The organism is Pseudomonas sp. rhizo25, assembly GCF_031931935.1.
Taxonomy (GTDB): domain Bacteria; phylum Pseudomonadota; class Gammaproteobacteria; order Pseudomonadales; family Pseudomonadaceae; genus Aquipseudomonas; species Aquipseudomonas synxantha.
The window spans coordinates 1-89,580 of record NZ_JAUJXA010000015.1 but is presented as its reverse complement, the minus strand read 5'-3'; the positions used below and the strand labels follow the sequence as shown (position 1 = coordinate 89,580).

Genomic DNA, 89,580 nt, shown 5'->3' with positions numbered 1-89,580 from the left:
CACTGTCCAGAGAACAATCGAGATTCAATGTGGGAGGGGGCTTGCCCCCGATAGCGGTGGATCAGCCAATGCATCTGTTACTGACAGGTCGCCGCCGGGAGCAAGCCCCCTCCCACACTTACCGAGCATGAGCTTAAGTAAGTTGTTGCTCCTGCAACCGCCCACCCTCAATCCGCACATGCCGCCCATGGAAGCGCTTGAGGCTGCTGCGATGACCAATGCTGACAATGCTCAAGCCCGGCAACTCATCGATCAGCGCCTGGTACAGCGTCGCCTCATCCTCTTCATCCATCGCCGAGGTCGCTTCATCCATGTACAGCCACTGCGGCGCAAACAACAGTGCACGGGCAAAGGCCAGGCGCTGCTGCTCACCCGGTGAGAGCATGCGTTGCCAGTGGTTGGCTTCATCCAGCCGTGCGACCAGATGGGGCAGACGACAGGTTTCCAGGACCTGTGCATAACGTTCTGGCGAATAGACTCCGTCGTCCTGTGGATAACTCAACACGGCCTTGAGCGTACCGATCGGCAGGTAAGGCTTCTGCGGCAGGAACAGGTAGCGTGTCGCCGGCAGGCGAATGCTGCCATGACCGGCCGGCCACAGATGCCCCATCGCTCGCAGCAAGGTGCTCTTGCCGCTGCCGGAACGCCCACTGAGCATAACGCGCTGGCCAGGCTCCACCATCATGTCGGCGTCGCTGAGCAAATGACGCCCGTCAGCCAAGTCCATTCCAAGATCCTTTATCACCAGGCGCTCGCCTTCAGGGCGTACATCGATGGCCGGGACGCGTTGCTCGTTGTCGTTCATGGCCTGCCGGAAGCTCAGCAGACGGTCACTGGTGGCACGCCATGTGGCCAGTTCCGAATAAGCGTTGATAAACCAGCTGAAATTCTCTTGCACGTTGCCGAACGCCGAGTTGATTTGCATCAGCTCGCCCAACTCGATCTTGCCAGCGAAGTAGCGTGGTGCCGCCACGATAAACGGAAAGATGATTGCGATCTGGCTATAGCCGGCAGTGAAAAAGGTCAGGCGCTTGGACACCTTCATGATGTCCCAGAAGTTGTGCCAGACCTTGCCGAAACGTGTGCTCAGGCGTTGTCTTTCATTCGGTTCGCCGTTGTACAGGGCAATGCTCTCGGCATTCTCACGTACCCGCACCATGGAGAAACGCAAGTCCGCTTCGAAGCGCTGCTGCTGGTTGCTCAGGCCGATCAAGCGACGGCCGATCAGGTGCGTCAACCAACTGCCCACCGCGGCGTATAGCAGCGCACACCAGAACATGTACCCCGGGATGGTGATGCCGAACACTTCGATGCTGCCCGACACGCCCCACAGGATGATCGAGAACGACACCAGGCTGACCACATTACGCAGCAATCCGAGGCCAAGGCTCAAGGTGCCGGAGGTGAAGTTATTCAGGTCTTCGGAAATCCGCTGGTCCGGGTTATCGGTATAGCCGCCCTGTTCCAGTTGGTAGTAGTTCTTGTGCGCAAGCCAACGGGTGAAGTGCTTTTCGGTGAGCCAGGCGCGCCAACGGATGGTCAGCATCTGGGTCAGGTAGAGACGGTAGACCGCGCCGAGAATCGCCACCGCCGCAATACCGCCGAAATAACCGATCAGTTGCCAGAAGGCAGCGGTGTCCTTCTTCTCCAGAGCGTTGTAGAAGTCCTTGTACCAGTGGTTGATCCATACGGAGATCGCCACGCTGAACAGCGACAGGCCAATCACCGCAGCCAGCAACAGCCAGGCCCTGCCCTTCTCTTCGCTACGCCAATACGGTGTGATCATGGCCCAGGTTCGGCGGAAGAATTGCCCCCGCACCGCGTCGTTGACCGCGGAGTACTCAGCGTTCTGGTTCATTGTTCAGGCTCGGCAGGAAAAACATCACAGGCGTTTGAACCGATCATAGGTGATCGGTTCGCGCATCCGTGCAGCCTGAAGCAGGTTGTTCAGTGTTCGTTCAGCGTCGTACCGGGCGCTTCTGTAGCTTGCGCTGCAAGGTACGACGGTGCATGCCCAGGGCCCGGGCTGTGGCGGAAATATTGCCTTCGTGCTCGGTGAGCACGCGCTGGATGTGCTCCCACTGCAGGCGGTCCACCGACATCGGGTTTTCCGGTACCAGGGTGTCGAGGTCGGCGTGCTCGGAAAGCAGTGCAGCCAGCACGTCGTCGGCGTCCGCCGGCTTGCACAGGTAGTTGCAGGCGCCGCGCTTGATCGCCTCGACGGCGGTGGCGATGCTGGAGTAACCGGTGAGAATCACCACGCGCATTTCCGGGTCGAGTTCCAGCAGCCTCGGCAGCAGCACCAGGCCGGAGTCGCCGTCCATTTTCAGGTCGAGGGCGGCATAGTCCGGCAGGTCGGCCTGGGCGATGGTCAAGCCCTCTTCGGCGGAGCCTGCTGTGCTGACGCGAAAACCGCGCCGGCTCATGGCGCGTGCCATCACGCGGGTAAAGGTCGCATCGTCATCTACCAGCAACAGGTGCGGCAGTTCTTCGCCTTCGACTTGGATCTCGTCACTCATCGATATCTCCTCGTGCGACACGGGGCAGGCGCAGCTCGGTGAGCGTGCCGCCTTCCTCATGACTATAGAGCTTCACTGAGCCGCCCGCGCGGGTCACGCTGGCCTTGCTCAAAAACAGGCCCAGGCCGAAGCCTTTGCCCTTGGTGGTAAAGAATGGTTTGCCGATCTGCTCGGCAATGGCCAGCGGCACGCCCGCGCCGTGATCACGAATGCTGATGGTGATGTTTTCTGCGTCCCAGTCCAACTGCACGCCCAATCCTTCGGGGCAAGCGTCGGCGGCGTTATTCAAAAGATTAAGCAACGCCTGGGTCAGGTCCGGCGGTGGCGCCATGCGCGGCACGCTGCCTTGGCCCAGCAGATTGAAACGGTAACTGGCCTCGGGGCGCATCAGGTGCCAACGGTTCAAGGCTTCGTCGAGCCAGTGGGTCACGTCCTGCATTTCTACTGCCAGGCGGCGATTGGCCTCGGCGGCGCGCACCAGTTGCTGCAGCGTCAGCTTGCACTGCTTGACCTGTTCCTGCAGCACACTGAGGTCATCCTGCAGGGCCGGGTCGTGATGGTCCTGGGTCATCTCTTTGAGCAATACGCTCATGGTTGCCAGCGGCGTGCCCAGCTCATGGGCGGCGCCGGCCGCCTGGGTGGCGACGGCCAGCAACTGCTGATCACGCAAGCCCTCCTCACGGCGAATGGCGCGCAGTTCTTCCTGGCGGCGCAGCTCTTCGGCCATGCGTGCGGCGAAGAAGGTGATGACCGCGGCCGATAGGGCGAAACTTAACCACATCCCGTAGATCTGCAGGTTTTCCCGGGCAATCGGAAAGGTTTGCAACGGATAGAACTGCGCCAGCAGCAAGGTATAGAGCGTCAGGGCAATGCCCGAAAGCACCACCGAGTAGCGCCATGGCAAGGTCACTGCGGCAATGGTCAACGGCACAAGGTAATAAGAAACAAACGGATTGGTGGAGCCGCCGGAGAAATACAGCAACACACTGTGGATAAACAGGTCGCAGGCCAGTTGCAGTGCGTACTCCAGCTCGGTGACCGGCCAGGTGGTGCGCAGCCGGATAGCAGTGAAAGCACAGAGCACGGAGGAAAAGCCGAGGGTCACAGCCAATTGCAGCCACGGCAGCGGTAGCAGGTCGAACCAATAGGCAAGCCCGACGGAACCGGCCTGTGCGGCCAATACCAGGGTGCGAATGAACGTCAGGCGCCAGAGGTTCTGGCGAGTGGCGGAAGTCAGTTTTACGGCGGCGAGCATGAGCTCTCCCGATGAGCGCTGCAGGCGGATCGGCACGAGTATAAACGAAGCAGGCCGGCTGGCACGGCGTGTGTGGCTCTTTGACGCAGGGCGAAAAAAAATGACCGTTCGTCGGGCCTGCCATAACTTGTAGCTATTGTGTAAACCCGAAGAACCCGATGCCAGCGTCTACAGTCATACCGACACGACTATCTCAAGGAGCTTCCATGTCTCGTTTCACTCGCAGTGCCGCTGTCCTCACCCTGAGCGCCAGTGCCCTGGCCAGCTTCCAGGCCATGGCCGCCGATGAACTGCATTACAACCAGATTTCCCTGCGCGCCGAAGTCAGCCAGGAAGTGGCCCGCGACAAGATGATCGTCACCCTCTATACCGAGTCGCAAAATGCCGACCCGGCCAAGCTCGCTGCCGAAATCACCACCACCATGAACCAGGCCCTGGGCCAGGCCCGCGAGGTCAAAGGCGTGACCCTGCGCCAGGGCAGCCGCAACAGCTACCCGATCTACGACAACAAGAACCAGAAGATCACCGGCTGGCGTGAACGCGCCGAACTGCGCCTGGAAAGCGCGGACTTCCCGGCGTTGTCCAAGCTCACCGGCGAACTGCTGAACACGCTGAAAATGGAAAACATGGACTTCGCCATCGCCGACGCTACGCGCAAGGCCAGCGAAGATGCGCTGCTCAAGGATGCAGTTGCCGCGTTCAAGGCTCGTGCCCAGCTGGCGACTGACGCATTGGGTGGCAAGGGTTACAAGATCGTCAATCTGAACTTCAACACCAACGGCTATCCAATGCCTTATGCCCGTGGCGGGATGATGATGAAAGCGGCCATGGCCGATTCGGCGCCAACACCTGAAGTGGAAGCCGGTACCAGCCAGGTCAACATGAGTGCCGATGGCGTGATTGAAGTACAGCAATAAACATTAAAAAAAGACAATGGCGCAGCCTTAACAGCCTGCGCCATTTTTTTTGCACACTGTTTCAGCGTCACCGCAACTTAAGTCGTCTGGCAACGCCTTAACAGGCGTCGTACACCTGAAGCTTATATAAACAAAGTACCAGACTCACACTGTCTGATTAGGATGTGGAACTTTCCTGTGTAAGCAGCCACACACTTCACACTAAATCACTTCATCATTCCAACCAGGTAATCAAAAGTGGAAAACTTAAATCAGTTTACTATTATCCGTTATCCGGCACCTGGGTCTACTGAACGCACCCAGGCGCAGGAACAGAAACCGGATGTGTCGCTTAATAATAACGAAGCCTATACAGCCGACAACACTGTCTCTACGGCCCAGCGCCACTCCGATGACTACAAGGCAATCATTTATGGCTCAGACCCTGTCCAAGCGCCCGGAAACAGATATACGTTAAAGCAGCGCGAAGATCGCATTGATGCCTACGCCACGCGTGTAAATACGCAGATAAAAAATATCGAAAGTGGCAGTGACGGCGAGAGAAACATTAAGTTCCAGAACGTTCGCCTGTTCATGGAACCTTCCGGTTACTTCAGTGGGGGTCTATTAGCTGCAGGGTTCGATCCGCATGAAAAAATCACTGTGACGTTCGACACTTACGTCGGTATGGGGACCGGAGAAAATCTGTCCGATACCGAAACCCGTACCTACTCTGCATGGGAAATCGCAGCGGGTGTGCTTGATCACGACAAACCCGCACGGGGCGGGATTGTCAATTTCCATGGAATGGTCATTGATCCAAAAGACCGGAGCAAGATTAATGATCTGCAATCGTTAGGCAAACAACTTCAAAACCACTGGGAGCAGGATATAGCCACGCCAATGCGTGGCAGCGCCAGGGTCAACACCCTTATTGAGATTACGGATGACTTTCCTCTCATACCCCACCTCCCATTCCTACCTAGACCCAAAATATCAACAGTAATACCTGAACGCTCGGGCAAAGCAGACGCCTATGTCGCGCGGGGCGCTTTGCAGAGTCTTCATAGCGATAAGGAGGCCTTTGAAAAGTTAAGCTCTTCCGGTCAAGAAGCGATTAGCCGCACGCTGGATAAGAATGGGCAAGTGATTATTCCCAATATCTACGGTTACCCCCTGAGTGGGTACGCGTTCATTCCCTATACGCCCTATAATGGCAATTACAACAACCGGCCCAATCAGGGTGTCATGCTTGATTTGAGAAGTGGTGCTGTCAGCGAGATAAAGGGCGATGACGAGTTTGCGGCGTGGGCCAAAGACAATCGTAACCAACTGATAAGCCGTTTCAATGCCAGTGACCTACAAGGAGGAAGGGACGCGCATTGGCCACCGGCCGCGACCGTACTCGACAGTCTGATCCTGGATAATACATCCCACTACCCAGGGCGGGACACGTTGGTAAGCGACAAGTCCGTACCCGTTCGGGAATTGTTTAATTATACCCAATCGCGAGGCGGTGACTATGAACTGAAATTTGGCAATCTGAATAAGGGTATTGCCTCGCATTATCACGAGATGAACGCCAAGAACGCGCTATGGGACGATCAAACCAAGGTTTTTGGCGCCATGGAGCAAGGCTGGAAGGCCGCAAAAGAAGTATGGGGCGATACCTTTGGCTACGTACCCGTCCTTGGCAACGCGGGCAATATTGTTTTCGGCAAGCATGACGCCGCCCATGGCATGACGGCCAGCGATCGCGTTGGAGGCAGGGCCGGGGTAGTGATATCAGGCCTGCTGCTGGCGCATGAAATTATACCGGCTGGGGTAGAGGCAGGACTGGGTGAACCGGCCTTGAGTTTCAACACCGCCGACAGCCAACATTACGGCTGGAGATACAATGAGCAGGCCAACCGTTTTGATTTCGTGAAAAAAGTAAACGCCTCCAATGAAAGCGATATAACCCCCGTCTCCAACACCGCGTCAAACGAACCGAGTACGCCACACGCCAGTGAAACGGAAGGTGCCCATCCGACAATCGAACCACCAAATAGTAAACGTGATTTTCTAAATTCCATAGAGAACTTACCCACCGGCGAAGATCTTTTTTCCACGCTTGAAAAAAACGTAATCCTGAGTGGAGAACTCAATGAGCTAAACACCCTTAACGAAAAACTCTACACATTTACCGATTTCAACAAAAAAGGCACTCAAGAACGACTCAACATACTGGTACACGGCAGTGTCGACCCTGATACTGGCATCTCGAAAGTTTCATATAATGGAAAACTCAATACGCCACAAGAGTTACTTCAGACACTTCACAACGAAGGTATTCACCCCGAGACGTTTGCCAATGTAAGACTGCTCTCATGTGACTCTGCAAGTGGTGGAGATGCCTCCTTCGCAGCTGAATTTCAGAAGCTCATAGGGCGCCCGGTCAAAGGCTATAGTGGCACCCTCAGCGCTAACCTCACACCAGAAGATGTAAATGCAGCGGTTGTAAAAGTAGAAAGTGCTTATTTGGAAGCCCTGGAAAAAAATCAGGCCACCCCCCTGACTGCCGCCGATAGGGCATTGGCTAGATCCGAAGCTGAAAAATACGCCGCCAAAGAACTGGCGAAAAAAACAAACTTCAAACCGGCAAAGAAAAATCCCTATTGGAATCCGTTGAAGTGGTGGGCGTTTACTTATAAACCCGAGACCTTCCCAAAACCGTAACACCAAGAATATGCTCGCCATCGAAAGAGTAGTCGTCAAATCGCCCTCAGCGCCAGTGCAATTGCCAGCCTCCCGGCCATGGCCGCCGATGCACTGATATTACAATCAGGTATCGCTGCGCGCTGACGGCAGCCAGGAAGTGGCTCGCGACAAGACGATCATGACCCTCTACACCGAGTTGCAAAATGCCGACCCGACCAAGCTCGCTGCCGCCCCCCACCACCATGAACCAGGCCCTGAGCCAGGCCCGCCAGGTCAATATGAGTGCAGATGGCATGATCGAAGTTTTACAGTAACTTTTTTAGACAAGACAAAGGCGCAAACCCAAGGGCTTGCGCTTTTTTTTGCGTTCGCTGCCGCCACGTCATATCCAGCAGCATATCTCGCTGGAATTACGTTCAAGGTCTTCACGACTCAATACTGCCATAGCTACCAGGGAGGGCTGTGCTGGCATTTATTCATACAGTGAGAGCCAAACTTATGTCCCTATCAGTCAATGCAACATCGCCCGTATCGCTGGCGTCGGTACTCGGCGCCCCAAAGTCGATAACTGAAGCACAAACCTCACAAGCGCCTCAAACGTCCATTGGAAACCCGGCCCAGCCCGCCGAAACGGAACTGCTCAAGGCTTACCTTGAGGCTGTGCAACGCAAGGTATTGCACAACAATGCCGGGCTTATCACGGTCCCGCCCCAGAGCAACCTGGGTCAATGGCTTGGACTGTATCGCGCACATTTGGAACACCCTGTTGTGCAGGGTTGGCTGCGCGAACAGCAGATCGAACCGAACACTCTCCTCTCAATCAACCCGTCTACAGGTACGTTGTCCGCCGAGGTGAGGGGCGAAACGAAAACCTTCCGCCTCACGGACACATCGGGCTGGGGACAAATTTCGGGGCCTCTGTTGGCGGCCGCCAGGATCATCGCCCCAGGCAATAATGGTGATTTGCGCGTGAGGCTGGGTGAAAACTCCATACAAGTCAGCGCAAAAGTAGTAGCAAATTTTGAAGGGGTGGCACTTCCCCCAACGTTGTCCCAGGCCCGAGCACAAATAAGGCACCTGGAGCATAAAGACACCTTCGATCCTATTTCCGCCGATGATCACTTGCGTCCTGCCAGCAGCCGCTCGGCAAATGCGCTGCAAGTGCAAAGACAAAATGCGGCCACGTACTACAGCACCGCGCCGCAGGCATTGGCCTACAAGCGCTTGGCGGTCGACGTTGCCACCAACCTGCCCGACACACGGGCAGAAGCCAAGAAATGGGCGGACGAGTTGCTGCTCAAGCTCACGGGCAAACCGATCGATTCAGATACCGTTTATTTGAACCGCTTCAAGGGCGGCGAAAGCGCAGATACTGTGACCGGCTGGGAGCACAAGTTCCAAGAACCCTGGTCTTCGCTGCGCCTGCCCGATGCCTTGCTGAAGAATTTCTCCGAGCACGACTGGGTACCCGGAAACCTGGATCTCGACGCGGGTCTGTATACCCAACCCAGTGGGCAAAGCGAAAAAGGCGGCTACGGCAAGCATAATCAAATCGACCTTAAGCCGTCGCAAGTGATGCACGAAAGCTGGAAGACCGACTTCCAGGCCCAGATGACCCAGAAAATCGACACCTTCTGGAACACCCATACCGATAGCTACCAGACTGCAATTAAAGGCGAGTTCGTCTTCCAGGCCCGCGAACAATTGAAGACGGCCGAAGCCCGATCACCCGCCGAGCGAGCCTTACAAGCACCCGAGCATCGATTCAATCGAGGTGACTACCGCTTGGTGATGGAGGCTGCCGGCAACCTCCCGCTCGACGAGAACGCTGCGTTGAGCATGGAGCAGCTCAAGGCACAAGCGCCGGTAAACGGCGACACTCAAGTGCATGCCCTTAGCATCCACGGTTTTAAGTCCAGCGACATTGTGCGGTTCAGCGATGACGATGGAGGTCGCCAGGTACTTTATATACCGGGAGCAAAGCCGGCATTCCTGCGCTTCGACTCCCTGGAAAAACTCAATCAGTGGGTGGTTGAGCAAAGTCAGGATCCGAAAAAAAGCCAGGCGCTGCTGGCACATTTTTCATTGATTGATCGCCAGGACCATAAGCCCGGCATCCTGCCGCAACTGGGAATCGGCCTTATCCCTGGCTTGAACTTTACGGGAATAGGCGACAAGCAAGATGGCCTGGACGGCCTGTTCAAAAAAATGGCTGCCGGTGATCTGAATACCCCGGTGCTCAATGACAGCCGCGCAAAAATCGAGGGAGACGTATTTTCCACATTGGCGACCGCCGCGAAACAACGCATGACCAACGATACCGACGTGGTCATCAAATCCAACAGCGAAGTGACTCGCGACACCTGGCTGAACGACATAACCGTGGCTGCGGGTCTGCTGGCCAAGCTTGCGCCCATCGCAGCTCCGGTTGCGGGCGCTGCGGCACTTGCAGGGTTGACCGAGCTGGGGTTGGGCGCAGAAAAAGCAGCGTCCGGTGACACCGAGGCAGAGCGCAGCGATGGGGTGTCCAAGGCATTCGATGGTTTGCTGAATACGCTGTTCTCAGCCGGGGCAAGCGCAGTCCCGGAGGATCCTTTTGCGCTACCGCCTGAGAAAGAACTGCCGAATGTAGAGCCCCGTGTTCAACCCGAAATCAATGCCACCGAGGAACCCACACCCGGGCCATCCAGTGGCATACGCGTTGTCAACGAGCCTGGGGCTGCCCTGCCAAAATCACAACCACTGCTCCCAATGGCACCCCATGCAGTACCTGACGGTGATGAATTGATAATGAATGCTCCCCGCGATGCACTGGGCGTCTATCGAATAACCGACAGTGAGGGAATACAGCGCCAATTTGTGCGGTTTACCGATGAGACCGGTACGAGCAAGGTATTCGAGATATCCGGTCGCTACAGGACCGGCGACAGGTTCGCCACCATCATTAATCCCGATAAACAATCAGCAGTGATGGTCATCACGCCAGGGCGTGACGGAGAGTGGGCTCGCGCACCTGGCGATGGCGGGGTGAAGTGGCCGTGGCAACGTCCGATTTCGCCGGCCCCGAGTAACGACTTAAAGTCACCCTCCCGCTTTTCGGACAACTTTATTGAGTTAGACGGATCAAAAATGGAGGGCGCCGACACACTCGACAAATACCTCAACTTTGAGGAGCAGACGCAGTATAGATTTGGCGTCAGCGTTTATGAGGAAAACGGTACGGTTAAAAGTCGCCCTGTGCTTTCATGGGAAGTAGACGATAGAAACTTCACGGTCTCCGCTTCGGAAGCGGCATCCCCTTCAAAGTTCGGCACCAGCAACTACGCTGGCCAATTCACCACAGATATCAACAGAAACCCTTACACAATAAGGCGACCGGGCTTGCAGGACGTTGAAATCAACATACCCCAGCAGATAGAAGAACTTCATATTCCGGGCAATAATGCAGAGCAGTCAGTCGTCGATGGTTTTATCCATGACGGAATCGAAACCTTTGAAAATGCGGTCCCCGACCCCGACATGCGGGCGGCGATTTCAGAGGTAGCGCATCAAGGATCGGCCGCTACGGCGTGGCGTGAATTGCAGCCCCCCCGAGTAAAAGACGACTACGTGAGCAGCGCTGGCGACCGACACTTTTTCATCGACTATTCGCCTTTGGAAAATGAGACCAAAGTCACGGTGACCTCGCAATGGAAACTCGTTTATGCAGGCGGAGATGAGCCCATTCCCGCTTCAGACTTGAGCATCACAGCCAGCCGGACGTTCACCCTTCGTGAGAGTAATGCAGTGGATGGACCGCCCGTTATAATCGACAAATCTGCGCCTACCCGCATAGAAGTCTCCCCTACCTAACTCGCTTGAACGGCGGTAACCTCGATGACCGCCGTTTTCGTTTGGGCAGCTTTTATATGCCTGCCATTTCAGGGGTCTCCATGGAAAGAATCGCCGTCAAGCCACTGTTCCTCGCCGCCAGCCTCCTGGCCTTTATACCAATGGCCCAGGCCGCCACAACCCTGGTCTACTGCTCCGAAGCCAGCCCCGCCGGCTTCGATCCCAGCCAGTACACCAGCGGCACTGACTTCGATGCATCCGCCGAAACCGTGTTCAACCGTCTGACCCAGTTCAAGCGTGGAGGCACCGAAGTCGAACCCGGCCTGGCAACCAGTTGGGACATATCCAAAGACGGCCTGACCTACACCTTCCACCTGCGCGAGGGCGTCAAGTTCCACACCACCGATTTCTTCACCCCGACCCGCGACTTCAACGCCGATGATGTGTTGTTCACCTTCAACCGCCTGCTCGATGCCGATAGTCCGTTTCGCAAGGCCTACCCGTCCGAGTCGCCGTACTTCACTGACATGGGATTGAACACCACAATCAAAAACCTCGAAAAACTCGACGAACACACCGTGCGTTTCAACCTCAACAATGTGGATGCCTCGTTCGTGCAGAACCTGGCCATGAGTTTTGCCTCGGTGCAATCGGCCGAATATGCCGCGCAGCTCCTGAAAGAAGGCAAGCCCGAGCAGATCAATCAGAAACCGGTCGGCACCGGGCCATTTGTGTTCAAGCGTTACCAGAAAGACTCGCAGATTCGCTATGGGGCCAATAAACAGTATTGGAAACCCGAGGACGTGAAGCTCGACAATCTGGTGTTCGCCATCACCCCGGACGCCGCCGCGCGCCTGCAGAAGCTCAAGGCCGGCGAATGCCAGGTCAGCGGTTACCCGCGCCCCGCCGATATCGAGGTGATGAAGCAAGACCCCAACCTGCGCGTGCTGCAGCAAGCCGGATTCAACCTGGGCTTCCTGGCCTACAACGTGACCCATCCGCCGTTGGACCAGCTCAAGGTGCGCCAGGCCCTGGACATGGCCATCGACAAGCCTGCGATCATCAAGGCCGTGTACCAGAGCGCCGGACAATTGGCGCAGAACGCATTGCCACCGGCGCAGTGGTCTTATGACCCGAAAATCCAAGACGCGCCCTACGATCCGTCCAAGGCGCGGTTGCTACTAAAAGAAGCAGGGGTTGCACCAGGTACCACCATCAATCTTTGGGCGATGACCGTGCAGCGCGCCTCCAACCCGAATGCGCGAATGTCCGCGCAAATGATCCAACAGGATTGGGCCAAGGTCGGCATCAAGGCCAACATCGTCAGCTATGAGTGGGGCGAGTACATAAAACGCGCCAAGAATGGTGAACACGATGCGATGATTTATGGCTGGACTGGCGACAATGGCGACCCCGATAACTGGCTTGGCGTGCTCTACAGTTGTGCCGCGGTCAAGGGCAGCAACTACGCCAAATGGTGTAACCCGGCCTACGACACGCTGGTGCAGCAGGCCAAGGTCAGCAACGACCGCGAGCAGCGCATCAAGTGGTATCAACAGGCACAAAAAATCCTTAAGGAACAAGTACCTATAACGCCTATTGCGAACTCGACGGTTTTCCAGCCTTTGCGCAAGGAAGTACGCGACTTCAAGATCAGCCCCTTCGGGCTCACGCCGTTCTATGGTGTGGGTCTAGATAAGTAACAACAGCGCCCCAACCGAGTGCGCTAGACGCCTCGGCTGGGCTTTTTTGGTGCACCTGTTGCACCGAAAAAACCCTCCAAACAGGCATATTTGTGTCGAAACTTTCATAATTGCGACATTCCTGTACGTTCGTACCACTGTTTGCCGCTCCTGGCCGCTCTGCATCTTGCATTGGGTATGGCGCCTGCATAAGTATCCGCAGGCCGACTCACGAGGTCGCCCTCACCACCAAAAATGACAACAAATCATGAGGCCAACATGCTTAAACACGCAGTCCTTCCGTTATTAGTGAGCGCGGGCCTTATGGCCGCCGCCCCTGCAGCCCTTGCGGCAACTAACCTGGTGTTCTGCTCCGAAGGGAGCCCGGCCGGTTTCGACCCAGGCCAGTACACCACCGGAACAGACTTCGATGCCTCGGCCGAAACCATGTTCAACCGCCTGAGCCAGTTCGAACGTGGCGGCACCGCCGTAGTTCCTGGCCTGGCCACCAGTTGGGACGTGTCCCCGGATGGCCTGACGTATACCTTCCACCTTCGCGAAGGCGTCAAGTTCCATACCACCCCGTACTTCAAGCCGACTCGTGAATTCTCGGCAGACGACGTACTGTTCACTTTTAATCGGATGATCAACAAAGACGATCCATTCCGTAAGGCCTACCCCACCGAGTTCCCGTACTTCACGGACATGGGGATGGACACCAACATCAAGAACATCGAGAAAGTCGATGACCACACCGTCAAGTTCACCCTTGGCACCGTGGACGCGGCTTTCATCCAGAACCTGGCCATGAGCTTCGCGTCGATCCAATCCGCCGAATATGCCGCGCAGCTGCTCAAGGAAGGCAAGCCCGCCGACATCAACCAGAAGCCGGTCGGCACTGGCCCGTTCGTGTTCAAGAGCTACCAGAAAGATTCGAACATTCGCTACACCGGCAACAAGGACTACTGGAAACCTGAAGATGTGAAGATCGACAACCTGATCTTCGCGATCACCACTGACCCGTCGGTGCGTATCCAGAAGCTCAAGAAAAACGAATGCCAGATCACCCTGTTCCCACGTCCGGCCGACCTCAAGGCCCTGGGCGAAGACAAGGACCTGAAACTGCCGCACCAGGCCGGTTTCAACCTGGGCTACGTTGCCTACAACGTCATGGACAAGGTCAAGGGCAGCGACCAGCCAAACCCGCTGGCTGACCTGCGCGTACGCCAGGCGCTGGACATGGCGGTGAACAAGCAGCAGATCATTGACTCCGTGTACCAGGGCGCCGGTCAACTGGCCGTCAACGCCATGCCGCCGACCCAATGGTCCTACGACACCAGCATCAAAGACGCCAAGTACGACCCTGAAAAAGCCAAGGCGCTGCTCAAGGAAGCTGGCGTCAAGGAAGGCACTGAAATCGTACTGTGGGCCATGCCGGTCCAGCGTCCGTACAACCCGAACGCCAAGCTGATGGCCGAGATGCTGCAGAACGACTGGTCCAAGATCGGCCTGAAGGTCAAGATCACCAGCTACGAGTGGGGCGAGTACATCAAGCGCTCCAAAGGCGGCGAGAACCAGGCCATGATCATTGGCTGGAGCGGCGACAATGGTGACCCGGACAACTGGCTGAACGTACTGTTCGGCTGCGACTCGCTGTCTGGTAACAACTTCTCCAAGTGGTGCGACAAAAAATTCGACGGCATCGTGAAAGAGGCCAAAGCCACGTCGGATGTCGCCAAACGCACCGAGCTGTACAAGCAGGCGCAACATATCCTCAAAGATGCAGTCCCGATGACACCTATCGCGCACTCGACGGTGTATCAACCCATGCGTAATACCGTACAGGACTTCAAGATCAGCCCGTTTGGCTTGAACTCCTTCTACGGCGTTAGCGTCAGCGGCAAGTAAGGATCAATAGCGGCGACGTTTCATAACGTCGCCGTTATTCCATCTGCCCGGGCTATAGGAAACAGACCACGATTGAAAGCGTTGCCGTCCTACAGCAACGAACTGCGACCCGTGTCTCCGTTACCTACAAGGCCAGTCAGAATTGACGCATTTACTGCAGTGTCCTCGTCCCATAACGTCGTAGGACAGCAGAGGCATCATTCTGGGAAAGGGCACTTGCTGTGTGTGGGATCAGTGATGTCTCCCTGGCCGTACGCCAGAGAGGTGGTTCGCTGTTGATAACTACAAACAAGGATCGGGATTGTCATGCGCCATACCACCGTTCTATCCGCGATGTTTGCCTCCAGCCTGCTGGCCGTGGCTACCATGGGCCAAGCCGCCGAAAAGAAGAGCCTGGTGTTTTGCTCCGAAGGCAGCCCGGCAGGCTTTGATACTGCTCAATACACCACCGCCACCGACAACGATGCCGCAGAGCCGTTGTACAACCGCCTGGTCGAGTTCGAAAAAGGCGCCACCGACGTGGTGCCAGGGCTGGCAACCAAGTGGGATATCTCCGAAGACGGGCTGACCTATACGTTTCACCTGCGTGAAGGGGTGAAGTTTCACAGCAACAAGGAATTCAAGCCGACGCGGGACTTCAACGCCGACGACGTGCTGTTTACCTTCAACCGCATGCTTGATCCCGACCACCCGTTCCGTAAGGCCTACCCCACGGAGTTTCCGTACTTCAACGGGATGAGCCTGAACAAGAATATTGCCAAGGTCGAAAAAACCGGCCCCTACACCGTGGTGATGACCTTGAACACGGTCGACGCCGCGTTCGTGCAGAACATTGCCATGAGCTTTGCCGCCATCCTCTCGGCCGAATACGCCGAACAGCTACTCAAACAAGGACGGCCCAGCGACATCAACCAGAAGCCGATCGGCACTGGCCCTTTCGTGTTCCAGCGCTACCAGAAAGACTCGCAGATCCGTTATGTAGGCAACAAACAGTACTGGGACCCGAGCCGGGTCAAGCTGGACCAATTGATCTTTGCCATCAATACCGATGCCTCGGTGCGGGTACAGAAGCTCAAGGCCGGCGAATGCCAGGTCACCCTGCATCCACGCCCCGCCGATGTCGAAGCGCTCAAGACTGACCCGAACCTGCAACTGCTGACCAAACCCGGCTTCAACCTCGGCTATATCTCCTACAACGTGCGCCACAAGCCCTTCGATCAGCTTGAAGTGCGCCAGGCGCTGGACATGGCGGTGAACAAGCAGAGCATCCTTAACGCCGTGTACCAGGGTGCCGGGCAACTGGCAGTCAATGGCATGCCGCCGACGCAGTGGTCTTATGACGACAGCATCAAGGACGCCGCCTACAACCCGGAAAAAGCCAAGGAATTGCTCAAGGCTGCCGGCGTCAAGGAAGGCACCGAGATCACCCTGTGGGCCATGCCGGTGCAGCGTCCCTACAACCCCAATGCCAAGCTGATGGCCGAGATGCTGCAGAACGACTGGGCCAAGATCGGCCTGAAGGTCAAGATCGTCAGCTACGAATGGGGCGAATACATCAAGCGCACCAAGAACGGTGAGCACGATGTCAGCCTGATCGGCTGGACCGGCGACAACGGTGACCCGGACAACTGGCTCGGCACCCTCTACAGCTGCGACGCCATCGGCGGGAACAACTACTCCATGTGGTGTGACCCGGCGTACGACAAGCTGATCAAGCAAGCCAAGGTCGTGACCGACCGCGAACAAAGGACTGTTCTGTACAAACAGGCGCAGCAACTGCTCAAGCAGCAGGTGCCGATCACGCCTATCGCCCACTCGACGGTCAACCAGCCGTTAAGCGCCAAAGTCGAAGGTTTCAAGGTGAGCCCCTTCGGCCGCAACGTGTTCTCGGGCGTCAGCATTACCCCATAAGAAAATAACCGGATTGCGGGGAGCCAAGTCGGCTCCTCGGCAAACGTGCAGGCTTTTGTCAGGAAAATTCCTACGCCAAACGTTTGCAAAGGCTTGAACGAGTTCCACACCCAATAGCCGGTTCACCTAAAAAGACCGGCATAAAAAAGAGAACCAAAGGAGCTTCACCCATGAAACTGAGCAGCAAAGCGCTTCTGGCCCTGGCCATCAGCAGCATCACGGCGACCGCCTATGCTGAACCCGCCAGCCAGGACTTCGTTCCTACCACATTGGCCGGCACCAGCGCCCAAGGCGAGGCCAAGGGCTTCATTGAAGATTTCAGCCTGGGCGGCACCACGCGTAACTGGTACTCCCATGAAAGCAAATACCGTGGGGGCACCTTCGCCTACCAGAAACACGGCCAGACGCTGACTGATCGCAACCGTACCAACTGGGTGCAGGGCACCATCCTCAACGCCAGCTCGGGTTTCACCCAGGGCACCGTTGGGGTCAAGACCGAAGTAGCGGTCTACAACGCCCTGGTACTGGACCGCAGCAAGCGTGACATCAAGGGTGGCTCCAACCGTACCCTGGCGGACTCCAACGGCGACGCCGTCGACCAGTGGAGCAAACTGGGCCTGGCCAACGTGCAGTTCCGCGTGTCCAACACCACCTTGACCGCCGGTCGCCAGAACTTCAGCAGCGGCATCGTCGACACCATCGGCAACCGTGCCCTGCCTTCAAGCTTCCAGGGTGTGAGCTTCAACAGCGAAGAGTTCAGCAACCTGTCGTTCCAGGGCGGCGTGTTTGACCGCGTTTCGCCACGTAGCGAGCAGAGCCTGTCGAAATTCCGTACCGAATACGGCAATGGCGCAGAAACCGACAAAGTGTCCACCCTGGGCGTGAACTACCAGCCGCTGAAAAGCCTGAAGACCAGCTTCTTCGCCGCCAACGTGAAGGACTTCTGGAACCAGTACTACTTCGGCGCTACCCACGAATTGGGCGACGCTCAGCAACTGGGCCTGACCACCGGCTTCAACTACTACAAGACTGTCGACGAAGGCAAAAAAGAGATGGGGGAAATCGACAACGATACCTTCTCCCTGTCCCTGGGCCTGACTCACCAGGCACACAGCCTGACCTTCGGTTACCAGCAAGTGAACGGTAACGAGTACTTCGACTACCTGCACGAAACCAACGGCATCTACCTGGCCAACTCCCTGACCTCGGACTTCAACGGCCCGAACGAGAAATCCTTCCAGATCGCCTATGCCATCAACATGGCTGAATACGGCGTACCAGGCCTGAAGTTCAATGCCTACTCGGCCCGCGGCTGGGGCATCGACGGTACCCACTACACCGGCAACAATGGCCGCGCCAAGTTCGCCTACGACGGCATCCAGTCCCAGGACGGCGAGAAGCACCAGGAATACGGTGTAGGCGCTTCCTACGCGGTGCAGAGTGGCCCGCTCAAGGCCACCGCGATTCGCGCCACCTACGTTGAACACCGTGGCAGCGAGTTCCAGTCCGATGGCAGCATCAAGGAATTCCGTCTGGTTACCACCATCCCATTCAACATCCTTTAATTAGCGCCAGGTAGACGGCGGGCTCAGGACGAGCCTCGCCGTCTACGCTTTTCTGGTTCCATCGATTGCAGAGGGCTCTGAATGAAAATGCTCCCACTACAAGCCGCCATGGCTGCCGCGCTGTTGAGCGTGGCAATCGGCGTTTCGGCCAAACCGCTGGTGGTCTGCACCGAAGCCAGCCCGGAAGGTTTCGACCCGGTGCTGTACACCACCGCCGTAACCGCTGATGCCGCTGCTGAAACCATGTTCAACCGTCTAGTGGATTTCAAGCCGGGTACGACCGAGGTGGTTCCCGCGCTGGCCAAGTCCTGGGAAATCAGTGATGACGGCCTGACCTACACGTTCCACCTGCGCGAAGACGTCAAGTTCCACACGACCGATTACTTCAAGCCCACGCGCAACTTGAATGCCGACGATGTGCTGTGGAGCTTCCAGCGCCAGTTGGACCCGAAACACCCGTGGCATAACAAGTCCACCACCGGTTTCCCTTATTTTGAAAGCATGGGTTTCAAGGAACTGCTCAAGAGTGTCGAGAAGGTTGACGACCACACCGTCGTCTTCACCCTGACGCGCCCTGAAGCACCGTTCCTGGCCGATGTCGCAATGCCGTTCACCGCTATCCACTCCGCCGAGTACGCCGACAAGCTGCTCGCCGCCGGCAAGACCGACGAACTCAACAGCAAGCCGATCGGCACCGGCCCGTTCATTTTCATCCGCTATCAGAAAGACGCTCAGGTGCGCTTCAAGGCCAACCCGGAATACTTCCGTGGCAAGCCGCCCGCCGACCCGTTGATCCTGGCCATTGCGGTCGATAACAACGTGCGCTTGCAAAAGCTCAAGGCCAATGAATGTCAAATCGCGCTTTATCCCAAGCCGGATGATCTGCCGAGCATCAAGAAAGATCCGAACCTGAAAGTCGATGAGCTGGCGGCCATGACTACCAGCTACACCGCCCTGAACACTACCCGCAAGTACATGAGCGACCCACGGGTACGTCACGCGATCAACATTGCGTTCGACAAGGCAGGCTACACCGATGCCTTGTACGGCAAAGGCAATGCAGTGGTCGGCACCGGTCCGTATCCACCGACCCTACTGGGCTTCAACGACAAGCTCAAGAACCCACCTCGCGACCTCGACAAAGCCCGCGCCCTGCTCAAGGAAGCCGGCGTGCCGGAAGGCACCGAGTTCAGTCTGTTCACCCGTAACGGCGGCGGCCCGACCAACCCTAACCCGATGCTTGGCGCCCAGCGCATGCAGGCGGATTTGGCTCAGATTGGCCTGAAGGTCAACATCAAAGTTATGGAATGGGGCGAGATGCTCAAGCGTGCTAAAAACGGTGAGCACGATATGGTTTCCGCCGGCTGGGCCGGGGATAACGGCGACCCGGACAACTTCCTGACCCCCAACCTGAGTTGCGATGCGGCGAAAAACGGCGAAAACTACGCCCGCTGGTGTAACAAAGAGTTTCAGGACTTGATCGACAAGGCGCGCGCCATCGCTGAACCCCAGCAACGGGCCGCACTCTATGAACAAGCCCTGGATGTTTTCGAGAAGGACCAGCCGTGGATACCCATGGCTTATCCAAAAATGTTTACCGCCATGCGCAAGAACGTCGAGGGTTATACCCAAAGCCCGCTGACGAACAATAACTTCGCCACCACCCAGGTGAAGTAAATAAGAAAAACGCTCGGCGCCGTCGATATTGACGGTGCCGAACCTGCCTAACCGGCTGATTGAGGTACACACCAAGATGTTTAGTTTTATTGCCCGCCGACTGGGGTTATTGATCCCCACGTTCTTCGGCATCACGTTGCTGACCTTTGCGTTGATTCGCATGATTCCAGGCGACCCCGTAGAAGTCATGATGGGCGAGCGGCGGGTTGACCCCGAAATGCACGCTCAGGCAATGGAGCGCCTTGGCCTTAACAAGCCGCTGTATGCGCAATACCTGGATTACGTCGGCAAGCTCGCCCAGGGCGACCTTGGCGAATCGCTGCGCACCCGCACCAGCGTGTGGACCGAGTTCACCGCCCTTTTCCCTGCGACCCTGGAACTGTCCATGGCCGCCCTGTTGTTCGCCGGCATCCTAGGGCTGTTAGCCGGGGTGATCGCGGCCTTGAAACGAGGATCCCTGTTCGACCACGGGGTGATGGGCATCTCCCTGGCGGGCTATTCGATGCCGATCTTCTGGTGGGGCCTGATCCTGATCATGTTCTTCTCGGTAAGCCTGGGCTGGACCCCGGTTTCCGGGCGTATCGACCTGCTCTACGACATCGAGCCGCGCACCGGCTTCATGCTGATCGACACCCTGCTGGCCGACGAGCCGGACGCGTTCTGGGACGCCCTGCACCACCTGATCCTGCCGGCCATCGTGCTGGGCACCATCCCGCTGGCGGTGATCGCGCGGATGACCCGTTCGTCGATGCTCGAAGTTCTGCGTGAGGACTACATCCGTACCGCCAAGGCCAAGGGCCTCTCGCCGGCACGCGTGGTATTCGTGCACGGCCTGCGCAACGCGCTGATTCCGGTACTTACCGTGGTCGGCCTGCAAGTCGGCACGCTGCTGGCCGGTGCGGTACTGACCGAAACCATCTTCTCGTGGCCCGGCATCGGCAAATGGCTGATCGAAGCCATTGGCGCACGGGACTACCCGGTGGTGCAAAACGGCATTCTGCTGATCGCCTGCCTGGTGATCCTGGTGAACTTCGTGGTGGATATCCTCTACGGCTTCGCCAACCCACGCATCCGTCACCAGCGCTGAGATCATGACCATGACCACACCTACTCAAGTGTCAGCAGTCGATCAGAGCCTGCTGTACCCGTCCCCGTACAAAGAATTCTGGCAAGCCTTCTCCAAGAACAAAGGCGCGGTTGCCGGCCTACTGTTCATGCTGCTGATCGTGTTCTGCGCGATTTTTGCCCCGTGGGTTGCACCGCATAACCCCAGCGAGCAATACCGCGACTTCCTTCTGACCCCGCCAGCCTGGCTGGAAGGTGGGCAGATGCAGTTCCTGCTCGGCACCGACGAACTGGGCCGTGACCTGCTCTCGCGCCTGATCCAGGGTTCGCGCCTGTCGTTGCTGATCGGCTTGTCGTCAGTGGTGATGTCGCTGATCCCGGGCATCCTGCTGGGCCTGTTCGCCGGGTTCTTCCCGCGCTTGCTTGGCCCGACCATCATGCGCCTGATGGACATCATGCTGGCCCTGCCATCGCTGCTGTTGGCCGTGGCGATTGTCGCCATCCTCGGCCCTGGCCTGATCAACACCGTAATCGCCATTGCTATCGTGTCGTTGCCGTCCTACGTACGTCTGACCCGCGCGGCGGTAATGGGCGAACTGAACCGCGACTACGTGACAGCCGCCCGCCTTGCCGGCGCCGGCCTGCCACGCCTGATGTTCATCACCGTGCTGCCTAACTGCATGGCGCCGCTGATCGTCCAGGCCACCCTGAGCTTCTCGTCGGCGATCCTCGATGCCGCCGCCCTGGGCTTCCTCGGCCTTGGCGTACAACCGCCAACCCCGGAGTGGGGCACCATGCTGGCCTCGGCTCGGGACTACATCGAACGCGCCTGGTGGGTCGTGAGCCTGCCTGGTTTGACCATTTTGCTCAGCGTGCTGGCAATCAACTTGATGGGTGACGGCCTGCGCGACGCGCTGGACCCGAAACTCAAGAACGCCGCCTGAGGAGATTCCCATGTCACTGTTAGAAATCAAGAATCTCAACGTACGCTTCGGCGATAAGACCGCCGTGCCGGTGGTCGATGGCCTCGACATCTCCGTCGACAAAGGCGAAGTACTGGCGATTGTTGGCGAGTCGGGTTCGGGTAAATCCGTGACCATGATGGCGCTGATGGGCCTGATCGAGCACCCCGGTATCGTCACCGCCGACGCCCTGAACTTCGACGGCAAGGACATGCTCAAGCTGAGCAACCGCCAGCGCCGCCAGATCGTCGGCAAAGACCTGGCGATGGTGTTCCAAGACCCGATGACCGCGCTGAACCCCAGCTACACCGTGGGTTTCCAGATCGAAGAAGTGCTGCGCCTGCATTTGAAAATGTCCGGCAAGCAAGCGCGCAAGCGTGCCATCGAGCTGCTGGAAAAAGTCGAAATCCCGGGCGCCGCCAGCCGCATGGATGCCTACCCGCACCAGTTGTCCGGCGGTATGAGCCAGCGCGTGGCAATCGCCATGGCAATTGCCGGCGAGCCGAAACTGCTAATTGCCGATGAACCGACCACCGCATTGGACGTAACCATCCAGGCGCAGATCATGGAACTGCTGCTGGCCCTGCAGAAAGAGCAGAACATGGGCCTGGTGCTGATCACCCACGACCTTGCTGTCGTGGCCGAAACCGCCCAGCGCGTGTGCGTGATGTATGCCGGCCAGGCCGTGGAAGTTGGCCAGGTGCCGCAGTTGTTCGACATTCCAGCACACCCGTACAGCGAAGCGTTGCTGAAGGCGATCCCGGAACACAGCCTCGGCGCCACGCGCCTGGCCACGCTGCCGGGCATCGTGCCAGGTCGCTATGACCGTCCTCAGGGCTGCTTGCTGTCACCGCGCTGCCCGTATGTGCAGGACTCCTGCCGCGCCCAGCGTCCAAGCCTTGACCCGAAAAGCAACAGCCTCGCCCGCTGCTTCTACCCGCTGAACCAGGAGGTGGCGTAATGGCCGTCGTACTTACCGCCCGCGACCTCACCCGTCACTATGAAGTGTCCCGTGGCCTGTTCAAGGGCCACGCCACCGTGCGTGCCCTCAATGGTGTGTCCTTCGAGCTGGAAGCCGGCAAGACCCTCGCGGTTGTGGGCGAGTCGGGTTGCGGCAAATCCACCCTGGCCCGTGCCCTTACGCTGATTGAAGAGCCATCGTCTGGCTCGTTGAAAATCGCCGGGCAAGAGGTGGCTGGCGCCGACAAGGCCCAGCGCAAGCAATTGCGCAAAGACGTGCAAATGGTGTTCCAAAGCCCCTATGCATCGTTGAACCCACGCCAGAAAGTCGGTGATCAACTGGCGGAGCCGTTGCTGATCAACACCAACCTGTCCGCCGCCGAGCGCCGCGAAAAAGTGCAGGCGATGATGAAGCAAGTGGGCCTGCGCCCCGAGCATTATCAGCGCTACCCGCACATGTTCTCCGGCGGCCAGCGCCAGCGTATCGCCCTGGCCCGGGCAATGATGCTGCAACCCAAAGTGCTGGTGGCGGATGAGCCGACCTCGGCGCTGGACGTGTCGATCCAGGCCCAGGTGCTCAACCTGTTCATGGACCTGCAGCAGGAGTTCAACACTGCCTACGTGTTCATCTCCCACAACCTGGCGGTGGTGCAACACGTCGCCGACGACGTGATGGTGATGTACCTCGGCCGCCCGGTGGAAGTAGGCCCCAAGGAAGACATCTACGCCCGCCCGCTGCACCCTTACACCCAGGCGCTGCTGTCGGCCACACCGACCATTCACCCGGACCCGAACAAGCCGAAGATCAAAATCGTCGGCGAACTGCCCAACCCGCTGAACCCGCCACCTGGCTGCGCGTTCCACAAGCGCTGCCCGTATGCCACGGCGCGTTGCAGCAGTGAGGAGCCGTTATTGAGGCCTTTGGATAATCGTCAGGTGGCTTGCCACTACGCGGAGCAATTCGTGGCCTGAAGCAACACAGCCTCCCACTGTAGGAGCGAGCTTGCTCGCGAAAGACGTCAACGATAACGCGGGCATTCTGATTTAACGCGGTGTGCATGCGGTCTTCGCGAGCAAGCTCGCTCCTACAGGGGCTGCAGCTTCAATGAGTTCCATCGCCCTTCCCGCCAGATTGCGCATCAGTCTGGCCGGAGGGGCTTTTTTTTTGCGCGTTTGTAGCAAAGAAAATACAGATGGCCCTGCGCCTTTCAATGCCTCCGGCCTTGAAAACATTGCGTCAGAGCCCTCTGGAAAGTGTATAGATTGTAAATGCAATTTACTTTTATTTGAGAATCAATACCATCAAGACACAAAGAGGGCGCTGGATACTGGCTGCCAAGCCACGGTTGGCTACGCGAAAAATTCAGACGCCTCTCGTTCAATCGCCCCTCGTAAAGGACTTTGTGGACATGTCGTCTCAATTCAGGCTCAGCCATCTATCGCTGGCGTTTATCGCTACCCTTTCGTCCCCCGCGCTGTTGGCGGAGAGTGTGGAAAAACAGCGCGATAAAGTGCCGATCGAAGCGACAGACCTGCCTGTAGATGGCCAACCTCAAGCCTTGGTGCTGGAAGAAACGCGAGTACTAGGCACCGCTGCCGAAGAACTCAAGCAAGCCCCTGGCGTATCGATCATCACCGCCGAGGACATCAAGAAGCGCCCGCCCACCAACGACCTGTCGGAGATCATCCGCCGCGAGCCAGGCGTCAACCTGACTGGCAACAGCTCCAGCGGCAGCCGCGGTAATAACCGTCAGATCGACCTGCGCGGCATGGGCCCGGAAAACACCCTGATCCTGATCGATGGCAAACCCTCCACCTCACGCAACGCCGTGCGTTATGGCTGGAGCGGTGACCGTGATACCCGTGGCGAAACCAACTGGGTGCCGGCCGAAGAAGTCGAGCGCATTGAAATCCTGCGCGGCCCGGCCGCCGCTCGTTATGGCTCCGGGGCCATGGGCGGGGTGATCAACATCATCACCAAACGCCCGACCGACCAATTGCACGGTTCGCTGACCGCCTACACCGCCTTCCCCGAAAATGACGCCGAAGGCGCGAGCAAACGTACCAACTTCAATCTCAGCGGCCCGCTGACCGACAGTCTCGCATTCCGCGTCTATGGCGGCCTGAACAAGACCGACGCCGATGACGCCGACATCAACCGCGCAGCCCAAGCGACGCCTGATTCTTTGGTCGCTGGCCGCGAAGGCGTACGCAATAAAGACGTCAATGGCTTGCTGAGCTGGCAATTCACACCAGAGCAAACCCTCGACCTGGAAGCCAGCTATAGCCGCCAGGGTAATATTTTTGCCGGCGACACCATGCTCAACGGCGGTGGCGCATTCGTTGAAAGCCTGGTGGGCAAGGAAACCAGTGTGATTCAACGCAGCAGCTTCTCTGCAACCCACCGTGGTGAATTTGACTGGGGCTCGACCCTGGCCTCGCTGACCCACGACCTGACCCGCAACGAGCGTCTCAACGAAGGCCTGGCCGGTGCCGGCGAGGGTGCGCCTTCGGCCAGCGCCGGTCGTTTCGAATCACGCTTGCGCAATACCCGGGCCACCGCCGAGGTCAACCTGCCACTGAGCCTGGGCACCGAACAGGTGCTGACCCTGGGCAGCGAATACCTCTACGAATCGATGAACGATCCCGGCTCGTTGCGCCCGCAAAGTTATGACCCGGGCACCGGCGGCGTCCCCGCCATTCCTGGGGTCAGCCGCAACAGCACCAAGACCACCGCATCGAGCTACGCATTGTTTGCCGAGGACAACATCGAACTGGGCAGCAAGACCATCATCACCCCGGGCCTGCGCTACGACGATCATGAAGAATACGGCGGCAACTGGAGCCCCAGCTTCAACGCCTCGCACCAGTTGACCGATGAACTGAGCCTCAAGGGCGGTATTGCCAGGGCGTATAAGACCCCGAACCTGTATCAGTCCAACCCTAACTATTTGCTGTACAGCCGAGGCAACGGTTGCAACGCCAGCGAAGCCAACATGGGCGGTTGCTACCTGGTGGGTAATCGGGACTTGAAACCGGAAATCAGCGTCAATAAAGAAATCGGCCTGGCCTACGACAAGGGCACCTGGCGCACCAGCGCGACGTACTTCCGTAATGACTACAAGAACAAGATCAATGCCAGTAACGAGGCGGCGTTCCGCCTGGGCAATGGTCGCCGCGTGCTGGAGTGGGAAAACAGCGGGCCCGCGTTGGTCCAGGGGGTTGAAGGCAACCTGTTCGTAAGCCTGCGCAGCGATCTGGACTGGAACACCAACCTGACCTACATGATCGACTCCAAGGACAAAGACACCGGCGAGCCGTTGAGCATCATCCCCAAGTACACCGTCAACACCACGCTGGACTGGCAAGCCACCGACAAGCTGTCCTTCCAGGTCAGCGGCACCTACTACGGCAAGCAGGAAGCGCCGACACTCAACTCACGCAGCGCCAACAGCTATGACCGCAGCGCCCAGCAGGATGTCGACCCGTATGGGCTGATGGGACTGAGCAGTGGTTATGAGTTCAGCAAAAACTTGAGCGTGCGTGTCGGTATCAACAACCTGCTGGACAAGCGCCTGTCGCGCAAAGGCAATGCCGAGGATGCCGGTGCACAGACCTATAACGAGCCGGGCCGGGCTTACTTCGCGTCGGTGACCACCTCGTTCTAAGTCACCGCCTGAGGTCTGAAAAGCGCCTTCCGCCAGCTATAGCCTGACGGGAGGCGCGCTCTTTTCAGCAAGACTACGTCTGGCTGTCGCCTTCGTCTGCGTCGTCGCTGTCAGGCTCGTCGGTAGTCGAGCCATCATCACCCTCGCTGCCGCCCTGGCCTTGATCGCCTGGTTCGGCTTCGGACTTGGCCAACTGCAAGTCCGATGCCTGGCCACTCGTCACCACCCCTACGCTCTGCACCGGGTTATGCGCCCAGGCCGTCGACATCCCCAACGACAACAGCACCAGCACCTTCATCAACAGCACTACGCGTTGAAAAATACTCATGGTTGATTCCGTCCAGTCAGTAGATGAATCCCGCACGGCAGTGCTTCACCGTCGCCAGCGTTGACGCTAGTCCCGATGCCGGGTTTTCGCCAGGCTTCACTTATTGCCGTCGTCGTAGGTTTCGCTGTCTTCGCCTTCGTTGTAGGGGTTTTCCTAATCTTCCTTGGGTGCAGGCTGGGCCTGGGGCTGCCAGCTACCGGAGCTGGCCTCGCTTTGCTTTTTCTTGGTGACGGGGCCGGTTTCTTTCCAGGTGGGTGCCAACGCAGTTGCTACTTGCAACTCGTGCGCCCAGGCAACCGTTCCCCCGAGAAGTGCCAACATTATTAGAGGGATAGCACGTTGCGTTATAAACATAGGGTTCTCCAAATTCGCCGATGGGCGAGCGGCACACCCAAAACGCTAAATTGGATGTGCGCTTACCGCAAATACTTATGACAAATTAGACTTAAGACCCGCCCATATATTACCAAAAAGCAAACAGCTAAAATCCACTACTTATTGCAACCCACCTCTGCTAAAGCATTAAGCAAACGCATTGCAATAAAGACGCCCGGTAATTTCAACAGTTTCGGAACTTTGGTTACGACGAGCCATAAAAGTAAAGGCAACAATAGCCAGTTTTCTCTCGGCACTCACTACCGCCTCTACGGTACCGGAAATCCCCAGCCATTTTCGACCGTTATCCCACTGCGGAATATATTCTGCAATTAATGTTCCGCTCAACGGGCTGTTACGCAGCCAGAACTCTTTTCCACCATTGAAAAATAATTGGATACTTCCCCCTTCTGAACCGGTATTCCCTGTCACGATGACAATAGAATCGCCACCGTCATACATATCAGACACTCCATATATGACTGTGCCTGTACCGACCGTGTAACTAACCTGCCCACTGGCAGCTTTACTTGCATTTTCCATTGCACACCTCCGCATCAGGCTGAGAACATTCAGACTTACTGAGTTACCGCCTATAAATTAGGTGCCACCCTATTTTGTGTCTACTGTCAACATTGACAGTAGACACAAAAAAAGCAGTGAAATAAAAAATGCCCCGCACTATCAACGTGCGGGGCCTTCTGTTCATAGATAGGGATTATTTGTTTTTAATGATGCTCGCGGGTCGCGCGGAATTTCACATCCGGCCAGCGCTCTTCCATCAACGCCAGATTCACCCGGGTCGGGGCCAGGTAGGTCAGGTGACCACCGCCGTCGATCGCCAGGTTTTCCACGGCCTTGTTGGAGAACTCTTCCAACTTCTTCTTATCGCTGCAATCAATCCAGCGCGCCGAATACACGGTGATCGGCTCGTAGGAGCACTCCACTTTGTATTCCTCTTTCAAGCGGCTGGCGACCACATCGAACTGCAGCACACCGACGGCGCCGAGGATGATGTCGTTGCTGCGCTCGGGGAAGAACACCTGGGTAGCACCTTCTTCGGCCAACTGCTGCAAGCCTTGGCGCAGTTGCTTGGACTTGAGCGGGTCGCGCAGGCGCACGCGGCGGAACAGTTCCGGGGCGAAGTGCGGGATACCGGTAAAGCCCAGGGTTTCGCCTTCGGTGAAGGTGTCGCCGATCTGGATGGTGCCGTGGTTGTGCAGGCCGATGATGTCGCCGGCGTAGGCTTCTTCGAGCTGTTCACGCTCGGAGGAGAAGAACGTCAGGGCGTCGCCGATGCGCACGTCCTTGCCGGTGCGCACGTGGCGCATCTTCATGCCTTTTTCGTAGCGGCCGGAGCAGATACGCATGAAGGCGATACGGTCGCGGTGCTTGGGGTCCATGTTCGCCTGGATCTTGAACACGAAGCCGGTAAATTTCTCTTCGACCGGTTCCACGGTGCGCTCGTTTGCGACACGCGCCAGCGGGCGCGGGGCCCAGTCCACTACCGCGTCGAGCACGTGGTCGACGCCGAAGTTGCCCAAGGCGGTACCGAAGAACACTGGGGTCAACTGGCCGTCGAGGAATTCCTGCTGGTTGAATTCGTGGCAGGCGCCCTGCACCAGTTCCAGCTGGTCGACGAAACGGTCGTACTCGTCACCCAGATGGGCGCGGGCTTCGTCCGAGTCGAGCTTTTCAATGATCTTGGTTTCGGTACGTTCGTGACCATGGCCAGCGGTGTAGACAATGATGTAGTCGTCGGCCAGGTGGTAAACGCCCTTGAAGTCGCGGTAGCAACCAATCGGCCAGGTGATCGGCGCGGCCTTGATCTTCAGGACGGCTTCGATTTCATCCAGCAACTCGATCGGGTCGCGGATATCACGGTCGAGTTTGTTGATGAAGCTGACGATCGGCGTGTCACGCAGGCGGCAAACGTCCATCAGCGCAATGGTACGTGGCTCGACACCCTTACCGCCGTCGAGGACCATCAGCGCCGAGTCCACCGCGGTCAGAGTGCGGTAGGTATCTTCGGAGAAGTCTTCGTGGCCGGGGGTGTCGAGCAGGTTGACCATGTGGTCGCGATACGGGAATTGCATGACCGACGTGGTAATGGAAATACCCCGTTGTTTTTCCATCTCCATCCAGTCGGATGTGGCATGGCGGTCGGATTTGCGCGATTTCACCGTGCCGGCTACCGCGATCGCCTTGCCCATCAGCAACAGCTTTTCGGTGATGGTGGTTTTACCGGCATCGGGGTGGGAAATAATGGCGAAAGTGCGGCGTTTCGCGACTTCGGCGGCCTGGTGGGTCATGGGAAATCGCCTGGCAGGTGAGTCAAAAAAGGGCGACGAGTATAGCGCAAACGAGGGGGTACGGACCACCGTTGAGCCCATTGGGGGTGGCTAAATGCGCCCAAGTGTGGAACCTTTTAAAAGGTCGAGACGTCCACTCCCCTGCTACCGCACTCGGAACAGGGGCTGAAATATCAGCAAGTTAGCCTGACGAGGCTGCGCTCATGGCTTGATCGCATACTGCATTGCCAGTATCGGCGAGCTGCTTTTCGCGAACCTATTCGCCGACAGCCAGGAATGGCATTGCCGCCGGAGAATGTGTTCGCCGACAAAAGAAAAAAAGGAGTCCGCCTGTGGCTATTCGCTATGGCAAAGGGCTGATAGGAGGCGCGGTTGTCGTCGCGCTCCTGGCCCTGCTGGTCCACTGGATCGGCATCAACACGATCGAACTGTACCGCGACGATTTGTTGTTTTACCTGCAAGCTCACCTGATTCTTGTCCTAGTCTCCATGCTGGCAGCCCTGATTGTGGGCATCCCCGCTGGTATCCTGCTCAGCCGACCCAACATGGTCGGGCGTGCAGAACGTTTCATGCAGATCTTCAACATCGGCAACACCGTCCCTCCCCTGGCCGTACTGGCCATCGCCCTCGGCGTCCTCGGCATCGGCAGCGGCCCGGCCATCTTCGCGCTGTTTCTCGCCTCCCTCCTGCCCATCGTGCGTAACACCTACGAAGGCTTGAAAAACGTCCAGGGTTCCCTCAAGGAAGCCGCCACCGGCATCGGCATGACGCCGCGTCAGGTGCTGTTTCGCGTGGAACTGCCCAACGCAGTGCCGATCATCATCGGCGGTGTACGTGTGGCCCTGGCGATCAACGTCGGCACCGCCCCACTGGCGTTCCTGATTGGCGCCAACAGCCTCGGCAGCCTGATCTTCCCCGGCATCGCCCTGAACAACCAGCCGCAACTGTTGCTCGGCGCCGCGTGCACCGCGCTGCTGGCATTGCTGCTTGACGGCCTGGTGACCATGGCCAGCCGCCTCTGGCTGGAACGCGGGTTGCGCCCGTCTTAACGCCAGGAAAGGAATCGACATGAAAAAACTAAGCTTGATATTAGGCTGCGTCCTGCTGTTTGCAGGTATTGCGCAAGCCGCTGAAAAACCGGTGATTCGCATTGGCGCCCGGGTGTTTACCGAGCAGACCCTGCTTGCCGAAATCACCTCCCAGTACCTGCGCACCAAAGGTTACGACGCCCGTGTGACGGGTGGCCTGGGCAGCAACCTGGCGCGCAGTGCCCAGGAAAGCGGACAACTGGACCTGATCTGGGAATACACCGGCGTGTCCCTGGTGGCCTACAACCACGTGGACGAGAAACTCGACAGCGAACAGTCCTACGCCCGGGTGAAAGAACTCGACGCGAAAAAAGGCTTGGTCTGGCTCTCGCCGTCGAAATTCAGCAACACCTACGCGCTGGCACTGCCGGAAAACGTGGCCAAGGAATTTCCGCAGATCAACAGCATCAGCGACCTGACCAAGGCCCTGGCCGAGGACACCAAGGAAAACCGACTGGTGGCCCTGGACACCGAGTTCGCCAACCGTTCCGACGGCATGGGCGGCATGGTCAAGTTGTATGACATGAACCTCACGCGCAAAAACACTCGGCAGATGGACGCTGGCCTGGTCTACACCGCCCTGCGTAATGGCCAGGTGTTTGCCGGTTTGGTCTACACCACCGATGGCCGCCTGAACGCGTTCAAATTGAAGCTGCTGGCCGACGACAAGCATTACTTCCCGGACTACACCGCAGCTCCGGTGATCCGTCAGGAATATCTCGACCAGCATCCTCAATTGGCCGCAGAGCTCAAGCCCTTGGCCGAGCTGTTCGACGACGCAACCATGCGCGAGCTGAATGCGCGGGTCGACGTCGACCACGAAAGCCCGTCCGCTGTCGCCGCCGATTTCCTGCGCCAACATCCGATCAACTAAGAAGGAGAAGACATGGAATTTTTGAACGCCTTTTCCCATCTTGATTGGGCCCAAGTCCTGCAACTCACCTGGCAGCACATCACCCTGGTCGGCATCGCAGTGATCCTGGCTATCGTCGTCGGCGTGCCCCTGGGTGTACTGATGACTCGTTTCCCGACCCTGGCCGGTCCGTTGCAGGCTAGCGCTACGGTGCTGCTGACCGTGCCGTCCATCGCCCTGTTCGGGCTGCTGTTGCCGTTCTACTCCAAGTTCGGCCAGGGCCTGGGGCCGATGCCGGCGATCACCGCCGTGTTCCTGTACTCCCTGCTGCCAATCATGCGTAACACCTACCTGGCCCTCACCGGCGTTGAGCCAGGCATTCGCGAGGCCGCCAAAGGCATCGGCATGACCTTCGGCCAGCGCCTGCGCATGGTCGAGCTGCCCATCGCCGTGCCGGTGATCCTCGCCGGGGTGCGCACCGCCGTGGTGATGAACATCGGCGTGATGACCATCGCCGCCACCATCGGTGCCGGTGGCCTGGGTGTACTTATTCTGGCTTCCATCAGCCGCAGCGATATGTCGATGCTGATTGTCGGCGCCGTGCTGGTCAGTCTCCTGGCCATCTTCGCCGACCTGCTTCTGCAATGGCTGCAACACTCGCTGACTCCAAAAGGATTGCTCAAATGATCGAACTTCAAAACCTGTCCAAGACTTTTCAAAGCAACGGCAAGACCATTACCGCCGTCAACGATGTAAGCCTGACCGTCAACGAAGGCGAGATTTGTGTATTCCTCGGCCCGTCGGGCTGCGGCAAGAGCACCACGCTGAAGATGATCAACCGCCTGATCAAGCCCTCCTCGGGCAAGATCCTGATCAACGGTGAAGACACCACTGACCTGGACGAAGTGACCCTGCGCCGCAACATCGGCTACGTGATCCAGCAGATCGGCCTGTTTCCCAACATGACCATCGAGGAAAACATCGTGGTCGTGCCCAAGCTGCTCGGTTGGGACAAGCAAAAATGCCACGACCGCGCCCGCGAACTGATGAGCATGATCAAGCTGGAGCCCAAGCAGTACCTGCATCGCTACCCGCGTGAGCTGTCCGGCGGCCAGCAACAGCGTATCGGCGTGATCCGTGCGCTGGCGGCCGATGCGCCGCTGTTGCTGATGGATGAACCGTTCGGCGCGGTCGATCCGATCAACCGCGAAATGATCCAGAACGAGTTCTTCGAGATGCAGCGCGCGCTGAACAAGACCGTGATCATGGTCAGCCACGACATCGACGAAGCGATCAAGCTGGGTGACAAGATCGCCATCTTCCGCGCCGGCAAGTTGTTGCAGATCGACCACCCGGACACGCTGCTGGCGCACCCGGCCGACGAGTTTGTCAGCAACTTCGTGGGCCAGGACAGCACCCTCAAGCGCCTGCTGTTGGTGAAGGCCGAAGACGCGGCGGACAACGCCCCGTCGGTCAGCCCGGAAACCCCGGTGGCCGATGCCCTGGAGCTGATGGACGAGCACGACCGCCGCTACGTGGTGGTCACCTGTGCCGAGAACAAGGCGCTGGGTTATGTACGCCGTCGCGACTTGCACCGTCAAGCCGGTACCTGCGGCCAGTACCTGCGTGAGTTCAACGCCACCGCCGCGTACGACGAGCATTTGCGCATCCTGCTGTCGCGCATGTATGAGTTCAACCGCTCGTGGTTGCCGGTGATGGATGCGGAGCGGGTGTTCCTGGGTGAAGTGACCCAGGAGTCGATTGCCGAGTACCTGAGTTCCGGCAAGTCCCGTGGCGGCAAGACCAGTATTGTCTCGCCGGCCGAGACCGCCCTGGCCTGACCTGACACAACAGGGATAAAAAATGTGGGAGGGGGCTTGCTCCGATAGCGGTGAATCAGTGACTGAGAAGTGACTGACACACCGCTATCGGGAGCAAGCCCCCTCCCACATTTGCCCCTCGGTGAGTCAGGGAAATGTCCTCAATTCCCACTCAGCGGGGAACATCAATCCGTCACACCGGTCGGTTACATAAGTAGCTGCACGCGGCCGTACGACGAACGCGTGCAAAAACGCGACATTTTTAGTTGATCCCACGCCCGTCAAGCCCTAAAGTTCGCGCCGAACGTCCATGCTGGAAACGATCCATCCGGCTCAAGTACTGACGACGAGACAGCAAGGCCAAGGGAAGCTTACCCCGTGGCCTTTTTGCTTTCGGCGACATGCCTTGGGAAGTAGGCGAACCAAAGTGGGGATACGGAGGACGTTCAGTTGTACCCATTGATTAATACAGTTTGCCCCTAGGAGTCCCCAGCATGTCGATCAACGTCGAAGACTATTTCGCGCGCGCCACCTTTGACAAAATGAAGGCGTTCGCCGACAAGCAAGAAACCCCGTTCGTGGTGATCGACACCGCGATGATCAGCCAGGCCTACGATGACCTGCGTGCCGGTTTCGAATTCGCCAAGGTGTATTACGCGGTCAAGGCCAACCCGGCCGTGGAGATCATCGACCTGTTGAAAGACAAGGGTTCGAGCTTCGACATCGCCTCGATCTACGAGCTGGACAAGGTCATGGACCGCGGCGTCAGCGCCGACCGTATCAGCTACGGCAACACCATCAAGAAATCCAAGGACATCCGCTACTTCTATGAGAAGGGCGTGCGCCTGTTCTCCACCGACTCCGAAGCCGACCTGCGCAACATCGCCAAGGCCGCGCCGGGTTCGAAAGTGTATGTGCGCATCCTCACCGAAGGCTCGACCACGGCCGACTGGCCTTTGTCGCGCAAATTCGGCTGCCAGACCGACATGGCCATGGACCTGCTGATCCTCGCCCGCGACCTGGGCCTGGTGCCGTACGGCATCTCGTTCCACGTCGGCTCGCAACAGCGCGACATCAGCGTGTGGGACGCGGCGATCGCCAAGGTCAAGGTGATCTTCGAACGTTTGAAAGAAGAAGATGGCATTGAGCTGAAGCTGATCAACATGGGCGGCGGCTTCCCGGCCAACTACATCACCCGCACCAACAGCCTGGAGACCTACGCCGAAGAAATCATCCGTTTCCTCAAGGAAGATTTCGGCGACGACCTGCCGGAAATCATCCTGGAGCCAGGCCGCTCGTTGATCGCCAACGCCGGCATCCTGGTCAGTGAAGTGGTGCTGGTTGCACGTAAATCGCGCACCGCCGTCGAGCGTTGGGTGTATACCGATGTGGGCAAGTTCTCCGGCCTGATCGAAACCATGGACGAAGCCATCAAGTTCCCGATCTGGACCGAGAAGAAAGGCGAGATGGAAGAAGTGGTCATCGCCGGCCCCACCTGCGACAGCGCCGATATCATGTACGAGAACTACAAGTACGGTTTGCCGTTGAACCTGGCGATTGGTGATCGTTTGTACTGGTTGTCGACCGGTGCCTACACCACCAGCTACAGCGCAGTTGAGTTCAACGGGTTTCCGCCGTTGAAATCGTTCTACGTGTAAGACCGCCGCCTATAAAAAACCCATGACAAGTCATGGGTTTTTTTTGCCTCAGGAAAAGGACGCGGCACGTTGTTGATAGGCACCGGCCATGGCGCGAATTTGCGGGTCATTGGCCAGCGCCAGCGCCTCGTACGCCGTTCGCAGGAACTTGAGATTCCCAGCCGCCAACGCCTTGCGTAGCCATTCCAGCGCAGCGTCGATCTGGCCTCTGTCCGCCAGCACCGCTGCATGGCTGAATTGCCCCCGAAAATCCCCGGCTTCGGCGGAGCGCCGGTACCATTCAAAGGCTGCCTCAAGATCCCTGAGGCAATACTGGCCGTCTTCCAGATAACGCCCCACCAGGTTCATCGACTTGGCGTGGCCCTGCCCTGCGGCCTGGCGATAAAACGTCAGCGCTTGGGCCTGGTCTTGCATAACGCCGCGGCCGGTGGCCAACAGGTTGGCGTAGTTGTACTGGCCCCAATCCAACCCGGCTTCGGCTGCCAGCCGATATTCCCGCGCTGCCGCCGCTTCATCGACGGCACAGCCCCAACCATGCTCCAGGCAGCGCCCGGTCATATTGCGCGCCATCGAATGCCCGCCCTGGGCGGCGATGCGGAACCAGCGCAATGCCAGCGTTTCATCGCGCGCAATACCACGTCCTTCCAGCAGGATCTGCCCGAGCAACGCCTGGGCGTCGACCACGCCTTCCCTGGCCGCGATCAGGATCGCCTGGGCAGCGCGCACCGGGGAATCGTCGAGCATGGACTGCAATTGCTCGACGTTGAGCACTTCCTGGCGACGCAATAAAAATCCCATCTCAGACCTCGACCCAGCGGCGCAGCAGGTTGTGGTAGGTACCGGTGAGTTGGATCAGTGCCGGGTGGTCAGGAACGTCGCGGGTCAGTTGCTGGATCGCGCCGTCCATTTCGAACAGCAAGGTGCGCTGGCTGTCTTCGCGCACCAGGCTTTGTGTCCAGAAGAACGAAGCATAGCGGGCGCCACGGGTCACGGCGTTGACCTTGTGCAGGCTGGAGCCGGGGTACAGCACCATGTCGCCGGCGGGCAGCTTGACCCGCTGCAGGCCGAAGGTGTCCTGGATTTCCAGTTCGCCGCCGTCGTATTCGTCCGGGTCGCTGAAGAACAGCGTGGACGACAGATCGGTACGCACACGTTCGGGGCTGCCTTTGGGTTGGCGTACGGCGTTGTCGATATGAAAGTCGAAACTGCCGCCAGCGGTGTAGCAGTTGAGCAACGGCGGGAAGACTTTGTGCGGCAGCGCCGCCGACATGAACAATGGGTTGTTCCACAACCGTTCCAACATGGCCGCGCCGATTTCCTTGGCGAGGGGGTGGCCTTCGGGTAATTGCAGGTTGTGCTTGGCCTTGGCGGACTGATGCCCGGCAGTGATTTTGCCGTCGGCCCACTCGGTCTCTTCCAGGGCCTGGCGAATGCGCAGCACCTCCTCGCGAGAAAACAGGCCGGGAATGTGCAGCAACATGAGGCAATACCTGCAATCAGAGAGGCGCCAATAGTATTGATTCTTATCTACCCTGTAAAACTCGGGGACGAACGAGATTGCAAAAACCGTAAGAAAAAAGTGTAAAGAATGTAAATTCGATGCGAATAGCAATATCTCGCAATTGATACAAAGTCTTGTTGGCCCTATATTCCGCGGCCTCACATCCTTGGGGAAGGGACACGTCATGTCGCGCATTCTTATAAAAACACCAGCCAGTTCACCACGCATGCTGGCCTCGGCCATCGGTGTAGCCTTGAGTGCCAGCTCTGCCGCCCACCTGGCGCAGGCAGCGGAAAACACCGAGCAGAAAGGCGAGCGCAACCCTATCTCACTTGGCGCCACCAACATTACCGGCCAGGACCAGGACAACACCTCCTATCAGGTGGAAAAAGCCTCTTCTCAGAAATACACCGCGCCGCTGGTGGACACACCGCGTTCGGTCACCGTGGTGCCGCAACAAGTACTCAAGGACACCGCCGCTACCTCGTTGCAGGATGCCCTGCGCACCGTACCGGGCATTACCTTTGGTGCCGGTGAAGGTGGCAACCCACAGGGCGACCGCCCGTTCATTCGTGGTTTTGATGCCCAGGGCGACACTTACCTGGACGGCGTGCGCGATACCGGCGGCCAGAGCCGTGAGATCTTCGACATCGAGTCGATCGAGGTCAGCAAAGGCCCGAACTCCTCGTTCGGCGGCCGTGGGTCGGCCGGTGGCAGCCTCAACCTGGTAAGTAAGACCCCACAAGCGCGGGACTTCACCAACGGCGGCTTCACCTACGGTTCCGACCAGACCCGCCGCTACGTGCTCGACGTCAACCGCCAATTCCTCGACGACAGTGCCGCCTTCCGCCTGAACCTGATGAGCCACGAACAAAACGTTGCCGGCCGCGATGCGGTGAACTACGACCGTTGGGGCGTGGCCCCGTCGCTGACGTTTGGCCTGGGCACGCCGACCCGCGTCAACCTCAGCTACTACCATATGGAAAGCGATGACTTGCCGGATTCGGGCATTCCCTATGGCTATGGTTCGTCGACTGCCACTGCCCACGTGCACGACAAACCCACCGATGGCGGCGACAGCAACAATTTCTACGGTTTGAAAAGCCGCGACTTCCGTAAAACTCGCGCTGATATCAGTACGTTCTCCATCGAGCACGACCTGAACGACAACATGACCTTGAAAAACACCCTGCGTCACGGCAGCACCGGTCAGGACTATGTGCTGACCCAACCGGATGACAGCAAACTCAACGTCAACAAGTTCGGCACCGTATGGCGTCGCGCTAACAGCCGCGTGTCCACAACCACCACGACCACTAACCAGACCGACCTGTTCGGCAGCTTCCAGGCCCTGGGCTTCAAGCACAGCTACTCCACCGGCCTGGAATTTACCGGTGAAGAAACCCGCGTCAGCGGCTATACCGTCAGCCCCAATGCCAACCCGGTGTGCAGCCCGGCCAAGGGCAGCGTGGGCGGCCAGTGCACCTCACTCGGCAACCCGAACCCAGACGACGCCTGGAACGGCAGTGTCGCGCGCAACTACAACGGCACCAACACCAAGGCCACCAGCCGCGCCGCCTATGTGTTCGACACCATCGAGCTGGATCCGAAATGGCTGCTGAACGTCGGCCTGCGTTACGACACCTTCGATACCGAAGCCAACACCAACGCCACTACCGGACGCACCAAGATCAAGGATGACAGCCAGTTCTTCAACTGGCAGGCCGGCCTTGTCTGGAAACCACTGGAAAACGGCAGCATCTACGCCTCCTACGCCACCTCGGCCTCACCAGCCGGTGGCCTGGTAGGTGAAGGTGCCGACGGCAACCCGCTGTCTGCCGGTGCGGCAACCAGCGACTTGCAGCCTGAAGAAACCGTCAACTATGAACTGGGTACCAAGTGGGACCTGTTCCATGATCGTCTGTCCCTGACCGCTGCCGTGTTCCGTACCGAGAAGAAAAACACCCGCATCCTGGTGGATGCCCTCACCTACGAGAACGGCGGCGAGTCTCAGGTCGACGGCGTGGAATTGTCGGCCAGCGGCAAGCTCACCGATCACTGGCAAGTGTTCGCCGGCTACACCTATCTGGACAGCGAGTTGGTCAAGTCCGGCCTCAACGGGCGTAACGGTGTGGTGAGTGCCGGGTCCAACAAAGGCAACCAGATGCCCAACACGCCGAAGAACTCCTTCAGCCTGTGGACCACCTACGACATCACGCCGAAGCTGACCGTCGGCGGCGGCGCGTTCTACGTCGATGAGGTTTACGGCGATGCCGGCAACACCGTGTACGTGCCGTCCTACACCCGCTATGACGCCATGGCCAGCTACAAGCTGACCAAGAACGTCGACCTGCAACTGAACGTGCAGAACCTCACCGACAAGACCTACTACGACAAGGCCTACTCGGCGCACTTCGCCAACCAGGCGGCCGGGCGCACCGCGCTGTTGACCACCAGCTTCCACTTCTAAAAGCGGTCAATGCTCCGACCCAAGGCCCCACGCATCGGATGCGTGGGGCTTTTGTGTGTAAAACAGAATTTTTCTCGTTAACCCACGGCATAATGCGCGCCGTGAAATAGATATCCAGATGAGCGAGGCGGCCCGACGTGTTGAAGAAAACCCTGTTCCAGTTGCACTGGTTTTTCGGCATCACTGCCGGGCTGGTGCTGGCCTTGATGGGGGTCACCGGGGCCGCGTACTCGTTCCAGGATGAAATCCTGCGAGCACTCAACCCTACGGTACTCAGCGTACAGAAGCGCGAAGCCGGCGTGCTGCCGCCTGCCGAACTGGTGCGCAAGCTGGAGGCCGCCGAAGGCAAGAGCGTTGCGATGCTGTGGGTGGAAAGCGACAGCGGCAACGCCGCCCGGGTGTCCTTCACCCCGCCGCCGGGGGAGCGTCGTGGCCAGATGCGCTACTTCGACCCCTATACCGGCGACTACCTGGGCGACGCCGTCGGCCAGGATGTGTTTGGTTTTATTTTGCAACTGCACCGCTTCCTCGCCGTCGGCGAAACCGGGCGCAACATCACCGGCGCCTGCACTCTGATCCTGGTGTTTTTCTGCCTCTCCGGTTTATATCTGCGCTGGCCGCGCCAGGTAAAAAACTGGCGGGTATGGTTGACCCTGGACTGGCGCAAGAAGGGCCGCAGTTTCAACTGGGACCTGCATTCGGTATTCGGCACCTGGTGTCTGCTGTTTTATCTGTTGGCGGCACTGACCGGACTGTATTGGTCCTACGACTGGTACAACCAGGGCATGACCAAACTACTCTCCGACGCGCCGCAAAACGAGCGCATGCGCAAACGCGGCCCGCCACCTGCCGGCCCTGCTCCGGTAGCCAACTATGACGCGATCTGGAGCAGCATCTACAGCAGTGCCGGCCCCGACCTGAGTGCCTACAACATCCGCATGCCAGCCGTCGCCGGGCAACCGGCCACCGTGTATTACCTGCTCAAAGACTCGCCCCATGACCGTGCGCTGAACCAGATCAACCTGGACCCGGCCACCGGCGAGGTCAAATCCCACGAGCGCTACGCCAGCAAGAGCCTCAAATCGCAATTACTGACCAGTGTCTATGCGCTGCACACCGGCAGCTATTTCGGCCTGATCGGACGCATCATCCTCACCGTCAGCTCGTTGCTAATGCCATTGTTCTTTATCACCGGCTGGCTGCTGTACCTCGACCGCCGCCGCAAGAAGCGCCAGGTGCGCGATGCCCGCCAGGGCCTGACGACCAATCACAGCGATGCGCCGGCCTGGCTGATCGGCTTTGCCAGCCAGAGCGGTTTTGCCGAACAACTTGCATGGCAAACGGCAGGCCAGTTGCAAGCCGCGGGCCTGCCGGTGAAGGTGCAGCCCCTGGGCAGCCTCAGCCAAGACGACCTGAGCCAGTCGGAACATGCGTTATTCGTGGTCAGCACTTTCGGCGACGGTGAAGCCCCCGACAACGCGCGGGGTTTTGAGCGCAGAGTGCTCGGTCAGGATTTACCGCTCAAAGGCTTGAACTACTCGGTATTGGCCCTGGGTGATCGTCAGTATGAACACTTCTGCGGCTTTGCCCGGCGCCTGCATTTCTGGCTGACCAACCAGGGTGGCAATGCACTGTTCGCCCCGGTGGAAGTCGACAGCGGCGACACTGAGGCCTTGCTGACCTGGCAACAGCAACTCGGCCAACTCACCGGTCACGCGCCAGCGGCGGCTTGGCAACCCGCCCAATATGAAACCTGGACACTGAGCCAACGCACCCTGCTCAACCCTGGCAGCGTCGGCGCCGACGTCTATCTGCTGGGCCTCACACCGCCCACGGCGCAAAGCTGGCAGGCCGGTGACCTAGTGGAAATCCTGCCGCGAAACTGCCCCTGGGCCATTGATCACTTCCTCCACGGCCTGGGCCTGGCCGGCAGCGACGGCGTGTTGATCGACGGCTTGGCGCACACCCTCGACCAAGCCCTGGCCACCCGCCAATTGCCGGACAACCGCGCGCACCTGGTCGGCCTGCATGCCCAAGCCTTGGTGGACGCACTGGTCCCCCTGGGCATGCGCGAATACTCCATCGCCTCGATCGCCAGCGACGGTGTGCTCGAGCTGATCGTGCGCCAGGAACGCCATCCCGACGGCAGCCTGGGCCTTGGCTCTGGCTGGCTGACGGAACATGCGGCCATCGGTTCGGGCATCAGTCTGCGCCTGCGCCGCAACAGCGGCTTCCACCTGCCGGATGCGCCGGTGCCGCTGATCCTGCTGGGCAACGGCACCGGCCTGGCGGGCCTGCGCAGCTTGCTCAAGGCACGCATCGCCGATGGCCAGCAGCGCAACTGGCTGCTGTTTGGCGAACGCCAGATCGCCCGTGACTACCTGTGCCAGGACGAACTGCAAGGCTGGCTCGCCAGTGGCGACCTGGCCTTACTCGACCTGGCGTTCTCCCGGGATCAGGAAGAGAAGATCTACGTACAGGATCGCCTGCGCGAATCGGCCGATGTGCTGCGCAAATGGCTGGCGGATGGCGCGGCGATTTATGTATGCGGCAGTCTGCAGGGGATGGCGACGGGGGTGGATCAGGCGTTGGTGGATATCCTGGGTAATGAGGCGGTGGAGCGCTTGATTGAACAGGGCCGCTATCGCCGGGATGTGTACTGAGATTTTGTTGGCCCTGATCGTTCCCACGCGGAGCGTGGGAACGATCGCCTAGACGGGTTGCAGCTTTTGTTCGAACACTGACAGCCCGTCCAGGTCGCGCAAAATCACGGTCAATTCTGCCGTCTGCCCATCAATCTGCACTTCACCAAAAAACTGAAAGCCAGCAAACGGCGAAGTGTTTTGCGCAGGCGGAGCTTTCTCGAACACTACCTGCGGGCCAAAGGTTTTATCCAGCGGATTAGGCCCGAAACTCCCGGCATTCAACGGCCCGGCCACAAACTCCCAGAACGGCTCGAAATCCTGGAACGCCGCCCGGTCCGGGTGATAGTGGTGCGCTGCGCAATAGTGCACATCGGCCGTCAGCCACACATGGTTGCGCACCTGTTGCGCTCTTAAAAAGCCCAGCAGCTCGGCGATTTCCAACTCACGCCCTTGCGCCTGGCCAGGGTCGCCATTGGCAATAGCCTCCCAACGTGGCACGCCAGGGCTTACCTCACCGTCAGGCACGCCCAGGCCGATGGGCATATCGGCGGCAACGACCTTCCACTGCGCTTGCGACCCCTTGAGTTCTCGCTTGAGCCAATCCAACTGTTCGCGACCCAGGAACGGTTTCTCGCCGCCCAGGTTGTCGTCATTCGGCCCACGGTAGCTGCGCATATCCAGCACAAATACATCCAGCAGCGGCCCATAGCTGAGCTTGCGATAAATACGCCCGCCACCGTCTGCGCTCTGCCGCCGCATGGGTGAATATTCCAGCCAGGCCTGGCGCGCGCGACCGACAAGGGTATTGATGTCGCGGGTCTGGTAACGCTCGTCCAACTGCTTGCTGGAAGACCAGTTATTGATCACCTCGTGATCGTCCCACTGCCAGATCTGCGGCACTTGGGCATTGAAGCGGCGCACGTTCTCATCCATCAGGTTGTAACGGTAATTGCCGCGATACTCATCCAGGGTCTCGGCGACTTTGCTCTTGGCTTGGGTGGTGATGTTGCGCCAGATGCGCCCGCCTTCGGTGACCAGTTGCGCGGGCACCGGGCCGTCGGCGTAGATGGTGTCGCCGCTGTGGATAAAGAAGTCTGGCAGGCGCAGGCGCATGGCTTCGTAGATGCGCATGCCGCCGATGTCCGGGTTGATACCAAAGCCTTGGCCGACGGTGTCGCCGCTCCACACAAAGCGGATGTCGCGGCGCTGTTGCGGCACGCTGCGCAAGTGGCCGAACCAGGGTTCGCTGGCGACACCGGTCTGGGCATCTTCGAAATGCACACGATAGAAAATCGCCTGGTCCACCGGCAAACCGGTGAGTTCCACGCGGGCGGTGAAGTCGGTGCGGCTGTCGGCCAGGGGCGAGATGAACTTGCGTGGGTTACTGAACACACTGCGGGTGTCCCACTCCACCACCATCTTCGCCGGGCGGTCGCTGCGGCTCCAGATCATCGCACGGTCGCCGAGCAGGTCGCCGGACTGCACCCCGTCAGTGAGTTGCGGCCGGTCCTTCACCGAAGCGATCACCGCCGGGGCCAGGCCCGGCAACAACAGACCAGCGCCGACGGCTTGCATCACACGGCGGCGGCCGAGATCGAAGTCGCTCATGCAGGTGCCCTCTTGAGTATCAAAAGGGTCACTAAAGCATGCGGGGATGAAGCAGATATGACACCACCCTTACAGCCAAGGAAAATCCAAATGTGGGAGGGGGCAAGCCCCTCCCATATTTTGAATCCCATCAGCCCTTGGCAGCAGTGACCGTCAGTTCCACAGCTTCCGGTCGCTTAAGCAGCGCATACACCAACCCCGTCAACACGCTGCCCGCCACAATCGCCAGCAAATACATCAATGCATGGTTCATCGCATTCGGGATCACCAGAACAAACAAGCCGCCGTGGGGCGCGGCGAGTTTGCAGCCAAAGTACATCGACAGCGCACCGGTCAAGGCGCCACCGGCAATGCTGGCCGGGATCACCCGCAGCGGGTCTTTGGCCGCGAACGGGATCGCGCCCTCGGAGATAAAGCACAGGCCCAGGACCATCGCCGCCTTACCGGCTTCGCGCTCGGTCTGGGCGAATTTGCGTCGGGCGAGCAAGGTCGCGATGCCCATGCCAATCGGCGGCACCATGCCGGCAGCCATGGTCGCGGCCATCGGCGCACCACTCGACGCCGCCAACAGGCCCACGGAAAACGCATACGCCGCCTTGTTGATCGGCCCACCCAAGTCCACGCACATCATGCCGCCGAGCAAAATACCCAGCAGCACCGCGTTGGTGGTGCCCATGGTGCTGAGAAAATCGGTCAGGCCGGACAGCAACCGGGCGACAGGCGGGCCGACCAGGTAGATCATCACCAGACCGGTGAACAAGCTCGCCAGCAACGGGATGATCAGGATCGGCTTGAGCGCCTCCAGGCTCTGGGGCAGTCGCACCGCACGGCTTATCAACTTGACGCAGTATCCCGCGACGAAACCCGCCAGGATGCCGCCGATAAAGCCCGCGCCCAGCGTACCCGCCAGCAAGCCGCCGATCATGCCCGGCGCCAGGCCAGGGCGGTCGGCAATCGAATAGGCAATGTAGCCTGCCAGCAGCGGCACCATCAGCAGGAATGCCTGGTCACCGACGCTTTTCAGCGCTGCCGCCAAGGTGCCGGGCTGTTCGAAGGCATGGATGCCGAACACGAATGACAAGGCGATCAGCAAGCCCCCCGCCACCACCATCGGCAACATGTACGACACGCCGGTGAGCAAGTGTTTGTAGACGCCGGTTTTCTCCGATTTGGCCGGCGCGCCGCTGGCTGCGCTTTCCACTGTGCCTTCGGCCAGGGCCTTGTTGAGGATGGCTTCGGATTGCTTGAGGGCAATACCGGTGCCACAGCGGTAGATTTTCTTGCCGGCAAAACGCTCGGTGGCGACTTCGATATCGGCCGCCAGCAACACCACGTCGGCATTGGCGATGGCCTCCGGGCTCAACGGCGTGCGGGCGCCCACCGAGCCCTGGGTCTCGACCTGCAAGTCATAACCCAGGCGTTTGGCGGCCTGCTGCAAGGCTTCGGCGGCCATGAAGGTGTGGGCCACGCCCGTCGGGCAGGCGGTAATCGCGACGATACGCGGCGCATCTTTCGCCGCCACCGGGGCGCCGCTGGTGACATATACCTGGGCTTCTTCGGCGCCGCGACGCAATACGGCCTCTACATCCGCCAGGGCCTGGGCCGGGGTGGTCTGGAACACGCGCTTGCCGACAAACCGCTGCATGTCCACCGGTGTGCTGCTGACCAACAACACCCATTCCGCGTCATTGAGGGTGGCCTGGGACAACTGGCGCTCCGGGCGCTGCACGTCGACGACTTCGACACTGGTGTGCAAGCCCATGCGCTGGGCGGCGGCGTCCAACAAGCGGGCGCACAGCACACTGGTGACCATGCCGTTGGGGCAGGCGGTAACAATGGCTAACTTCATCACAAACCCTCTTATTGTTCTGTCAGCGTGCGTACATCGACGCCGCTTTCTAGGTGCGCCAACTGCGCGTCATCGCTGATGCCAAAGCCGATCTGCGTTACGGCCATCGCGGCAATCGCCGTGGCGCGGCGCAATGTCTGTTCGGCTGCTTCGTCGCTGAGCAAGCCATGAAGCATGCCGGCCAGCAGCGAGTCGCCGGCGCCCACGGTGCTGGCCACCGTCACCTTGGGCGGCGTGGCGTGCAGCGCTGCACCCGGGCGGTACCAGGTCACACCCGCAGCACCGTCGGAGACCACCACATGTTCGACGCCCTGCTGATGCAGTTGGCCGATGGCATCGGTGGCATTATCCAAGGCTTCGGCCAGCTCTTCGGTATTGGGCTTGACCAGCCACGGGCCGGCCTGCAAACCGGTGCGCAACGCTTCTCCACTGGTGTCCAGGGCGACTTTCAAACCGAGGCCTTTCAACTGCTGCAGCAGCCCCTGAAACCACTGCGGGCTGACGCCACGCGGCAAGCTCCCGGCCACCACCACTGCGTCAAATTGCGCGCCGATCATTGCGACCTTATCGAGCAGTGCGTGTTGCGCCTCTTCACTCACCAGCGGCCCCGGCGCATTGATGTCGGTGACACGCCCGTCCTGTTCGGCAATCTTGATATTGCTGCGGGTTTCGCCGGGCACGCGAACGAACGCATCGCCAAACCCACGGCGGCTGATCAGCGCATCGAAAGCCTGGGGGTTCGCCTCACCGAGAAACCCGCCGACGCTGACGTCATGGCCCAGGTCCGCCAGCACTTGCGCCACGTTCACGCCCTTGCCCGCCGCATGGGTGAGCATCGCTTCACTGCGATTGACTGCACCCGGTTCCAGGCGCGCCAGGCGCACCGTGAGGTCCAACGCCGGGTTCAGCGTCAGGGTCAGAATCTTCGCCATTTACACGGCCTCCACAAGGGCACGCACTTCGGCAGGCGAACCAACCAACAGTGCTTGTTGCGCCAGGCCCCGGGCCTCGCTCAGACTGAATTCACGTACACGCGCCTTCACTTCAGGAATGCTGCGGGCCGACACGCTCAACTCATCCACCCCCAGGCCGACCAGCACCGGCACGGCCAATGGATCCGCCGCCAACTCGCCGCAGACTCCGACCCATTTGCCGTGGGCATGGGCGGCACGCACAGTGATGTCAATCAGTTGCAACACCGCCGGGTGCAGGCCGTCGGCCTGGGCCGACAGGGTCGGGTGACCACGGTCGATGGCCAGGGTGTACTGGGTCAGGTCATTGGTGCCGACGCTGAAGAAGTCCACTTCCTTGGCCAGTACCGGCGCCAGCAAGGCGGCTGACGGCACTTCGATCATGATGCCCAACTGCAAATCAGCCACCGGGATTTCCAGGCGCAGGCGCTCGGTCATGTCCCGGGCTGCGCGCCATTCATCCACGCTGCCGACCATGGGGAACATGATGCGCAACGGTCGGTTATCCGCCGAACGCAGCAGCGCACGCAGTTGCGCTTCCATGATCTTGGGGCGCTGCAAGGTCAGGCGAATGCCGCGTACGCCAAGAAAGGGGTTTTCTTCTTCGGCGATAGGCCAATACGGTAAAGGTTTATCGCCGCCCACATCGAGGGTGCGTACCACCAGCGGGCGCCCGTCGAGGCCGTCGAGCACGCGACGGTATTCGGCCTCCTGGGTGGCTTCGTCCGGTGCCTGGGGGTGGGCCATGAAAATCAGTTCGGTGCGCAGCAGGCCAATGCCTTCGGCGCCCTGCTCCACTGCACTGGCCACCCCGGCGCTTTCGCCGATATTGGCGAACACTTCCACGGCGTGACCGTCACGGGTCAGCGCCGGTTCATGGCGCTGGGCCGACGCCGCCTGCAAGCGTTGTTCGCGGGTATCGCGCTCGACCACGGCCCGCTGCAGAGTGGCAGCGTCCGGGTCGACATGCAGGCGACCGCGCTGACCGTCGAGCAACAGCGGTGTGCCGGCGTTCAGCAGCAACACTGCAGCGCCTGCGCCGACCAAGGCAGGAATGCCCAAGGCGCGAGCGACGATGGCGCTGTGGGCGGTGGCACCGCCGCGAGCGGTAAGGATACCGGCGACGCGGGCCGGGTCCAGGCGTGCCACGTCTGAAGGGCCGACTTCATCCATCACCAGGATGTAGGGCTCGCTGGGCGCCTGAATGGTTTCGACACCGCACAGTTGCGCCAGCACTCGACGGCCGATATCGCGCAGGTCGGCGGCGCGCTCGGCCAGCAACGCGTCCTGCAACGCTTCCTGCTGCTTGGCGGCGGCCTCGATCACGCTCATCCAGGCGGCTTCGGCGCTTTCGCCCTGCTTGAGGCGGGTGTCGACTTCGTCGGTCAGTTCCGGGTCGTCGAGCATTTCCTGGTGGGTGATGAAAATCTCGCGGATGGCCTTGGCCAGGCTGCGTTCGATCAGGCCCTGGATATCCTGGCGCACCTCGTTCAAGGCCGTGTGCAGGCGCTGGCGCTCAATCGCGGCAGACTCACCGCGCATGGGGTAATCAAACAGCTGTGGAATCTGGATATGGGCCGGGCCGATGGCGATGCCCGGCGCGGCGGCGATGGCCTGGAGCTGGCTACCACTCAGTGGCGCACTGAGTACCGGCTCGACATCGACCTGGGCAGGTTGGGCGCTCACGCTCGGCAATGGCTCGACTTCTTCGCCAAGCCCCTCTTCGATCGCGGCCAACAGCGCGGGCAATGCGTCGCCGGCAATCGTCGGCTCGGCAACGAATTCCAGCACCTGGCCGCGACGCGCACCAAGGCTGAGCAACTTGCTCAGGCTTTTGACCGACACGGCGCCCACCGGGCCATCGATAATACGCACACGGATATCGCCGTCGAAACTCTTCGCCAATTGCGCGAGGATCTTGGCCGGGCGCGCATGCAGGCCATGGGCGTTGGCCAGGGTGATGCGGGCGCTGGGCCAATCCGCAGGCAGTTCGCCGCCCAGCACTTCCAGCACCGCACGGCTGCTGGTGGCACGCCCCAGTTCCTGGCCGCGCCCTTCAATCAACAAGGCACACAGGCGTTCAAGCAGGGCTTGGTGGGCTTCACCGAGGCTCGCCAGGCAGAACAGGCCGTGCAGGGGCTGGCCGAGGTAGCGCATGGGCTTGTCCGGCGTGACAAACGCCAGGCCCGGGCGCTTGACCGTCTGCTCGCTGTGCAACCACCACAAGCCATCGCCCAGGGGCAGCGCGTCAACTTGTTGCAGCACTGCAGCAAAACCATTGCTCACGCAGTCGGCCTGACGCAGCAGGCGTGCGCCGCGCCATACCAGCTCTTCAAAATCATCGGCAGATACGCCCAGGCTGATCATCTGCGCATCCAGCGCCAGCTCCTGGGGGGCGCCTTGCAACAGCTTCAACAAGGCTTCGGCGCTGCCGGCCCGACGCAGTGCCTGGCCCAAGTCGGTTTCACCGAGGGCGCGGGTCAGCAGTTGCAGCAGGCGCAGGTGCTCATCGGATTTAGCCGCGATACCAATCGCGAGGTAGACCACCTGGCCGTCGCCCCAGTCCACCCCTTCGGGGAACTGCAGCAAACGCACACCGGTGGAAAATACCTGGTCGCGGGTTTCTGGCGTGCCGTGGGGAATGGCGATGCCCTGGCCGAGAAAAGTCGAACCCTGGGCCTCACGGGCTTGCAAGCCACTGAGATAACCCTCGGCAACCAGGCCATCGGCCACCAATTTATCAGCGAGCAGGTGCAAGGCAGCAGACTTATCCACAGCCACCTGGCCCATGGATATCTGCTCTACGGTGAGCTCAAGCATGCCGTTCTCCTAGTTAGTGCGATGTGCGCACTAGGTATTGTTTTGAATTGATCAGCGCGAGACGTTCAAAAATAACTGACTGAGTGGTCAATTGGCAGTGGTCACTCAGTGGCGAACATCGTAAAAATACGCCTGCTGAAACGTTTAATCTAGAATTTATGGCAGATTACGCGTTAATTGCGCAAGCTAGAAGGGCCACTCGGCGCTTGCTCTGGGACATTGGTCGTGGGCTGGAATCGGTTACGATTGGACAAAATGTCGGGGCACGCTCTAAAAAACAAGGAAATCCCGGTTTGAAACTCAGTGATATCGCACGTCTGGCCGGTGTGTCCGTGACCACCGCCAGCTATGTCATCAATGGCAAGGCCGAACAGCAACGCATCAGCAATGCAACCGTTGAGCGTGTGCGCGCCGTGGTCCAGGCCCATGGCTTTACGCCCAATCCCCAAGCCGCCGGGCTGCGCAGCCGGCATACGCGCACCTTGGGGTTCATCTTGCCCGACCTGGAAAACCCCAGTTACGCACGCATCGCCAAGCTGCTGGAACAAGGTGCACGGGCGCGGGGCTACCAGTTGTTGATTGCCAGTTCCGATGACGAAGCCGCCAGTGAACGCCAACTGCTGCAACTGTTCCGTGCGCGGCGTTGCGATGCGTTGTTCGTCGCCAGTTGCCTGCCAGCCACGGATGACAGCTATCGCGAGCTGCAAGCCAAGGGGTTGCCGGTGATCGCCATCGACCGGGTCATGGAGCCTGGCCAATTCTGCTCGGTGGTCAGCGATGACCGCCAGGCCTGCCAGCAACTCACCAGCAGCCTGCTGCAACCGCTGCCCAAGCAGATCGCGCTGATCGGCGCACACCCCGAACTGAGCATCAGCCAGGAGCGTACCGCCGGTTTCCGTCAAGCGCTGCAAGGCTTCAACGGCGAAGTGATCATCGAACAGGGCGAAGCTTTCAGCCGTGACTGCGGCCGACAGTTGATGGAACAACTGCTGCAACGCCTGGGGCATTTGCCCGACGCGCTGGTGACCACCTCCTACGTACTGCTGCAAGGCGTGTTCGACGCACTGCATGACTTCCCCCTCAGGTCGCGCCCCCTGCGCCTGGGCACCTTCGGCGATACCCAACTGCTGGATTTCCTGCCACTGCCGGTCAACGCCATGGCCCAGCAACACCAGTTGATCGCCGAGACCGCCCTGCGCCTGGCCCTGGCCGCCATTGAGGAAGAACAGTACCAACCGGGCGTGCACGCCATTGGGCGGACCTTCAAGCAGCGTATTCACGAGGCCTGAGCGTGGAGCTGATCGACACCCACACCCACCTGGACTTCGCGGATTTCGACCACGATCGCCCGCAAGTCCTCGCCTATAGCCGTCAACTCGGCGTACAGCGCATGGTGGTGTTGGGCGTATACAAGAGAAATTGGCAGCGGCTGTGGGATTTGGTGCAGGAGGACGACGGCTTGTTCGCGGCCCTCGGCTTGCACCCGGTGTATCTCGATGAACATCGCCCTGCCGACCTGCTGGAGCTGGGGGACTGGTTGACCCGCCTGCAAGGCCACCGGCAACTATGCGCCGTGGGCGAAATTGGCCTGGATTACTTTCTTGAGCACCTCGACCGCGAGCACCAGCAAAGCCTGTTTGAAGCCCAGTTGAAACTTGCGGCGGATTTCCAACTGCCGGCCTTGCTGCACGTACGCCGCAGCCACGCCGCCGTGATTGCCACCCTCAAGCGCATCCGCCTGCCGCGGGGCGGGATCATCCATGCGTTCGCCGGCAGCGTCGAGGAGGCCCGCGAGTACATCAAGCTCGGTTTCAAGCTTGGTCTGGGCGGCGCCGCCACCTGGCCCCAAGCCCTGCGCATGCACAAGGTACTTGCCCAGTTGCCCCTTGACGCTGTTGTGCTGGAAACCGATTCGCCGGATATGGCCCCGGCCATGTATCCCAACCAGCGCAACAGCCCGCAGCACCTGCCGGACATCTGCGTAGCGCTGGCGCAGCGCATGGCAATCAGCCCTTCATTGCTGGCTGAGACGAGCACACGCAATGCGTGCGAGTTGTTCAACTGGTAGCGGGCTGATGACCTGCAACTTCAAGGTCATCCGCTGTCGATGACGGGCGTAGCGCACCACCAGGAAATGAATCAACACCGTAACCAGTGAAAGGTTGAACTGCGCAATCATGCTGAGCAGCCCCAACCACTCTGCAACCAGGGCCACCACCAAGGTCGCGCACGTCAGCATGATCATGCTCGGGCGCACCAACGCCCACTGGTCGAGAGCGCGAAACCGACGCAACTGTTTGAGGCAACACAGCTGCAAGCCGCAGTGGCAATACGTACAGTCAAAAGGTATATCAACAGCAATGGCATTCAATTGCCAAGGCTTGAGTTCAAACGTCATGTCGCACTGGGCGCAATGCCCCTTGATACCGATTGCAGCGGCCATCGTCGTGTCTCCTCGTGACCGTGACGGATGAAATAAATTCTCACCTAACCACGCCGCGATAAAACACAGTCCGACAAATCAGGATATGCGCCACGCAATCCGAAGCTCAATCCCACAGAAAATTCCTACACTCGAAACGCCCCGATCAATTGCTTCAACTCAATGACCTGCGCCGACAATTGCCGGCTGGCCGCTTCGGTCTGTTGGGCACCTTGCGCCGCATGCTCGCCAGCGCGATTGATTTCGACAATATTCTGGTCGATGTCTTGGGCGACCGCCGTTTGCTGCTCGACGGCAGCGGCAATCTGCTGGTTCTGGTCAACGATCATCCCTACGGCGCCGAGGATATTCTCCAGGGCTTGCTGGACTTTTTCCGACTGCCCCACCGTGCCACTCGCCATTTCATGGCTGCTGCCCATGGCCTTCACCGCCGCGCCGACGCCACTGTGCAAGCGACTGATCATTTGTTCGATTTCTTCGGTGGAGTGCTGGGTGCGTCGGGCCAGGGTGCGCACCTCGTCGGCCACCACGGCAAAACCTCGGCCCTGTTCACCGGCGCGGGCGGCTTCGATGGCCGCGTTGAGCGCCAACAGGTTGGTCTGCTCAGCGATGCTCTTGATCACTTCCAAGACCCTGCTGATGTCCTGGCTGTCGGCGGCCAACTGGTTGATCACCCGCACCGACTCATCAAGCTCCGAAGCCAGGCGTGCGATGCCGCCTTGCTGTGATTGCACCAGCGCCCGCCCACTGACGGTTTCATCATTGACGCTCTGGGCGCTGTTGACTGCCGCCGCCGCGCTACGCGCCACCTCCTGGGCAGTGGCCGACATTTGGTTCATCGCCGTCGCCACTTGTTCGATCTGGCTGCGCTGACCGGATACCGCCTGGTTGCTCTGTGCCGAAACCGCCTGGACCTGGCCGGCCTGCAGCTCGACCTGGCTGACCGTATGCCCGACGCGCTCGATCAAGTCGTGGATCTTGGCCACGGTGCCATTGAACACCTGGCCCAAGTCCCCCAGCTCATCGCGGCTTTGGGCCACGAAGGTGACCGTCATGTCACCTGCCGCCACTCTGTCCATCATTGCCCCCAGGCGACGCAAGGTGGTACGAGTGGAAACGAAGAAGCCTGCATATAAGTAGAAAATCAGCGCAAATACCGCCGCCAGGGCCGCGACCAGCAGCACCATGTGCAGTCGGTTTTGTGCCAGGCGTTGCTCCAGTTGCTGCCCGATGAACGCCAAGGTGGCGTCATCCAGTTGATATGTCTTGGCCATCAGTTGGCTGACGCTGTCGTAAAACCCCTGCCACGCTGTGTCGAGGGTCTCGGCCATCACCACCTGTTCTTCGAACAATTCGCTGCCTTGCTTGAGGCTGGCCTGGCTGGCTTGCGCCAGGGTGTCGAGGGTAGCGTGTGCGGCACGGCTGGCGCCCAGCGCGTCCTGCAGTTTCAAGCCATATTCGCCCTGGAGTTTTTCCAACTGCTGCAGCAGTTCGTCAAAGCGTGTGCTGGAAGCAGAATTGATAAAGCCCTGGCCCAGGGAATACGCACCCATCGCACGCCCCTCCCCAAGGGCCTGGGTGACTTGCGGGGTGACAGTAGTGACCAGATCGGAGAGCTGGCGAAGATCACTTTGCGCGTCACGGCTCAAGCCGGCTTGGCTGGCAATAATCTGGCTGAGCATCTGGGCTTGGTTAAGTAATTTGCCGATCAGCGCCGTTTTGTTGAGCAACGAACTTTCCTGTTGCTGCGCCTTGAACGCGGCGATCAACTCGTCGCGCTTGCTTTCAAAAACGGTGACGTGCTCGGGTTCGCTCGCCACGGCGCTCAAGCCTTGCAGGCGGCCCAGCACACTTTGCTCCAGATCGCTGATCCTGGCCTCAAGGTCAGCGGCTTTGCCAGATTGGCCAAGCGTGGCGTTAATCTGCACCTGGTTGTTGAGGGTTTCCAGGTCGCGACGCAACACCAGGCTGCTGCCAAGCAGGTCAAGGCTCTGGAGTTCGATGCGAGTGCCCTGGAATTCGCGCCAGGAATCACGCACCAGATAGTAGTTGGTCGCCAGCATCGGCAGCAGGAATAGCACACTGATCAGGCTGAACTTCATGCCGAAGCTCAGGCGGTTCATCAGCGCTACGGCGGGATAGAGCAAGCTCTTCACAGGTGACCTCCCCTTCTTTTATTTTTATTGAGGCGCAGGGCGGCGGCAGATAGCCACTATTTGGCGCTCTGTCTGTATAGCTCAATTTGAAAGGGAGTTTTGTAACGTAAGGTTAACGGCGCGAGCGGAGACCCAATGTGGGCTTGCCCCTGATAGCCACGGATATCTACACAACCCTGACATAGCGACCGCCAGTAACCACGATGCGAAGCGAGCCGCTCTTGATCTTGATCTGCCTTTGATCTTAGGCGCCCCGTTAAACCACGCTGGCCGGAATTCGACAGGGATTTGGGGGGTAAACCGGCAGGGATGCCGGTTTAGCCGCCCCGCGCCATGGATGGCGCGTGGCGGCGGCCCCCCAAATCCATGGCGGATTACGGGCACACCGAGCCTGGGCGAGGTGCCGAGTGGTGGGGCAAGAGCGTTTTGGTTACTTTTGCGCTTTTCAAAAGTGACCCGCTGTAAAAGCGGAACCAATAGCCGCCGTTACCGCAGCAATGGATATGTACACGGTCTGATCCAACATCCTGGTCGGCTGTCAGGCCGCCATCGGGGGCAAGTCGAATCGTCGCACCGCCCCTCCCACATTTTGATCGCGGTGCATCAGTTAGATCGGGAGCAAGCCCCCCTCCCACAATGCTTAGGGCAACACGGTCCAGATGGCAAAACCGGCATACCACAGCACCGCCGCACGCAGCAACAGCTCCCACAGGCGATCCAGGCTGTTGATGCCATCGGCACCCACCACCGGCGGCGGGATTTCGGCGGCGGCCAGCCCGACTTTTTCCATCAGCTGTGCAGCGCTGATGTCCCAGCTCAGCAGTTCGTGGAGCATCACACGGCTGACCCCGACGAAATTGCCCACCAAGGCAAAACTCGCCGCCAGCAGGCGTACCGGCAACCAGTCAAACGCGTGGCGCAGCTGCGTGGCGCGCTCGGCCACCAAGGGGTTCTGGCTATGTTCGCTGGCTAGGGCTAACAGGCGATAGGCCAAGGCGGCTACCGGACCTAGCAGGAAATACCAGAAGATCACCGCGAAAAAGCTTTGATACGCCTGCCACAGCAAGTAGCCCTGGACGCGCTCCAGCAATTGCTCGCCACTGTCCGCGCCAAGATTCAGATCGCGCTCGGCCACGTGTTCGGCAGCTTGCAGGTCACCGCGTCGCCAGGCGTCACGAAACGGTCCCAGCCCTGCCAACAGATCACCACGGCCCAGGCTATAGATCACCACCAGCAAGTGCACCGGCAATGCCAGCAGGCCATAGGCCACCGGCTCCAGCACCAGCAGCAACAGCGCCAGCAACGCCACGGGCAGCAGCACCATGATCAGCAGGATCAGCCAGGGGCGCTTGCCCATGCGCGGGCTCGCCTCCAGCCTGGCCAGCTCACGCAGCCATCCGCCGTCGCGCTGCAGCCGCAGGCGCAAGGCCGAGAACTTCTCAATCCAGACCGCCAGCACCAACACCAGGAAACTCATTCTTCGTGTCCTCCATCCTGCAGGGCGCTACGAAAGCGCGTCCAATCAAAAGCGGGGCCCGGGTCGGTCTTGCGCCCCGGGGCGATGTCGCTGTGACCACAAATACGTTGTTGGGTAATTTTCGGGTAGGCCGCCAGCAGCTGGCGTGTCAGGTCGATCAGCGACCTGTACTGGGCCTCGGTATACGGCAGTTCGTCCGTACCTTCCAGCTCGATCCCAAGGGCAAAATCGTTGCACACTTCGCGGCCCTCGAAGCTGGAAACACCTGCATGCCAGGCTCGGTCCCGACAGGAAACAAATTGCGTCACAATGCCGTCACGCTCAATCAGAAAATGCGCAGACACACGTAGGTGCGCGATACCCTCAAAGTAGGGATGTTCCGAGACGTCCAGATGATTCTGGAAAAACTCCTGCACCTTGCCAGTCGCGAACTGCGCTGGGGGCAAGCTGATGTTGTGCACCACCAACAGCGAGATTTCGCCTTCAGGGCGCTCGTTGAAGTTGGGCGAAGGGCAGTGACGGATGCCCTGGCACCAGCCGCTGGCGGGGTCCAACTGCATACAGGCTCCTTGAATGAGACTAAGTGTTACCAGTATGCCGCGTTCCGCCCCGCGGTTGCGATCACTTGCCGCGATTGAGTTGACGCAGGTTACCCACCACCGCAGCCAGCGCACGTTCGAACAGCAAGCCATTATCCAACGTGCGCAGCGCGCCACGCTTGAAGGCCAGGGCTAATTGCCCGGCGGTTTGCTCCAGAACCTTGAGCCCTGTGCGACTAACAAATACATAGGTATTGGCAGGCGGCATGATCGCCGTCAACTTGCAGCGCAGGATGGGGGCGTCGTTTTGCTGCAGCTCAATCCAGGTGTCTATACGCAACTGCTGGACCTTGAGCAAATCGGAATCATCATCGGGCAGAGGCTCTTGGGGTGGCGGCAAACTCGAGCTGAAGACGAAAGGTTCGCGGACTTCGACCAGCACATCGACGCCCTCGCCCTCTGACGACTGTACATGCATGGCCTGCAACTGCTGGAAAAACTCACGGGTGCTGAACGAATCGAACGCCGCACTGGCCAGGCCGTCACGCAGCGCCTTGAGCAACCCAGGTAATTGCTCGAGCAAACGCCGACCTGCTTCGGTGTCTCCCTGCAGGCCAACGCTCCAGATCAGCTCATCCATGGTGCGCAGCGCCGTTTGCCATGGCAGGGATTGTTCGCCGTGCTTGAGCGTGGTCAACAACAGCACCTGGCTCCAGGCCTGCTGCAGGAACCGCAGCAAAAACTGCGGCAAGGTTTTACCCATAATCCGTCGATTGATCGCTTGCGCCACACGCCGGCGAGCAGCCTCGGTACGCAGGCGCTCTTGCTCGGCTTCATGGGTGTGCCGCTCCAGCAACTCACTACGCCTGCGCTCATCGGCGGTAAACGCGCTGAACTGCGCCAGCAGCTGGGAAAAAATTGCCGTGTCTTCGACAAATTCATTCAGTAACCGCTGTACGACCTGCTCGATACGCAGGTAGAGGTAATCGTGCGGGTTGTTCCCCGGCGGGCTCCATCCTATGACGGCGCTCGCGATTTCATTGAGCAAGCGGCGCACCGGATGGTTCGCACAGCTGAACAGGCTTTTGTCCAGCACCGCGACTTTCAGCATCGGAATCTGCAAGCGGGCAATCAAACCCTTGAAAGCATCCGGCACGCTGCGGTCATCGAGAATGAACTCAAACAGCAAGGCGACCAGGTTGATTACATCTTCGTCAGCCTCTTCCAGCACCCGCGACCTGCCACTCTTGACGCTGACCCGAGTCAGTAGCTGCTCAAGCTGATTGCGCAGGTCAAAATCGTCCTCGGCGTCGGGCTCCGGGACGTACTGTTGCAAATGCGACAGCAGGCGCAGCAGGTCGCGGGTGGCGATCGGTTGCGGCTCGGTACTGGCCTCGAGGGTCGGCGCTACGCTGCCACGCACGGCCACCAGCCACTTTTGCAAGGCACTGAAGGCCTCTTGTCCGCTTGGCTCGAACGGCGGCTCGGCGATCGACTGGCTGGGGTGGTGCTGTTCACGGGTCGCAGGCCCACCGGGACGACGGGACGGAACGGCCTTGAGTTCGGGCAGTACCCCAGTGGCGACCAGTAGCTGATTGGCTTCGGCGTACAGCAGGTCAGCGTCGCTGAGCACGTATTTTTCAAACAGCTTGAGTATGATCAGCTTAACCCGGATCTCCACCCCCAGGCTGCGTCCGGCCTGCAGGAAGAACTCGCAAAGCAAGGCCGGCCCCAGTGGGTTCTCATGGTCATCCAGGCGCCTGCCAAGCAATTCACTGAATCGCGCACTCAACTGCCCCAGTGCCACCCCATCGCGATGCCGTACTCGACTGAGCATCGCTTCAAGGGCCACGGCTTTTTCCGCCTCATCAGCGCTTGTACCGGGCACGCCTTCGTAAGACACCACCGGCACCAGGTGCATGTCGCCGCGCCCGGCCAAGCCCAGGTCGCCAAAGGCGGCAAACAGCTGCTCCATGAATACGCGCTCGAAGTTCTTGCGCTTGAGGCGCAGGTCACGCATGGCCTCGAAGAAAATATGATGGTCGACGGTGCTGCGGGCCTTGTCAGCCATTTCGAACAGGGTGTCGTCGGCGTTATCGAACAACTCCTGCAAACCCTGTTGCAACTGTTGCGCCGCCTTGTCACGCACCTGCAACACCACCACCGGCAGGCGCGCGAGCGGCGATGTCGTGGCCTGCGCCCTGTTGAAAGGCACCACCTTTCCGTCATTGTGCATCCTGGCCTCCTGAAACGGCGGTGTTGAGAGGTGGGAAGAACGGGGGCAGGCCCGGGAGGCACTGCAAACACCCGGCTACCACCAGGACGTCAAAGCTATGACGCCAATCGCAAGGCGCGAGATTATCTTGCAAATGAGGGTAGTTGCGCCAGCAAACTATGCCTTTGCGCTGTAATTGAGTGGCGAGCCTGGGTTCAAACGCATGCAGCCCCTATAATCGAGGCACTTTGTTTGTGGAGCCTGTTATGCCGAATCTCCGTCTCGCCGACCTCACCGCCGAAATTGAAGCCAACGTGCGCCGCGCACTCCTGGAAGACATCGGCAGTGGTGACATCACCGCGCAGTTGATCCCGGTCGAACGGCTGGCCAAGGCGACGATCATTACCCGCGAGGCGGCCGTTATCGCTGGTACGGCGTGGGTGGATGCAGTGTTCCGCCAACTGGACCCACGGGTAGCCGTGCATTGGCAGGTGGCCGACGGTGAACGGGTCAACCTCAACCAGGTGCTGTTCCACCTTGAAGGCCCGGCACGCTCGCTGCTCAGCGGTGAACGCTGTGCGCTGAACTTCCTGCAGATGCTGTCAGGCGTCGCCACCCGTGCGCAGTTCCTGGCGGACTTTGTTGCCAGTACCCAAGTCAAGCTGCTGGACACCCGCAAGACATTGCCGGGCCTGCGCCTGGCGCAGAAGTACGCAGTCACCTGCGGCGGTTGCCATAATCACCGCATCGGGCTGTATGACGCGTTCCTGATCAAGGAAAACCACATTGCCGCCTGTGGAGGTATTGCCCAGGCCATCGCGGCTGCCCACAAGATCGCCCCGGGTAAGCCGGTAGAAATCGAAGTGGAAAGCCTGGAAGAATTGCGCGAAGCCCTGGCGGCGGGTGCCGACATCATCATGCTGGATGAACTGAGCCTGGACGACATGCGCGAAGCCGTGCGCCTGAACGCCGGCAAGGCCAAGCTGGAAGCCAGCGGCGGGATCAACGAAACCACGCTGCTGCCTGTCGCTGAAACCGGAGTGGACTACATTTCCATCGGCGCGATGACCAAGGATCTGAAGGCGGTGGATCTGTCGATGCGTCTGAGTATCTAAAGTGCCTTGACTGTAGGAGCGAGCTTGCTCGCGAAAACCTCAAGGGCACCGCGTGCAATCAAAGTTCACGCGTTATCGTTAACGTTTTTCGCGATCAAGCTCGCGCCTACAGGCTGCTTTAAACTACAAGGTTATTCATCTCGCAGTACTCGTCCCACTCGACACCCAGCACTTCGGCCGCCTCTTTGTGCAAGGCCAGCCGTGCAGTTTCAAACTCTTCAGGCGTCGAGGTGTACTTGAGGGTCAGTTCCCAAGGCTGGTAGCCCTGGCTCTCGGCCTCGTCCTCAAATGCCCACTGGATCTGGTCACGCTGGTCGTCAGCGCTCAGTTCCTTGATCTCTTCTTTAAGCTGCGGCGACTCCTCGAGATATTTTTCGAGAGCTGCTTGGTGCCGAACTTCCTGGGTCATCTCAGTCGTGGTCATGTCGTTCTCTTAGATCGAGGAATGGGGATGCATCTGGGTCATCAAGGTTGCGCAGATACAAAAGAGCGGGCACGAATGCCAGCTCGTCTGGCCTTCAGAACCATTCTGGGATCATCTGAAAACATTGCCTTTGAAGCGGTGGTGCCTTGGTGCCCGAGACAGGAATCGAACCTGCGACCTTCGCGTTACGAGTGCGCTGCTCTACCGGCTGAGCTACACGGGCAGTGGGCTAAAGCTAGCACTGCATCGGGCATGCAGCAACTGACTCGCTCACCGCCCGGCGGCGTCACGCGCCGTTGGTGCCACAGCCTTTGGCAGCGTACTGCGCCTCAACCGTGGTGGCGCAGGTCCAGCCGGTGGTGGCGCTGCGGGTCAGGGTAATGGTCTTGCCCAGCACGGGCGCCGGCGCATCGAGAATTTCACAACGGATGGAACCTGCACCCGAGGCCACATCGCCTGTCACCTCGATCTTGCAGTTGGCCGTCGGGCTGGTGCCACCGATCAACTCCAGAGTGGGCACAGTGCCCTGGTTGATCGTATCTTCGTAGCCAGCCTTCAACGCGCTGATTTCCGCCAGCCCCGCCGTAAACTTGGCCTTGGCCTGGTGCTTGGTGTACATGGGCAAACCGATGGTGGCCAAAATGCCGATGATTGCCACGACGATCAACAACTCGATCAAAGTAAAGCCTTTTTGACGCATCTCTTTCACTCTCCAGAATAGAACCATGACAAGGCGCGTCCTGCGCCCCGTAGTGTGCAACGGCGCCAGTGTACTCATGCCCAAGCGGCCAATCGCGTACAGGACGCACATTCTGACATTTTATTCCTGAACGCCAGCCTGCCCGGACACGCTCCCTGACTAAGCTGTAAATTCTTCACTACCTGCGTGCACGAACCCGACATGAATGACACATCAACGATCTACGCCTGGGAAGGCATCAACCGCAAGGGACGCAGGGTGTCCGGGCAAATTGCTGGCAATGACCTTGCGCTGATCAAGGCACAATTGCGCCAGCAAGGGATCTACCCCGAGCGTGTGCGCAAAAAGCCTGCGCCACGGCCGACATTCGCCCCACGTATATTGCCTGCGGATATCGCCCTGTTCACCCGCCAGTTGGCCACATTGCTCAAGGCCGGTATCCCGCTGCTACAAGCCTTCGACATCATCAGAGAGGGCGTCGAGAACCGGCAGGTGCGTGACCTGGTCGAAGCCTTGAAACAGCAGATCGCCAGTGGCAACAGCTTGGCCGATGCGCTGCGCCTACATCCCCGTTATTTCGATGACCTGTACTGCAACTTGGTGTCCACCGGGGAACAGGCCGGCGCCCTGGAATTGCTGCTGGAGCGAATAGCGACTCACCTGGAGAAAAGCCAACGGCTCAAAGCCAGGATCAAAAAGGCCATGACCTACCCTGTTGCGGTACTGGTGGTTGCCACGCTGGTCAGCGCGGTGCTGTTGATACACGTAGTGCCGCAATTCCAGAACCTGTTCGCCGGGGTCAACGGCCAATTGCCCGGGTTTACCTTGGCAGTCATTGCCCTGTCCGAATTCCTGCAACAGGCGTGGTGGGTGCTGGCGCTGGGCTTGGGTGCGTCGCTGGCAGGGCTTCGTCAGGCTTACCGTGCTTACCCAGGCTTTCGCCATCGGCTGGAAGCGGGTTTGTTGAAAATGCCCCTGGCAGGCAAACTGCTGCACAACTCTGCCGTCGCTCGTTACGCCCGCACGCTTTCAACCACGTTCGCAGCGGGCGTGCCCCTCGTGCAGGCATTGGGCTCGGTGGCCGGCGCCGTCGGCAATGGACCATTCAAACAGGCAATTGAACGTATGCGCCACGATGTATCCACAGGCATGCAATTGAACCAGTCCATGGCCAGCAGTGGCCTGTTTCCAGGCATGGCGATCCAGATGACGGCCATCGGTGAAGAATCCGGCACGCTGGACCGAATGTTGGAAAAAGTCGCGAACCACTACGAGGCGGACGTGGACACCTTGGTCGATAACCTCACCAGCCTGATGGAACCGCTGATCATGGTGGTACTGGGGGGCATTGTCGGGGCGTTGGTGATCGCCCTGTACCTGCCGGTCTTTCAACTGGGTACGGCATTTTGATCCTGCTGCTGACCGAACGGCCCTGGTTTTTTGTTGCCATGGCACTGGTGCCAGGCCTGATCGTCGGCAGTTTCCTCAATGTGCTGGTGTGGCGACTGCCAAAAATGCTCGAGCGCGAATGGCGTGCCCAAGCCCGTGAGATCCTCGGCTTGCCTGCCGCACCCGGCGGGCCGCCCTATAACCTGATGTGCCCGAATTCCTGCTGCACCCGTTGCGAACAGCCGATTCGGCCCTGGGAAAATATCCCACTGCTCAGCTACCTGTTGCTCAGGGGGCGTTGTGCCCATTGCCGTGAGCGCATCAGCCTTCGTTATCCCTTAACCGAGCTGGCCTGCGCGTTGGTCTCGGCCACCGTTGCCTGGCACTTCGGCCTTGGCTGGCAGGCCGGCGCGGTGCTGCTGCTGAGCTGGGGCTTACTGGGCCTGAGCCTGATTGACCTCGACCATCAATTGTTGCCAGATGCGCTGGTGCTGCCGCTGCTATGGCTGGGACTCATCCTCAACAGCGCCGACCTGCTGGCGACCTTGCCCGATGCGCTGTGGGGCGCGGTCATTGGCTACATGAGCCTGTGGAGCGTGTTCTGGCTGTTCAAGCTGGTCACCGGTAAAGATGGCATGGGCCATGGCGACTTCAAGTTATTGGCATTGCTGGGAGCCTGGGGTGGGTGGCAGATACTGCCGATGACATTACTGATGGCCTCATTGCTGGGCCTGATCGCCGGGTTGATCCTGCTGCGTTTGCGCAAGACCCAAGCGTCAGCTCCGCTGCCCTTTGGTCCCTGCCTGGCAATTGCCGGCTGGATTGCATTGCTCTGGGGTGGTCAAATAACCGACTTCTATTTGCAGTCTGTCGGTTTCAGATGACCACTTCTGTCGCAACACCCTGGATTCTTGGCCTCACGGGCGGCATTGGCAGCGGCAAAAGCGCTGCGGCCGAACACTTTATCCACCTGGGCATCGACCTGGTGGATGCCGATCATGCTGCTCGCTGGGTCGTGGAGCCTGGCCGACCGGCACTGGCACGCATCGCCGAGCATTTCGGCAGCGGCGTGCTGCACCCCGACGGCCAGCTGGACCGCGCCGCGCTGCGTAAACTGATCTTTGAGGTCCCTGAAGAACGCCTGTGGCTGGAAGCACTGCTGCACCCGTTGATTGCCGAGGAAATTCGCAGTCACCTGGCACGCGCCCGTTCGCCTTACGCGATCCTGGTGTCACCGCTGCTGATCGAGTCAGGCCAATACAGCATGACCCAGCGCATCCTGGTGATCGACGTGCCGCAATCGCTGCAGATTCAGCGTACCCTGCAGCGCGATGGCATCAGCGAACAACAGGTGCAGGCGATTCTCAAGGCCCAGTCCAGCCGCGAAGACCGCCTGAACCATGCCGATGATGTACTGGTCAATGACCAGGACCTTGCCTGGCTGCATGGCGAGGTCGAGCGACTGCACCACTTTTACCTTACTTTGCGTGGAGGCCGACCATGAGCCAACCCTTGACCGTCGATTGCCCAACCTGCGGTGCCCCCGTGGAATGGAAAACGGAAAACCTCAACCGGCCGTTCTGCTCGGACCGTTGCAAACTCATCGACCTGGGCGCCTGGGCCGCCGAGGAACACAAGATCCCCGTGGCCCCGGATGCCGAAGACGAGCTGTTTTCCGAAGACCTGCCACCGCGCCACTAAGGCCGCATAAAGGCATATTCCTGCTGGTCGTCGAGGTTTTCTGCGAGGTATTGCAGCTCGTCGGCCAGGTCTTCAAAACTGCGTACGCCCTTGCTTTGCTGCACTACTGCACTGAGCATGGCGCGCAAGGTCAAGCCTGGGTCAAAACCGATCTCCTGCGCCGCATCCTGGCTTCTGCGCAACTCCTGCCGTGCCCACTCATACACACTCATGATCCGTGCTCCTGAAAATTTTGCAGAGCATGGACCTGCGCCGTTGCCCGGCATTTGACCTGGATCAACGCCGTGAATCGTCGTCCTTCCAAGGCGCCGAGAGGTAGCGGGTACGGTTGAAGGTCTCCAGCCATTCCGGGCAGAACACCACCAATGCGCTGATGACCATGCCGTTGATAAAGGCTTCGGGAAAGATGATCAGCCACAGGTAGCCCACAAAGTCTTCCAGCCATTGCGGCATCGCAAAGCGGCCGTCAAACCACAATAAACCCAGCCCGGCCAACAGGCATAGCAAGGCCGACAGCGCTGCGGCAAAAAAACCGGAACAGAAGATATACACAAAGGGGTTTCGCGGTTGCGCCCGCTCGACCAGCAGCGCACAGCCTTCGGTGACCAGCACCGGCAACCCGATCAGGAGCAGGCCATTGACGCCGAGCGCGGCCAGGTCCTGGCGCCCCAGCAGCATGAGGCCGATCTGAGCGGCAAACCCACCGACGATTGCCAGCGGCCAATCCAGCAGCAAGGTGACGGCGGTCATGCCGATAAAGTGGTAAGAGACCCCGGTATCGAAATCCCGTCGCACCAGCCACAGCGTGAACAGCGCGAACACCGTGCCGAACAGCAAATGCTGGCGCCGTCGGTCGGCGAACAATTCGACCCACGGCGAGCGCAACATCGCCCACATCAGCACAGGCGCATACAACAGCCAGCCGATGCCGAGGGTCGATGGCGCCAGAACAGCTGCACTGATCACGGATGCGCTACCTTTATAATAAGCCTCACCACACACCTCATCCTTGGGCCTGCTGCCAGGTGACCAGTCTACACCTGCGTTTTAAAGCAAGACTTCCTGTGGTCATCATTTGAACGCTAAGCTGCGAATATGGATGACTCAGATTATTTGCGCCTGCTCACCGTAGCAGCCGAACAAGCCAATGCGTTTCTATCCAATGCCCGCAAATGGGAGCGTGAGCGTTGGGTCTGCCAGCGTCTGCTGCAAGGCCTGAATGTGCCCTACCGCGTCGAAGAATTCCACGCTGCCGGCCAGGAGCCACCGGATGTATTGTTTCGCGACGCCAGCTTCGAGGTGTTTTTCGTGCTGGACGAAGGCCGGCGCCTGAACGACGAATGGCGCGACGAGTTGCTGCGCAGGCGCAGCGCTTTCTCCTTGAGCCAGCTGGTGCGGCGCGAAGCCAAGCCACGGCGCATCCCGGCCCATGAGTTCCTGCTGCGCCTGGCGCCGACACTGCGTAAAAAAGCCCACAACTACAAAGAGCGCGGCATGGACCTGGGAGAGTTGGATCTCATCGCCTTTGCCAGCCTCAAACGCGAAGTGCTGGACCTCAACAGCCACTTCCCGCCCCCCACCGAGTATTTGCGCCAAGGCTGGCGCTCGCTGTCGTTGGTGGGCCCAACCTTCGCCCGGGTGCTGTTCGCCCACCCGGATGCACCGGATTTCTTGCGCAACAACCTGGGGCGCAGCATAGTATTCGACGTTGGCATCAGCCTGTGACACAGGCACCGGCTACGCTTATGGCGATAGCGCCAACCCCTGGCTGTAACGTGGCGCCCTTTTGCAACGTCTACCTGACGAGGCCTTTATGACCAGCCGCCTGAACCCCGATGACCAACAGCATGTCGAAGAGTACCTGCAACTCTCCCAGAATAGAGTCGAGCGCAAGCCTTTCCGGCCGTGGCTGCTCCTCTGCGCGGTGCTGGTAGTGGTGATCGGGCTCGGTGTGCTGAGCCGCCTATTGAGTTACCTGACGCTATGAGCTGCCTGGCGCTCGCGAGGGTAACTGCTCCGATTTCTTTTAGCCTTGCGAGATATCCCCATGACCCATCGTATTATTATCGTCGGCGGCGGCGCCGGCGGCCTGGAGTTGGCTACCCGCCTGGGTAAGACCCTGGGCAAGCGCGGCAAGGCCAGCATCACGCTGGTGGACGCCAACCTGACCCACATCTGGAAGCCCCTGCTGCACGAAGTAGCTGCCGGCTCGCTGAACTCTTCTGAAGATGAACTCAACTATGTTGCCCAAGCGAAATGGAACCACTTCGAGTTCCAGCTGGGGCGCATGAGCGGGCTTGACCGCGAACAGAAGAAAATCCAGCTGGCTGCCACTCTCGACGAAGAAGGTCGCGAACTGGTGCCTGCACGCGTACTGGGCTATGACAGCCTGGTGATTGCCGTGGGCAGCACCACCAACGACTTCGGCACCGAGGGTGCGGCACAACATTGCCTGTTCCTCGACACCCGCAAGCAGGCCGAGCGTTTTCACCAGCAATTGCTCAACCACTACCTGCGCGCCCATGCCGGGCAGACCGATGCCATTGAACAAATCAGCGTTGCCATCGTTGGCGCTGGCGCCACCGGCGTCGAGCTGGCCGCCGAGCTGCATAACGCCGCCCATGAGCTGGCCGCCTATGGCCTGGACCGTATCAAGCCAGAGAACATGCACATCACCCTGATCGAAGCCGGCCCGCGGGTATTGCCTGCGCTGCCGGAACGCATCGGCGGGCCGGTGCATAAAACCCTGGAGAAACTCGGGGTGACCGTGCTGACCAACTCGGCGGTCAGTGAAGTGACTGCCGACGCCCTGATCACCAGCAGCGGCCAAGTGATTCCCGCCAGCCTCAAGGTATGGGCGGCCGGGATTCGCGCACCGGGTTTCCTCAAAGACATCGATGGCCTGGAAACCAACCGCATCAATCAGCTGCAAGTGCTGCAAACCCTGCAAACCACCCGTGACGAAAACATCTTCGCCTTTGGTGACTGCGCTGCCTGCCCACAACCCGGCACCGACCGCAATGTGCCGCCACGGGCCCAGGCTGCACATCAGCAAGCTTCGCTGTTGGCTAAATCGCTGAAATTGCGCATCGAAGGCAAGGATCTGCCGACCTATAAGTACACCGACTACGGTTCGCTGATTTCGCTGTCGCGCTTCTCAGCGGTGGGCAACCTGATGGGCAATCTGACCGGCAGTGTGATGCTGGAGGGCTGGCTGGCGCGGATGTTCTATGTGTCGCTGTATCGCATGCACCAGATGGCGCTGTACGGGTTCTTCCGTACGGCGATGCTGATGTTGGGGAGCAAGATTGGCCGAGGCACCGAACCGCGCCTCAAACTCCACTAACAACGCATAATACCTGTGGGAGGGGGCTTGCTCCCGATAGCGGTGGATCAGCTAAGTATTCATTAACTGACACACCGCTATCGGGAGCAAGCCCCTCCCACATTTGCTTTGCGGTGAGCTCAGGATTCGCGCGCAAAAAAAATCCCCGTATCTTTCGATACGAGGATTTTTAATATGGTCGGGGTAAGGGGATTCGAACTCCTGACATCCTGCTCCCAAAGCAGGCGCGCTACCGGACTGCGCTATACCCCGGTAAAAAAAAGGCGACCTTTCAGTCGCCTTCTTCGATCAGTGCTTTTGGCCTCTGATCTTAAGATTCGATTCCAGCCTGGACTGGTCTCAAAAATGGTGGGTCGTGTGGGATTCGAACCTACGACCAATTGGTTAAAAGCCAACTGCTCTACCAACTGAGCTAACGACCCAAATATGGTCGGGGTAGGGGGATTCGAACTCCCGACATCCTGCTCCCAAAGCAGGCGCGCTACCGGACTGCGCTATACCCCGGTTTGAAATTGGCTCCGTGACCAGGACTCGAACCTGGGACCCAATGATTAACAGTCATTTGCTCTACCGACTGAGCTATCACGGAACTACATATTTCAAATTTACTGCTGTGTAACCTTCTCTTCGACCCTGTCCGTATCGCTACGTTAGCGTCTCTGAGGCGCGCTATTCTACAATCTTAAAAGCCCCTGTCAACCCCTTAAATTGCTTTTAAGACAATGATTTGCGCTTCTTTCTGATTTCTTCTTGGGGAGAAGAAACCCGTGGGCTGACGTTGCTGCGGGGCGCACTTTACAAGCCTTTGCCTTACAGTTCAACGCCCTAGCGAAAAAAAAGGCCCCGCAATGCGGGGCCTCTTCTTATTACGCCAGATGCAGGCCTTAATGGAAGACGATTTCGTCGTCTTTCACCGTGGCCGTGACGCGGGTTCCCGGCATAAAGCTGCCCGACAGGATCAGTTGCGCCAGCGGGTTCTCGATCCAGCGCTGGATCGCACGTTTCAGAGGCCGTGCGCCATACACCGGGTCGTACCCGACCGCGATCAGCTTGTCCAACGCCTCGCTGCTCAGCTCCAGGTCCAGCTCGCGTTCAGCCAGGCGGCTGCGCAGGCGACCCAGTTGGATCTCGGTGATACCCGCGATCTGATCCCGCGCCAAAGGCTCGAAGATCACCACCTCATCCACCCGGTTGATAAACTCCGGACGGAAGTGCGAGGTCAGCGCATCCATGACCGCAGCACGCTGGGCTTCACGGTCCCCCACCAGCTCCTGGATCTGGGTCGAGCCCAGGTTGGAGGTCATCACGATCACCGTATTACGGAAGTCCACGGTACGCCCGTGACTGTCGGTCAGACGTCCATCTTCCAGTACCTGCAGCAAGATGTTGAACACGTCCGGGTGGGCCTTCTCGACCTCGTCCAGCAGGATCACCGAGTAAGGCTTACGCCGCACGGCTTCGGTCAGGTAACCGCCCTCCTCGTAGCCCACGTAGCCTGGTGGTGCGCCGATCAGGCGGGCCACCGAGTGCTTCTCCATGAATTCGGACATATCGATCCGTACCATGGCCTCTTCAGTATCAAAGAGGAACTCGGCCAGGGCTTTGCACAACTCGGTCTTACCCACACCGGTCGGGCCGAGGAACATGAACGAGCCGCTCGGGCGGTTCGGGTCGGACAAACCAGCCCGGGAACGTCGTACAGCATTGGACACCGCGACCACGGCCTCTTCCTGGCCGATGACGCGCTGATGCAACAGGCTTTCCATCTTCAGCAGCTTGTCGCGCTCGCCTTCGAGCATTTTCGACACCGGAATACCGGTCCACTTGGAGACCACTTCGGCAATTTCTTCCTCGGTCACTTTGCTGCGCAGCAACTGGTTCTCAGGCTTGCCATGCTGGTCGACCATTTGCAGGCTGCGCTCCAGGTCCGGGATCACCCCGTACTGCAACTCGGCCATGCGGTTCAGGTCGCCTTTGCGGCGCGCCGCTTCCAGTTCCTGGCGGGACTGCTCGATCTTTTGCTGGATCTGCGCCGAACCCTGTACTTCGGCTTTTTCCGAGGTCCAGATTTCTTCGAGGTCCGAATACTCACGCTCCAGGCGGACGATTTCTTCCTGGAGTTTTTCCAGGCGCTTCTTAGCCGCCTCGTCCTCTTCTTTCTTCAACGCCTGGGATTCGACCTTCAGTTGAATCAGGCGCCGATCCAGGCGGTCGAGTACTTCCGGCTTGGAGTCGATCTCCATGCGGATACGGCTGGCGGCCTCGTCGATCAGGTCGATAGCCTTGTCCGGCAACTGACGATCAGTGATATAGCGATGGCTCAACTTGGCCGCCGCAATGATCGCGCCGTCGGTGATCGCCACCTTATGGTGGACCTCATAGCGCTCTTTCAGGCCACGCAGGATGGCAATGGTGTCCTCTTCGCTTGGCTCTTCCACCAGGACTTTCTGGAAGCGACGCTCCAGCGCGGCGTCCTTTTCGATGTACTGGCGGTATTCGTTGAGCGTGGTCGCACCGACGCAGTGCAGTTCGCCCCGCGCCAAGGCTGGTTTGAGCATGTTGCCGGCGTCCATGGAACCTTCGCCTTTACCGGCGCCGACCATGGTGTGCAATTCGTCGATAAACAGAATGATCTGCCCTTCCTGCTTCGACAATTCATTAAGCAACGATTTCAGGCGCTCTTCGAACTCACCACGGAACTTGGCGCCGGCGATCAGCGAGCCCATGTCCAGGGACAACAGGCGCTTGCCTTTCAGGCCGTCCGGCACTTCACCATTAATGATGCGCTGGGCCAGGCCCTCGGCAATCGCAGTTTTACCCACGCCAGGCTCACCGATCAGCACCGGGTTGTTCTTGGTGCGGCGTTGCAGAACCTGGATAGTGCGGCGGATTTCGTCGTCACGACCGATCACCGGATCGAGCTTGCCTTCTTCGGCGCGCTTGGTCAGGTCGACGGTGTATTTGTCCAGGGCCTGGCGCGACTCCTCATGGTTGGGGTCGTTCACCGCCTCGCCCCCACGCAGGTTGTTGATGGCGTTTTCCAGGGCTTTCTTGCTCACGCCCTGGCCCAGCAACAATTTGCCGAGCTTACTGTTGTCGTCCATGGCGGCGAGCAGCACCAGTTCGCTGGAGATGAACTGGTCACCTTTCTGCTGGGCCAGGCGGTCGGCCTGGTTGAGCAGGCGCGCCAGATCCTGGGACATGTTCACGTCGCCGGTAGGGTTCTGGATTTTCGGCAGTTGGTCGAGCTCTTTGCTCAACTCCTTGCGCAGGCTGTTGACGTCAAAGCCCACCTGCATCAGCAAGGGCTTGATGGAACCACCTTGCTGTTCCAGGAGCGCCTGCATCAGGTGCGCAGGCTCAATCGCCGGATGGTCGAGGCCGACCGCCAGGGATTGGGAGTCCGATAAGGCCAACTGCAATTTGCTGGTTAAACGATCAATACGCATTAGTCACCTTCCTTTTGAGCAGGCCGGAGCTATGAACAAACACATCCTGAATGAAGAAACCTGCCAGATACCCTTATAGATGGGGTGGATTCTGGGGGTTTCAAGCGGCGGATGGTTGATACAGATCAGGACAGTCTAGCGTTCAAGCCAGATAAGGGAGGCAAATCGGCCCGTACGCGGGCTGCGGCGATAAGAAAAGAAGCGCGGGTCGGTCACGGTGCATAAACCGCCACCATACACGGCGGTGACACCGCGTACTGCCAGACGCAGGCGCGCCAGCTGGTAGATGTCAGCCATGAACTTGCCGGGGTTGTGGCTGGGAACAAAGGCTTCAGCGGTGGCCGGCAGTTGCTGCATGAACGCCTCACGCACTTCCAGGCCGACCTCAAAGGCTTGCGGGCCAATGGCAGGACCGAGCCAGACCAAGACGTCTTCGGGAGCGGTATCCAGGCTTTCGAACGCGGCCTCAAGCACGCCAGCCGCTAAGCCACGCCAACCGGCATGGGCTGCGGCAACCCGGGTGCCCGCCCGATTACAGAACAGCGCAGGCAGGCAATCGGCGGTCATGGATGTGCAGGCGATGCCAGGGGTGCTGGTCCAACTGCCATCTGCCTCGACAGTACGGCCCGGATCAGCCTCAACCACGTTGGTACCGTGGACCTGGCGCAACCAGGCAGGCTGAATATTGAACGCGTCGGTCAGACGGCGGCGATTTTCAAGGACGGCCTCCAGGCTGTCCTCAACGTGATCACCCAGGTTAAGGCTGTCGAACGGCGCCAGACTGACGCCGCCCGCTCGGGTGGTGACGCAGGCTTTCACCCCGGCCGGCGCGGGCCAGTCAGGAATCAGCCAGTCATTCATCCGACAAACGCCTCGCGATCCTGCTTGAGCAGCGACAGCAACCAGACCAGATCGTCTGGCAGCGGCGATTCCCAGCTCATTCGCTTACCGCTCGTCGGATGATCCAGCTCCAGGAAACGGGCATGCAGTGCCTGACGCGGGAAGGATTTCAGCGATTCAACCATGGTTTGGCTCGCCGCCGGCGGAATTCGGAAACGACCGCCGTAGGCAGGATCTCCGACCAACGGGAAGTTGATATGCGCCATGTGCACGCGAATCTGGTGGGTACGCCCGGTTTCCAGCTTGACCCGCACATGGGTGTGGGAACGGAAACGCTCCAGCACACGGTAGTGGCTGACGGCCTGCTTGCCGCCTTCCATCACCGCCATACGCTGGCGCTGCTGGCCGTGGCGACCAATGGGGGCGTTGATCTTGCCACCGGCCACCACCACGCCGATCACGATGCACTCGTAGATACGACTGACGCTGCGGCTCTGCAATTGAGTAACAAGCTGCGTCTGCGCCTGGATGGTCTTGGCCACCACCATCAGACCGGTGGTGTCCTTGTCCAGGCGGTGCACGATGCCGCAGCGCGGGACATTGATAATGTCCGGCACGTGGTGCAACAGAGCATTGAGCAAGGTGCCATCAGCGTGCCCGGCGGCCGGGTGAACCACCAGGCCCGCGGGTTTGTTGATGACCAGGATGTCGTCGTCTTCATAGACGATATCCAGCTCGATGTCCTGGGCGACCCATTCTCCCTGGGCTTCCTGCTCGGCAGTCAGCTCAAGAATCGCACCGCCATGGACTATGTCTCGCGGGCGGATAACCGCTCCATCCACAGTCAGGCGGCCGTCTTTGATCCAGGCGGAAAGGCGCGAGCGCGAGTGCTCAGCGAATAATTGTGCGGCGACTTGATCGAGGCGTTGGCCGCCCAATTCGGACGGCACCTCTGCGCGAAGTTCAATTTTATCGGACATGCTCAGACTAGGCGTGGCACAGCCTTTGGTTTCGGCTGCGCGCTTGTGGTTAAATACGGCGTCTTTTGCCCCGAGGCTTTCAACGGGGCGCTCATCATAACAGGACGGCCCCGCCCAAGACAGCGGCCGTCATAGGGACGCAAGCCGCCATGCAAGTGAAACACCTGCTGCTGATCGCCATCCTCGCCATGACTGCTGCTTGCTCGTCAACAAAGGACGTCGTCGACGAAAACCTGAGCGAAGTCGAGCTGTACCAGCAAGCTCAGACAGATCTGGACAATAATAGCTTCACCAGCGCCACAGCAAAGCTGAAGGCCTTGGAGTCGCGTTACCCGTTCGGGCGCTATGCCGACCAGGCCCAGCTTGAGCTGATCTACGCCAACTACAAGAACGCCGAGCCGGAAGCTGCCAAGTCCGCTGCCGAGCGTTTTATCCGCCTGCACCCGCAGCACCCGAACGTGGACTACGCCTACTACATGAAGGGCCTGACCTCGTTCGACCAGGACGTTGGCCTGCTGGCGCGTTTCCTGCCGCTGGACATGACCAAGCGCGACCCGGGTGCTGCCCGCGACTCCTACAATGAGTTCGCCCAGCTGACCAGCCGCTACCCGAACAGCCGCTACGCGCCGGACGCCAAGCAGCGCATGATCTACCTGCGCAACCTGCTGGCGTCCTACGAGATCCACGTAGCCCACTACTACCTGACCCGCCAGGCGTACGTCGCAGCCGCCAACCGTGGCCGCTATGTAGTGGAGAACTTCCAGGAAACCCCCTCCGTGGGTGACGGCCTGGCAGTCATGACCGAGGCTTACCAGCGTCTGCATCTCGATACACTGGCGACCACTAGCCTGGAAACCTTGAAACTCAACTACCCTGACCACCCAAGCCTGAAAGACGGCCAGTTCGTGCCTCAGGTGGCCGAAGCGGACAACCGTTCCTGGCTGAGCAAATACACCCTGGGCCTGATCGAATCCCGCCCACCGTTGCCGCCGGGCGAAACCCGCGCCAATCAGGACGTGATCAAGCAGTACCAGGATGCCAAGGACGCCATTCCTTCGGACCTCAAGCCTCACGACGAGAACGGCGACGTCATCGAAGAAGAGGAGCCGCAGGCCCTTGGCAACAACGAAGACCGTTCGTGGTTCAGCTACATGACCTTCGGTGTGTTCGACTGATTGTTCGACGCAACGTAAAAGGGAGCTCTGAGGAGCTCCCTTTTTTATGAGCGAGTATTTATTGCGCTGTGCGCCCGTGGCCACCTTGGCTAAACTGGCGCATTGCCGAGAAACTGCCCATTATGCTTCGTCTACTGTTCTGGATTGCCGTCATTGCTGCCGCGGTATGGTTCTGGCGCAAATTCAAAAACCCTACAGCGCGCCAGCAACGGCCTGCTGAGCCGAATGCAGCGCTGATGGTGCGTTGCGCCCACTGCGGCGTGCATCTGCCGCAGGATCGCGCACTGAGTTCAAGCCAGGCGTGGTATTGCACCCAGGCACACTTGGAACAAGGGCCGAAGTCTATCCAGCGTTGAGGCGACCGGCGGGCGAATAAGGCGCGGGATCGATGATCGGGGCCCGCGCCAACAGCAAGTCAGCGAATAACTGGCAGGAGGCCGGCGCTAGCACCAGGCCATTGCGGTAATGCCCGCAATTGAGCCACAACCCCTTGAACCCAGGAACCTCACCGATATACGGGATACCCTCCGGCGAGCCAGGCCGCAACCCTGCCCAATGCCCGACCACCTCGGCGGCCGCCAAGGCCGGAATCAGCTCTACCGCAGAGGCCTTGAGGCTTTCCAACGCAGTTTCGGTCGGCGTCTTGTTGAACCCCTCATGCTCCAATGTGCTTCCGATCAGGATGTGCCCATCACGTCGTGGGATCGCATACCGCCCCTTGGCCAGGACCATGCTGGATAAAAAGTCAGACGCACATTTGTACAGAATCATCTGACCTTTGACCGGCTCTACGGGTAATGCCAAGCCCAACGTGCCCAGCAATTGCCCACTCCAGGCCCCGGCAGCGAGCACCACCTGATCACCTGGAACCTGCCCTGCAGCGGTGTTAACGCCCACCACGCTGTCACCCTCGCGGACAAATCCTTGTACTTCGCAATGCTCTTGTATTGTCACACCCGGCAATGCCAGCAGCGCAGCCCTCAGGGATTTGACCAGGCGCGGGTTGCGTACATTGGCCACGTCGGCCATGTAGATCGCCCGGGAATAGCCGCCTCCCAATACCGGCACTGCATCATGGGCCGCCGACACATCCACCTTGCTTAATGGCCGTTCTTCACGCGCAGCCCAGGCCAATGCTTGGCCTTCATCATCCAGGTCAAGCCAGTACAGGCCCGTGGTATGCACCTCGGGATCCACGCCGGTAGCGGCAAACAAGCGCTGCGCCAATTGCGGGTAAAAATCCTGGGACCAATGGGCCAAGGCGATGACCGCCGGGCTATAGCGCCATGGATACAATGGCGAAACAATCCCGCCACCCGCCCACGAAGACTCCTGCCCAAGCCCCGCCCGCTCCAGCAGTATGACCGTCTGCCCCTCCCTGGCGAGGTTGTACGCCGTCAACAGACCGATGACTCCGCCGCCGACAATCACCACTTGCTGTTGCTTAGCCATTATTTGATCCAGCCGATAAACAGGGAAGGACGCGCCCGGCGCCCACTCTTCAAGCACGCTCATCATTGCCCCCAGCAGAGCTTGCGCGACATATCAGGCGCCGCTCCCGGATTACTTCGCATACCGGTGCTGGTCAAGCCGAAAGCTGCACACGCGTCACCCGCCATCACCGAATCCACAACAGGCGTAGCGAGCAGGTCAAAATCCTGGGGGTTTAACACGACACTGATTCTATAATGATCATTGCCCGCACTGACGCTGCTTGCGTCAATAAAAGTGCCGTTCTTCGTATAAAAACGCTCCAAGTGCTGGGCCTGCTCGCTCAACAACGCGACGATTTGCGCTCGATATACTTTTTTTATCTGTCCGATATATCCGGGATAGGTGACCCCAGCCAGCAACGCGATGATCGCCACCACGATCAGTAACTCGATCAGGCTAAAGCCCCGGCTATCCATGCCCATTCTATTGCTCCCTATTGAAGTTGCCGCCATAAGACCCGTCGAAACCTGACGTTGCCGCCCTCCTCCACACGTGCGTAGACCGTCTCCAGCACCGTGCGTGATTGGCCTGCGAGCCCGACCGCGGTTACCCGGAACAGTGCCGCTGGGGCATAAGCTGGTAGATGGACCACATCGGCCCCCATACCCAGCGCTTGAACGCCATAGAATCCACCCTTCAGCGCAACCCAGAAGACCGCGGATACAGGGTTGGGGCCGGCGCGCACCAACGAAAAAGCTTCAACGGGCGGCGCACAGGTGATGACCGAGTGGCAGATGGGCAATGCCCCGCCTGCCCTCTGTACCGCCCACTCGCCCAACCTCAGGCCGCTTTCGGCATGTTGAAATGATTGATTGCGATGCCACAGGCTAGTTGCGACTTTTTGCTGGGATACCGCCCCCTGCATGGATGACAACCCCACCAGCGATAACAGCAGCAGGAATACCAGACAGATCAGCAACACCATCCCGGCCTGCCGCACATGAAGCCCGCCAAGCATGATCATCACGCCTAACCCAGCCGATTTCGCAGCGCGGCCACGACGCTGTAGCTCTGATCCTTCACCCGTCCAGACGGGTCTTGCAGTGTCATATGGATGCGCACGCTGCGTATCAACGATGCGGCAACCGGGTGGCTGTCGTAACGCACCACAACCGTTGATGCCGGTTGGGCCGCCATGCCAAAGCTGATGTCGAATGCCCGCACGTTATCCATCAGTACGGCTTTCGCAGGTGTTGCCGGCGTACTGATCTTCAACTGGCCTGTTTCGTAGGTGTAGGTAAGCTGGCGTATGCCAAAGCGGATCTGGCCAGGTGCGGCGGCAGGCGGTGCCCCGGCATAAGCCTGGGCCACCTCCTTGCAGTCGGACAGCACTGTCCAATCGGGCTTGCCAGCACCCTCACCGACGCTCGCCGTAACCAATGTCAGTGACTTTGTACTCGCCGACGCCTCCCAGCTTATCGGCCGATCAAAGGCGGCAGGCGCGTTGTCGATGACGGCCGTGGCCAGGCACCCCAGCATGCCTGCCTGGCGTATGTCCTGGGTAATCTTGCTCAGGACAAACCGCGCATCATCCTGCAGCACCATTGCGGCCTGCTGGCTGGCATGGGTCAGTCGCGAGCTGATTAACACCTGGCTCGCACCCAGCACCAGCACTAGCCCTACGGCGAGTGCCAGCAACAATTCCACCAGGCTGAAACCTCGAGCAAGACGATTCATTGCAACGCTCCCTGATCATTAGCGATACGACTGGTCAGGGTGAAGGTTTCCCGCGCTCCAGGCCTGTTTGCCGCCCGAGCGTCCTGCCAACTGATGCTGATGGTGACCTCATGCCCACTTAAAGCCACCGACCCTTTAGCGCCTTCGCCAGCGAAACCAATGATATTGGCCTCGAAATCGTGCAGGTCCAAGTCACGCACACTGGCAGTCGAAGTGCTGCGCGGCGCGGGCTCGGCGCTGCCCCACGAGTAGTCTGCACCGGCGTTGGCGCGAATGCGGTCAAGCAGGTCGTAGGCGATAAAACTGGCTTGGCTGGTCATCCTGGCGCTGTCGGTGTACTTGAGCGCATTGAGCTGGAGCATTGCAGTGCCCATCAGACCAATGGCCAGGATCAGCAGCGCTACCAGCACCTCGATCAAGGTCATGCCGGATTGGCGCCGCTGGAAAGCGCGCAGGAAAAAACGTTTCGGGCAGGCGGGCATTACCGTCGTCATCCATGTCGAAGGCCGGAAAAAAGCAGGCGAAACCTGCTGTACGACCCAAGACTAGCGTCGGTTTTCAAGCGGCGCTGCTCCAGGAACAAAGGGAAATACTTTGGACATAAAGGCCATCATTCATCGCCAGGAGCCCAGGGCTATACCTATGTCTGCAACTTGAAGACCCACTCGCGTCCACGGAGGGAACGCACATGACACAACGAGGGTTCACCCTGATTGAAATGCTGCTTGGGCTGATCGTGACCAGCTTTCTTGCACAACTGGCCGTGCCAGGCTTCAAAGGGTTGCTTGAATCACAGCAGCGACAAAGCGTGGCCCAATCACTCGCTGCTGGCCTGCGTTACGCACGCACCGAGGCCATCGCACGCAATCAGGCGGTGGTCATTCACGCGCGGGACGAGGACTGGAGCCTGGGGTGGCGGGTGATACTGGACATCAGTGGGCGTGGTCACCTGGACGAAGATAACCCGGTATTGCTGGAACGACAGGACAGCGGGCATGTGCTAATCGCGGGCAATGGCCCGGTCACGAACCAGGTGCGTTTCAGCGGTTTGGGGGAGCCGGTCTTTGCCGGCGGGGGCTTCCGTGCCGGCACCGTGCATGTGTGCGACACAAGCCAGGCACAGAGCCTGTACCAGGTAGTGCTGGCGCCCAGCGGGCGCATCAGCCTGCGCAGTGTGAAAACCGAGCAGGCATTATGCCGAGGCTATACCAGTACGTCGGGCGTCAGAGCAGCGAGCGGACCCGCAGTTCCTTGGGCATGGAGAACGTGATGTTCTCTTCACGACCAGCCAGCTCATCAGCACCGGTGGCGCCCCAGGCCTGCAACTGCTGGATCACGCCGCGCACCAGGACTTCCGGGGCCGAGGCGCCCGCGGTGATGCCAATCCGCTCGACACCATCGAACCAACTGCGCTGCATGTCTTCGGCGCCATCGATCAGGTATGCCGGTGTGGCCATGCGTTCGGCCAGCTCACGCAAGCGATTGGAGTTGGAGCTGTTCGGGCTGCCGACCACCAGCACCACATCGCACTCATCCGCCAGTTGCTTGACCGCATCCTGGCGGTTTTGCGTGGCGTAGCAGATGTCGTCCTTGCGGGGGCCACCAATCGCGGGGAATCGTGTGCGCAGGGCATCGATTACACGGCTGGTATCGTCCATGGACAAGGTAGTCTGAGTCACGAACGCCAGGCGATCCGGGTTGTGCACCTGCAAGTTGGCAACATCTTTTTCGTCTTCCACCAGGTAGATGGCGCCGCCGTTGCTGGCGTCGTACTGACCCATGGTGCCTTCGACCTCCGGGTGACCGGCATGGCCGATCAGGATGCATTCGCGGCCGTCACGGCTGTAGCGCGCCACTTCGATGTGCACCTTGGTCACCAACGGGCAAGTGGCATCGAACACTTTCAGGCCACGGCCTGCCGCTTCGGTACGCACCGCCTGGGACACACCGTGGGCACTGAAGATGACGATAACGTCGTCGGGCACCTGGTCGAGCTCTTCGACAAAGATCGCGCCGCGTGCACGCAGGTCTTCGACCACGAACTTGTTATGGACGACTTCATGACGCACATAAATCGGCGGCCCGAAGACTTCCAGGGCGCGGTTGACGATTTCGATCGCCCGGTCCACGCCGGCGCAGAAGCCACGGGGGTTGGCGAGTTTGATTTGCATGCTGTGCCTCGTGTCTTGCAGCCACATTGAGTCGAATTTAACGCCGACTCAACCGACAATGGAGATCAAAGGTGGGAGGGGGCTTGCTCCCGATAACGGTATATCAATCTGCAAATACTTAGCTGATACATCGCTATCGGGAGCACGCCCCCTCCCACATTTTAGACCGTGTACGGTCAGTTACAGCGCTTTGACGTTGATGATTTCGACGTCAAAGGTCAGTGTCTTGCCGGCCAACGGGTGGTTGAAGTCGATGGTCACTTGCGCGTCATCGAAAGCTTTCACCACGCCAGGCAGTTCGGTATTCGCCGCATCATTGAAAATCACCAGCAAGCCTTCCGACAGATCCATGCCTTCGAACTGCGAACGCGGGATGATCTGTATGTTTTGCGGGTTGGGCTGGCCAAATGCGTTTTCCGGCAGGATCTGCAGCTTACGCTTGTCGCCAGCCTTGAAGCCGAACAGGGCGGCTTCAAAACCCGGCAACAGGTTACCGTCGCCCACCTTGAAAGTCGCCGGCGCTTTGTCGAAGGTGCTATCGACCGTGTCGCCATTCTCCAGGCGCAATGCGAAATGCAAAGTGACTTCCGTGTTCTGGCCGATGCGTTGCTCAGCCAATACCTGATCAGTCATTGACGGTCTCTCCGGTTTTCTTGCTCTTGAACATATCCAGCGCCAGCATGATTGCACCGACGGTAATAGCGCTATCGGCAAAGTTGAACGCCGGGAAATAATGGCGGTTCTGCCAATGCACCAGGATGAAGTCGATCACATGGCCCAAGGCGATGCGGTCATACAGGTTGCCCAGCGCACCGCCCAGCACCAGGGCCAAGGCGATAGCCAGCCAGGTGTCGTCGCGACCCAGGCGCTTGAGCCAGACCACCAGCACTGAACTCACCACCACGGCAATCAGGGCAAACAACCAGCGCTGCCAGCCACCGCCGTCAGCCAGGAAGCTGAAGGCGGCGCCGGTGTTGTAGGCCAGGGTCCAGCTGAAGTAATCCGGGATCACCACGATTTGCTGGAACATTTCCAGGGAGCCCTCGAAATGAGCCTTGCTGACCTGGTCAATGACCAGGACCAGCAGGCTCAGTACGAGCCAGCCCAGACGTCCAAAACGACTGGCTGAGTTAGGCATAGTGGCGAACCTCGCCAGCACCGCTGATGTTGTCTACGCAACGACCACAGATTTCCGGATGCTCAGGGTTCACACCGACATCTTCACGGCAGTGCCAGCAACGGGCGCACTTGGGGAAGGCCGACTTGACGACTTTGAGCTTGAGGCCCGGCACTTCAGTAGCTACGGCATCCGCCGGGGCCTGGGCGAAAGGTGCCAGGCTCGCGGTGGAGGTGATCAGCACGAAGCGCAGTTCGTTGCTCAGCTTGGCGAGGTCGGCGGTCAGGCCTTCCTCGGCAAACAAGGTGACTTCGGCTTGCAGGTTGCCGCCCACGGCCTTGGCCGCACGCTGGACTTCCAGCTCCTTGTTCACCGCGACCTTGACCGCCATGACGCCTTCCCAGTACTCACGGCCCAGTTCGAAGTCGGCCGGCAGTTCGGTCAGGCCTTCGTACCAGGTATTGAGCATGACGGACTCGTTACGCTCGCCCGGCAGGTATTCCCATAGCTCGTCGGCGGTGAACGCCAGGATCGGTGCGATCCAGCGCACCAGCGCTTCGCTGATGTGGTACAGCGCGGTCTGCGCCGAGCGGCGCGCCTTGCTGTTAGCGCCGGTGGTGTACTGGCGGTCCTTGATGATGTCGAGGTAGAAACCGCCCAGCTCCTGCACGCAGAAGTTGTGGATCTTCGAGTAAACATTCCAGAAGCGGTACTCGCCGTAGTGCTCCTGCAGCTCACGCTGCAGCAACAAGGTGCGGTCCACGGCCCAACGGTCCAGGGCGAGCATGTCCTCGGCGGGCAGGAGGTCGGTAGCCGGGTTGAAACCGGTCAGGTTCGACAGCATGAAGCGTGCGGTATTGCGGATGCGACGGTAGGCATCGGCGCTGCGCTGCAGGATCTGCTCCGAGACGGCCATCTCGCCCGAATAGTCGGTCGAGGCCACCCACAGACGCATGATATCGGCGCCCAGGGTGTCGTTGACCTTTTGCGGCGCGATCACGTTGCCCAGGGACTTGGACATCTTGCGGCCGTTTTCGTCGACGGTGAAACCATGGGTCAGCAGCTCACGGTATGGTGCGTGGTCGTCGATGGCGCATCCGGTCAGCAACGACGAGTGGAACCAGCCGCGATGTTGGTCCGAGCCTTCCAGGTAAAGGTCAGCACGCGGGCCGGTCTCGTGGCCCATAGGGTGCGAGCCGCGCAGCACGTGCCAGTGGGTGGTACCCGAATCAAACCACACGTCGAGGGTGTCGCTGATCTTGTCATACAGCGGCGCTTCGTCGCCCAACAGTTCGGCGGCGTCCAGCTTGAACCAGGCTTCGATGCCTTCCTGTTCGACACGCTGGGCCACGACCTCCATCAGTTCGACGGTACGCGGGTGCAACTCGCCGCTTTCCTTGTTCAGGAAGAACGGGATCGGCACGCCCCAGTTGCGCTGGCGGGAGATGCACCAGTCCGGACGGTTGGCGATCATCGAGTGCAGGCGCGCCTGGCCCCAGGCCGGGACGAACCGGGTGTCTTCGATCGCCTTGATCGCACGATTGCGCAGGGTCTGGCCCTGGACCGGCTCTTTATCCATGCCGATAAACCACTGCGCGGTGGCGCGGTAGATCAGCGGGGTCTTGTGGCGCCAGCAGTGCATGTAGCTGTGCTTGATGGTTTCGGTGTGCAGCAGCGCGCCAACTTCCGACAGCTTGTCGATGATCGGCTGGTTGGCCTTGAAGATGAACTGGCCGCCGAAGAATTCCAGGGACGGCACGTACACACCATTGCTCTGCACCGGGTTCAAGATGTCGTCGTTGACCATGCCATAGGCTTTGCAGGTCACGAAGTCGTCTACGCCATAGGCTGGCGCGGAGTGAACAATGCCGGTGCCGGCGCCCAGTTCCACGTAGTCCGCCAGGTACACCGGCGACAGACGGTCATAGAACGGATGACGGAAGTTGATCAGTTCCAGTGCGGAACCGGTGGTGGTGGCGATCACCGAGCCTTGCAGCTCGTAACGCGCCAGGCACGATTCGACCATTTCCTCGGCCAGCACCAGCAGGCGATCACCGACGTCCACCAGGGCGTAGATGAATTCCGGGTGCACGTTCAGCGCCTGGTTGGCCGGGATGGTCCACGGGGTGGTGGTCCAGATCACGATGGCAGCCGGTTTGCTCAGGCTCGCCAGGCCAAAGGCCTCGGCCAGCTTGGCGTCGTCGGCAATCGGGAACGCCACGTCGATGGTCGAGGACTTCTTGTCTTCGTACTCGACTTCCGCTTCGGCCAGGGCCGAACCGCAATCGAAGCACCAGTTCACGGGCTTGAGGCCCTTGAACACGAAACCGCCTTTGACGATTTCGGCCAAGGCACGGATTTCACCGGCCTCGTTCTTGAAATTCATGGTCTTGTACGGGTTGTCCCACTCGCCCAGCACGCCCAGGCGTATGAATTCGGACTTCTGCCCTTCGATCTGCTCGGTGGCGTAGGCACGGCACAGCTCGCGGGTTTTATCCGCGCCCAGGTTCTTGCCGTAGGTCACTTCGACTTTGTGTTCGATCGGCAGGCCGTGGCAGTCCCAGCCCGGGACATACGGCGCGTCGAAGCCCGAAAGGGTCTTCGAGCGGATGATCATGTCCTTGAGAATCTTGTTCAGCGCATGACCGATGTGAATCGTGCCGTTGGCGTAAGGAGGGCCGTCGTGCAGGACGAATTTCGGACGATCCTTGCCAATTTCGCGCAACTTTCCGTACAGGCCAATACTGTCCCAGCGCTGCAGGATCTGCGGTTCGCGCTGTGGCAGGCCGGCCTTCATTGGGAAGGCGGTGTCCGGAAGGTTTAACGTGGCTTTATAGTCGGTCATTTAAGGCTCTTCGGTTAGCGATGGGCGCTAGGTGCGGCTAGTGCACGGGCGGCGGCGACATCCGCATTGATCGCCGTTTTCAACGCCTCCAGGGAGGCGAAACGCTGCTCTTCACGCAGCTTCTGGTGGAAAACCACCGTCAAACGCCGGTCGTATAAATCACCGGCAAAATCCAAAAGGTGAACTTCCAGGTGGGCCTTGCCATCACCTGCAACCGTGGGCCTGACGCCTATATTGGCGACTCCCGGCCACGATTGGCCGTCGATATCGACGCTCACCAGGTAAACCCCGGTCAAGGGTACACGACGGCGCTTTAGTTGCACGTTGGCAGTTGGCGTGCCCAATTGGCGCGCCAGCTTCTGGCCGTGCAATACCCGCCCGGCAATGCGGAACGGGCGACCGAGTAAACGCTCGGCCAGGCCGAAGTCGGCAGCAGCCAGGGCGTTACGCACCTGGGTGCTGCTCACACGCAGGCCGTCCAGTTCGACGGTTTGCGCGGCTTCGACGGTAAACCCCTGATTGACGCCGGCATGTTGCAGGAAATCGAAATCCCCGACCCGGTCACACCCGAAACGGAAGTCGTCGCCGACTTCCAGGTGTTGCACCCCCAGGCCGTCCACCAGGATACGGTCAACGAACTCGGTGGCGCTGAGGCTACGCAAGCGCTGGTTGAAAGCCAGGCAAAGGACGCGGTCCACACCCTCTTCGGCCAGCAGTTGCAGCTTGTCGCGCAGGCGCGTCAGACGGGCCGGCGCCGTTTCCGGGGTAAAGAACTCCCGCGGTTGTGGCTCGAAAATCACCACGCAGCTGGGCACGCCCAACTCGACCGCACGCTCGCGTAGCCGGGCCAGGATAGCCTGGTGACCACGGTGAACACCGTCAAAGTTGCCAATAGTGGCGACGCAGCCCCGATGCTCGGGGCGCAGGTTGTGAAGACCTCGAACCAGCTGCATAACGCGCTTCTTGCTCATAAAGTGGTCGATTATAACCACACCCAGCCCCGGACGACAGGCAACAGCGCAGGCCAAATGGGTCGATTCGATAAAACACCCGTTTTATCGCGGCAAACTCTCTATCCCAGCGACTTGCGATTGAAATGCCGCAGGCGGAAACCTTGCAACAGCAACATGCCGAAGTACACCGCCGCCCCTGCAACCACCAATATCCCCAGGCGCATGAAGCGCTCCAGCATATCGCCATGGCCCCAGGCCGGCATTAAGTGCATCAGACCAATGAGCACGGCGGACATCGCGGCGACTGCCACGAGCAACTTGAGGGAGAACACTCCCCAACCCGGCTGTGGCTGGTACATCTGCTGTTTGCGCAGTTGGTAAAACAGCAGGCCGGCATTGATGCAGGCGCCGGCACTGATCGCCAACGCCAGCCCGGCATGGGCCAAAGGCCCGATAAAGACCAGGTTGAGCAGCTGCGTGACGATCAGCGTGAAAATTGCGATTTTCACCGGGGTGCGGATGTTTTGCTGCGCGTAAAAACCAGGTGCCAGCACCTTGATCACAATAATGCCGAGCAGGCCGACGGAGTAGGCAACCAGCGCGTGCTGGGTCATCAAGGCGTCATGCGCATCGAATTCTCCGTATTGAAACAGCGAGACCGTGAGCGGTTCGGCGAGGATCCCCAGGGCTAGGGCGCATGGCAATACCAGCAGGAAGCACAGGCGCAGGCCCCAATCGAGGATTCGCGAATACTCCTGGCGGTCCTTGCTGGCGTAGGTGCGCGCCAGGGTCGGCAGCAGGATCGTGCCCAACGCCACGCCAAGCACGCCGGACGGCAACTCCATCAGGCGATCAGCGTAATACATCCACGACACCGAGCCCGAGACCAGCAGCGAAGCGAACGCGGTGTTGATGATCAGCGAAATCTGGCTCACCGACACCCCGAGGATCGCCGGCAGCATATTGCGCATCACGCGCCAGACACCGGTGTCCTTGAGATTCAGGCGCGGCAACACGAGCATGCCGATTTTCTTCAAGTGCGGCAGCTGGTACAGCAGCTGCGCCAGGCCTCCGGCCAGGACCGCCCAGCCCAGGGCCATGACCGGCGGATCAAAATACGGCGTCAGGAACAGCGCAAAAATAATCATGCTGACGTTAAGCAGGGTCGGCACGAAGGCGGGCACCGAGAAACGGTTCCACGTATTGAGGATCGCCCCGGCCAGGGATGACAGTGAGATCAGCAATATATAAGGAAAGGTCACTCGCAACAGATCAGTGGTCAGTGCGAATTTTTCCGGAGTATTGGCAAATCCCGGGGCTGTGGCCCAGATCACCCAGGGTGCGGCGAGCATGCCGATCAACGTCACCAGCATCAGCACCAGGGTCAGCAGGCCCGAGATGTAGGCAATAAAGGTACGGGTCGCCTCCTCGCCCTGCTGGGTCTTGTATTCGGCCAGGATCGGCACGAAGGCCTGGGAAAACGCACCCTCGGCGAAGATCCGCCGCAACAGGTTGGGGAGTTTAAAGGCAATAAAGAAGGCATCCGTGGCCATGCTGGCGCCAAAGATGCGCGCCAGCAGGGTGTCACGCACAAACCCTAAAACCCGGGAGATCATGGTGATAGAGCTGACGGCAGCCAACGATTTGAGCAGATTCATTGAAAGAGTTTGCGCCTATAGATAAAGAGCAGGCGAACAAAGCGCCCACTTATGCGATACTGCGCGCCTGCAACAGCACAGAGCCAAAGCTCGCGAGTTTACAGGTCAAGCGCCGGAAATAAATCACCCGCCTCTTCAGATCGACCACTCAGCAGTTCGCATCAGCCGCCCTTGACAACCCATCAAGTCATCGGCATGATTCGCGGCCTATTTTGTTTGCTATTTCCTAAAAAGTCTTTCGAGGAGCTCGACGGTGGCCAACACACCTTCCGCCAAAAAACGTGCAAAACAGGCTGAGAAGCGTCGCAGCCACAACGCCAGCCTGCGTTCCATGGTTCGTACCTACATCAAGAATGTAGTTAAAGCCATCGACACCAAAGACGCTGAAAAAGCCCAAGCTGCTTACGTTCTGGCCGTGCCAGTTATCGACCGTATGGCCGATAAAGGCATCATCCACAAGAACAAGGCCGCTCGTCATAAGAGCCGCCTGAATGGCCACATCAAGGCTCTGAGCGTTCCTGCTGCTGCCTAAGTGGTAACAACTGCCACGCAGCCCTGGTTGCGAAACAGTTAAGAAATGCCCCGTACCGAAAGGTCCGGGGCATTTTTGTTTGCCCAAAGATTCATCACAACTTCCCTTGTGGGAGGGGGCTTGCTCCCGATAGCGGTGTGTCAGTCAGAATATCTGGTACTGATACACCGCTATCGGGAGCAAGCCCCCTCCCACATTAAAACGCAAAAAAAAACGCCCCGAACCAGTCGGGGCGTTTTTGCTACCTATTGATCAAACCACAATCAATGGTGATGACCGCCTTCACCGTGGACGTGGCCGTGAGCTACTTCTTCCTGGGAAGCGTCGCGAATGGCAACGATCTTCACTTGAAAGTTCAGGCGCTGGCCTGCCAGAGGGTGGTTACCGTCGACAGTCACGTCGTCGCCGTCCAGGTCACGGATGGTGACGATCTGCATTTGGCCGTCCGGCGCGGAAGCGTGGAACTGCATGCCCACTTCCAGCTCATCAACGCCTTCGAACATGCTGCGGCTCAGGGTGCTGACCAGCTCGGCGGAGTATTCGCCGTAGGCATCTTCAGGTTCTACGGCGACAGTCAGCTCGTCACCGACGCTCTTGCCTTCCAGGGCCTTTTCCAGGCCGGGGATGATGTTACCTGCGCCTTGCAGGTAGACCAGCGGCGCGCCGCCGGCTGAGCTGTCGATGACCTCACCAGCGTCGTTGGTCAGGGTATAGTCGATGGAGACAGCCTTGTTAGCGGCGATCGTCATGGGGCGAGACCTTTTGCATAAGAATGAAGAACGGACAAGTCTAAACAAGGATTTGCCTGAAAGCGAACAGAACCCGGACGGACGGGGCCGATCAACGGCATCCCTCATCACCGGTTTCCATCAGGACGACGATCGGCATTGGGTCGCCGAACTGTCCTGCGGCCACACCCAGCACTTGCGCCACCAGCCGCCATGGCAGTCACGCGCCTGGGTACTTGACCCTGCGCAACGCCTTGAAAAAATAGGCCAACCCTTTGCGTGCGGCTGGTGTGCGCAAGCGCGCGAATAACGCTAACCTTGGCGCCTGATCCGCGGTAGGCACTCAAACATAGAGCGCCACCCAAGCCATGCACCTCCAGAGAATCCGCATGCAGACTTTTTTTATCGCGCCCACCGATTTTGGTGTGGGCCTGACCTCCATCAGCCTTGGGCTGGTGCGCACCCTGGAACGGGCCGGCCTTAAAGTCGGCTTTTTCAAACCGATTGCCCAGCCACACCCGGGCGATACCGGCCCGGAGCGCTCCACTGAACTGGTGGCACGCACCCACGGGCTCAAACCGCCCCAACCCTTGGGCCTTGCCCACGTAGAACGCATGCTCGGTGACGGCCAGCTCGATGAGCTGCTCGAAGAAATCATCACCCTCTACCAGCAGGCCGCCGTGGGAAAGGACGTGCTGATCGTCGAAGGTATGGTGCCGACCCGCAGCGCCAGCTACGCCGCACGGGTCAACCTGCACCTGGCCAAGAGCCTGGATGCCGAAGTGATCCTGGTCTCGGCACCAGAAAACGAGGTACTCACCGAACTTTCTGGCCGGGTGGAATTGCAGGCGCAATTGTTCGGCGGCCCGAAAGACCCGAAAGTGCTGGGCGTGATCCTCAACAAGGTACGCACCGACGAAAGCATGGAGACTTTCTCGGCGCGCCTGAAAGAGCACTCGCCGCTGTTGCGCAGCGGTGACTTTCGCCTGCTCGGCTGCATCCCCTACCAGCCCGAGCTCAACGCCCCGCGCACCCGTGACGTGGCCGACCTGATGGGCGCGCAGATCCTCAACGCCGGCGACTACGAAAGCCGGCGCATGACCAAGATCATCATCTGCGCGCGCACCATGCGCAACACCGTGGAGTTGCTCAAGCCCGGCGTGCTGGTGGTAACCCCGGGGGATCGCGACGACATCATCCTCGCCGTCAGCCTGGCCGCGATCAACGGCGTGCCGCTGGCCGGCCTGCTGCTGACCAGCGACACGCTGCCCGACCCACGCATCATGGACCTGTGCCGCGGCGCCTTCCAGGCCGGGCTGCCAGTGCTGTCGGTGAGCACCGGCTCCTATGACACTGCCAACCAGCTCAATAGCCTCAACAAGGAAATCCCCATCGATGACCGCGAGCGTGCGGAGATCATCACTGACTTCGTCGCCAGCCACCTCGATGCGCGCTGGCTGCACCAGCGTTGCGGTACGCCACGGGAGATGCGCCTGTCGCCGGCCGTGTTCCGCTACCAGTTGATCCAACGCGCCCAGGCCGCCAACAAGCGCATCGTGTTGCCCGAAGGCAGCGAGCCGCTGACCGTGCAAGCCGCCGCCATCTGTCAGGCCCGGGGCATTGCCCGTTGCGTCCTGCTGGCCAAGCCGGAGGATGTAGAAGCAGTCGCCCGCGCCCAGGGTATCGAGCTGCCTGAGGGCCTGGAGATTCTCGACCCGGACCTGATTCGTCAGCGCTATGTCGAGCCGATGGTTGCCTTGCGCAAAACCAAGAGCCTCAACGCGCCCATGGCCGAGCAACAGCTGGAAGATACCGTGGTGATCGCCACCATGATGCTCGCCCTGGACGAAGTGGACGGCCTGGTCTCCGGGGTTGTTCACTCCACCGCCAATACCATTCGTCCTGCCCTGCAACTGATCAAGACCGCGCCCGGATGCACCCTGGTATCGTCGGTGTTCTTCATGCTGTTCCCCGAGCAGGTGCTGGTGTACGGCGACTGTGTGATGAACCCACACCCAAGCGCCGTGGAACTGGCGGAAATCGCCTTGCAAAGCGCCGATTCCGCCGCCGCGTTCGGCATCACGCCACGGGTGGCAATGATCAGCTATTCCAGCGGTGACTCGGCCAGCGGCGAGGAAGTGGAAAAAGTCCGCGAAGCCACCCTGCTCGCCCACGAGCAGCAAAGTTCGCTGCTGATCGACGGCCCGCTGCAATACGACGCCGCCGCCAACGAAAACGTCGCCCGGCAACTGGCCCCCAACAGCCAGGTCGCGGGCAAGGCCACGGTATTTGTGTTCCCGGACCTCAACACCGGCAACACCACCTACAAAGCCGTACAACGCAGCGCCGATTGCGTAAGCCTGGGGCCAATGCTCCAGGGCCTGCGCAAGCCGGTCAACGACCTGCCGCGTGGCGCCCAGGTAGACGACATCGTGTACACCATCGCCCTGACGGCGATCCAAGCCGCTAACCGACCTATGGATATCTAAATGCTGGATTTTCTACCTGCCGCCGTGCGCGGGGTGATCGCTTCGCTGTTGCTGGCACTGAACACGATCCTGCTGTGCTCGTTCCTGTTTATCGTCGCGCTGTTTAAGGCGTTGCCGTTCGCCAAGCGCTTCAGCGAATGGCTGATGAACCATACCCATGAAGCCTGGGTGACCAACAACAAGGGCTGGATGAACCTGGTACGGCGCACGCGCTGGCACCTGACTGGTCTCGAGGGGTTGGACTATCAGCACTCCTATCTGGTGACCAGCAACCACCAGAGCTGGGTCGACATCATGGTGCTGCAATACGTGCTCAATCGACGTATTCGCCCGTTGAAATTCTTCCTCAAGCAGGAATTGATCTGGGTGCCGGTGATCGGCCTGGCGTGGTGGGCACTGGGCTTTCCCTTTATGAAGCGCTACAGCAAGGCTTACTTGGAGAAGCACCCGGAAAAGAAAGGCAAGGACTTGGCGACCACCCGCAAAACCTGTGCGAAGTTTCGCGACAACCCGGTGGGCATTTTCAACTTCGCCGAGGGCACGCGGTTTACGCCGGGCAAGCATGCGCAACAAAACTCCCCATTTCGCTATTTGCTCAAGCCCAAGGCCGGCGGCATTGCGTTTGTGCTGGATGCCATGGGGGAGCAGTTGAAGTCACTGGTGAATGTGACCATTCACTACCCTGGCGGACGCCCAGGGTATTGGGATTTGCTGTGCGGGAATGTGAAGGACGTAGTGGTGCAGTTTGAAGAGGTGCAGATTCCGGCCGAATTCATTGGCAAGAATTATGAGCAGGATGGAGAGTATCGGTTGGCGTTCCAGGGCTGGATCAACCAACTGTGGGAAGACAAGGATGCGTTACTGGATCAGCTTCACACCGAATTCCCAAGCAAGCGATGATCAACCTGTGGGAGGGGGCTTGCCCCCGATGAGGGAGTATCAGTTGATGCAGCCGTAGCTGACCCGCCGCTATCGGGGGCAAGCCCCCTCCCACATTTGACCGCGCTCGATCTTGAAGATGTAAAAAAGCCCGCCACCGAGTCATCGGTGGCGGGCTTTTTTGTAGCGCC

General features: G+C 59.5%; 73 protein-coding genes, 5 tRNA genes and 1 pseudogene. 38 read left to right on the top strand and 41 right to left on the bottom strand.

Annotation, left to right across the window (positions count from 1 at the left end; translation table 11 throughout):
- Positions 1-133 precede the first annotated feature (133 nt).
- From QZR30_RS23810 to QZR30_RS23800, 3 genes are all read right to left on the bottom strand, one after another.
- Positions 134-1,858, bottom strand: a complete 1,725-nt coding sequence (locus QZR30_RS23810) for an ABC transporter ATP-binding protein/permease (protein ID WP_311904355.1) — start codon at positions 1,856-1,858, stop codon at positions 134-136.
- A gap of 100 nt (positions 1,859-1,958) precedes the next feature.
- A complete protein-coding gene (locus QZR30_RS23805; protein ID WP_043048539.1) occupies positions 1,959-2,519 on the bottom strand; it encodes a response regulator transcription factor in 561 nt (186 codons plus the stop codon).
- On the bottom strand, positions 2,512-3,774 hold the full coding sequence (locus QZR30_RS23800; protein ID WP_046070893.1) for an ATP-binding protein: 1,263 nt from the start codon (positions 3,772-3,774) through the stop codon (positions 2,512-2,514). The genes QZR30_RS23805 and QZR30_RS23800 overlap by 8 nt, the downstream gene beginning before the upstream one ends.
- A gap of 206 nt (positions 3,775-3,980) precedes the next feature.
- Between QZR30_RS23800 and QZR30_RS23795 the strand changes: the two genes are divergently transcribed.
- The 14 genes and pseudogenes from QZR30_RS23795 to QZR30_RS23730 all read left to right on the top strand — a co-directional run bounded on the left by QZR30_RS23795 (position 3,981) and on the right by QZR30_RS23730 (position 26,599).
- Complete coding sequence (locus QZR30_RS23795; protein ID WP_046070892.1) at positions 3,981-4,691, top strand: SIMPL domain-containing protein; 711 nt, start codon at positions 3,981-3,983, stop codon at positions 4,689-4,691.
- 573 nt (positions 4,692-5,264) lie between these two features.
- On the top strand, positions 5,265-7,388 hold the full coding sequence (locus tag QZR30_RS23790) for a hypothetical protein (RefSeq protein ID WP_236718763.1): 2,124 nt from the start codon (positions 5,265-5,267) through the stop codon (positions 7,386-7,388).
- A 39-nt stretch (positions 7,389-7,427) separates the two neighbouring features.
- A pseudogene (locus QZR30_RS23785) lies at positions 7,428-7,645 on the top strand (SIMPL domain-containing protein); the annotation flags it as partial.
- A 223-nt stretch (positions 7,646-7,868) separates the two neighbouring features.
- The gene (locus tag QZR30_RS23780) at positions 7,869-11,222 is read left to right on the top strand and encodes a dermonecrotic toxin domain-containing protein (protein ID WP_311904354.1); all 3,354 of its coding nucleotides are present in this window, start codon (positions 7,869-7,871) and stop codon (positions 11,220-11,222) included.
- Between the two features lie 80 nt (positions 11,223-11,302).
- A complete protein-coding gene (locus QZR30_RS23775; RefSeq protein WP_311904352.1) occupies positions 11,303-12,904 on the top strand; it encodes an ABC transporter substrate-binding protein in 1,602 nt (533 codons plus the stop codon).
- Between the two features lie 258 nt (positions 12,905-13,162).
- Positions 13,163-14,791 (top strand): ABC transporter substrate-binding protein, encoded by a 1,629-nt coding sequence (locus tag QZR30_RS23770; protein ID WP_056845521.1) that lies wholly within the window; start codon positions 13,163-13,165, stop codon positions 14,789-14,791.
- 333 nt (positions 14,792-15,124) lie between these two features.
- Positions 15,125-16,702, top strand: a complete 1,578-nt coding sequence (locus tag QZR30_RS23765; RefSeq protein ID WP_411741030.1) for an ABC transporter substrate-binding protein — start codon at positions 15,125-15,127, stop codon at positions 16,700-16,702.
- A 170-nt stretch (positions 16,703-16,872) separates the two neighbouring features.
- Positions 16,873-18,267 carry an OprD family outer membrane porin gene (locus QZR30_RS23760; protein WP_046070888.1) on the top strand — a complete coding sequence of 465 codons (1,395 nt, stop codon included), beginning with the start codon at positions 16,873-16,875 and terminating at the stop codon, positions 18,265-18,267.
- Positions 18,268-18,348: 81 nt separating this feature from the next.
- Positions 18,349-19,944 (top strand): ABC transporter substrate-binding protein, encoded by a 1,596-nt coding sequence (locus QZR30_RS23755; protein ID WP_056845522.1) that lies wholly within the window; start codon positions 18,349-18,351, stop codon positions 19,942-19,944.
- Positions 19,945-20,020: 76 nt separating this feature from the next.
- Positions 20,021-21,031 (top strand): ABC transporter permease subunit, encoded by a 1,011-nt coding sequence (locus QZR30_RS23750; protein WP_003171721.1) that lies wholly within the window; start codon positions 20,021-20,023, stop codon positions 21,029-21,031.
- A gap of 10 nt (positions 21,032-21,041) precedes the next feature.
- Complete coding sequence (locus QZR30_RS23745) at positions 21,042-21,953, top strand: ABC transporter permease subunit (protein WP_003188486.1); 912 nt, start codon at positions 21,042-21,044, stop codon at positions 21,951-21,953.
- 10 nt (positions 21,954-21,963) lie between these two features.
- A complete protein-coding gene (locus tag QZR30_RS23740; RefSeq protein ID WP_005784736.1) occupies positions 21,964-22,932 on the top strand; it encodes an ABC transporter ATP-binding protein in 969 nt (322 codons plus the stop codon).
- Entirely contained in the window at positions 22,932-23,903 is a 972-nt protein-coding gene (locus QZR30_RS23735; protein WP_311904351.1) for a peptide ABC transporter ATP-binding protein, read from the top strand. Before QZR30_RS23740 ends, QZR30_RS23735 begins: the two co-directional genes overlap by 1 nt.
- A gap of 437 nt (positions 23,904-24,340) precedes the next feature.
- The gene (locus tag QZR30_RS23730; RefSeq protein ID WP_046070886.1) at positions 24,341-26,599 is read left to right on the top strand and encodes a TonB-dependent siderophore receptor; all 2,259 of its coding nucleotides are present in this window, start codon (positions 24,341-24,343) and stop codon (positions 26,597-26,599) included.
- A 73-nt stretch (positions 26,600-26,672) separates the two neighbouring features.
- On the opposite strand, the gene QZR30_RS23725 is transcribed toward QZR30_RS23730, so the two are convergent.
- From QZR30_RS23725 to QZR30_RS23715, 3 genes are all read right to left on the bottom strand, one after another.
- A complete protein-coding gene (locus tag QZR30_RS23725) occupies positions 26,673-26,927 on the bottom strand; it encodes a hypothetical protein (protein WP_046070885.1) in 255 nt (84 codons plus the stop codon).
- Positions 26,928-27,449: 522 nt separating this feature from the next.
- Positions 27,450-27,845: a hypothetical protein gene (locus QZR30_RS23720; RefSeq protein ID WP_145916451.1), complete on the bottom strand. Its 396-nt coding sequence runs from the start codon at positions 27,843-27,845 to the stop codon at positions 27,450-27,452.
- Positions 27,846-28,030: 185 nt separating this feature from the next.
- Positions 28,031-29,614, bottom strand: a complete 1,584-nt coding sequence (locus QZR30_RS23715; protein ID WP_059398065.1) for a peptide chain release factor 3 — start codon at positions 29,612-29,614, stop codon at positions 28,031-28,033.
- 332 nt (positions 29,615-29,946) lie between these two features.
- Here QZR30_RS23715 and QZR30_RS23710 point away from each other — a divergent pair, with 332 nt between their 5' ends.
- The 5 genes from QZR30_RS23710 (at position 29,947) to QZR30_RS23690 (ending at position 35,033) form a co-directional block, all read left to right on the top strand.
- Positions 29,947-30,663, top strand: a complete 717-nt coding sequence (locus QZR30_RS23710) for an ABC transporter permease (RefSeq protein WP_004372306.1) — start codon at positions 29,947-29,949, stop codon at positions 30,661-30,663.
- 19 nt (positions 30,664-30,682) lie between these two features.
- Positions 30,683-31,576 (top strand): glycine betaine ABC transporter substrate-binding protein, encoded by an 894-nt coding sequence (locus tag QZR30_RS23705; protein WP_046070881.1) that lies wholly within the window; start codon positions 30,683-30,685, stop codon positions 31,574-31,576.
- Positions 31,577-31,588: 12 nt separating this feature from the next.
- Positions 31,589-32,242 (top strand): ABC transporter permease, encoded by a 654-nt coding sequence (locus QZR30_RS23700; RefSeq protein WP_311904350.1) that lies wholly within the window; start codon positions 31,589-31,591, stop codon positions 32,240-32,242.
- The gene (locus QZR30_RS23695; protein WP_046070880.1) at positions 32,239-33,396 is read left to right on the top strand and encodes an osmoprotectant ABC transporter ATP-binding protein OsmV; all 1,158 of its coding nucleotides are present in this window, start codon (positions 32,239-32,241) and stop codon (positions 33,394-33,396) included. Before QZR30_RS23700 ends, QZR30_RS23695 begins: the two co-directional genes overlap by 4 nt.
- A gap of 473 nt (positions 33,397-33,869) precedes the next feature.
- Complete coding sequence (locus QZR30_RS23690) at positions 33,870-35,033, top strand: type III PLP-dependent enzyme (protein ID WP_003188470.1); 1,164 nt, start codon at positions 33,870-33,872, stop codon at positions 35,031-35,033.
- A gap of 48 nt (positions 35,034-35,081) precedes the next feature.
- On the opposite strand, the gene QZR30_RS23685 is transcribed toward QZR30_RS23690, so the two are convergent.
- Positions 35,082-35,831 carry a tetratricopeptide repeat protein gene (locus tag QZR30_RS23685; RefSeq protein ID WP_311904348.1) on the bottom strand — a complete coding sequence of 250 codons (750 nt, stop codon included), beginning with the start codon at positions 35,829-35,831 and terminating at the stop codon, positions 35,082-35,084.
- A gap of 1 nt (position 35,832) precedes the next feature.
- Positions 35,833-36,513 carry a Fe2+-dependent dioxygenase gene (locus QZR30_RS23680; RefSeq protein ID WP_046070878.1) on the bottom strand — a complete coding sequence of 227 codons (681 nt, stop codon included), beginning with the start codon at positions 36,511-36,513 and terminating at the stop codon, positions 35,833-35,835.
- A 205-nt stretch (positions 36,514-36,718) separates the two neighbouring features.
- Here QZR30_RS23680 and QZR30_RS23675 point away from each other — a divergent pair, with 205 nt between their 5' ends.
- Positions 36,719-39,004, top strand: a complete 2,286-nt coding sequence (locus QZR30_RS23675; protein ID WP_059398068.1) for a TonB-dependent receptor — start codon at positions 36,719-36,721, stop codon at positions 39,002-39,004.
- A 137-nt stretch (positions 39,005-39,141) separates the two neighbouring features.
- Positions 39,142-41,667, top strand: coding sequence for a sulfite reductase flavoprotein subunit alpha (locus QZR30_RS23670; RefSeq protein ID WP_311904347.1), 2,526 nt, complete (start codon positions 39,142-39,144; stop codon positions 41,665-41,667).
- Between the two features lie 48 nt (positions 41,668-41,715).
- On the opposite strand, the gene QZR30_RS23665 is transcribed toward QZR30_RS23670, so the two are convergent.
- The 4 genes from QZR30_RS23665 to ptsP form a co-directional block, all read right to left on the bottom strand.
- Entirely contained in the window at positions 41,716-43,257 is a 1,542-nt protein-coding gene (locus tag QZR30_RS23665; RefSeq protein WP_056845529.1) for an alkaline phosphatase D family protein, read from the bottom strand.
- 130 nt (positions 43,258-43,387) lie between these two features.
- Positions 43,388-45,106, bottom strand: coding sequence for a PTS fructose-like transporter subunit IIB (locus tag QZR30_RS23660; RefSeq protein ID WP_046070875.1), 1,719 nt, complete (start codon positions 45,104-45,106; stop codon positions 43,388-43,390).
- Positions 45,107-45,117: 11 nt separating this feature from the next.
- On the bottom strand, positions 45,118-46,038 hold the full coding sequence (pfkB, locus tag QZR30_RS23655) for a 1-phosphofructokinase (protein ID WP_046070874.1): 921 nt from the start codon (positions 46,036-46,038) through the stop codon (positions 45,118-45,120).
- Positions 46,039-48,897 (bottom strand): phosphoenolpyruvate--protein phosphotransferase, encoded by a 2,859-nt coding sequence (gene ptsP / locus QZR30_RS23650; protein WP_046070873.1) that lies wholly within the window; start codon positions 48,895-48,897, stop codon positions 46,039-46,041.
- Positions 48,898-49,190: 293 nt separating this feature from the next.
- Here ptsP and cra point away from each other — a divergent pair, with 293 nt between their 5' ends.
- Both cra and QZR30_RS23640 read left to right on the top strand, forming a co-directional pair.
- Entirely contained in the window at positions 49,191-50,186 is a 996-nt protein-coding gene (gene cra / locus QZR30_RS23645; protein WP_056845531.1) for a catabolite repressor/activator, read from the top strand.
- A gap of 2 nt (positions 50,187-50,188) precedes the next feature.
- Positions 50,189-50,965 (top strand): TatD family hydrolase, encoded by a 777-nt coding sequence (locus QZR30_RS23640; RefSeq protein WP_046070871.1) that lies wholly within the window; start codon positions 50,189-50,191, stop codon positions 50,963-50,965.
- On the opposite strand, the gene QZR30_RS23635 is transcribed toward QZR30_RS23640, so the two are convergent.
- The 5 genes from QZR30_RS23635 to QZR30_RS23615 form a co-directional block, all read right to left on the bottom strand.
- A complete protein-coding gene (locus QZR30_RS23635; protein ID WP_046070870.1) occupies positions 50,912-51,340 on the bottom strand; it encodes a hypothetical protein in 429 nt (142 codons plus the stop codon). The genes QZR30_RS23640 and QZR30_RS23635 overlap by 54 nt on opposite strands.
- A gap of 125 nt (positions 51,341-51,465) precedes the next feature.
- A complete protein-coding gene (locus QZR30_RS28105) occupies positions 51,466-52,170 on the bottom strand; it encodes a methyl-accepting chemotaxis protein (protein WP_411741029.1) in 705 nt (234 codons plus the stop codon).
- A gap of 1,966 nt (positions 52,171-54,136) precedes the next feature.
- A complete protein-coding gene (gene ampE / locus QZR30_RS23625; RefSeq protein WP_046070868.1) occupies positions 54,137-54,973 on the bottom strand; it encodes a regulatory signaling modulator protein AmpE in 837 nt (278 codons plus the stop codon).
- A complete protein-coding gene (gene ampD / locus QZR30_RS23620; RefSeq protein ID WP_046070867.1) occupies positions 54,970-55,533 on the bottom strand; it encodes a 1,6-anhydro-N-acetylmuramyl-L-alanine amidase AmpD in 564 nt (187 codons plus the stop codon). Before ampD ends, ampE begins: the two co-directional genes overlap by 4 nt.
- A 61-nt stretch (positions 55,534-55,594) precedes the next feature.
- Positions 55,595-57,748, bottom strand: a complete 2,154-nt coding sequence (locus tag QZR30_RS23615) for a DUF1631 domain-containing protein (protein ID WP_311904346.1) — start codon at positions 57,746-57,748, stop codon at positions 55,595-55,597.
- A gap of 245 nt (positions 57,749-57,993) precedes the next feature.
- Between QZR30_RS23615 and nadC the strand changes: the two genes are divergently transcribed.
- Positions 57,994-58,842: a carboxylating nicotinate-nucleotide diphosphorylase gene (gene nadC, locus QZR30_RS23610; RefSeq protein WP_068966170.1), complete on the top strand. Its 849-nt coding sequence runs from the start codon at positions 57,994-57,996 to the stop codon at positions 58,840-58,842.
- A 118-nt stretch (positions 58,843-58,960) separates the two neighbouring features.
- Here the strand turns inward: nadC and QZR30_RS23605 are convergent, their stop codons facing one another.
- The 3 genes from QZR30_RS23605 to QZR30_RS23595 form a co-directional block, all read right to left on the bottom strand.
- Entirely contained in the window at positions 58,961-59,266 is a 306-nt protein-coding gene (locus tag QZR30_RS23605; protein WP_046070864.1) for a DUF6388 family protein, read from the bottom strand.
- A 147-nt stretch (positions 59,267-59,413) separates the two neighbouring features.
- Positions 59,414-59,489: transfer RNA gene (locus QZR30_RS23600), tRNA-Thr, on the bottom strand.
- Between the two features lie 63 nt (positions 59,490-59,552).
- On the bottom strand, positions 59,553-59,966 hold the full coding sequence (locus QZR30_RS23595; RefSeq protein WP_059398076.1) for a pilin: 414 nt from the start codon (positions 59,964-59,966) through the stop codon (positions 59,553-59,555).
- 201 nt (positions 59,967-60,167) lie between these two features.
- Here QZR30_RS23595 and QZR30_RS23590 point away from each other — a divergent pair, with 201 nt between their 5' ends.
- From QZR30_RS23590 to yacG, 4 genes are read left to right on the top strand one after another with little or no spacing between them, the layout of a single operon-like run.
- Positions 60,168-61,376: a type II secretion system F family protein gene (locus QZR30_RS23590; RefSeq protein WP_311904344.1), complete on the top strand. Its 1,209-nt coding sequence runs from the start codon at positions 60,168-60,170 to the stop codon at positions 61,374-61,376.
- The gene (locus QZR30_RS23585) at positions 61,373-62,239 is read left to right on the top strand and encodes a prepilin peptidase (RefSeq protein WP_274357914.1); all 867 of its coding nucleotides are present in this window, start codon (positions 61,373-61,375) and stop codon (positions 62,237-62,239) included. Before QZR30_RS23590 ends, QZR30_RS23585 begins: the two co-directional genes overlap by 4 nt.
- Entirely contained in the window at positions 62,236-62,859 is a 624-nt protein-coding gene (coaE, locus tag QZR30_RS23580) for a dephospho-CoA kinase (protein ID WP_056845538.1), read from the top strand. The genes QZR30_RS23585 and coaE overlap by 4 nt, the downstream gene beginning before the upstream one ends.
- Positions 62,856-63,056, top strand: a complete 201-nt coding sequence (gene yacG, locus QZR30_RS23575; protein ID WP_043049311.1) for a DNA gyrase inhibitor YacG — start codon at positions 62,856-62,858, stop codon at positions 63,054-63,056. Before coaE ends, yacG begins: the two co-directional genes overlap by 4 nt.
- Here yacG and QZR30_RS23570 read toward each other — a convergent pair.
- Positions 63,053-63,268 (bottom strand): hypothetical protein, encoded by a 216-nt coding sequence (locus tag QZR30_RS23570; RefSeq protein WP_003171680.1) that lies wholly within the window; start codon positions 63,266-63,268, stop codon positions 63,053-63,055. The two genes, yacG and QZR30_RS23570, sit on opposite strands and share 4 nt — an antisense overlap.
- 64 nt (positions 63,269-63,332) lie before the next feature.
- Positions 63,333-64,022, bottom strand: a complete 690-nt coding sequence (locus tag QZR30_RS23565) for an energy-coupling factor ABC transporter permease (protein WP_046070859.1) — start codon at positions 64,020-64,022, stop codon at positions 63,333-63,335.
- Between the two features lie 129 nt (positions 64,023-64,151).
- On the opposite strand from QZR30_RS23565, the gene QZR30_RS23560 reads away from it, so the two are divergent.
- The 3 genes from QZR30_RS23560 to QZR30_RS23550 all read left to right on the top strand — a co-directional run bounded on the left by QZR30_RS23560 (position 64,152) and on the right by QZR30_RS23550 (position 66,402).
- Positions 64,152-64,781, top strand: coding sequence for a DUF1780 domain-containing protein (locus tag QZR30_RS23560; protein ID WP_043049309.1), 630 nt, complete (start codon positions 64,152-64,154; stop codon positions 64,779-64,781).
- A gap of 88 nt (positions 64,782-64,869) precedes the next feature.
- Positions 64,870-65,043, top strand: coding sequence for a DUF3094 family protein (locus QZR30_RS23555; RefSeq protein ID WP_274357913.1), 174 nt, complete (start codon positions 64,870-64,872; stop codon positions 65,041-65,043).
- 60 nt (positions 65,044-65,103) lie between these two features.
- The gene (locus QZR30_RS23550; protein ID WP_046070857.1) at positions 65,104-66,402 is read left to right on the top strand and encodes an NAD(P)/FAD-dependent oxidoreductase; all 1,299 of its coding nucleotides are present in this window, start codon (positions 65,104-65,106) and stop codon (positions 66,400-66,402) included.
- A gap of 175 nt (positions 66,403-66,577) precedes the next feature.
- Here the strand turns inward: QZR30_RS23550 and QZR30_RS23545 are convergent.
- The 7 genes from QZR30_RS23545 to rluD all read right to left on the bottom strand — a co-directional run bounded on the left by QZR30_RS23545 (position 66,578) and on the right by rluD (position 71,671).
- Positions 66,578-66,654 (bottom strand) — tRNA-Pro (locus QZR30_RS23545).
- 94 nt (positions 66,655-66,748) lie between these two features.
- Positions 66,749-66,824: transfer RNA gene (locus QZR30_RS23540), tRNA-Lys, on the bottom strand.
- Between the two features lie 5 nt (positions 66,825-66,829).
- Positions 66,830-66,906 (bottom strand) — tRNA-Pro (locus QZR30_RS23535).
- Between the two features lie 9 nt (positions 66,907-66,915).
- A tRNA-Asn gene (locus tag QZR30_RS23530) sits at positions 66,916-66,991 on the bottom strand.
- Positions 66,992-67,286: 295 nt separating this feature from the next.
- Complete coding sequence (clpB, locus tag QZR30_RS23525) at positions 67,287-69,851, bottom strand: ATP-dependent chaperone ClpB (RefSeq protein WP_043049306.1); 2,565 nt, start codon at positions 69,849-69,851, stop codon at positions 67,287-67,289.
- Between the two features lie 135 nt (positions 69,852-69,986).
- Positions 69,987-70,712, bottom strand: coding sequence for a peptidoglycan editing factor PgeF (pgeF, locus tag QZR30_RS23520; RefSeq protein WP_046070856.1), 726 nt, complete (start codon positions 70,710-70,712; stop codon positions 69,987-69,989).
- The gene (gene rluD, locus QZR30_RS23515) at positions 70,709-71,671 is read right to left on the bottom strand and encodes a 23S rRNA pseudouridine(1911/1915/1917) synthase RluD (protein ID WP_043049304.1); all 963 of its coding nucleotides are present in this window, start codon (positions 71,669-71,671) and stop codon (positions 70,709-70,711) included. The genes pgeF and rluD overlap by 4 nt, the downstream gene beginning before the upstream one ends.
- A 149-nt stretch (positions 71,672-71,820) precedes the next feature.
- Here rluD and QZR30_RS23510 point away from each other — a divergent pair, with 149 nt between their 5' ends.
- Both QZR30_RS23510 and QZR30_RS23505 read left to right on the top strand, forming a co-directional pair.
- Entirely contained in the window at positions 71,821-72,846 is a 1,026-nt protein-coding gene (locus QZR30_RS23510; protein ID WP_046070855.1) for an outer membrane protein assembly factor BamD, read from the top strand.
- Between the two features lie 122 nt (positions 72,847-72,968).
- On the top strand, positions 72,969-73,202 hold the full coding sequence (locus tag QZR30_RS23505; RefSeq protein ID WP_043049303.1) for a PP0621 family protein: 234 nt from the start codon (positions 72,969-72,971) through the stop codon (positions 73,200-73,202).
- Here QZR30_RS23505 and thiO read toward each other — a convergent pair.
- The 5 genes from thiO to pilV all read right to left on the bottom strand — a co-directional run bounded on the left by thiO (position 73,189) and on the right by pilV (position 76,499).
- Positions 73,189-74,298, bottom strand: a complete 1,110-nt coding sequence (gene thiO, locus QZR30_RS23500; RefSeq protein WP_311904341.1) for a glycine oxidase ThiO — start codon at positions 74,296-74,298, stop codon at positions 73,189-73,191. The genes QZR30_RS23505 and thiO overlap by 14 nt on opposite strands.
- 62 nt (positions 74,299-74,360) lie before the next feature.
- Entirely contained in the window at positions 74,361-74,762 is a 402-nt protein-coding gene (locus QZR30_RS23495) for a type IV pilin protein (protein ID WP_046070853.1), read from the bottom strand.
- Between the two features lie 11 nt (positions 74,763-74,773).
- Entirely contained in the window at positions 74,774-75,304 is a 531-nt protein-coding gene (locus QZR30_RS23490; protein ID WP_046070852.1) for a pilus assembly PilX family protein, read from the bottom strand.
- Positions 75,305-75,309: 5 nt separating this feature from the next.
- Positions 75,310-76,017, bottom strand: coding sequence for a prepilin-type N-terminal cleavage/methylation domain-containing protein (locus tag QZR30_RS23485; protein WP_046070851.1), 708 nt, complete (start codon positions 76,015-76,017; stop codon positions 75,310-75,312).
- Entirely contained in the window at positions 76,014-76,499 is a 486-nt protein-coding gene (gene pilV, locus QZR30_RS23480; protein WP_046070850.1) for a type IV pilus modification protein PilV, read from the bottom strand. Before pilV ends, QZR30_RS23485 begins: the two co-directional genes overlap by 4 nt.
- 206 nt (positions 76,500-76,705) lie before the next feature.
- On the opposite strand from pilV, the gene QZR30_RS23475 reads away from it, so the two are divergent.
- Positions 76,706-77,287 (top strand): GspH/FimT family pseudopilin, encoded by a 582-nt coding sequence (locus QZR30_RS23475; protein ID WP_046070849.1) that lies wholly within the window; start codon positions 76,706-76,708, stop codon positions 77,285-77,287.
- Here the strand turns inward: QZR30_RS23475 and ispH are convergent.
- The 6 genes from ispH to murJ form a co-directional block, all read right to left on the bottom strand.
- Positions 77,241-78,188, bottom strand: a complete 948-nt coding sequence (gene ispH, locus QZR30_RS23470) for a 4-hydroxy-3-methylbut-2-enyl diphosphate reductase (protein WP_003188409.1) — start codon at positions 78,186-78,188, stop codon at positions 77,241-77,243. The genes QZR30_RS23475 and ispH overlap by 47 nt on opposite strands.
- Before the next feature lie 180 nt (positions 78,189-78,368).
- Positions 78,369-78,806 carry an FKBP-type peptidyl-prolyl cis-trans isomerase gene (locus QZR30_RS23465; RefSeq protein ID WP_173664505.1) on the bottom strand — a complete coding sequence of 146 codons (438 nt, stop codon included), beginning with the start codon at positions 78,804-78,806 and terminating at the stop codon, positions 78,369-78,371.
- A gap of 7 nt (positions 78,807-78,813) precedes the next feature.
- A complete protein-coding gene (gene lspA / locus QZR30_RS23460) occupies positions 78,814-79,326 on the bottom strand; it encodes a signal peptidase II (protein ID WP_046070847.1) in 513 nt (170 codons plus the stop codon).
- On the bottom strand, positions 79,319-82,150 hold the full coding sequence (gene ileS, locus QZR30_RS23455) for an isoleucine--tRNA ligase (protein ID WP_046070846.1): 2,832 nt from the start codon (positions 82,148-82,150) through the stop codon (positions 79,319-79,321). Before ileS ends, lspA begins: the two co-directional genes overlap by 8 nt.
- A gap of 14 nt (positions 82,151-82,164) precedes the next feature.
- Entirely contained in the window at positions 82,165-83,103 is a 939-nt protein-coding gene (gene ribF / locus QZR30_RS23450; RefSeq protein ID WP_046070845.1) for a bifunctional riboflavin kinase/FAD synthetase, read from the bottom strand.
- 119 nt (positions 83,104-83,222) lie between these two features.
- Entirely contained in the window at positions 83,223-84,761 is a 1,539-nt protein-coding gene (murJ, locus tag QZR30_RS23445) for a murein biosynthesis integral membrane protein MurJ (RefSeq protein ID WP_046070844.1), read from the bottom strand.
- Between the two features lie 253 nt (positions 84,762-85,014).
- On the opposite strand from murJ, the gene rpsT reads away from it, so the two are divergent.
- Positions 85,015-85,293, top strand: a complete 279-nt coding sequence (rpsT, locus tag QZR30_RS23440) for a 30S ribosomal protein S20 (protein WP_003188401.1) — start codon at positions 85,015-85,017, stop codon at positions 85,291-85,293.
- Between the two features lie 263 nt (positions 85,294-85,556).
- Here the strand turns inward: rpsT and QZR30_RS23435 are convergent, their stop codons facing one another.
- A complete protein-coding gene (locus QZR30_RS23435; RefSeq protein WP_027606858.1) occupies positions 85,557-86,042 on the bottom strand; it encodes an FKBP-type peptidyl-prolyl cis-trans isomerase in 486 nt (161 codons plus the stop codon).
- Between QZR30_RS23435 and QZR30_RS23430 the strand changes: the two genes are divergently transcribed.
- The 3 genes from QZR30_RS23430 (at position 86,011) to QZR30_RS23420 (ending at position 89,410) form a co-directional block, all read left to right on the top strand.
- Entirely contained in the window at positions 86,011-86,331 is a 321-nt protein-coding gene (locus tag QZR30_RS23430) for a DUF3565 domain-containing protein (RefSeq protein WP_080944716.1), read from the top strand. The two genes, QZR30_RS23435 and QZR30_RS23430, sit on opposite strands and share 32 nt — an antisense overlap.
- Before the next feature lie 79 nt (positions 86,332-86,410).
- Positions 86,411-88,510, top strand: a complete 2,100-nt coding sequence (gene pta, locus QZR30_RS23425; RefSeq protein WP_311904338.1) for a phosphate acetyltransferase — start codon at positions 86,411-86,413, stop codon at positions 88,508-88,510.
- Entirely contained in the window at positions 88,511-89,410 is a 900-nt protein-coding gene (locus QZR30_RS23420; protein WP_046070842.1) for an acyltransferase, read from the top strand.
- Positions 89,411-89,580: the final 170 nt, after the last annotated feature.

Bases quoted from the DNA above. Each gene is read 5' to 3' on its own strand.
- QZR30_RS23800 (WP_046070893.1), bottom strand. From the start codon at position 3,774: ATGCTCGCCGCCGTAAAACTGACTTCCGCCACTCGCCAGAACCTCTGG.
- coaE (WP_056845538.1), top strand. From the start codon at position 62,236: ATGACCACTTCTGTCGCAACACCCTGGATTCTTGGCCTCACGGGCGGC.
- pilV (WP_046070850.1), bottom strand. From the start codon at position 76,499: ATGCCCGCCTGCCCGAAACGTTTTTTCCTGCGCGCTTTCCAGCGGCGC.
- pta (WP_311904338.1), top strand. From the start codon at position 86,411: ATGCAGACTTTTTTTATCGCGCCCACCGATTTTGGTGTGGGCCTGACC.
- QZR30_RS23550 (WP_046070857.1), top strand. From the start codon at position 65,104: ATGACCCATCGTATTATTATCGTCGGCGGCGGCGCCGGCGGCCTGGAG.
- QZR30_RS23635 (WP_046070870.1), bottom strand. From the start codon at position 51,340: ATGGCCGCTGCAATCGGTATCAAGGGGCATTGCGCCCAGTGCGACATG.
- QZR30_RS23795 (WP_046070892.1), top strand. From the start codon at position 3,981: ATGTCTCGTTTCACTCGCAGTGCCGCTGTCCTCACCCTGAGCGCCAGT.
- clpB (WP_043049306.1), bottom strand. From the start codon at position 69,851: ATGCGTATTGATCGTTTAACCAGCAAATTGCAGTTGGCCTTATCGGAC.
- yacG (WP_043049311.1), top strand. From the start codon at position 62,856: ATGAGCCAACCCTTGACCGTCGATTGCCCAACCTGCGGTGCCCCCGTG.
- QZR30_RS23805 (WP_043048539.1), bottom strand. From the start codon at position 2,519: ATGAGTGACGAGATCCAAGTCGAAGGCGAAGAACTGCCGCACCTGTTG.
- QZR30_RS23750 (WP_003171721.1), top strand. From the start codon at position 20,021: ATGTTTAGTTTTATTGCCCGCCGACTGGGGTTATTGATCCCCACGTTC.
- QZR30_RS23720 (WP_145916451.1), bottom strand. From the start codon at position 27,845: ATGGAAAATGCAAGTAAAGCTGCCAGTGGGCAGGTTAGTTACACGGTC.
- QZR30_RS23660 (WP_046070875.1), bottom strand. From the start codon at position 45,106: ATGAAGTTAGCCATTGTTACCGCCTGCCCCAACGGCATGGTCACCAGT.
- QZR30_RS23810 (WP_311904355.1), bottom strand. From the start codon at position 1,858: ATGAACCAGAACGCTGAGTACTCCGCGGTCAACGACGCGGTGCGGGGG.
- QZR30_RS23690 (WP_003188470.1), top strand. From the start codon at position 33,870: ATGTCGATCAACGTCGAAGACTATTTCGCGCGCGCCACCTTTGACAAA.
- QZR30_RS23760 (WP_046070888.1), top strand. From the start codon at position 16,873: ATGAAACTGAGCAGCAAAGCGCTTCTGGCCCTGGCCATCAGCAGCATC.
- QZR30_RS23755 (WP_056845522.1), top strand. From the start codon at position 18,349: ATGAAAATGCTCCCACTACAAGCCGCCATGGCTGCCGCGCTGTTGAGC.
- nadC (WP_068966170.1), top strand. From the start codon at position 57,994: ATGCCGAATCTCCGTCTCGCCGACCTCACCGCCGAAATTGAAGCCAAC.
- murJ (WP_046070844.1), bottom strand. From the start codon at position 84,761: ATGAATCTGCTCAAATCGTTGGCTGCCGTCAGCTCTATCACCATGATC.
- ptsP (WP_046070873.1), bottom strand. From the start codon at position 48,897: ATGCTTGAGCTCACCGTAGAGCAGATATCCATGGGCCAGGTGGCTGTG.
- QZR30_RS23490 (WP_046070852.1), bottom strand. From the start codon at position 75,304: ATGATCATGCTTGGCGGGCTTCATGTGCGGCAGGCCGGGATGGTGTTG.
- QZR30_RS23700 (WP_311904350.1), top strand. From the start codon at position 31,589: ATGGAATTTTTGAACGCCTTTTCCCATCTTGATTGGGCCCAAGTCCTG.
- QZR30_RS23555 (WP_274357913.1), top strand. From the start codon at position 64,870: ATGACCAGCCGCCTGAACCCCGATGACCAACAGCATGTCGAAGAGTAC.
- QZR30_RS23510 (WP_046070855.1), top strand. From the start codon at position 71,821: ATGCAAGTGAAACACCTGCTGCTGATCGCCATCCTCGCCATGACTGCT.
- QZR30_RS23475 (WP_046070849.1), top strand. From the start codon at position 76,706: ATGACACAACGAGGGTTCACCCTGATTGAAATGCTGCTTGGGCTGATC.
- QZR30_RS23740 (WP_005784736.1), top strand. From the start codon at position 21,964: ATGTCACTGTTAGAAATCAAGAATCTCAACGTACGCTTCGGCGATAAG.
- QZR30_RS23775 (WP_311904352.1), top strand. From the start codon at position 11,303: ATGGAAAGAATCGCCGTCAAGCCACTGTTCCTCGCCGCCAGCCTCCTG.
- QZR30_RS23735 (WP_311904351.1), top strand. From the start codon at position 22,932: ATGGCCGTCGTACTTACCGCCCGCGACCTCACCCGTCACTATGAAGTG.
- QZR30_RS23430 (WP_080944716.1), top strand. From the start codon at position 86,011: ATGGAGACAGCCTTGTTAGCGGCGATCGTCATGGGGCGAGACCTTTTG.
- QZR30_RS23505 (WP_043049303.1), top strand. From the start codon at position 72,969: ATGCTTCGTCTACTGTTCTGGATTGCCGTCATTGCTGCCGCGGTATGG.
- QZR30_RS23705 (WP_046070881.1), top strand. From the start codon at position 30,683: ATGAAAAAACTAAGCTTGATATTAGGCTGCGTCCTGCTGTTTGCAGGT.
- QZR30_RS23745 (WP_003188486.1), top strand. From the start codon at position 21,042: ATGACCACACCTACTCAAGTGTCAGCAGTCGATCAGAGCCTGCTGTAC.
- ampE (WP_046070868.1), bottom strand. From the start codon at position 54,973: ATGAGTTTCCTGGTGTTGGTGCTGGCGGTCTGGATTGAGAAGTTCTCG.
- QZR30_RS23770 (WP_056845521.1), top strand. From the start codon at position 13,163: ATGCTTAAACACGCAGTCCTTCCGTTATTAGTGAGCGCGGGCCTTATG.
- QZR30_RS23595 (WP_059398076.1), bottom strand. From the start codon at position 59,966: ATGCGTCAAAAAGGCTTTACTTTGATCGAGTTGTTGATCGTCGTGGCA.
- QZR30_RS23605 (WP_046070864.1), bottom strand. From the start codon at position 59,266: ATGACCACGACTGAGATGACCCAGGAAGTTCGGCACCAAGCAGCTCTC.
- QZR30_RS23570 (WP_003171680.1), bottom strand. From the start codon at position 63,268: ATGAGTGTGTATGAGTGGGCACGGCAGGAGTTGCGCAGAAGCCAGGAT.
- QZR30_RS23420 (WP_046070842.1), top strand. From the start codon at position 88,511: ATGCTGGATTTTCTACCTGCCGCCGTGCGCGGGGTGATCGCTTCGCTG.
- ampD (WP_046070867.1), bottom strand. From the start codon at position 55,533: ATGCAGTTGGACCCCGCCAGCGGCTGGTGCCAGGGCATCCGTCACTGC.
- pgeF (WP_046070856.1), bottom strand. From the start codon at position 70,712: ATGAATGACTGGCTGATTCCTGACTGGCCCGCGCCGGCCGGGGTGAAA.
- QZR30_RS23730 (WP_046070886.1), top strand. From the start codon at position 24,341: ATGTCGTCTCAATTCAGGCTCAGCCATCTATCGCTGGCGTTTATCGCT.
- lspA (WP_046070847.1), bottom strand. From the start codon at position 79,326: ATGCCTAACTCAGCCAGTCGTTTTGGACGTCTGGGCTGGCTCGTACTG.
- QZR30_RS23790 (WP_236718763.1), top strand. From the start codon at position 5,265: ATGGAACCTTCCGGTTACTTCAGTGGGGGTCTATTAGCTGCAGGGTTC.
- pfkB (WP_046070874.1), bottom strand. From the start codon at position 46,038: ATGGCGAAGATTCTGACCCTGACGCTGAACCCGGCGTTGGACCTCACG.
- QZR30_RS23780 (WP_311904354.1), top strand. From the start codon at position 7,869: ATGTCCCTATCAGTCAATGCAACATCGCCCGTATCGCTGGCGTCGGTA.
- QZR30_RS23485 (WP_046070851.1), bottom strand. From the start codon at position 76,017: ATGAATCGTCTTGCTCGAGGTTTCAGCCTGGTGGAATTGTTGCTGGCA.
- QZR30_RS28105 (WP_411741029.1), bottom strand. From the start codon at position 52,170: ATGTCGGCCACTGCCCAGGAGGTGGCGCGTAGCGCGGCGGCGGCAGTC.
- QZR30_RS23435 (WP_027606858.1), bottom strand. From the start codon at position 86,042: ATGACGATCGCCGCTAACAAGGCTGTCTCCATCGACTATACCCTGACC.
- QZR30_RS23590 (WP_311904344.1), top strand. From the start codon at position 60,168: ATGAATGACACATCAACGATCTACGCCTGGGAAGGCATCAACCGCAAG.
- ribF (WP_046070845.1), bottom strand. From the start codon at position 83,103: ATGCAGCTGGTTCGAGGTCTTCACAACCTGCGCCCCGAGCATCGGGGC.
- QZR30_RS23680 (WP_046070878.1), bottom strand. From the start codon at position 36,513: ATGTTGCTGCACATTCCCGGCCTGTTTTCTCGCGAGGAGGTGCTGCGC.
- QZR30_RS23715 (WP_059398065.1), bottom strand. From the start codon at position 29,614: ATGACCCACCAGGCCGCCGAAGTCGCGAAACGCCGCACTTTCGCCATT.
- QZR30_RS23560 (WP_043049309.1), top strand. From the start codon at position 64,152: ATGGATGACTCAGATTATTTGCGCCTGCTCACCGTAGCAGCCGAACAA.
- QZR30_RS23665 (WP_056845529.1), bottom strand. From the start codon at position 43,257: ATGAGCGACTTCGATCTCGGCCGCCGCCGTGTGATGCAAGCCGTCGGC.
- rluD (WP_043049304.1), bottom strand. From the start codon at position 71,671: ATGTCCGATAAAATTGAACTTCGCGCAGAGGTGCCGTCCGAATTGGGC.
- QZR30_RS23615 (WP_311904346.1), bottom strand. From the start codon at position 57,748: ATGCACAATGACGGAAAGGTGGTGCCTTTCAACAGGGCGCAGGCCACG.
- QZR30_RS23725 (WP_046070885.1), bottom strand. From the start codon at position 26,927: ATGAGTATTTTTCAACGCGTAGTGCTGTTGATGAAGGTGCTGGTGCTG.
- ispH (WP_003188409.1), bottom strand. From the start codon at position 78,188: ATGCAAATCAAACTCGCCAACCCCCGTGGCTTCTGCGCCGGCGTGGAC.
- thiO (WP_311904341.1), bottom strand. From the start codon at position 74,298: ATGGCTAAGCAACAGCAAGTGGTGATTGTCGGCGGCGGAGTCATCGGT.
- QZR30_RS23695 (WP_046070880.1), top strand. From the start codon at position 32,239: ATGATCGAACTTCAAAACCTGTCCAAGACTTTTCAAAGCAACGGCAAG.
- QZR30_RS23495 (WP_046070853.1), bottom strand. From the start codon at position 74,762: ATGGGCATGGATAGCCGGGGCTTTAGCCTGATCGAGTTACTGATCGTG.
- QZR30_RS23675 (WP_059398068.1), top strand. From the start codon at position 36,719: ATGTCGCGCATTCTTATAAAAACACCAGCCAGTTCACCACGCATGCTG.
- QZR30_RS23685 (WP_311904348.1), bottom strand. From the start codon at position 35,831: ATGGGATTTTTATTGCGTCGCCAGGAAGTGCTCAACGTCGAGCAATTG.
- QZR30_RS23765 (WP_411741030.1), top strand. From the start codon at position 15,125: ATGTTTGCCTCCAGCCTGCTGGCCGTGGCTACCATGGGCCAAGCCGCC.
- ileS (WP_046070846.1), bottom strand. From the start codon at position 82,150: ATGACCGACTATAAAGCCACGTTAAACCTTCCGGACACCGCCTTCCCA.